95 protein-coding genes, 5 tRNA genes, 5 pseudogenes and 1 riboswitch are annotated in these 91910 nt (G+C 58.2%); of the genes and pseudogenes, 49 read left to right on the top strand and 56 right to left on the bottom strand.

The annotated features are described in order from the left end of the window. The 5 genes and pseudogenes from NW842_RS02375 to NW842_RS02355 all read left to right on the top strand — a co-directional run. A pseudogene (locus NW842_RS02375) lies at positions 1-360 on the top strand (zinc ribbon domain-containing protein); the annotation flags it as partial. A 54-nt stretch (positions 361-414) separates the two neighbouring features. Continuing rightward, on the top strand, positions 415-1755 hold the full coding sequence (locus NW842_RS02370) for a TldD/PmbA family protein (RefSeq protein ID WP_414417398.1): 1341 nt from the start codon (positions 415-417) through the stop codon (positions 1753-1755). Positions 1756-1770: 15 nt separating this feature from the next. After that, positions 1771-2568 (top strand): MBL fold metallo-hydrolase, encoded by a 798-nt coding sequence (locus tag NW842_RS02365; RefSeq protein WP_414417397.1) that lies wholly within the window; start codon positions 1771-1773, stop codon positions 2566-2568. Further along, the gene (locus NW842_RS02360) at positions 2565-2993 is read left to right on the top strand and encodes a DUF2358 domain-containing protein (protein ID WP_414417396.1); all 429 of its coding nucleotides are present in this window, start codon (positions 2565-2567) and stop codon (positions 2991-2993) included. The genes NW842_RS02365 and NW842_RS02360 overlap by 4 nt, the downstream gene beginning before the upstream one ends. 73 nt (positions 2994-3066) lie before the next feature. After that, positions 3067-3151 (top strand) — tRNA-Ser (locus tag NW842_RS02355). A 260-nt stretch (positions 3152-3411) separates the two neighbouring features. On the opposite strand, the gene NW842_RS02350 is transcribed toward NW842_RS02355, so the two are convergent. Both NW842_RS02350 and NW842_RS02345 read right to left on the bottom strand, forming a co-directional pair. Beyond that, the gene (locus NW842_RS02350; protein ID WP_414331067.1) at positions 3412-3771 is read right to left on the bottom strand and encodes a hypothetical protein; all 360 of its coding nucleotides are present in this window, start codon (positions 3769-3771) and stop codon (positions 3412-3414) included. A gap of 40 nt (positions 3772-3811) precedes the next feature. Then, a complete protein-coding gene (locus tag NW842_RS02345) occupies positions 3812-6220 on the bottom strand; it encodes a DEAD/DEAH box helicase (protein ID WP_414375405.1) in 2409 nt (802 codons plus the stop codon). 293 nt (positions 6221-6513) lie between these two features. On the opposite strand from NW842_RS02345, the gene NW842_RS02340 reads away from it, so the two are divergent. The 5 genes and pseudogenes from NW842_RS02340 to NW842_RS02320 all read left to right on the top strand — a co-directional run bounded on the left by NW842_RS02340 (position 6514) and on the right by NW842_RS02320 (position 10605). Beyond that, positions 6514-7170: a chromophore lyase CpcT/CpeT gene (locus NW842_RS02340; protein WP_414358122.1), complete on the top strand. Its 657-nt coding sequence runs from the start codon at positions 6514-6516 to the stop codon at positions 7168-7170. Further along, positions 7145-8143: pseudogene (locus tag NW842_RS02335) on the top strand (YihY/virulence factor BrkB family protein). Before NW842_RS02340 ends, NW842_RS02335 begins: the two are co-directional and overlap by 26 nt. Before the next feature lie 25 nt (positions 8144-8168). Then, complete coding sequence (locus tag NW842_RS02330; RefSeq protein WP_414358127.1) at positions 8169-9266, top strand: L-threonylcarbamoyladenylate synthase; 1098 nt, start codon at positions 8169-8171, stop codon at positions 9264-9266. Continuing rightward, positions 9236-9766, top strand: coding sequence for a 5-(carboxyamino)imidazole ribonucleotide mutase (purE, locus tag NW842_RS02325; protein WP_414358129.1), 531 nt, complete (start codon positions 9236-9238; stop codon positions 9764-9766). The genes NW842_RS02330 and purE overlap by 31 nt, the downstream gene beginning before the upstream one ends. A gap of 80 nt (positions 9767-9846) precedes the next feature. After that, positions 9847-10605, top strand: a complete 759-nt coding sequence (locus NW842_RS02320) for a hypothetical protein (RefSeq protein ID WP_414375404.1) — start codon at positions 9847-9849, stop codon at positions 10603-10605. Between the two features lie 59 nt (positions 10606-10664). Here NW842_RS02320 and pheA read toward each other — a convergent pair whose 3' ends face one another. The 4 genes from pheA to sppA form a co-directional block, all read right to left on the bottom strand. Continuing rightward, positions 10665-11651 (bottom strand): prephenate dehydratase, encoded by a 987-nt coding sequence (gene pheA / locus NW842_RS02315; RefSeq protein WP_414375402.1) that lies wholly within the window; start codon positions 11649-11651, stop codon positions 10665-10667. A 13-nt stretch (positions 11652-11664) separates the two neighbouring features. Next, positions 11665-12033 carry a late competence development ComFB family protein gene (locus tag NW842_RS02310; protein ID WP_414330167.1) on the bottom strand — a complete coding sequence of 123 codons (369 nt, stop codon included), beginning with the start codon at positions 12031-12033 and terminating at the stop codon, positions 11665-11667. Between the two features lie 183 nt (positions 12034-12216). Beyond that, positions 12217-13491: an alanine racemase gene (alr, locus tag NW842_RS02305; RefSeq protein ID WP_414417395.1), complete on the bottom strand. Its 1275-nt coding sequence runs from the start codon at positions 13489-13491 to the stop codon at positions 12217-12219. A 44-nt stretch (positions 13492-13535) separates the two neighbouring features. After that, positions 13536-14573 (bottom strand): signal peptide peptidase SppA, encoded by a 1038-nt coding sequence (sppA, locus tag NW842_RS02300; RefSeq protein WP_414389255.1) that lies wholly within the window; start codon positions 14571-14573, stop codon positions 13536-13538. 262 nt (positions 14574-14835) lie between these two features. On the opposite strand from sppA, the gene NW842_RS02295 reads away from it, so the two are divergent. After that, positions 14836-14908 (top strand) — tRNA-Ala (locus NW842_RS02295). 304 nt (positions 14909-15212) lie between these two features. Here NW842_RS02295 and NW842_RS02290 read toward each other — a convergent pair. From NW842_RS02290 to NW842_RS02280, 3 genes are all read right to left on the bottom strand, one after another. Next, positions 15213-15491 (bottom strand): hypothetical protein, encoded by a 279-nt coding sequence (locus NW842_RS02290; protein ID WP_011432303.1) that lies wholly within the window; start codon positions 15489-15491, stop codon positions 15213-15215. Between the two features lie 147 nt (positions 15492-15638). Continuing rightward, positions 15639-16631 (bottom strand): heme o synthase, encoded by a 993-nt coding sequence (locus tag NW842_RS02285; RefSeq protein WP_414417399.1) that lies wholly within the window; start codon positions 16629-16631, stop codon positions 15639-15641. Between the two features lie 54 nt (positions 16632-16685). Beyond that, positions 16686-17693, bottom strand: a complete 1008-nt coding sequence (locus NW842_RS02280) for a COX15/CtaA family protein (protein ID WP_414417394.1) — start codon at positions 17691-17693, stop codon at positions 16686-16688. Between the two features lie 739 nt (positions 17694-18432). Here NW842_RS02280 and NW842_RS02275 point away from each other — a divergent pair. From NW842_RS02275 to NW842_RS02250, 6 genes are read left to right on the top strand one after another with little or no spacing between them, the layout of a single operon-like run. Further along, positions 18433-20967 carry a dynamin family protein gene (locus NW842_RS02275; protein ID WP_414417393.1) on the top strand — a complete coding sequence of 845 codons (2535 nt, stop codon included), beginning with the start codon at positions 18433-18435 and terminating at the stop codon, positions 20965-20967. A 47-nt stretch (positions 20968-21014) separates the two neighbouring features. Further along, a complete protein-coding gene (locus NW842_RS02270) occupies positions 21015-21425 on the top strand; it encodes a KGK domain-containing protein (RefSeq protein WP_414332234.1) in 411 nt (136 codons plus the stop codon). Next, complete coding sequence (locus NW842_RS02265) at positions 21400-21828, top strand: KGK domain-containing protein (RefSeq protein ID WP_414417392.1); 429 nt, start codon at positions 21400-21402, stop codon at positions 21826-21828. The genes NW842_RS02270 and NW842_RS02265 overlap by 26 nt, the downstream gene beginning before the upstream one ends. A gap of 27 nt (positions 21829-21855) precedes the next feature. Then, positions 21856-22221, top strand: a complete 366-nt coding sequence (locus tag NW842_RS02260; protein WP_414349830.1) for a KGK domain-containing protein — start codon at positions 21856-21858, stop codon at positions 22219-22221. 10 nt (positions 22222-22231) lie between these two features. Then, positions 22232-22648 carry a KGK domain-containing protein gene (locus NW842_RS02255; protein WP_414417391.1) on the top strand — a complete coding sequence of 139 codons (417 nt, stop codon included), beginning with the start codon at positions 22232-22234 and terminating at the stop codon, positions 22646-22648. Positions 22649-22650: 2 nt separating this feature from the next. Next, positions 22651-22905, top strand: coding sequence for an HNH endonuclease (locus NW842_RS02250; protein ID WP_011430012.1), 255 nt, complete (start codon positions 22651-22653; stop codon positions 22903-22905). A 65-nt stretch (positions 22906-22970) separates the two neighbouring features. Here the strand turns inward: NW842_RS02250 and NW842_RS02245 are convergent, their stop codons facing one another. Continuing rightward, positions 22971-23939, bottom strand: coding sequence for a YgfZ/GcvT domain-containing protein (locus tag NW842_RS02245; protein WP_414417390.1), 969 nt, complete (start codon positions 23937-23939; stop codon positions 22971-22973). Between the two features lie 94 nt (positions 23940-24033). On the opposite strand from NW842_RS02245, the gene NW842_RS02240 reads away from it, so the two are divergent. Beyond that, on the top strand, positions 24034-25569 hold the full coding sequence (locus NW842_RS02240; RefSeq protein WP_414417389.1) for a hypothetical protein: 1536 nt from the start codon (positions 24034-24036) through the stop codon (positions 25567-25569). A gap of 301 nt (positions 25570-25870) precedes the next feature. After that, positions 25871-26065 carry a hypothetical protein gene (locus tag NW842_RS02235; RefSeq protein WP_011434196.1) on the top strand — a complete coding sequence of 65 codons (195 nt, stop codon included), beginning with the start codon at positions 25871-25873 and terminating at the stop codon, positions 26063-26065. Here NW842_RS02235 and NW842_RS02230 read toward each other — a convergent pair. The 7 genes and pseudogenes from NW842_RS02230 to glmU form a co-directional block, all read right to left on the bottom strand. Next, positions 26062-26994: an AEC family transporter gene (locus NW842_RS02230; RefSeq protein WP_414357971.1), complete on the bottom strand. Its 933-nt coding sequence runs from the start codon at positions 26992-26994 to the stop codon at positions 26062-26064. The two genes, NW842_RS02235 and NW842_RS02230, sit on opposite strands and share 4 nt — an antisense overlap. Positions 26995-27020: 26 nt before the next feature. Further along, positions 27021-28280, bottom strand: a complete 1260-nt coding sequence (locus NW842_RS02225) for a 4-hydroxy-3-methylbut-2-enyl diphosphate reductase (protein WP_414357968.1) — start codon at positions 28278-28280, stop codon at positions 27021-27023. A 217-nt stretch (positions 28281-28497) separates the two neighbouring features. After that, entirely contained in the window at positions 28498-28773 is a 276-nt protein-coding gene (locus NW842_RS02220) for a lipopolysaccharide assembly protein LapA domain-containing protein (protein WP_414328974.1), read from the bottom strand. A gap of 52 nt (positions 28774-28825) precedes the next feature. Beyond that, positions 28826-29272, bottom strand: a complete 447-nt coding sequence (locus tag NW842_RS02215) for a pentapeptide repeat-containing protein (RefSeq protein ID WP_414417388.1) — start codon at positions 29270-29272, stop codon at positions 28826-28828. A gap of 89 nt (positions 29273-29361) precedes the next feature. Then, positions 29362-30636 carry an RNA-guided endonuclease InsQ/TnpB family protein gene (locus NW842_RS02210; RefSeq protein WP_414417387.1) on the bottom strand — a complete coding sequence of 425 codons (1275 nt, stop codon included), beginning with the start codon at positions 30634-30636 and terminating at the stop codon, positions 29362-29364. Between the two features lie 90 nt (positions 30637-30726). Beyond that, complete coding sequence (locus NW842_RS02205; protein ID WP_414408899.1) at positions 30727-31233, bottom strand: PPC domain-containing DNA-binding protein; 507 nt, start codon at positions 31231-31233, stop codon at positions 30727-30729. Positions 31234-31275: 42 nt separating this feature from the next. Then, positions 31276-32625, bottom strand: a pseudogene (glmU, locus tag NW842_RS02200) (bifunctional UDP-N-acetylglucosamine diphosphorylase/glucosamine-1-phosphate N-acetyltransferase GlmU); the annotation flags it as partial. A 138-nt stretch (positions 32626-32763) separates the two neighbouring features. On the opposite strand from glmU, the gene NW842_RS02195 reads away from it, so the two are divergent. The 5 genes from NW842_RS02195 to NW842_RS02175 all read left to right on the top strand — a co-directional run bounded on the left by NW842_RS02195 (position 32764) and on the right by NW842_RS02175 (position 35389). Continuing rightward, positions 32764-33192: an SHOCT domain-containing protein gene (locus NW842_RS02195; RefSeq protein WP_414417386.1), complete on the top strand. Its 429-nt coding sequence runs from the start codon at positions 32764-32766 to the stop codon at positions 33190-33192. Positions 33193-33322: 130 nt separating this feature from the next. After that, positions 33323-33781, top strand: a complete 459-nt coding sequence (locus tag NW842_RS02190; protein WP_414344246.1) for an MAPEG family protein — start codon at positions 33323-33325, stop codon at positions 33779-33781. Positions 33782-33932: 151 nt separating this feature from the next. Further along, positions 33933-34202: a hypothetical protein gene (locus tag NW842_RS02185; protein ID WP_414417385.1), complete on the top strand. Its 270-nt coding sequence runs from the start codon at positions 33933-33935 to the stop codon at positions 34200-34202. A gap of 36 nt (positions 34203-34238) precedes the next feature. Next, entirely contained in the window at positions 34239-34919 is a 681-nt protein-coding gene (locus tag NW842_RS02180; RefSeq protein WP_414417384.1) for an energy-coupling factor ABC transporter ATP-binding protein, read from the top strand. Between the two features lie 257 nt (positions 34920-35176). Beyond that, positions 35177-35389, top strand: coding sequence for a CP12 domain-containing protein (locus tag NW842_RS02175; RefSeq protein WP_011434185.1), 213 nt, complete (start codon positions 35177-35179; stop codon positions 35387-35389). A gap of 398 nt (positions 35390-35787) precedes the next feature. Here NW842_RS02175 and NW842_RS02170 read toward each other — a convergent pair whose 3' ends face one another. Both NW842_RS02170 and msrB read right to left on the bottom strand, forming a co-directional pair. Then, positions 35788-36591, bottom strand: coding sequence for an FTR1 family iron permease (locus NW842_RS02170; RefSeq protein WP_414417383.1), 804 nt, complete (start codon positions 36589-36591; stop codon positions 35788-35790). A gap of 49 nt (positions 36592-36640) precedes the next feature. Then, positions 36641-37144 (bottom strand): peptide-methionine (R)-S-oxide reductase MsrB, encoded by a 504-nt coding sequence (msrB, locus tag NW842_RS02165; RefSeq protein WP_414417382.1) that lies wholly within the window; start codon positions 37142-37144, stop codon positions 36641-36643. A gap of 263 nt (positions 37145-37407) precedes the next feature. Here msrB and ndhN point away from each other — a divergent pair, with 263 nt between their 5' ends. From ndhN to NW842_RS02130, 7 genes are all read left to right on the top strand, one after another. After that, positions 37408-37851 carry an NAD(P)H-quinone oxidoreductase subunit N gene (gene ndhN / locus NW842_RS02160; RefSeq protein ID WP_414417381.1) on the top strand — a complete coding sequence of 148 codons (444 nt, stop codon included), beginning with the start codon at positions 37408-37410 and terminating at the stop codon, positions 37849-37851. A gap of 94 nt (positions 37852-37945) precedes the next feature. Then, positions 37946-38980 carry an LdpA C-terminal domain-containing domain gene (locus NW842_RS02155; RefSeq protein ID WP_414417380.1) on the top strand — a complete coding sequence of 345 codons (1035 nt, stop codon included), beginning with the start codon at positions 37946-37948 and terminating at the stop codon, positions 38978-38980. Between the two features lie 15 nt (positions 38981-38995). After that, positions 38996-40921, top strand: coding sequence for a R3H domain-containing nucleic acid-binding protein (locus tag NW842_RS02150; RefSeq protein WP_414417379.1), 1926 nt, complete (start codon positions 38996-38998; stop codon positions 40919-40921). A gap of 237 nt (positions 40922-41158) precedes the next feature. Then, complete coding sequence (locus NW842_RS02145) at positions 41159-41728, top strand: Uma2 family endonuclease (RefSeq protein WP_011434179.1); 570 nt, start codon at positions 41159-41161, stop codon at positions 41726-41728. Positions 41729-41963: 235 nt separating this feature from the next. After that, positions 41964-42416 carry a ubiquinol-cytochrome c reductase iron-sulfur subunit gene (locus NW842_RS02140; protein WP_414417378.1) on the top strand — a complete coding sequence of 151 codons (453 nt, stop codon included), beginning with the start codon at positions 41964-41966 and terminating at the stop codon, positions 42414-42416. Positions 42417-42509: 93 nt separating this feature from the next. Beyond that, positions 42510-43658: a glycosyltransferase gene (locus NW842_RS02135; RefSeq protein WP_414384084.1), complete on the top strand. Its 1149-nt coding sequence runs from the start codon at positions 42510-42512 to the stop codon at positions 43656-43658. Between the two features lie 78 nt (positions 43659-43736). Next, positions 43737-44624 (top strand): PRC-barrel domain-containing protein, encoded by an 888-nt coding sequence (locus tag NW842_RS02130; protein ID WP_011434176.1) that lies wholly within the window; start codon positions 43737-43739, stop codon positions 44622-44624. Positions 44625-44780: 156 nt separating this feature from the next. On the opposite strand, the gene NW842_RS02125 is transcribed toward NW842_RS02130, so the two are convergent. The 23 genes and pseudogenes from NW842_RS02125 to rplC all read right to left on the bottom strand — a co-directional run bounded on the left by NW842_RS02125 (position 44781) and on the right by rplC (position 58292). Continuing rightward, a complete protein-coding gene (locus tag NW842_RS02125; protein ID WP_414417377.1) occupies positions 44781-45761 on the bottom strand; it encodes an alpha/beta fold hydrolase in 981 nt (326 codons plus the stop codon). Positions 45762-45784: 23 nt separating this feature from the next. Next, positions 45785-46009: a translation initiation factor IF-1 gene (gene infA / locus NW842_RS02120; RefSeq protein ID WP_011434173.1), complete on the bottom strand. Its 225-nt coding sequence runs from the start codon at positions 46007-46009 to the stop codon at positions 45785-45787. Positions 46010-46139: 130 nt separating this feature from the next. After that, a complete protein-coding gene (gene map / locus NW842_RS02115; RefSeq protein ID WP_414349590.1) occupies positions 46140-46913 on the bottom strand; it encodes a type I methionyl aminopeptidase in 774 nt (257 codons plus the stop codon). Between the two features lie 38 nt (positions 46914-46951). After that, positions 46952-47533: an adenylate kinase gene (locus NW842_RS02110; RefSeq protein ID WP_414408867.1), complete on the bottom strand. Its 582-nt coding sequence runs from the start codon at positions 47531-47533 to the stop codon at positions 46952-46954. Further along, positions 47533-48831, bottom strand: coding sequence for a preprotein translocase subunit SecY (gene secY, locus NW842_RS02105; protein WP_414417376.1), 1299 nt, complete (start codon positions 48829-48831; stop codon positions 47533-47535). Before secY ends, NW842_RS02110 begins: the two co-directional genes overlap by 1 nt. A gap of 152 nt (positions 48832-48983) precedes the next feature. Continuing rightward, on the bottom strand, positions 48984-49436 hold the full coding sequence (rplO, locus tag NW842_RS02100) for a 50S ribosomal protein L15 (protein WP_414389712.1): 453 nt from the start codon (positions 49434-49436) through the stop codon (positions 48984-48986). 37 nt (positions 49437-49473) lie between these two features. Beyond that, entirely contained in the window at positions 49474-50010 is a 537-nt protein-coding gene (gene rpsE, locus NW842_RS02095; RefSeq protein WP_011434168.1) for a 30S ribosomal protein S5, read from the bottom strand. Positions 50011-50028: 18 nt separating this feature from the next. Then, positions 50029-50397 (bottom strand): 50S ribosomal protein L18, encoded by a 369-nt coding sequence (gene rplR / locus NW842_RS02090; protein ID WP_414349593.1) that lies wholly within the window; start codon positions 50395-50397, stop codon positions 50029-50031. 31 nt (positions 50398-50428) lie between these two features. Continuing rightward, positions 50429-50974 (bottom strand): 50S ribosomal protein L6, encoded by a 546-nt coding sequence (gene rplF / locus NW842_RS02085; RefSeq protein ID WP_011434166.1) that lies wholly within the window; start codon positions 50972-50974, stop codon positions 50429-50431. Positions 50975-51007: 33 nt separating this feature from the next. After that, positions 51008-51418, bottom strand: a complete 411-nt coding sequence (rpsH, locus tag NW842_RS02080) for a 30S ribosomal protein S8 (RefSeq protein WP_011434165.1) — start codon at positions 51416-51418, stop codon at positions 51008-51010. A gap of 59 nt (positions 51419-51477) precedes the next feature. Continuing rightward, on the bottom strand, positions 51478-52020 hold the full coding sequence (gene rplE / locus NW842_RS02075) for a 50S ribosomal protein L5 (protein WP_414355946.1): 543 nt from the start codon (positions 52018-52020) through the stop codon (positions 51478-51480). A 68-nt stretch (positions 52021-52088) separates the two neighbouring features. Continuing rightward, positions 52089-52487, bottom strand: coding sequence for a 50S ribosomal protein L24 (rplX, locus tag NW842_RS02070; protein WP_011434163.1), 399 nt, complete (start codon positions 52485-52487; stop codon positions 52089-52091). Next, positions 52487-52855, bottom strand: a complete 369-nt coding sequence (rplN, locus tag NW842_RS02065; RefSeq protein ID WP_011434162.1) for a 50S ribosomal protein L14 — start codon at positions 52853-52855, stop codon at positions 52487-52489. Before rplN ends, rplX begins: the two co-directional genes overlap by 1 nt. Beyond that, positions 52852-53103 (bottom strand): 30S ribosomal protein S17, encoded by a 252-nt coding sequence (gene rpsQ / locus NW842_RS02060; protein ID WP_011434161.1) that lies wholly within the window; start codon positions 53101-53103, stop codon positions 52852-52854. The genes rplN and rpsQ overlap by 4 nt, the downstream gene beginning before the upstream one ends. Then, positions 53103-53324, bottom strand: a complete 222-nt coding sequence (gene rpmC / locus NW842_RS02055; protein ID WP_414389718.1) for a 50S ribosomal protein L29 — start codon at positions 53322-53324, stop codon at positions 53103-53105. The genes rpsQ and rpmC overlap by 1 nt, the downstream gene beginning before the upstream one ends. A 13-nt stretch (positions 53325-53337) precedes the next feature. Further along, a complete protein-coding gene (gene rplP, locus NW842_RS02050) occupies positions 53338-53805 on the bottom strand; it encodes a 50S ribosomal protein L16 (protein ID WP_011434159.1) in 468 nt (155 codons plus the stop codon). 58 nt (positions 53806-53863) lie between these two features. Further along, positions 53864-54613 carry a 30S ribosomal protein S3 gene (rpsC, locus tag NW842_RS02045; protein ID WP_414355948.1) on the bottom strand — a complete coding sequence of 250 codons (750 nt, stop codon included), beginning with the start codon at positions 54611-54613 and terminating at the stop codon, positions 53864-53866. 36 nt (positions 54614-54649) lie between these two features. Further along, on the bottom strand, positions 54650-55021 hold the full coding sequence (rplV, locus tag NW842_RS02040; RefSeq protein WP_414355949.1) for a 50S ribosomal protein L22: 372 nt from the start codon (positions 55019-55021) through the stop codon (positions 54650-54652). A gap of 44 nt (positions 55022-55065) precedes the next feature. After that, entirely contained in the window at positions 55066-55347 is a 282-nt protein-coding gene (rpsS, locus tag NW842_RS02035; protein WP_414331934.1) for a 30S ribosomal protein S19, read from the bottom strand. Positions 55348-55413: 66 nt separating this feature from the next. Further along, complete coding sequence (rplB, locus tag NW842_RS02030; RefSeq protein ID WP_414413740.1) at positions 55414-56298, bottom strand: 50S ribosomal protein L2; 885 nt, start codon at positions 56296-56298, stop codon at positions 55414-55416. 49 nt (positions 56299-56347) lie between these two features. Then, positions 56348-56647 (bottom strand): 50S ribosomal protein L23, encoded by a 300-nt coding sequence (locus NW842_RS02025; protein ID WP_414330452.1) that lies wholly within the window; start codon positions 56645-56647, stop codon positions 56348-56350. 316 nt (positions 56648-56963) lie between these two features. After that, positions 56964-57590 (bottom strand): annotated as a pseudogene (rplD, locus tag NW842_RS02020) (50S ribosomal protein L4); the annotation flags it as partial. A gap of 57 nt (positions 57591-57647) precedes the next feature. Next, a complete protein-coding gene (rplC, locus tag NW842_RS02015; RefSeq protein ID WP_414349597.1) occupies positions 57648-58292 on the bottom strand; it encodes a 50S ribosomal protein L3 in 645 nt (214 codons plus the stop codon). Between the two features lie 484 nt (positions 58293-58776). On the opposite strand from rplC, the gene NW842_RS02010 reads away from it, so the two are divergent. The 4 genes from NW842_RS02010 to NW842_RS01995 all read left to right on the top strand — a co-directional run bounded on the left by NW842_RS02010 (position 58777) and on the right by NW842_RS01995 (position 63463). After that, complete coding sequence (locus tag NW842_RS02010; RefSeq protein ID WP_414417375.1) at positions 58777-60789, top strand: hypothetical protein; 2013 nt, start codon at positions 58777-58779, stop codon at positions 60787-60789. A 68-nt stretch (positions 60790-60857) separates the two neighbouring features. Continuing rightward, positions 60858-62207 carry a methyltransferase domain-containing protein gene (locus tag NW842_RS02005; protein ID WP_414355954.1) on the top strand — a complete coding sequence of 450 codons (1350 nt, stop codon included), beginning with the start codon at positions 60858-60860 and terminating at the stop codon, positions 62205-62207. 169 nt (positions 62208-62376) lie between these two features. Then, positions 62377-62913: a hypothetical protein gene (locus tag NW842_RS02000; RefSeq protein ID WP_414355955.1), complete on the top strand. Its 537-nt coding sequence runs from the start codon at positions 62377-62379 to the stop codon at positions 62911-62913. 34 nt (positions 62914-62947) lie between these two features. Then, positions 62948-63463 carry a MogA/MoaB family molybdenum cofactor biosynthesis protein gene (locus NW842_RS01995; RefSeq protein WP_414374546.1) on the top strand — a complete coding sequence of 172 codons (516 nt, stop codon included), beginning with the start codon at positions 62948-62950 and terminating at the stop codon, positions 63461-63463. Between the two features lie 28 nt (positions 63464-63491). On the opposite strand, the gene metK is transcribed toward NW842_RS01995, so the two are convergent. Then, positions 63492-64751: a methionine adenosyltransferase gene (gene metK / locus NW842_RS01990; protein ID WP_414349600.1), complete on the bottom strand. Its 1260-nt coding sequence runs from the start codon at positions 64749-64751 to the stop codon at positions 63492-63494. A gap of 298 nt (positions 64752-65049) precedes the next feature. After that, positions 65050-65161: riboswitch (SAM riboswitch) on the bottom strand. Between the two features lie 67 nt (positions 65162-65228). After that, entirely contained in the window at positions 65229-65597 is a 369-nt protein-coding gene (locus NW842_RS01985; RefSeq protein WP_011434147.1) for a hypothetical protein, read from the bottom strand. 275 nt (positions 65598-65872) lie between these two features. On the opposite strand from NW842_RS01985, the gene cobO reads away from it, so the two are divergent. Next, entirely contained in the window at positions 65873-66466 is a 594-nt protein-coding gene (gene cobO / locus NW842_RS01980) for a cob(I)yrinic acid a,c-diamide adenosyltransferase (RefSeq protein ID WP_414417374.1), read from the top strand. Between the two features lie 16 nt (positions 66467-66482). After that, positions 66483-67886, top strand: a complete 1404-nt coding sequence (locus NW842_RS01975) for a cobyrinate a,c-diamide synthase (protein ID WP_414417373.1) — start codon at positions 66483-66485, stop codon at positions 67884-67886. Here the strand turns inward: NW842_RS01975 and NW842_RS01970 are convergent. Continuing rightward, positions 67883-69130, bottom strand: coding sequence for a URC4/urg3 family protein (locus NW842_RS01970; protein WP_414417372.1), 1248 nt, complete (start codon positions 69128-69130; stop codon positions 67883-67885). The genes NW842_RS01975 and NW842_RS01970 overlap by 4 nt on opposite strands. A gap of 485 nt (positions 69131-69615) precedes the next feature. Here NW842_RS01970 and NW842_RS01965 point away from each other — a divergent pair, with 485 nt between their 5' ends. Next, on the top strand, positions 69616-69963 hold the full coding sequence (locus NW842_RS01965) for a DUF1815 family protein (protein ID WP_011434143.1): 348 nt from the start codon (positions 69616-69618) through the stop codon (positions 69961-69963). Between the two features lie 310 nt (positions 69964-70273). Here NW842_RS01965 and NW842_RS01960 read toward each other — a convergent pair. Then, a tRNA-Glu gene (locus NW842_RS01960) sits at positions 70274-70346 on the bottom strand. Positions 70347-70735: 389 nt separating this feature from the next. Here NW842_RS01960 and clpP point away from each other — a divergent pair. The 4 genes from clpP (at position 70736) to NW842_RS01940 (ending at position 74086) form a co-directional block, all read left to right on the top strand. Next, a complete protein-coding gene (gene clpP / locus NW842_RS01955; protein ID WP_011434140.1) occupies positions 70736-71338 on the top strand; it encodes an ATP-dependent Clp endopeptidase proteolytic subunit ClpP in 603 nt (200 codons plus the stop codon). A gap of 508 nt (positions 71339-71846) precedes the next feature. Continuing rightward, positions 71847-73271, top strand: a complete 1425-nt coding sequence (locus tag NW842_RS01950; RefSeq protein WP_011434138.1) for a form I ribulose bisphosphate carboxylase large subunit — start codon at positions 71847-71849, stop codon at positions 73269-73271. 66 nt (positions 73272-73337) lie between these two features. Beyond that, positions 73338-73745, top strand: a complete 408-nt coding sequence (rcbX, locus tag NW842_RS01945; protein WP_414349604.1) for a RuBisCO chaperone RbcX — start codon at positions 73338-73340, stop codon at positions 73743-73745. A gap of 8 nt (positions 73746-73753) precedes the next feature. Continuing rightward, entirely contained in the window at positions 73754-74086 is a 333-nt protein-coding gene (locus tag NW842_RS01940; RefSeq protein WP_011434136.1) for a ribulose bisphosphate carboxylase small subunit, read from the top strand. A 344-nt stretch (positions 74087-74430) separates the two neighbouring features. Here NW842_RS01940 and NW842_RS01935 read toward each other — a convergent pair whose 3' ends face one another. From NW842_RS01935 to NW842_RS01925, 3 genes are all read right to left on the bottom strand, one after another. After that, entirely contained in the window at positions 74431-75189 is a 759-nt protein-coding gene (locus NW842_RS01935; RefSeq protein WP_414374553.1) for a TIGR00297 family protein, read from the bottom strand. 307 nt (positions 75190-75496) lie between these two features. Continuing rightward, positions 75497-75587 (bottom strand) — tRNA-Ser (locus NW842_RS01930). A gap of 155 nt (positions 75588-75742) precedes the next feature. Further along, positions 75743-76291 (bottom strand): hypothetical protein, encoded by a 549-nt coding sequence (locus NW842_RS01925; protein WP_011433891.1) that lies wholly within the window; start codon positions 76289-76291, stop codon positions 75743-75745. 573 nt (positions 76292-76864) lie between these two features. On the opposite strand from NW842_RS01925, the gene NW842_RS01920 reads away from it, so the two are divergent. Together NW842_RS01920 and NW842_RS01915 are read left to right on the top strand one after the other, a co-directional pair. Continuing rightward, on the top strand, positions 76865-77827 hold the full coding sequence (locus NW842_RS01920; RefSeq protein WP_414358203.1) for a PhoH family protein: 963 nt from the start codon (positions 76865-76867) through the stop codon (positions 77825-77827). Continuing rightward, positions 77824-78549 (top strand): HAD-IA family hydrolase, encoded by a 726-nt coding sequence (locus tag NW842_RS01915; RefSeq protein ID WP_414358201.1) that lies wholly within the window; start codon positions 77824-77826, stop codon positions 78547-78549. Before NW842_RS01920 ends, NW842_RS01915 begins: the two co-directional genes overlap by 4 nt. Here the strand turns inward: NW842_RS01915 and NW842_RS01910 are convergent. From NW842_RS01910 to NW842_RS01900, 3 genes are read right to left on the bottom strand one after another with little or no spacing between them, the layout of a single operon-like run. Next, on the bottom strand, positions 78527-79342 hold the full coding sequence (locus NW842_RS01910) for an alpha/beta fold hydrolase (RefSeq protein WP_414374554.1): 816 nt from the start codon (positions 79340-79342) through the stop codon (positions 78527-78529). The two genes, NW842_RS01915 and NW842_RS01910, sit on opposite strands and share 23 nt — an antisense overlap. Beyond that, positions 79339-80088 carry a lysophospholipid acyltransferase family protein gene (locus tag NW842_RS01905; RefSeq protein WP_414413352.1) on the bottom strand — a complete coding sequence of 250 codons (750 nt, stop codon included), beginning with the start codon at positions 80086-80088 and terminating at the stop codon, positions 79339-79341. Before NW842_RS01905 ends, NW842_RS01910 begins: the two co-directional genes overlap by 4 nt. Then, entirely contained in the window at positions 80088-81236 is a 1149-nt protein-coding gene (locus tag NW842_RS01900; RefSeq protein ID WP_414417371.1) for a cob(I)yrinic acid a,c-diamide adenosyltransferase, read from the bottom strand. Before NW842_RS01900 ends, NW842_RS01905 begins: the two co-directional genes overlap by 1 nt. Before the next feature lie 168 nt (positions 81237-81404). On the opposite strand from NW842_RS01900, the gene NW842_RS01895 reads away from it, so the two are divergent. The 3 genes and pseudogenes from NW842_RS01895 to NW842_RS01885 form a co-directional block, all read left to right on the top strand. Next, positions 81405-82349 (top strand): PLP-dependent cysteine synthase family protein, encoded by a 945-nt coding sequence (locus NW842_RS01895; RefSeq protein ID WP_414374559.1) that lies wholly within the window; start codon positions 81405-81407, stop codon positions 82347-82349. A gap of 110 nt (positions 82350-82459) precedes the next feature. Continuing rightward, positions 82460-82540 (top strand) — tRNA-Leu (locus NW842_RS01890). Continuing rightward, positions 82536-83048, top strand: a pseudogene (locus tag NW842_RS01885) (IS5/IS1182 family transposase); the annotation flags it as partial. The gene NW842_RS01890 and the pseudogene NW842_RS01885, both read left to right, overlap by 5 nt. Positions 83049-83094: 46 nt before the next feature. Here the strand turns inward: NW842_RS01885 and NW842_RS01880 are convergent. From NW842_RS01880 to NW842_RS01870, 3 genes are all read right to left on the bottom strand, one after another. Then, a complete protein-coding gene (locus tag NW842_RS01880) occupies positions 83095-83898 on the bottom strand; it encodes a hypothetical protein (RefSeq protein ID WP_414417370.1) in 804 nt (267 codons plus the stop codon). 263 nt (positions 83899-84161) lie between these two features. Then, complete coding sequence (gene nrdR / locus NW842_RS01875) at positions 84162-84704, bottom strand: transcriptional regulator NrdR (RefSeq protein WP_011433544.1); 543 nt, start codon at positions 84702-84704, stop codon at positions 84162-84164. Positions 84705-84778: 74 nt separating this feature from the next. After that, the gene (locus NW842_RS01870; protein WP_414417369.1) at positions 84779-86356 is read right to left on the bottom strand and encodes a cryptochrome/photolyase family protein; all 1578 of its coding nucleotides are present in this window, start codon (positions 86354-86356) and stop codon (positions 84779-84781) included. Positions 86357-86492: 136 nt separating this feature from the next. Between NW842_RS01870 and NW842_RS01865 the strand changes: the two genes are divergently transcribed. Continuing rightward, positions 86493-88946, top strand: a complete 2454-nt coding sequence (locus tag NW842_RS01865) for an ArnT family glycosyltransferase (protein WP_414417368.1) — start codon at positions 86493-86495, stop codon at positions 88944-88946. On the opposite strand, the gene NW842_RS01860 is transcribed toward NW842_RS01865, so the two are convergent. Then, on the bottom strand, positions 88828-89856 hold the full coding sequence (locus NW842_RS01860; protein ID WP_414342643.1) for a LysR substrate-binding domain-containing protein: 1029 nt from the start codon (positions 89854-89856) through the stop codon (positions 88828-88830). The genes NW842_RS01865 and NW842_RS01860 overlap by 119 nt on opposite strands. Positions 89857-90163: 307 nt before the next feature. On the opposite strand from NW842_RS01860, the gene NW842_RS01855 reads away from it, so the two are divergent. Next, positions 90164-91795, top strand: a complete 1632-nt coding sequence (locus tag NW842_RS01855; protein ID WP_414375612.1) for a hypothetical protein — start codon at positions 90164-90166, stop codon at positions 91793-91795. The last annotated feature ends 115 nt before the right edge of the window (positions 91796-91910 follow it).

Genomic DNA, 91910 nt, shown 5'->3' with positions numbered 1-91910 from the left:
TGGGCGTTCTACCAACTGAGGCAGTTTCTGGAATACAAGGCGAGAGTTGCAGGGGTTTCTCTGATCCTTGTTCCGCCTGCTTATACCTCGCAGACCTGTCACAAGTGTTTGCACATCCATCCCGACCCTGCGCAATCCTGTCGCGTCAGCGTTGCGTAGCAAAATCGCAGTGGGAAGCAGTTTAAGTGTGGGCACTGTGGATGGGAAGGGGATGCGGACTGGAATGGGGCCAACATGATTGCCAAACTTGGGGCTGCTGTAAACCAGCCTAGAGGTCCGTGGTTGGCTTGCCAACTACAGGGCTACCGAAAGCCTGCACTCTTTCGCTTTAGCGGTGCGGAGCGCTCTGCGTCAGCATGAGTGCGGGTAGTTTACTAGAGGCGCTGGATGGCAACAGGAACTTGGGGAGTGGCAATGGTGCAAGTCGAGGTGTTGGCAGAACAGGCACAAAGCTGTGCCCGGCGGCTGGGGATCCCTCAGTTTGATCTCTACGGGGCTCAAGTGGATGAAACCAGCGTGCAGGTAGATCATGGGGAACCTCGCCAGGTCAAGGCTTCCCACCGCTGCAGCGTGACGGTGCGGGCCTGGAACGACCAAGGGCAGGTGGGAGTAACTTCCACCACCGATGTGGATGAGGCGGGGCTGGAACTGGCCCTGCAAACGGCCTTTGAAGCCAGCCATTTTGGCGTGCGGGAACATGCCCCTCAATTCAGCCCGGAAGCCACTCTGCCCATTGCCCAGCCTTGTAACGACAAAGGGCCGTTGGCTTTGGCCGGCGACTTGTTGGAACAGTTGGTGGCTGCCGAAAAGGCACTGCTGGGATCCCATCCCGCCATTCAGGGGGTGCCCTACAACGGCCTAGCGCAGCGGCAGATCAACCGCTTCTACCTCAACAGCCACCAAGCCCTGCGACAAGAGGAGCATACCCTTGCTTCGGTTTTTCTCTACAGCAAGGCAGAGCAAGAAGGTCGCAAACCCCGCAGCGCCGGAGCCATGCGAGTGGCTCGCAGCCTGGATGAGTTGGATATCCAGGGTTGTGTGCAGGAAGCTGCTGAGAAACTGATTAGCCATCTGGAGTACGAGCGGATCCCCTCTGGAAAATACACAGTGGTCTTTTCAGGAGAAGCCTTTTTGAGTTTGTTGAGCGCCTTCTCCAATGTGTTCAATGCCCAAAACATTTTGGACAACCAAAGCCTGTCCACCCCAGAATCCCTGGGCAAGACCATTGCCTCACCTCTTCTGTCGGTGTGTGATGATGCTCTACACCCGACCAATGTGGGAGCGATCAGCTTTGATGGCGAAGGCACCCCCACCCGCCGTGTCCCCCTCATCACCAATGGGGTCTTGACCCACTTTTTGCACAGCGCCGGTACGGCTAAGCGCCTAGGAGCCCAGCCCACCGGCCATGCCAACATCGGCGCCAAGGTCACAGTTGCCGCCCACTACTACCATGTATTTGCCGGGGCACCGCCGGAGAGCACCTATGACTTGGCTACGGCTGAAAATGTAGTTTGGATCGATGAGCTGCAAGCGCTTCATGCCGGCGTTAAGCCCCTACAGGGATCCTTCTCGCTGCCGTTTCAAGGGTGGTGGGTACGCCAAGGAGAACGCATCAGCATCGAAGCGGCCACGGTGGCCGGAGACTTCCTGGAGCTGTTGAAGTCGATTTTCTACGTCGAGCCCGAGCCGCAAGTCACACCCGGTGGGCTGTGTCCCCGCATTTGGGTTGCCGATCTCTCCATTACCGGGCAATAACCTCACTTCAAACTCATGCAACTGACCCGCATCGACCTCAACAGTTGGCTCATCCACACCCGGGAGCAAACCTTCCTATTGGATCCGTGGCTGGTGGATCCCTTGGTGTTTCTGGGGATCCCCTGGTTCATCCGCCTGGAGCACCGCCAGCCGCTCCCTTTTACGCCGGAGACCTTGCCCAAAATCGACGGGATCCTCCTCAGCCAAGCCCAGCCGGATCACTGCCACCCACCAACGTTGCAGCGCCTGGATAAGCGGATCCCCGTTTTGGCCTCGCCGGCTGCGGCCAGAGTCGTGAAGAGTCTGGGATTTGCAACGGTTCAGGCTCTGGATCCCTGGCAGTCCGCTCAGTGGGGGGATCTGCGGGTCACAGCCATTCCCGGTGCGCCCCTAGGGCCTGTCCGTGAGCTGGGCTATCTGCTGGAAGAGGTGCCCTCTCAGACACGGCTTTACTACGAGCCTCATCTTTCCCAACCGGATATCCGGCTGCGATTGCAGCAGGAATTGTGCCCCATTCATACTCTGCTGATCCCGGTGGTGGGGCAGATCTTTCCCCTCTTGGGAGAGGTGATCATGGGGCCAGAGCGGGCCCTGGAGGTGGTGGCAGCCCTACGCCCCCAGCAGGTGATCCCTACGGCGATGGGAGAGGTGGACTACCACGGGTGGTTTGCCGCCCAGATCCGCCCCTTGGGCAGCCTGCAGGAGTTTCGAGAAAAGCTGGCAGCCTTGAATGCCGCCACGTCCCAATCTATCCAGTTGTGTTGCCCCGCCCCTGGGGAAACGGTGTCTCTTTCTGTCGTGGCCAAGACATGAGCCTTCCTTCCCAAGCCCCGCCTAGCGCCGATCTGGTGGCCATCTTGCGGGCAGATTACGCTCGCTTTCCCCGGGATCAGACCTATGCGATCTACGACCCGCAGGTTTACTTCCGGGATCCCCTCAACGAGTTTCGCGGCTTGGATCGCTATCGCCGCATGATCGAGGGGATAGGGCGTTGGCTACAGGATATCCGTCTCGAACTGCAGGATATTCGGCAAACCGGCAACCAGATCCGCACCGAGTGGATCCTAAGCGGTTCTTTGGCTTTGCCTTGGCGTCCCCGCCTGTGCATCCCCGGCTGGACAGAGATGCAGATCAATGAGACGGGGTTGATCGGATCCCATGTTGATTACTGGCGGTGCTCTCGCCGGCAAGTGTTGCTGCAAATGTTTCGGCCTGGGGATCCCAAAGGATCTCATTGATGGCTTCCATCCTCTGCTAGGATCACAAAGCTGACTTTTTAGCTCTCTGGAAAGTCGCCCCTGTTCTCAATCTGGAGAGATGGCCGAGTGGTCGAAGGCGCAGCACTGGAAATGCTGTGTGGGGCAACTCACCGTGGGTTCGAATCCCACTCTCTCCGTAATCCGATAACGTCCACTGAAGTCCAGAAAGCTCTTACCCAGCAAGGCTTCTGGGCTTTTTAGTGTCCACGATAGACCGGGGAAACCCACTGTAATCCAGGCTAAAGTGGGACACAATAGGGGATATAACAGACGGGGTGGGACATGGCCCTGTCAGAGATGGCCATTCGGAATGCCAAACTCAAGGACAAGCCGTACCAGTTGCCGAATAGAGAAGCAAGGCCATCCTGCCTGCCGAAGTTTTTGCCGAACCAGCTGACTATAGACTAACGGCCAACCGTAGGACGATGCCGACAAGAGCTACGGTGGCAGCTCCAATCAAGGCAAAAGCCAGGTTAACCACTTGGGCGCTAGCCTTTTGATAGGTGTCAATTCGTTCTAGGATCACCCGGTTTTCTATCCCCTGCTCGGCCCAACGTCTCTCCTGCTCAGCCCAACGTCTTTCCTGCTCGGCCCAGCGCTTTGCTTGATCGGCTGCCAGGGCTTCTAGCCGCTCGTTGGTTCTGGAGACATCCTGCCGGAGTCCTTCCACATCCTGTCGGATCTCTTCCACATCTTGCCGGATCTCTTCAATAACACTCAACACATCCCTGAGGGTGGGTTCACCGGCGGGCATCATAGAGCTGCAACCTCACTGAACAGCAAACGGTCTGAGCTCGCTAGATCAACTCGCTCACCGGGAAGCGATCCAGCATTTTTTGGGCTTGACGGGCATTTTCCCGTAACTCCGCCGGCAGATGGGGAACATAAGGGATCTGAGAAAGCAAATCCAGCGTGCGGCGGATCAGGCGCACCAGGTCTCCGGCATCTAGGTTGGTGCTGGCTTCCAGGGTCTCCCAAGGGATCCCTTGAGCCCAATGTTCGACGATCCCGGCCAAGCTGGGCTCAAACCCAATCGGCACATGAAACACCTGGTGTTGGCGTTGGCTGCGGAACAGTTGCCGCCGTAAACCCCGTAACCCGTGCAGCACATCTTCCACCAGTCCTGAGGTGCGCAACCGGCTGTAGATGCCTGAACGGGGAGCCTCTGAGACCAAGGCAGCCACAACTCCGGCCAAATGATGAGGAGCACAGCCCTGGCACTCACCGGAGAGCAGAGCCAGCGCCAGCCAGAGCTCGTTATCCCCCCGCAGCGCAGCCACCACCTCTCCGCTATCGGTAGGTTGATATTCTTGCAGACAGTCGAAATCCTGCAACACCCCCACCAAGGCCATAAATTGTTGCCAGCGCAACTCCTGCACGGAATCGCTCTGCCGCTCCAGGTGCTCGAGGCGCTTGAGCAAGCGCTGTCGTTTTTCTCGCAAACCCAGCAACTTTTTCCCCACTTGGTGAGCGGGGTTCTCTCGGATTTGAGCTTCTAGGGTGCGAATTTTTTCCTCTTGGGCTTGGATGTGGGGAAAAGCCAACAGACGCAAGGTGGGATCCGGCTCGGCTTCCCGTTGTTTGAGCAAGTAGCGCAAAATGCGCCGTTCTTCCCGCCGTTGCGCCTGCATTTTCTCATAGCGGGCAATGTCTTCGTCGGAAACGTTTGCCAGGATGCGATCGATCTCTTGTAGCTCGGCCCGCGTGTGTTGGATTTCCTGTTGTGCGGGCAACTTTTGCAACGAGAGCAAATATTGTCCAAAGCTGCGGTTGATCAGATCCCGTGCTGCTTCCAAAGAGTGCTTTTGCAGCAGGTTCAGCACCATGCCATAGGTGGGGGTAAACTGGCTCACCAAGGGATCCGCTCCAGAGGTGGCCAGCCGCGCAGCTTCTTGGGCCCCCTCAAACGGGGATTGCACCGTCACCACATGGCCGATGATGTCCTTGCCCCGCCGTCCGGCTCGGCCCGACATTTGCATAAACTCAGAAGCGGTCAAGAGGCGGTGGCCCGTGTCGGTGCGCTTGGAAAGGGAAGAGATCACCGTGGTTCGCGCAGGCATGTTGATCCCGGCGGCCAAAGTCTCGGTGGCGAAGACCAGCTTCACCAATCCCTGCTGAAACAGATGCTCCACCAGCCCCTTCCAGGCAGGCAACATACCGGCATGGTGAGCGGCAATGCCCCGGTAAAGGGCATCCAACTGATCTCGGCGGACAGCTTCGGGCGTTTCTCGACAAAAGCGGTCGATCTGCTCAGCCAACTGCTGCCGCTCTTCCTCGCTGGCTATCAGGTCCAGATCCCTTACGCTGGCCACGGCCATGTCGCAGCCTTTGCGACTGAAGATGAAATAGATGGCCGGCAGCATGTCCCGCTGGCGCAAGTTTTCCAACACCTGCGCTATGTCCGGCACTCCTGCCCAGGAGGGCTCGTGGGAGTTGGGCCGTTTGCTTTTCAAGCGGCGGTTGCGAACCCACTGCCCCGACTCCGTTTGTTCCAGCAGCGGAAATAGCCCTTTGTGATTGGCAAAGTGAAATTGCAGCGGTACAGGTCGATGGTTGGAGTCGATCAGATGGGTGGGGCCATGCACCTGGTTCATCCAATCGGTGAGCTGGTCGCTGTTGGCCAAGGTGGCAGAAAGGGCAATGAGCTGGATCGTGGGGGGGCAGTAGATGATCGCTTCTTCCCAGACGGTGCCCCGCTGCTGGTCGTTCATGTAATGGCATTCGTCCAAGATCACCGCCTGCACATCCCGCAAGGGATCCACCTCGCCCTCTGAGAATTCTGTGCCGTCATCGCGTTCGCCGTAGGCATACCTTTGCACTGCCAAGGATATCGGTGTGCCGTAGAGCATGTTGCGGAAGATCTCGGTGGTCATCACCAAGACCGGTGCATCCCGGTTGATGGAAATGTCGCCGGTGAGCAGGCCAACCCGTTCCGGGCCAAATTGCTGGCCAAAATCCCGGAACTTTTGGTTGGAGAGGGCCTTTAGGGGCGTTGTATAGAAAACCCGCTTGCCCTGGGATAAGGCTCGATAGATCGCATATTCTCCAATCAGGGTCTTGCCGGATCCCGTGGGAGCACAAACCACCACCGATTCCCCAGCAGCCAGAACCTGAATGGCTCGGATCTGAAAGTCGTCCAGCTCAAAGGGGAAAAGCTGCCGCAACTCGTCCAGCAAATCGGTTGCCGGGGAGAGAAGCGCACTCATGGGATCCAAATCAACATTGGGAAACCTGGAAACCCGCCCAACTCACCGCTGTCTGTGCGTTGTACCTTCTAGGATACAAGCTTTCTTGGGGTGTCGACCGCTCCCCTGCAAAAAACGCCGGCTACTCCGCTTTGGATGGCCCACTGAGCCCGAGAACAGCAGCTTGGGTAATTTTGTAAAGTGGGTCATGGAGCGCGCCATCGCGACGGAGTCCTCGACAATTGGGCAAAGTCTGCAGGATCAGGAGTGCTCAAACAGAATCTTCTCAATCTCTATTGAATCTATCTGAACCTATGTCTGTTTCCCCCCAACTGGCCCAACTGGCCACCTGGATGGCAGGGCACTTCAACAACCTGCAGCAGGCGCTCGCAGAGCCCGTCTGGTTTGCCAACATTCATGTGTACCAATGTCCCTTGCCTTGGTCGGTGTTCCAGGGGGTGGGGTTTTACGTGGAGCAACTGTACGACATTTATCCTGAGCAGCCCTACCGGCAGCGGGTGATCCACCTCTTCGATACTCCAGATGGGATCCGGATTCAAAACTATGCTTTGACGGCTCCTGACTCCTACAGGTGCGCCGGTCGAGAGTTGTTGCTATGCAACGCTTACGCGAAGGGGAAATTGGCCGGTCTGACAGCAGCGGAGCTGGAACTCTTGCCCGGCTGTATCACCCAGGTAGAATGGACGGGATCTTGCTATCGGGGCCGCAGCCTACCCGGCAAAGGCTGTGTTGTTGAACGCAAAGGCAGAACCACCTATTTGTACAGCGAGTTTGAGATCGGAGCCGACTACTTTCACAGCTTGGATCAAGGTCGGGATCCGGAGACCGATCAAGTGATCTGGGGATCCCTATCCGGGCCTTTTCGGTTTGTCAAAAAACAGGATTTTTCCCAGTACCTACCCCGGTGGGCTGAAGTGCTGAACCATGAGGCTGCTGGAGCGACTGGTTGAGCGGCTGTGGGCGCTGGGGATCCCGTTCGCGTCGTCAGGACGGACTTCCCGGCGAGAGTTGGTCTGGCTAACCCTGCGGTTGGCCTGGGAAAACGCGATGCGCTACCGGCTGTTTGGCCTGGCCTCTGAAATGGCCTATAGCTCGGTGTTGGCGCTGTTCCCCTTCATCCTCACGCTCCTGACCGGGGTTGGGCTGTTTGTCGGCTCCTCTGAGCAAGCCTTCGAGCGCTTGATGGAGCAGTTGAGCCAAATTGCTCCCCATGAGGCTCTGGCGCTTTTGGATCGGTATGTGCGCGAGCTCCGCTTCGGGCAAAAAAGTGCTCCGCACCGCTGACGCGAACGGGGGCTGTTGTCCCTCAGCTTCTTGGGCACCCTGTGGGCTGCTTCTGGAGCCATGGGGGCGGTGATGACAGCTTTGGATCTCAGCCATGAGATCCCTCAAGATAGGCGCCGTCCCTTCTGGAGACGCAAGCTGATCTCGCTGGTTTGGATGCTCGCCACCTTGGGGTTGACCGGACTGGCCAGCTTGATCTTTTTGTTCAGTGCCAGCTTTTTGCGCTTCTTGTACAGGAAAGCGGGATTCTTAGCGCAGGAAGTTGGCGGGCCGACTCAGTTGGATCCCTTGCGAGAGCTGGGGTTGAACTTGTGGGGGATCCTCACCTGGCCGATTTCGCTGGGGTTGGTCGTCTTCTCCTGCTGGGTGCTGTATCGATTTGGCCCCAGCTTGCGCCGACCCCAAATGCCGATTTGGCCGGGAGCCATCGTGGCCAGCCTACTGTGGGTTGGGGTGTCTTGGGGGCTGCGGATTTACGTGGAGCACTTTGGGCAGTTCAACCAAGTCTACGGGGCGGTGGGGGCAGTTATTGTGCTGCTGCTCTGGGTTTGGCTCACTTCCTTGGCGCTGCTGTTTGGGGATCAGATCAACATCGCCCTCTACCAGGCGCAAAAATGGATTGAAGAACGGGATCCCTAGCCCTTACTCCAAATCCGAGTCATGGATGCAGACGGAAATTCTCTCACCCACTCCTGAGCACATTGCCGTAGCGGCGGCAGCCTTGCTGCGGGGCCAGTTGGTGGCCATCCCCACGGAGACGGTTTACGGCCTGGCGGGCCATGGCTTGGATGAGCAGGCAGTGGCGAACATTTTTGCCGCCAAGGAGCGCCCCCGCTTCGATCCCCTGATCCTGCATCTGCCGGCTGGGGTGACCCTAGAGCAGCTGCAGGGGTGGCTGGTGGATGTGTCGGCTTTTACTCCCACCGCCCGTGCTCTGCTGGGATCCCTGATCGACACCTTCTGGCCGGGGCCCCTGACTTTGGTGCTGCCCAAGTGTCCCACCGTGCCGGATCTGGTGAGCAGCGGGTTGCCTACTGTTGCCCTGCGGGTGCCTGCTCACCCGGTGGCTCAAGCTTTGTTGCAGGCGGTGCAAACCCCTCTGGCTGCCCCCAGTGCCAATCGCTTTGGCCGCATCAGCCCCACCTCAGCCCAGGCCGTCTATGCAGAGTTGGGAGGGCGGATCCCTTACATCTTGGACGGGGGAGAGTGTGCCGTGGGCCTAGAATCCACCGTGCTGAAGCTCAGCCCCGAGGGGATCCCGACGCTGCTGCGCCCAGGAGGGATCTCGCTGGAAGCCCTAGAAGCTCACCTGAAACTGCCCATCCGGGCCTCTGAGGACGGCAAAACGGGCCCGCCGGAAGCGCCAGGACGGCTGAGCAGCCACTACGCTCCCAGTAAGCCCCTCTGGCTTTTGCCCACCCCTTTTGCCCAGCTTCAGCCCGGCGATTGGCAACAGGTGCGGCATCTGGCGACCGGTCATTCTCACCTAGGCATCCTCAGCTTTGCCGCGGATTCCCAGGCTCTGCTGAACACCCTCTCCTGCCATTGGCCGGGGATCACGTTCAGTTTGGAGTGTTTGGGTTCGGATCTCAAGGCAGCCGCCCGCGCCCTCTTTGCCAGCTTGCGCCGCCTGGATGAGGGAGATGCCACACTCCTGTTGGCAGAACCCCCGCCCATCTTGACGGGGTTGGGCTATGCGATGATGGATCGGCTACGCCGGGCCAGCAGCCTATGGAACCTTCCCCCCTCGTTGCCATCGTAATGGGCAGCGATTCCGATCTGCCCACCCTTGCACCCGCCGCCCAGGTGTGCGAAGCATTCGGGATCCCTTACCAGATGCAGATCCTCAGCGCCCACCGCACCCCCGAGGCCATGGTAGAGTTTGCCCGCCGCGCCCATACCCAAGGGATCCGCGTCATTATTGCCGGGGCAGGGGGAGCAGCCCATTTGCCGGGGATGGTGGCGTCCCTCACCCCTCTGCCGGTGATCGGGGTGCCGGTGCTCAGCCCATCCCTGCAGGGGATCGACTCCTTATACTCGATTGTGCAAATGCCCAAAGGGATCCCGGTGGCCACGGTGGCCATTGGCAACGGCTACAATGCGGGTCTGCTGGCGGTGCAGATCCTGGCCAGTGGAGATCCCGACCTGCTCCGGCGAGTGATCGCCTATCGGGAAAGCCTAAAACAGGCGGTGCAGGAGAAAAACGATCAGTTGCAAGCCCAAGGGTGGAAAGCCTATCTCGACTCCACCGGCAAAGCATAAGAGCATAATTTAGAGAACGTTGACCTATCTTGCCGCCTTGCAAAGGGCCAGATAGGGCCGAGTTTTGGGAGTTGCCATCGGTGAAACATCAATCGGGTCGCCCTTCTTCCGGCCAGGGATCCTGGTCAGAGTATCTGCAGCGGGTGGGGCGTGGGGCAGTGGAGACGGGATCCCAAGTTGCTCTGTGGATCCTAGCAGGGCCGCAATGGCGGGTTCTGGCCCTGTCGGGCTTGGCATTGGCGGGGCTGGCCTTCTGGAACGGGCGGCTGGCTCTTTCTTTGGGGGTGGGTACCTTGGTGATGTTGGGGCTACAGGGGATGCGCAGCCCTGAGTTCAACCGCCGCTGGCGGGAGTGGCGAGCTTGGTTTCGTCAGGCGGATCGCTCGCTTTTGCTGGCAATTGGTTCGGGAGCAGCCGCCACCTTCGGCACCTACACCCTTGTCTCCATCTGGGCGGAATCCAACCAGCGTTGGCTGGCCACCGGCGCCATTTTACAGGGATTGGCCACCCTAGCCTTGTTGTCGCTGCTGTTTGGGGAGTGGCTCAGCCGCCGACAAGAGCGGCAACGGTCTCAATTGGAGCGCGATCTCAGCGACGTTGCCTCTCCCGATCCCTTCAGACGGCTGGCGGGCGTTCGCCGCTTGCAGAGCTTAATGTCCCACTTGGATCCCGAGCAAACCCGGCTGGCGGTGGATTATCTGCGGTTGGCCCTCGACCAAGAAACGGTAGCCGTCGTGCGGGAAGCCCTGCTGGAAGCCCTACAGGGATGGGGGATCCTGCGCCGCCTCAACGATTTGACCGATCTCAAGCACCCCAGCAGGGATCCCTCTTCAAACTAATGTCACTCCCAACTTTCGGGCCTTAGAACCCAGATAATGCAACGGTTTGAAAGGCGTGTCTACGTTGGACGCGCTTTCCCCTCAGGGGACAGGGATCCTGCTGTTTGGGATAGAGCACCTTGTTTGCAGAGGTCATGCACAGGGTAGCTGCCGAAGAGCTTCAAGGTTTCAGCAATTGATTCCAGCGCCGCAATCACCTCGGCATCCAGATAGGGCTGGCCAACAGGATTCTCCAGATCGACAAAAAAGACATACGTCCCTGCCGATTTTTTGGTGGGGCGCGACTCAATGCGAGACATATTCAGGCCTCGCTCCGCAAACACTTGCAGAGGTTTCAGCAGCGCTCCCGGCACGTTGTGGGGGAGGCTGAAGGCTAAGGAAGTATGGGATCCCCCCGGAGAAGCAGGATCGGCAGAGGTTTCACCCTGTTGACCGGAACGCGAGAGCGGCGCACGGCCAATAACCCAAAAGCGAGTGCAATTGTCGGGGTGATCGTTGATCGGGCAGGCCAAGACCGGCAGTTGGTAGAGGGTGGCAGCTCGTTCTGAGGCGATGACGGCGGCGCTGGGCTGCTCCTGCAGGCGATCCAATTCTTCGGTGGTCGAGCGGGTTGGGATCAAAGTGGCCTGGGGCAGATGGGATCTCAGCCAAGCCTGACATTGGGCCAAAGCTTGCGGGTGGGAGTAGACCTGCTCAATTTGCTCCAACCGCGAGGCACGTCCGATGAGGGCATGGCGAATGGGCAGGATCAGCGCCTGCCGGATCCCTAGCCCCTCCAGTTGCCAGAGGGCGTCTAAGGTCATCGAGACCCCCCCCTCCACCGAGTTTTCCACCGGCACCACCGCCCATTGTTGCTGGCCGGCAGCTACCGCCTCTAGACAGGCGCTGATCGTTGGATAAGGCACTAAGGGGTGGGATCCCTGGCTGTGCAGGTGAGGCTGCTCAGGGCAGGCCAGCAAAGCTGCCAACTCTGTGTAGGTTCCAGCAGGGCCAAGAAAGGCCACCGGCGAAGGGGAAACGTTCGCGCCAGCGGAGCGCAGCTCCATCAGAGCCATTCCTTCAATTGTCGCTAGGGGCCAGTTCTAACTCTATCGTCTCGGCGTCGCGCAGCAGCAAAGGACATTCAGGCTCCGGGCAACGGGGATTGGCCGCCACCTTGTCCATGGCCTTCACCACCTCCAACCGGATCAGCCTCTGCAACTCCTGATCCGCTTGAATGGCTTCTAAAGTTCGGAGAGAGCCGTGAAAACTGGTGGCGTATCGAGGCTGGAGGTTGTTCAAAGCCAGGGCGGCAGCATCGTTACAGAATTTCTCGCAGAAGCAGTAGCGCTGTTGACTCTCCATCAGCAGGATTTCATTGACCATCTCCAGAACAGCCCGTTCCATTTGATTTTCCAGGCTCTTCAGAGGCTTATGTTGCTCCGCCATCGCTACCTCCCAATGGGAACCGAATCCGCCGCCAAGTCACTGTTTTCAGTGATCAGGAGTGCCCTCGATTACCTTCGATGCTGCTCTACTCTCTGTTGACACGTCAAGTCAAGCCCTCTGCTGCCGACGCGAACAGCCTCTGGCCCGCTCCTATCCGTGCTTGAGGCAATCCAATCTGTCGTGTCAGGCATCATCAAAACCCAGAGAATTAACCAACACTCTTGGCAGACGGGCAGAAAGTCCACACAGCAACTCATAGGAAATAGTACCCAACTGATCGGCCCAATCCTGCACAGATAAACCCGCATTTGCCAGATTGGGGCCCAGCAGCTCCACCACATCCCCCACCTGGATATCCGGCCTCTCGGTTACATCCCACATACATTGATCCATCGTGATTGTGCCCACCTGTTGGATCAAGCCGCCGCGCACCCATCCTCGCAGCCAGCCGGAAAGCCGCCGTGGGATCCCATCCGCATAGCCGATGGCCAGAGTGGCAATGCGACTGGGGCGAGAGGTGATGTAGCGATGCCCATAGCTCACGCCAGTTTGAGCAGGCACAGTTTGGATGTGGGACAGCCGCGCCTTGAGCCGCAGAATCGGCTGCAGACCTGGCACCGGCAAGTGAGGGGCAGGGGACAGGCCATAGAGGACCAACCCCAAACGCACACGGGAGTAGTGGAGATGGGTTAAAGCACCGGCTGAGTTATCCAGATGCAGCGCCGGTAAGGGATCCCCGGCTTGGCGGATCTGTTCCACCACCTGGGCAAAGCGGGCGTGCTGCTGTTCCATGACTGGAGAATGGGGCTCGTCCGCCGTCGCCAAATGGGAAAACAAGCTACAGCCTTCCAGCTCCGGGATCCGACAAATCTGCCCCCACACGGCTGCAGCTTCCTTCCAGGGGATCCCCAAACGGGTCATACCCGTATCCACATTGACATGCACCGGGACGGGGCGCCCGGCCCAACGGGCTACCTGGCGCATCAGCGGGATTTGGTCTGTGCAGGTGAGGCTGACCTCCAGCCGGGCTGCCATGGCCTGCTGTAGCTCCGCCCAAGTATTCAAAGCTCCCAACACCAGAACCGGAGCCTGCAGCCCCGTTTGCCGCAACTCGATCCCTTCGGCCAGGGTGGCCACACACAGCCCCTTGGCCCCAGCCGCAACAGCCACGGGAGCCACCAACTGTGCTCCATGCCCGTAGGCATTGGCCTTCACCACCGCCCAGATCTCGACGTTTGAGCCTAGGCGCCTCTGCAACAGCCGCAGGTTTTCTCGCAGCTGGGCTGCGTCAATTTCCACCCAAGCCCGACTGGTCAACAGCTCCAGGTCGATGGCCCAATCCAGCTCCGCCAAGGAATTGGCCTTCTGGGATCCCTCTCTCCAAGTATTGCCCTGCACTCCCAGAGCAGCTGCTCTCAAAGTGCCCTGCGCCGCCGGCGCGACCGGTTCTCGATTCACCGTTCACCCCCCACACCCAAAACCCGTCCTGATTAGATTTAGGTTTAGCGCAAAGTCCACTCCGGCGCCATCCACAGCAACGGCACATCTGGGATCCCAACAGCCTCGTTGCTCTCCAACAGCCGGCCCAGCCAAGCGGCTTGCCTTTGCGAGGACAGTCCTTGGCTTAACAGGCGTCGCAGTACTCGTTGGAAGCCCTCTCCCTCACCCGCCGGCGACAAAGAGGGATCCCCGGTCATGCGCCGCAGATCCTCCACCGCCTCCGTGTACCCCCCCAAAGCATCCACCAAGCCCACCTCCACAGCTTGCGCCCCGGTGAAGATGCGTCCATCGGCCAATTGTCGCACCCGGTCTTCATCCAAGCTCTGCCGTCGCGCGATCATCTCTGCTTCCAGCACCTCATCTGCCTTTTCTGGCAAGTGCTGGCGTCCTTGGGCCACATCGCGAATGAACTGCTCGAGGGTATCCTCCACCAAGTTTTGCAGAAGGCGCTGCTCTTGAGGAGTGGCACTGCGGAAAGGAGAGAGAAGGTCTTTGTACTCGCCGGTTTTGAAGGTCTGCGGCTCTATGCCGTAGTTCTCCAGCAACTTACCAAAGCTGAGGCCGCTGATGATAACCCCTATGCTGCCGGTCAGGGTGCCAGGGTTGGCATAGATTTTGTCGGCAGCGCTGGCCACGTAGTACCCCCCACTGGCAGCAATGTTTTCTAGGATAGCGATCACCGGCTTGTCCGCCTCGTGCAGAGCAGTTACGGCACGGTAGAGTTCCTGGCTGGATCCCACAGCTCCGCCGGGACTGTTGATGCGCAGCAATACAGCCTTGACAGAGGGATCCCGTGCTGCCTCCCGCAACTGTTCCACAGGAGAAGTGGGCAGGCCTACCAAAGTCGAACCCCCTGGGCCGCCTATCGTTCCTTCCAGGGTGACCACCTCGATGCGCTCCGCCCCCCGTGCAGCCTCTAGGCCAACCCCGCCTCGGGTAGGCTCTGGGGCAGGGCGCGTGCCCCCGACAATGGCCGCAATAAGGCAGACGACCAGCAAAGAAGCCGCCAAAATGCGGTTAAGCTGAGTTTCTTGTGTCACAGGCCCCTCAATTGCCACTGACTCCGTTCTACCACCCCGCGGGCTTCCTGGGATGCCGGGCAACAAAAGGCTGAGGGCCGAGCAAACCCCACTGTTGCTTCCCCCCGGTTGAGCCATCCAAACTATTGACAAGGATCCTCCCCTTATCTAGTATGGGATCCCAGCACTTTTTACCAATAAGGCAGCTTCTACAGGCTGCAGGTGTAGAATGGAATAGAAAGTTGGATCCTTGAGCGGATTCTGACCTGAAGCAAAGTAAATCGGGGCTTTAGCTCAGTTGGTAGAGCACTTCAATGGCATTGAAGGGGTCAGCGGTTCAAGTCCGCTAAGCTCCATCGATTGTGAGTTGGTTATAATCCAACAGCATCCAAAGCCTGGAGAGTTTCCGGCAGGCCAGGGTTCTGGGACTCTTCAACCCTGGAACCTGCGAAGCTCACCAAGACGGTTAGCCCCGGCGAATTGACAGGCCAAAGGTTCGCCAGCAAGAACCAGGAGCAAAAAAACAGCAGTGGAACAAGGGATCCCCAGCCTTTCCCACAATTCACACCGATGGTGATATCGCTCCGTTCCAATCCAATGTCTTCGACCCAGCAATCTGTGGCCTCGTGGGAAACAGGCAAGGCATAGCGGCAAACCCGGTCATGGTTGCCCCTCTCCCTGGCGGCGGATCAAGAAGCGGATTTCCTGAAGGAGAACCTCAAAGCGTTGATCCGATTCAGCCTGCCGCTGCCTCAATTCTCTCAGCTCCTGCCGCAATTCCCGCACTTCCTGCCGCAATTCCAGGACAACCTCAGCGAGACGCCCTGAAAGGGTCTGCAAGGCAAGCTGAGCATCGGTAACCTGGGCAACTGTATTGGCCACCCTGGTCACAGCTTCGGCCAACTGGACAAACCGCGTCTCAATTTCCTCATTGGTCATGGCCGGGTGTGTCTTGCTTGGCTAATGATCAGCTCATTCTACCCTGCACGGTATGGAGTGTCACTCTCTGAGAATGGGCCGCAATTTTGAGGAAAAACCGGCTGGCCAACGGGGGTTATCAACCCAGGGATCCCCCATTCGCGCAAGTCAGCTGGCCAGCGCTATGAGGGTGGTGTAAATCCCTTGGAGGGACGCAGTGGCCTGGCTCCAGAGGGTGTGGGTCAACGACCACCTATCCAGACCCATGGCTCCACAGAGCAGCAGCAAGTATAGGTTGGCAAACGTGAAGAGCGAGGCTGCCCGATCTCGATTGCAGGGATCCTGCAGCAACTGCACCGCCTTCCAAACCAAGAGGGATCCCAGCAGCGCCGCGACGCTCAGATAAAAGGATCCCAGCATTCCCAATGGGTAAACCAGCAACAGGCTGACCGGAACCATCAGCAGCGCGTAGAGCAAAATCTGCGCGGCAGTGATCCTTTCGCCCGCGACCACCGGCAGCATCGGCACCCCCGCGCGAGCGTAGTCTTCCCGCTTCAGAATGGCCAAAGCCCAGAAGTGGGGTGGAGTCCACAAAAAGATAATGGCAAACATCACCCAGGCAGCCCAACTCAGCTCACCTGTGGTCGCTGCCCAGCCCACCAAAGGCGGGATGGCTCCTGCCGCTCCACCGATGACGATGTTCTGCGTGCTGGAGCGCTTCAGCCAGTGGGTGTAGACCCCCACGTACACCAGGATCCCCACCATGGCCAAACTGGCAGCCAGCAGGTTGGTGAACGTGGCCAACAGCCCAAAAGCAGTCAAAGCCAGGATCCCGGCAAAAATCAGAGCATCCTGCGCTCGGATTCGACCGGAAGGCAAGGGGCGATGACGGGTTCGCTCCATCATCCGATCGATATCGGCGTCATACACCATGTTGATGACGTTGGCTGCCGCCGCCGCCATTCCTCCCCCCAAAAGGGTGATGAAAAACCTGAACGGGTCGGTGTTGCCTGCCATCCACATGGCCCCAGCCGTGGTCATCAGCAAGAGGGCGATGATCTTGGGCTTCACCAACTGGCTGTAGCTGCGCAAAACCTGGACAAGCGCCTGGCGTTCGCGCCCCAGAGCACATGGGCTCTGCTCGGCAGGGATCCCCCCTATTGGCTCCTGGTAGGAAGCCAGACGGTCAGTTAAAACGCTATTTTGCATGGAAATTCACTCACCGGTCATTTCTGCGGTTACGGCCATCCACCGGCCTTCTTCCCCTCGGCTTCGCATTTGCCAGGCCAGCACCGTAAAAGCCAGCAAACAGGCCAGCAAAGCTGCCCCCACCATCTGATGGGCCACCGTCAGAGGCTCCACCTGCAGCCGGTAACGGTAGGTCAAAACGCCGATCCCCACCTGAACCAGCAGCAGGCCGACAGATCCATGACCCAGAAGCTTGAGGAGCCAGGGGATCCGCTTGCGCCGTAGCCCGGTGGCCACCGCTACTGCCAACACCCCAAGGGTGGCCGGAGCAACTCCCAGCAGGTGGCTGTTCATCACCCAGCACAGCTCGCCGGCAGCAAAGCATTGATGCAACGCCCATTGGGAGGCCACCAAGGCACCGAGAAGGCTCTGGACATACACCAGCAGCACCGCCCCCAAGCCCAGCCAAGGCAAGTAGCCGACGGAAAACGGTCCTTCACCCAGTCGTGCCGGCAGGACGAAGCCCTCGGAACCGGATCCTGTCAAGATCAGTAATCCCAGAGTAAGCAGAGTGGCAAAGAACAGCAGGCCCGTGCCCAAGTGGGCTGTCACAATGTCAAAGCGCAGCAGCTCCGTGACCGTCAGCCCGCCCAGGATCCCTTGCATCAAGACCAGGGCAAAAGCCAAACTCAAACCCCAGGGCAGCCACGCAGGCAATGCCTGACGCTTCAGCCAAGCAAACCCCATTAGAACCAAGGTAGCCAAGCCTACCCCAGAAGCCACCATGCGGTGAAACCATTCCAAAAAGACTTGCAGGTTCATCTGCTGGCTGGGCACAATTGCCCCGTAGCAAAGGGGCCAATCTGGACAGGACAGCCCAGCATTCATGACGCGGGTGGCACTGCCTAACCCCATCAGCAGCCAAGTGGCCAATGCTAACCCCAGTAGGGCTTGTCCCATACGCAGGGAAAGCTTGTCTGAAGGCACGGGATCCCGCCGGGAAGAAGGTTGGGATTGAGAGATCGAAGAGTCCATCGCAGTTGAAGGCAGAACATTAAGCCAACGGTTCAAGCAGCCTGCACTGAAGAAATCGGTTGGGCTGACAAGACGCAGCGGGTTCGGTAGCAGATGATTCTGAAAACGAGGGTGCAGGTTACTCGCTAACGAACCCTAGAAGCCAATCCTAAATGCGGTTTTGCGTCTGGCGAAAGCTTTTTAAGAATTTCTTTCTTGGCTCACAATCCCAGGCACCCCCACGAAGTCAAGCCAGCACCGGCCAGCAGACCAATCCTTTCCCCCTGCCGCAAAACCTCTGCGCCAGGACGGATCCCCCACAGGGTGTCCATACATCACTCCCTTGGCCAAGACTTCCTGGCCAATACAGCAACTTTTGCCAAGGGAAGCAGCCTGCCACAAGACTGCCTTTTGGAGTCTGTAGTCTGGAGCCAGCTCTTGCTCGGTGGCGGGATGACCAGCTTCTGGGCACAGAGATTCCCAAAAATTCTGTCAGGGCCAGCTCCGCTCCGGCTTGGGATCCATATACGTCGTTGCCAGATCTGGGATGCTGGCGGAGAGGGTCACGATGGCAGCGAAGTTTCCCGGTATTGGCCAACAAAGAACCTTGCTCTCACTCAAGAGCTCAGGTAGGTATCTGGACTTAGACTTAGGTCGAAATCTCGAACAGCTCCAGCACTGAAGAAAATTGCTGTAGGAATCCTCACCTCAAGCATAGGCAAGTTATAATCCCAGCAGCCTCTGTGGAGATTGCTCTCTTATGTCTGTAAAGCTCCTGCCTCAGTGTGAGAACTTGAAAGAGCAGGTTGAAGCTATCCTGCAACTCTGGCATCAGGATTCCACTTTTTCAGGCAAGCAAGATACCACTCGGATTCAAGCTTCCCTCAGCAAAGCTATTTCTCCAACCTTCGAGATTGTCTTTGCCGGTGCTTTCAGTGCTGGCAAGTCTATGCTAATCAATGCCCTCTTAGAAAGAGAGCTTCTCTACAGCGCCGAAGGGCACGCCACAGGGACAGAGTGCTACATCGCCTACGCAGAGCCAAATGCGGAGAGGGTAGTGCTCACTTTTCTTAGCGAGCAGGAAGTGCAAGAACAGGTGACCGCCTTCTGCGCTTTCCTAAACTTGGCTCCGTCACTCAGCAGGCTGGAAGACACTGCACTGAATCCCCTGAAGGAGCGTGCTGAGGCTATTATTCAGCAGGAGGGAGGCAAAAGCAAGTCAGAGCGGGCGAAGCAGGCGGATGCACTTCGCTTGTTGATTACAGGTTTCCAGCAGAACCGGGACAAAATTCACCCTACCGAGAACAAAGTTTTCTCAATGGAGCAGCTCAACTTCAGCAACCTAAGAGAAGCTGCGGGTTTTGCCCGGCGCGGCGCCAATAGCGCAGTTTTGCGAAAGGTGGAATACTATTGCCACCACCCCTTGCTGGAAGATGGAAACGTTATTGTCGATACTCCTGGGATCGATGCTCCAGTCAAAGCGGATGCAGAGCGTACTTATCGAAAAATTGCCGATCCGGATACGTCCGCAGTTGTTTGCGTTCTCAAGTGTGCTGCAACGGGTGAGCTGACCAAGGAAGAGACAGAGCTTATTGAGCATATTCAAAGTAATGATAGCATCAGGGATCGCGTCTTCTATGTGTTTAACCGGATTGACGAGACTTGGTACAACGCACAACTAAAGCAGAGACTAGAAAACATTATCGACCAGCAGTTTCGTCAACTCCGCGTATTTAAGACAAGCGGCCTTCTCGGCTTCTATGGTTCCCAGATCAAGGCAACTACCCCCGAGGATCGATTTGGACTGGATACGATTTTTTCAGAAAGCATCAAAGAATTGGGTGGTGGGGAAGAAACACCCCAGTTTGTCAGCGAGTTTAACAAGTACTGCACGTCAGGTAGGTTGGTTGGATCCCCGTTCCGCCCTTCTGTACATGGGTACGACACACCCATAAATAACTACGTTCGGATTCTGAGGGAGTGGGGAAAACCTTTGATTGAGTATATGATTAAAGATAGCGGTATTGAAGACTTTCGGGCTGGGATCACTCGTTATTTAACGGAAGAAAAGCGGCCACAGCTATTTTCCGCGCTGGCCGATGATTTGCAACCTCTCTGCATCGAGATGAGGAAGTCCTATCTAGATCTCTACCGAGACATTGATAGCCAGCCCAAAGAGATTGACAGCATGATTTCCTATGAGCTGACGCTGATCAATCAGCAGCTAGCCAGTATTGGCCGAGAGTTTGACGAGCATATCCAGACAGTAGTCAATAAAGTTATTAACGGAGAAAACAAAGAATTTGAGAACGATTTCCGTAAATTGCAGGCTAGGATGGTACGGAGGCTAGATGAGCTTTTGGATACTTTTTCGTTGGACAATGTTTACAGTCAAGCCGTTCGCATTCGTCCCCGCAACTCCACAGCTCCATTCTTAGCTGTATTGGTCGAAGCCTTTTATTATTTGTCCAACCATCTAGAGGACATCCTGGTAGAATCAGCCAGCACGCTTGTAGAGAACTTCTTTCGTCGCCTTGTTGATGAAGTTCGCAGCTCAAGCTACTACAGGCAGTTGTTTCGCCTACTGGGATCCGATGGGGACTTGGAGAAAAAGCTTCTTTCGGTTAGAGATGTAACTTTGAGCTCTCTTGTCAATGGTGCCCGAAAAGAGTGCGACCGCTACCTCAGAGAAAGCCCCCGCTTCTACGACGAAGGAACATTCTCGATCTACCAGTTTCGAGAAGTCCTAAAGCAAACCAGCCAATCTTATGACATCTCTGCTATTCGCGACGCAGAGCCTGGAATCCGACAATTACTCAAGCTTGACTTCGAGCCGAAAATTAACCAGACAGTGCGTTCTAGCTTCCGACAAGAGACCAACAATACTCTAAAAACTCAGCTATTGCCGGTTGCCAAGCAAGTAGCCGATGAGATTTTGCAAAAGTACCCAGAAGCAAAGCAGTTCATGGAAGCAACTCTCAGAAAAGAGGCTGAAGAGAAAATTGCGCTTAACCAACAGCGGCTGAAAGAACTGGAGGCAAGCATAGACAAGTACAACCAAGCTGTTTCTGGGATCAACCTCTGCTTGCAAGCTTTGGGCCTCAATCGCGAGATGCTGCCCTTGATTACTTGTCCTGAACCTTCCTCTGTTGGTGAGTCAGTTCAAATTTTGGCAAGTCTTCCTGAACAGCAAGTAGGTGAAAGCAGTGCAAGCGAAGCAGTCGCTCTTGGTCGTTCTACACCCATAGACGAGAGTTTTCCAGAGTTGGATAGCATTCTCGATGATTTGAGATAGAGCGGCTTGTCTTTGTTTTTGGCCTTTCACTTGATCCAGATAAAGTCATGGGATCCAAATCGATACCTCTACAGCAGCACCCAGAAGGGATCCTCTCTGTAAGGGAGAAAACTTTCAAGGTTGCCAACTTGGTCAAAGCGGCCCAAGAGGACTTGACCAAGAAAGAAGAGCTGCATCGCTTGTTCATTGCGGCCTTGAGATCCTCAGGGATCCTGCCGCCGGAAGACTTGCTCAACATTGCCAGTAGCCTTCTTGCTCCCAAGCCAGAAGAAAAATTGTTGCAAGAAGCGAAGTGGTTTGGGCAGGGACTTGCTTGTCAGCTCTTGGTGCCGGGCAAGAAAGATTGGGAAAAAGGCAGAGTCAGATTGCGGATCACTGTAGAGTTTGAGCCAGAGGATACAGGCTCAGAGAGCAGCAGCGGATCCCCTCTGGATGACCTTCGCGAAAGTGAGAGCTAGCCTAAGCCAGAGAGACATAGAGGGGGTTGGGCAAGTGTCAAGTAATGATCAATCTCAGGAGTGCTTTGTTGAGCTAGATATTTTCCAAAATACTGTCATTGATATAGGAGGACGCCTAATCTACTCGCAAGAGTTTGCTCAGGTGTACTCAGAGATTATTTATGAGAGTATCAGATCCTACTTATCCAGCAAACTTAGCGAAAAGGGAGTCTCGATTCTATGGAGCAACTTGAACGGAATAACTAACGTGAAAGGAATTCCTGCTAAACTCTTACGTCCTGGCTCACCGTGGATTGCTGGTAGAGTTAGGATGAGACTATTGGTTGAGTTTGAGCCAGAAGAAACGGGATCAGGGAGCAGTAGATCGCCTTTGGATGACATTCGGGGAGATGTCAGTCAGTAAAGTCTGTTAGCAATAGGAGACAATGCCGTGGTCGATCCGATAGTTTTTAGGTCAGATGATAGGGAAACTGTCGTTGAAATTGGTGATCAAGTCTACCTTCCAAGTAGCTTGCATAGTGCAATTATTAATTACCTTCTTTCAGATACTTTACGGACAAACGGTTACCTTAAATCAAGAAAGGTTTATGCGGACATTAGAATGCTCGTGGATGGAATAGAATCTAGAGTCTTACAGCCCAGAAAGTCGTGGATCTCTGGCAAGATATCAGTCAAAGTTTATCTCGAGTTTGTTCCTGATGACCCATATAGAGATTCTGGAGATAGCGCTCCCAGAAAACTAGAGGATTCTATACTGGATGATTTACGGGCTGTTCAAGTTGTCTCTATGTCTTGAGGTCGATAAGATGACAAAAACATCCATTAATCTTAGCCAACTGGGAGACGGAGTTATCACTTTTATCAACAAGAACAATAAGCAGAAAGTCTACATGATTTCCAAGCTTTGCGATTCTATCAATTCTTATTTCCTGAAGTTTGACCAAATGGGAAGAGGACTAGACAGTCACTTGAGTTCGTCTGAGATACAAACAGGTATTCCCTATGAAGATCAGGTTCATTTTTTCCATAAAGGAGTTCCATGCTCGATTCTTTCTCCTAAAACTAACGGTTGGCAGACCGGTAGAGTAAAAGTAAGAGTAGAAGTTACGATTGAATTTTATCCTGACAATCCTGAATTTCTGATAAAAGAACCCGACCAAGAGATATTAGAACCTCTAGATGAAAAGTCTCCACTGGACGATCTTCGCAGTATGGATGAATAACGATGAAAGAAAGAAAATCCGGCGAAAGGATTCTAATTCCAGCAGCCGTGCGGGAGTATGTTTTCCAAAGAGACGGCTTCCGTTGTCGCGGTTGCGGAAAGTCGCCCCCAGAGGTTCAGCTTCAGATCGATCACATCATCCCCATTGCCCAAGGGGGCAGCAACGACATCAGCAATCTGCAAACGTTGTGCAAAACCTGTAACCGACGCAAAAAGGATCGACGGGATCCCCGCTTTCGCCGCCACTTTGACTGGTGAGTTGCGGTGTTTCGCCTACGCTTCTCCCTCTAGAAAAGAGAGGAGAGAGGTCTGCAAAAACAACCTCAGACAATAGGCGGAAAGCTCAAAAACGGCATTCGAGTCAGGACTCCCGGCGCTGAGCCGACTTCAACTTCCAGCCCCTCGGCAGGATTGAATTTGGTGCGCACGTATCCCAATCCCAGGTACTCTTGCGAAGTTAGGCCTGCACTGGTCAGCAGCCCAATCTTTTCCCCCTGCCGCAAAATCTCTGTGCCAGGATGAGCTTCTCCTTGGAGGCGGATCCCCCACAAAGTTTGCCGAATGCGCCGGTAGGTTACCTGCTTGGCCAAGACTTCCTGGCCAACGTAGCAACCTTTGTCAAGGGAAACAGCTCGCCACAGGCCGGCTTCTAGGGGGTTGTAGTCTGAGGTCAGCTCTCGGTCGGCGGCGGGGCGACCCGCTTCTAGGCGGAGGACTTCCCACAGCTCAGGTGGGGCCAGCTTGGCTCCGGCTTGGAGCAAGCATTCTTCAAGAGCGACTTTCTGGTCAATGGTGCCCCAGAGGGTAAACCCCGGCTGGGCAAGACCCGTGCCACAAGCCAGATGGACAGGGATCCCCTGGATCTCCACGGGGCGGTGCTCATGAGGCCCGGTCGGGATCTCTTCTGAGCTCACCACTTGCTCCAGGAGAGCTTGACTCTGGGATCCGAGCAATCCAAAACCAAAGGTCTGATCTGTCTCATCTTTCAACTGTGCTCCCCGCACCAAAGGCAGCATGCGCCCCAAACTCTGCATCAGCAGGCTGCGCCGCTGGGGCGAAGTCCAGATCCAGCAGTCTTCTTCTCCCACGTACACCGTGGCCAGATCCAGGATGCCGGCGGTGGGGGTCACGAAAACCGTGTCGGCCCCCTGCCCTGGCTTGAGGGCCTTCAGATTTTGGGTGCTTCGGTTGTGCAGATAGTCCAAGCCTGGGGATCCCTTCATGCGCAAACGGCCCCACCCGGAGCGATCCAGAAGCAGGGATCCCGTGGAAACAGCAGCTAGAAGAGACATCGCTCACCCCAGAGATGGGCTTTGGTTTTCTTCTCTACCCTAGAATAGGCTAGTTCACCCTACCGTCTGTGGCAGACCCCCGGCGTACTGAACTGTGATTGAGGTTGAAGTCCACCAACAGTTGCGGCAGCTTTTGCGGCAGTCTCCCGAAGCCCTGTGGCCCCACCAGTTGACGATGGCTCGCATGGTGGCGCGAGGGTTGCGGCTGGGTCGCAGCACCTTGATCCAGGTGCCCGCTGGGGGTCAGCACCGCCTCAGTTACCTGCTGCCAGCCCTGATGTGGCCCAACCCCACCTTGCTCTGTGCCACAGCTCCTGTGCAGGCGCAAATTTTGGGGGAAGAGATCCCCTGGCTACAGCACACCCTGCAGTTGCATAAGCCCGTCCTGCAAAAAGACCGTTGGCCGGATCCCGATTTCCAGGGGTTGCTGTTGGTGGATCCCCTGGATTGGCTGCAAGCTCGCTTGAGAAAGGGATCCTCGCAAGTGCCGACAGGGATCCCTTTGATCCTGGATGGAGCCGAAGACCTGGAAGATTGGGCCTACCAGGCGCTAACGGTGACCCTGGAAGCCAGCCATTGGCAACAGCTCCGGCAAATCTTCCCTGCCGAGGCGGAGCAGCTCTCCCAGGTTCAGGTCAATTTGTCCCTTCAGCTTTTGCGGCGGCCTCTTTCCCGCTGTCTGCTTCATGCGGATGAACAGGTTCACCTGGATGCTGTGCTGTCTTTGGTGACAGGCTACCCCGGCTGGCTGCCGGATCCCTGGGATCAAATCCGCCGGCGGCTCAGCTCTGAGGGGGATCCCGTCTCCAAATGGATTTGGTGGGCCGAAACCGACCGAGAAACCGGTCGCCTCACCCTTCACCACAGCCCGGCGGCTCTGCAGGATTGGTTGGCCCCCATTTGGGCCACACAGCCGGTGGTGATTATTGGGGAAGCGCTGGATCTGGATCGCCAGGCGGAAACCTATCGGCGACGGTTGGGCTTGCCGGATCTGACGCCGCTGCGGTTTGCCTCAGGCGAGGGTTGGCCACGTTCTGGCGGGGCGGAGCTTTCCCTTTACTTGCCGCGCCTCCCCTTGCCCAACAGCCCTCTATTTCGGGATCACCTGCTGCAAGAGCTGAAAAACTTGATCCCTCAGGCGCAGGGCTTCGTGGTGGTGTTGGTGTCGGATCAACCTCTGCAGGCACAGGTGGGGGCGGCTTTGGCTGCCGAATTCGGCTCGCGGGTGCGGGTAAACAGCCCTTTTCCGGGCGAAAAGGGCATTTTGGTCTGCGACTGGCCCTACTGGCTGCACCACAAGGCCGGCTTGCCGCGCCCTGAGCTGATGGTGATCGCCACTTTGCCTTTCCCTTCTGTGGAAGACCCAAGGGTGGCCGGACGGGTGCAATATCTGCAACGCACCCAGCAGGACTGGTTTCGTCAGTACCTTTTGCCGGTGGCTGCTGCCCAGTTGCAACGGGCTGTTGCGCCTCTACGGCAAAGCTCTGATTCGGGAGAAGATTCCAGCTCATCCACCCGATGGGTGGCCATTTTGGATAGCCGCATTATCGTCCGCAGCTACGGCGTCTCTCTTCTCAATGCCTTGGGGCCAACTTTACGGGTCGAGCAGCGCAGCCAATTGTTCGTTTAGGGATCCCTGGGCCTCTTGCTCGAGTTGATGGGATGTATGGTCATTTTAAACAGGAATGAAACATTTCTGTCCAGCTCCTCTCTCCCTCTGGGAGAAAGTCTGGGGGTGGCCGCGGAAGCAGCGCGGAACGCCTGGGGAGTGTCTCAATCTAGTTTGGAATGACTATATTGAGGATTTTTTGGCTTGAGCGACTGAGAGAAGGCTTGCTCAGCATAGAGGGGAGATTTGTATCCTAGAGAGCCAAAGTCAACTGGGATCCAAGCTATTCTGAGGGTGAATCACTCCTACTCACCTTCTTCTCATGATCAGTCCTGCTCTCAGCTCCGATACAGCACTGCGCACGCAAGCAGTTTGGAAGCCATTGCGGCAGGCCATTGTGGAAAGCTCGGGTTTTCGGGGATGGCTCCAGGGCCGGGAGTTGCCCACTCAGGAAGCAGAGCTGGATCAACTGGTGCATAGCTACCTCGAGCAAACCTTGTCTCACCTGGCCTATTAGGATCCCCACAGCCCCAGCCAGAGGGGCAAGGTCAGCAAGGCGGCCAAGTACCCCACGGCCAAGGCGGTGACGGTAATTTCCCGATCCAAGTCGTATTCTTCCGTGAGCACCAGGGTGGCGATGGCGGGGGGCATACCGCTCTGCAGGACCAGCACCAGCTTGGCCAGAGGCGGGTAGGGGGTGAAGGCAAGGCCGATTCCCACCAAGAGCGGCACAATCACAATTTTGATCAAGAGGGCCACTCCGGCGGCAAGAAAGGATCCCCAGCGCTTCACCTGGGCCAATCGCATCCCCAAAATCATCAAACTGAGCGGGATCATGCTCCAGGCAAAAGCCGCCAACCCTTGAGAGAGCCAACCCGGCAGGGGTTCGCGGGTCAGCAGTAGGCCCATAGCAAAAGACCAAAGAGCAGGGGTGCGCAAAATGTGGAGGCCCACCTGCCAAGGTTGGGCATGGGAACTGCCGTGGCGGCTGGCCACCCACACGCCAAACCCGTAGGCCATGAACAGAGTGCCCAGCAGATCATAGAACAGGGCCCAGCCAAAGTAAGCCCTTCCGGCCACAGCCAGACAGATGGGATAGCCCAAATACCCGGTGTTCCCCAGGGTGGCGGTTAGGTGAAAGCTGCCCTGCTGGGCACTGCTCCAACAGTTGTGGCGCTGCCACCACAGCCAAGCGCTGGTCAAGGCAAACCCCAGCCCCACCGACAGCCAACAGATCAGAGGGGCGACCCAGATTTGGCCCGACAGATCCACCCCCTGCATAAACCCAACAATGCTGAGGGGCACTCCCACCCAAAACATGAATCGCCCCAAGGCGTGGGGATCCAGCCAACGCTTCCAGTCGCCGGGCAGCCCCTTCTGGAGAAAAAAACCCAGCAGCGTCCAGCCCAGCAAGGGAGGATAAACCTGAAAAAGGGTGTTGAGCACGCTCAAGAGGGAGAGGGAAGGGATCCCTAGGCAGGGATCCGCCGAGGTTCTTCACGCAGGGCGAAGATGCGTTGAATCACCTCCTCGACAACGCGGTCTGGGGTAGAGGCACCGGAGGTAATGCCGATTTGCACCGGCCCGGCGGGCAGCCAACCTTCGGTAACTGTCGGGTCTTGGTGAAGGGGCTTGTGGCGGATGCGGTTGTTGGGTTGGATGCAGTCGGGGCCATCGATGTGGAAGGAAGGCAAGCCCTTGGCCAGGGCAATTTCCTGCAGGTGGGTGGTATTCGAGGAATTAAACCCCCCGATCACCACCACCACATCCAAAGGCTGCTCGAGCAGCTCGAACATGGCATCCTGCCGCTCTTGGGTGGCATTGCAGATGGTGTTGAAGCTCATGAAGTGATTGTCCAACTCCTGGGGGCCATATTTGCGCAGCATGGTGGTCTCAAACAGCTTGGCAATGGCGCGGGTCTCCCCCTCTAGCATGGTGGTTTGGTTGGCGATGCCGATCCGCTCTAGATCGCGATCCGGATCAAAACCGGGGGAAGTGGCCTTGCCAAAGCGCCGCCGAAATTCTGCCGCATCTCCGCCTTGCAAAATGTAGCGGGCGACCCATTCTGCTTCTTCCAGGTTCAGCACCACCAGATATTTTTCGGCAAAGGAGCTGGTGGCTACGGTTTCCTCGTGGTTGTACTTGCCGTGGATCACAGAGGTGAATTGAGCCGCGCGGTGCTTGTCCACTTGGTTCCACACGCGGGAAACCCAGGGGCAGGTGGTATCGACAATCTCATTGCCCTGCGACCGAAAAAACGCCATTTCCGATGCACTTGCCCCAAAAGCAGGCCAGATCACCACATCTTGGGGCCGGATCTGAGAAAAGTCCTTCTTGCCGTCCGGGCCTTTCTCCACAAAGCGGATCCCCATCTCCTTCAGGTGCTGGTTTACCAGAGGGTTGTGGATGATCTCGTTGGTGATCCACAGTTGCCGATCCGGAAAGCGTCGCCGCGCTTCATAAGCATATTCCACCGCCCGTTCCACGCCCCAGCAAAAGCCAAAGGCCCTGGCCAGGTGAATGGTAATGTCGCCCCGCTGATAGCGGTAAGCCTGGGCGCGGATTTGCTCCACAAGGGGGCTTTTGTAGGTGGTTTGCAGCTCCAGTTGAGCCTGATCCTTGTGTTCTTCAAATCCCTTGGCAAAGTAGGTGCTGGATCCGCGCAGGGCTTTGCGCAGGGCCCGTGGGTCTTGGGGAGAGCTATCCGGGGAAGTAGGTTGGAAATAAGCCATGGTTACGGTTGGAGATACGCACTGCTCAAGCAGACGGCGAAGGGATCCTGATCTCAGCTTACGCCCAGTCTCGCATCGGTGGGCCATTCCAGCATGCTTTCCCTAGGGCCAGCGACAAGATTGTCAAGTCAACTATAGAATTGCAGGTAGAATTGCAGGGGATCGAAGCTGTTGAGCCAAAGCCAGAAAGCAGAGGGATCCCTTTGGGAATTGGCCGTTATTGGGGCGGTTGATCCTGCATTTCCAGTTGGCGCACCCGCTCTTGTAATTGGCGGGCGGTGGCAGAAAAGCTGCGCCCAGGCCAGAGGAGAGAGCCCAGCCCCACCGTCAACAGGCCCAGGCCGACGGCCACGGCGATGAGGAATCCCAAGGGCAGCTCCACCGAGCGCCACATCAAGAAGTGTACGGTCAGGGTGGTGGGGTTTTGCCCGGCCAGGACTGCCACTCCCAAAGCCAGCAGCAGTGTCAAGACCAAGTTGAACAGCAGCAACATCAGGGATCCCGTCGCAACAGTTCCATTCTGCCTTGTCTGCTGGGGGGGTGGCTCAAGCCCGCACACTCCCGTCGGGTAGGGTGGCTCCGCTGAGGTCAGCGCCGGTCAGCACTGCTCCGCCGATTTTTGCCCCGCTTAGATCGGCTCCCTGCAGTTGTGCACGGGTTAGCTTGGCTTCCCAAAGGTAGGCACCGTGCAAGTTGGCTTCCCGCAAGTCGGCAAAGCTGAGATCCGCGCCGATCAAGTTGGCTTCCCAAAGATTGGCCCCGCGGAGGTTGGCCCCCATCAAGTTGGCCGAGCTGAGATCGGCGCCGCGCAAATCGGCTTCCTGCAGGTTAATGCCACTCAGCTTGCCAAAGGAGAGGTTGGCCCCTCTCAGATTCACCCCTTGCAAGTTGGAGCGCACCAAGTCCACCCCCACCAGGTTGGATTCTTGAAAGTTGCGCTCGCCAGAGGCATATTCTGTCAGCAGCTCGTCAGCAGTTGTCACTCGGGGCATGGCCGGATACTGCCATCCGTGCGTTAAGCTTAACAATTTCTGGCTGCTCAACGGGGTACTGATGACCGCTCCGAAAGACCTACGAAACGCTAACAAACACTTCCAGAGTGTTCAGTGCCTGTCGCGTCTCTGCTTTCTTCCTGCTTCCACGACTCGTGACTGGTAGTAAGCTTCAGGCTTACCACCCCGCCAGAGGAATCTCCACAGGCGTCTCTTTCCCCAGAGCTTGGGGTAGTTGAGCGCTTTAAGTAGCACTCAAAATACCACCGTACCAGGTTCAGCGCTGCATTGCGGTCGCGGTCTATCCCCAGACCACAACACGGGCAGCGAAATACCCGCTCGCTGAGTGGCATCTTCTGTTTGTGGCCACACCGTGAACACAGTTGGCTGGACGGATAAAACTTATCCGCCACCACCACCTGACAGCCGTAGAGCCGGGCCTTGTACTCTAGCTGTCGCCGTTCGCGATAGCGGGACGGAGTCCTCAGCTCGTAGAACCCACAGTCTGACAGGGATCCCGCCAGTTTGCGGTTCTTGAGCAGGTTCCTCACCTGCAAGTCCTCTATCACCACCACTCGGTATCTCTTGGCCAGGTAAGTCGTCAGCTTGTGCAGATTGTCTTGCCGATCGCGTAAGCGGGACGGAGTCCTTATGTCTGCCACCCGCTTGTGAGCTTTGCCCAACTGCACCACCGCCTTCTTGCGGTTGGCAGAGCCTTTCTGCTTACGGCTCAGCCGCCGTTGCAGCCTGACCAAACGCCGCTGGGCCTTGCGGTAGGGCTTGGGATTGGGAAACACTTCCCCGCCGGAGCAGGTGGCCAGGTGATGGATACCCAAATCCACTCCCACCACCTCTCCGGTCTTCTCCACCTGGGGTGTTGGAGCTTCGTACTTGAAGGAGATGTACCAATGTCCGGCTCTCAAGCTAACAACCACGTTCTTGGGTGTGGTCACCGGGAGCAGCTCTGCACAGCGCAGCCAACCGAAGATAGGTACCTTGATGCGGTTGCCAGAAGTGCGAATACTCCCTTCCAGGTAAAAGCTGTCTCGCACTCCCTTGCGTTTGAAGCGGGGAAACTTCCCCAACCCACCCCGCCAGCGCTTAAGGGCTTGCTCCAAGTTGCGTAATGCCTGCTGAGGGGCGCATTTGGAGACCTGGTAGTACCAGCGATGTTCTTTCTTCACCTCGGCCACTAGGCGCTTGTGCAGGTCAATGGCGGTGGGAAGTTTTTGCTGGTTCTCCAGGGCTTGCCGACAGACTTCTAAGCCCCAGTTATAGGCGTGGCGGGCTACCCCAGCGTGTTGGGCGGCTAGAGTTGTTTGCTTGCGGTTAAGAATGAGTTGCGTCCGAAAACCCAGTAACATGCCCGCCACACCGCAAAGCGTCCATGAGTTCCGTGAAGCTTTCGGCTTGGCGCTCACAAGCCCCCTTTAGCTTTAGGTAACTCATGTTGACTACTGTAAGCTTTTCGGCCTGCTGTTGTCAGCCTCTGGTTTTGTCTGCTGGTTTTGCTGGGGTTGGGGGGGTGGGGACGGCCAGCAGGGATCCCCTGCCACGGGTTGGATGTGCAACTCCAGGTAGCCGGTGGCCGGATCCGGTTGACGGGAGAAGCGATACTCCGGGCTGTCGGCGAGGACAATTTCGGCGGTGGTGTAGATGAGGCAGCCGGGGCGCAGGTGTCCCCCCCAGGTTTGGCCTCGGGCATCGGCAACGGTGAGATGGAGATGGACTCCGTCAGGGCACAGGGATCCACTCAGGGCCAGGATCTCCAGGCGTTCCGACAACAGGTGATCCCCCATTTGGTCGGCCAGGCGCAGGGTGGCTTGGCTAAGGCTGCCGACAGCGCTGAGGACAAACCCCGCTTGCAAGGGCTGCTGCCGGGCCACTCGCTCCAGTTCCTGCTTGAGATCTTGGCCGGGGAAGAGGCGCAAGGGATAAATCTTGAGGGATCCCGGCGGCATGGGCTGGGGCTCCTGGGGGCGGGAAGAGCGGATCCCGGGTCGCCAACCGGGCTTGACCACCGGGCGGGAGCGAGCGATCACCAAGCAGTCATCCGGCAGGGGGTAGCGGGCAGGGATGGTGGAGCCGGCGGCAATGGTGACATCGGATCCCACCTGCAAAGGAGCCACCAACACCGAGTTGGCGCCTGTTTTGCTGCGATCCCCAATTTCGGTAAAGTGCTTTTGCTGGCCGTCGTAGTTGGCGATGATGGTGCCCGCCCCGATGTTGACCTGGGATCCCAGCTTGGCATCGCCCAGGTAGGCCAAGTGGGCGGCGTTGCTGTGGGATCCAATCTGGGTATTTTTGGTTTCCACAAAGTTGCCGATGCGGCAGTGATCCCCGATCTGGCTGTGGGGGCGCACGTGGGCGTAGGGGCCTATCCAAACCTGGTTGCCGATGCGGCTGTGGCTGACCACCGAGTAGAGAATGTGACAGCCGGATCCAATCTCGCTGGACTCGATCCAACTGCCCGGCCCCAGGCGGGTTCCCGAGCCAATGCGGCACACCCCTCGCAGATGGGTTTGGGGCTCGATGATCACATCGGGGGCCAATTCCACCGTTTCCTCGAGGCTGCTGCTATCGGGATCCACAAAGGTGACCCCGGCTTCCATCCAGGCTTCCTTGAGGCGATCCTGCAAAATCTGGTACGCCTGGGCCAGTTGGCGGCGGTCGTTGACGCCCACAATTTCTTGCGGATCGGCAACATCCAGAGCGATGGCTTTGCCCACCCGCTTGACGGCATCTGTTAGGTAGTACTCCTGCTGTGCGTTGTTGCGATTGAGATGGGGCAAAACCTGAGCCAGAGCCGGCCAGTGAAAACAATACACCCCACTGTTGATGCGGCGATTTTGCCGTTGGGCTGGGGTGCAGTCTCGCTCTTCCACCAGTTCCAGCACCCGCTGTTGGGCATCGCAAAATACCCGCCCATAGCCATAGGGATCCGCCACCTGAGCCGAGAGCAAGGTTACCTCTGGGTTCACCTGGCGGTGGCGCTCCACCAAAGCTTGCAGGGTTTCCGCCCGCAGCAGGGGCACATCCCCGTTGATCACCAGCAGATCCCCCTGAAAACCGCCCAGGACGGGCAACAGTTGCTGAACGGCGTGTCCGGTGCCCAATTGCTGGGCCTGCTCCACAAATTCAACCGGGTACTCCCGCAGGGCTTGGCGCACCTGCTCCTGTTCATAACCCACAATCACCAGACAGCGGTGGGGTTTCAAGGTTAGCACCGTGCGCAGCAGCCGCTCGATCAAAGACAGGGATCCCAGCTTGTGCAGCACCTTGGGCAGCCGTGATCGCATCCGGGTACCTTTGCCCGCTGCCAAGATCGCTACCGATAGCTCCCGCTCTGCCATGTTCCTTCCCCGAACTGCCCCCATCAAGTATAGGCGGCGGGATGCTGCTCAAAAATCTTCTGAGGTTGGATCCAAGTTCCTGAGCCCTGTGCGGCCAAAACTGAGCTAGCTTAATGGCACATCTAGCTGGTGCAGTCTATGGCCGAGAGCAGGGGCCCTGATATGCCCCCACAGGAACGTCGGCGGTTGGTCCGCGAGGTGGCCGGCTGGCTGGCGATGATGGGGGTGTTCATTCCAGGGTTGCAGCGCTTCTATATGAGGCACCAACGCTGGGGCTGGGGCTACTTGGTGGTGGGGCTGATGGTGTTCGTTCCTTCCATCCCGCTGCAGATCCTCAGCTACGGGGTACGCGCCCTTTGTTTGCTGGAAGGGCTGTGGATCCTGACCATGAGCAATGCCGATTTCGATTTTCGATTCAATCGAGGGTTGATCGAGCTGGAGTGGACCAGTGTGGAAGGGCGAGAAGCCCGGGATCCCGAACAGCAGTTGGAAAGCCTGTTGAAACAGGGCTTGATCACCCGCGCTGAATATGAGGAGCGCCGCCGGCAAATCCGCAAGATTTCCTGACGCAAGCATCTGCCTGGATAGACAGCCCGATAGATGGATAATGGTTCTGGTGTTGATTTTCCCGGCAATAGCTCCTGCCCGAGCTGGGCTCCTTCCTCTCCCCTGTTATCTTGCACCGTCCTTTTGCCTTATGTTGCCAAGCCTTCCTCTCGCAGCTATCCCCCTGTTCTCCATCGCGGCAGCCATGCTCTTGGTCTATCTGCCCATGGGGGTGGTGGGCTATGCCCGTGCCCGCGTTGGCTACGACCTGCATGCTCCTCGGGCTATGTTTGATAGGCTACCTCCCTACGGGCAACGGGCCACCTGGGCCCACGCCAACGGGTTTGAGACCTTTGGGATGTTTGCGGCAGCAGCGTTGATCGCCTACATCACCGGCCCTCACTCGGATCCCTGGTATTTTGGCCTCAGCGGAGATGAAGGGGTAGCTGTGCTGTGTGGGGTGTTTCTGCTGGCGCGGCTGCTCTACAACTTTTTCTACATTGCCGATATTCCCATTGGGCGATCCCTCTCCTTCTTGGCGGGATCCCTGGCCACGTTGGGCCTGTTGCTGATTAGCCTGCTGCCTTTTCTCGGCACCGGCCTGGCCTAATCTGGCGAGAGAAACTCCCCCGTCATTTGTTGAGCCTGCCGGTACCCTGGCCCAACCTGCGATACTGGAAAAGGACTTCGTCCTGCTGTCGCCAACGGCGTCCTCTGGGTGCCTCTCTTTTGTCCCACGGCCCACTACGCAACGGTCAGCCATGTACACTCTGGAACTGCTCCTGAAAGGGAACCCTGCCCCCATCGTTGTCCACCAAAAAGAGGAAGAAGCGGCCAACCGGGCCTACCAAAGCATCGTCAATGCTCTGCAGAGTGGATCCCCTCAGAGTTTGGAGCTGACCTGCGACCGCACCGGCAAAAAGGTGTTCCTGCTCATCGGTGAGTTGTGTGGCGTGCAAATGACTTCCAAGTCGGGCGGCGCCAGCCCCATGGGAGCCCGTCCCGGTTTTTTGGCCCAGTTGCAAAGCTGAGGACAGCCCTTTTCTCTCTGCCGCTAAGGGATCCCCATGTCTGAGGTGGCCATTCGGGTGGAGAGCCTGACCTTTGCTTGGCCGGAACGTCCGCCGGTTTTGCAGGCGTGCAGTTTTGTCATTCCCAAGGGCCAGTTGTGGATGCTCTTGGGGCCCAATGGCAGCGGCAAGTCCACTTTGTTGCAACTGTTGTCCGGATCCCTGACCCATCCTCGGCCCCTTTCGGGCCACCTGGAGATTCGCGGTCGGCTGGGCTATGTGTTTCAAAACCCGGATCACCAACTGTTCATGCCCACGGTGGGAGCCGATGTGGCCTTTGGCTTGGGAGCAGAGGCTCTGACCTTGGCGGAAATTCACCAGCGGGTGGAAACAGCCTTGGAGCAGGTGGGATTGAAGCACCTGATCCGTCGGCCCATTCACGGCCTCAGCGGCGGACAGAAGCAACGAGTGGCAGTGGCAGGGGCTTTGGCCCGGCGCAGCGAGGTGCTGCTTTTGGACGAGCCCACAGCCCTGTTGGATCCCGACAGCCAGGCGGATTTGCTGCGGTGCATCCGGCAACTGGTGGATCAAGAAGGCATCACCGCCCTTTGGGTAACCCATCGGCTGGCGGAACTGGAATGGGCAGACGGGGCGATTTTGCTCTCGGAAGGTCAAGTGCGTCAACAGGGATCCCCAGAGCAGGTGCGGCAACGGATTGAACAACTGTTTGGGGCCTGAGGGATCCCTGCGCATCCTGATCCCAAAGAGATCGCGAAAGCGTAGCTGCACCCCCCGGGTGTCCCTGTTTAGAATGGGTAATGTATCCGGTTGATCAATTCGGTTGGCACAAGGTCATTATCCTGGACTCATTCCTCATCTGGATCGGCTGGTTTTTACCTGTTGATCCTCGGTTACACCGAATCCCTACAGGTTCTGCGTCAACCGGTTATATCAGCGGGCCACCGGCCCCATCTAGTCTAAAGGAGCTTGAGAACATGGGACTGTCTGAAGTGATCGCCAAAGAGCTGGAAAATGCTCGCAACGTCTGCTCTGAGTACGGCGAAGGGGATCCCCACTGCCGTGCGGCCTGGGATGCGGTTGAAGAAGTGCTGGCAGCTCGCAGCCACCAGCCGAGGACTCCCAGCAGCCTAGAGCAGCACTGCGCTGAAAACCCAGATGCTGTTGAATGCCGGGTCTACGATACCTGATTCTCGGGAACCCCACAGAGTGGATGCTCTCTGTCGATTCCGTAGCGATCGACAGGGTTTCCTACTGGGGATCTCCGACAAAATCCAGCGGCCTGCCGGATCCCTGCCGGTAGGCTTTGCTTTCTTGGACTGGAAGGCTTGACTGGGTGCGGTTTCAGGCGCGACGTACAGAGCGCTTTCTTTTTAGGGTCATTTTGATTCAAACCAGGACACTGCACCCGCACTTAAAACGTTAGATGCACAGGGCCAGAAGGCTTTTCCCAGTACCTCGGTCGCCTTGTCCCAACCTGAAACGACTATGAAATTGTGACCTGCATCATTGCCATCCATCAAAACCAGGACAGGGATTCATCAAACTTATGGCTTATGGGATCCCCAGTGCCGGTGGAGAGCGTTTCTCACGAAGAAAGCCTCTGAGCAGAATCAGCCCGCAGCCATTGCCTCACCCACAAGGCGAAAGCTATTCCCAGCAGCACCAGTTGGGGGAGCAGCGTCTGCCAAGTGGGATATATGCCCAGCCAGCGCAGCTTTGGGATCCCGACCAGGGGGGTGATGGGCAGCCAGTCCGCCACCTGCAGAGCGTGCAGGCCACTGCCCAAAAACTTAAAGCCCAAATAGAAAACCAGCAGACTCAGGCCCCGGAAAAAAACTCCCAGCGGCAATTTCAGCCCCACCTGCAGCAGCAAGATCGCCACCGCCACCAACACCAGGGATCCCAGGCCGATCCCCAGCCAAAAATCTTTTGCCGAGAGGGAAGGGGCCAACCCCACATAAAACAGCACCGTTTCCGCCCCCTCGCGAAACACCGCCACAAAGGCCAGAAAAGCCAAGGAAAAAACCTGACCCGTGGCCAGTGCCGCCTGCGCCTGTTCCCGCACAAAGGTTTGCCAAGAAGCCACTGCAGCCCGGCGGTGCAACCAAAGGCTGACCGAGAACAACAAACCTGCTGCCACCAGCCCGGTGATCCCTTCCAGCACCTCTTGTCGCGTGTGGGTGAGCATCTGCTGGAAAAACAGCTTCACCAGCAGACCGAGCATCACCGCTGCCAGCAAGCCCGCGGATCCCCCTATCCACACCCAGCGCTTCTGAGCCGATTGCCCGCTCTTGCTCATAAGGGCCAGCAGTGCCACCAGCACCAAGAGAGCTTCCAGGCCCTCCCGCAGCAGAATCGAAGCAGCATCCAGGAACGTGTAGTCCGACATAGGCTCACCCAGACAGGCGGCTCAGTTTTAGCTGGAGCCAAGAGGATTTCTAGGCGGTGGCTGGGATGAACTTGAGGGCAGCAGAATTGATGCAGTAGCGCAAACCCGTGGGTGGGGGGCCATCCCGAAACACGTGCCCCAAATGCCCACCGCAGTTAGAGCAGTGGACTTCCGTGCGGGGCACAAACAATTTCCAGTCCGTCTTGGTGCCGATCACATGGGGAGCAATCGGCTCCCAAAAGCTGGGCCAACCGGTGCCACTGTCGTACTTGGCCGCCGAGGAAAACAGCTCCTGACCACAGCCAGCACAGACATAGATACCTGGGGCCTTGTTGTCGTAGTAAGCGTTGCGGAAGGGGGGCTCAGTGCCCTCTCGGCGCAGCACATAGTATTGCTCTTCGGTGAGCAGTTGCCGCCACTCGGCGTCGGTTTTGGTGAAGGGATAAGTCTGTTGGGCCATTGCTCTTTGCTCTCCTGCTAAGCTGAGGGGTGCTGTAATCAACCCGGCCACCGCCAAGGTCAACAGCTCGCGTCGTCGCATGATGAGGTTCATCTGTTGTCGCTGTGTAAGTGGCGGGGAGGCCATCCCTACTAGGGGGATCCATCCGCCTTTGTCCGCCACCTGTGGGTTGAGACCTGCAAGCAGGTTACCCGTATCTTAACCCTTCTTTACGCTCCCTTCTGCAAAACAGGGAGATAGCCAGTATTCTATGGGTTCCATTGGCAGCTTCTATCCCCAGCTTCAGGCGCCATCCCGTTACAATGAGCGCAGGTGGGCTGCTTGTCCAACCCTAGACGAGTAATGGAGTTCTTCCTATGCTGCTGGTCGGCTCAGGTGCAAAGTTTGTGCAGCAACTGGAGCAATCTGGGGCTTTGGCCATCTTTGTAACCCCAGAGGGGGGATCCGAAGGGCACTACCTGCGGCGGCTGCGCGGAGCCGGGTATGAGGTGGTCACGCTCTCCAGCAAGGGAATCGGGGATCTGGCCAGCTATTTGACGTGCATTCATGGGGTACGGCCTGCCACATTGGGCAAATCGGAGCGGCGCACCTATTTTTTCCCGGCGTTGATCGAGCAGTATCGGGCCACCTTGCCCCCAAAAGCTAAGGGGTTGGTGTTCTGGTTTTACGAAGGGCATGTGTTCAGCCAACAGGAACTCTCCTACCTGGTGAAGCTGAGTCGGGAAGACAAGGGAGTGAAGTTTGTGGTGGAACTGGGCCGAGAACGGTCAATTCGTTGGCAACCTCTGCAGAGCGCCTGAACCTCTCTTCAGGATCCTGGAAATTTCTTTGCTACCATCTCAAGTAGATGGCCTGCGGCTCAGATCCCCATCCTGCTAGCGGCTTCTTGTGCCTGTGACCTTGCCAACCGCCTCGCTGCAACAGGGTACCTGGTTTAAGTTGATCTGCGGTGCAAGTTTCCACCACTTGCCCTCGGTTCGGGAGCTGGCTTTCCTTTACACGCTGGCCGGGGCAGATTGCATTGATGTCGCTGCCGATCCGGCCATAGTGCGGGCCGCTCAAGAAGGGATCCAACGGGCGCAAGCCGAAGATCCCCAGGCGGGATCCCCTTGGTTGATGGTCAGCGTCAATGACGGCGAAGACGTCCATTTCCGCAAGGCGGTGCTGACGGCTCCTGTTTGTCCTGCCGACTGTCCTCAACCTTGTTTGGCAGTCTGTCCTCCCCATGCCTTGACACAGGCAGCCCTTCCTGCTCAAGTCCACATCCAGACAGAGCTGTGCTACGGCTGTGGGCGCTGCGAGCCGGTTTGCCCCCACCGGCGCATTGCTACCTTCGGCTACCAGGTCGCTTTGTCAGAAGTTTTGCCGCCTTTGGTCGAGCTGGGCATTCAGGCGGTGGAGATCCACACCTGCATTGGTCGCCAGAGGCCATTCGAGGAATTGTGGGGATCCCTGAAGCCCTGGCTACCTCAGCTCCAGGCCATCTCGATTAGCTTTAACGATGGTCCGGGCCTAGAGGCTTACTTGAGGGATCTGCTGGCCCTCATGGATCCCTTGCCGGAAGTGCTGATCTGGCAGGTGGATGGCCGGCCTATGAGTGGCGATATCGGAGCTGGCACCGGCAAAGCTGCCCTAAAGTTGGCCGAGAAGGTACTGAATATAGGCCTGCCAGGCTATGTGCAATTGGCGGGAGGAACCAATGCCCAAACGGTGCCGCTGTTGGATCCCCGGTGGCCGGTGGCGGGGGTAGCCTTCGGCAGCTATGCGCGACAGTTGGTGTCAGCCTATCTGGAAGAGCCAGCTCACAGCTCATCGGAGTCAGGATGGAATCCTGGATTGGTGGCAGGGATCCCGTTGGCCAAGCAGTTGGTGCAGCAAGTAAAGCGGCGATCCGTTGCTTTTAGGCAAACCTGTTTTTCCTGCGTTTAACGACGTTGCTCAGCCATGAGTTTCCCCGTACAGCCCTCAACCCCAAGTCCGTCGATGGATCCGGAAAGTGCTCCGCACCGCTTACGTGAACGTACCGGCTTTCCCGGCCAGGTTCAATACAGCGACGACCTGAGTAAGCTTTTGGATATCCTGCCGGCTCCAATTCGCGAGCGCCTAGAACAGCATCCTCACCTGGATCGATTGGTGGAGGTGGTGCTGGATTTGGGTCGCCGCCCCGAAGCCCGCTTCCCCGGCTTTGCCGATTACCTTTCAGAAGACGTGATCACCCGGGCCGACTTGGATCAGGTGATCAGCCGGGTTGGAGAGTTCAGCAGTGACAACCGCGCAGGCATTGCCTCTACCCTGCACCGGATCAGTGCCATCCGCAACCGCCAAGGCACAATCATCGGCCTTACCTGTCGGGTGGGTCGCTGCGTTATCGGCGTGATCAGCATGATCCGCGACCTGGTGGAACAGGGGCGCTCTATGCTGTTGCTGGGCCGACCAGGGGTGGGCAAAACCACGGCCCTGCGGGAAATTGCCCGTGTGCTGGCGGATGAGCTGGGCAAACGAGTGGTTATTATCGACACTTCCAACGAGATTGCCGGCGATGGCGATGTGCCCCACCCGGGCATTGGCCGGGCCAGACGGATGCAGGTGGCCAGCCCAGAGCTGCAGCACAAGGTGATGATTGAGGCGGTGGAGAACCACATGCCCGAAGTGGTGGTCATCGACGAGATCGGCACCGAACTGGAAGCCTTGGCCTCTCGTACCATTGCCGAACGGGGGGTACAACTGGTGGCCACCGCCCATGGCAACCGCATCGACAACCTGATCAAAAATCCCACCCTCTCCGACTTGGTAGGCGGGATCCAATCCGTCACCCTAGGAGATGAAGAGGCGCGGCGGCGCGGCTCTCAAAAGAGTGTGTTGGAGCGCAAAGCTCCCCCTACGTTTGAGATTGCCATAGAGATGCTGGAGCGATCCCGCTGGGTCATCCATGAAGATGTGGCCGCCACTGTGGATCGTCTCTTGCGCAACCGCGAGCCCCTGACCCAAACCCGCAGTTTAGACGAACACGGCCAGGTGGTGATAGTGCGGAGCACCGCTGGCGCAAACGGGCGCCCGGCTCTATCTGGCCCCCAATGGCCCCCTGCCGGCAGCACAATGTCCGCAGCACGGGAGCGGGGAGGATGGCAACGCTCTGGACGGATGGAAGCTCTGCCTTCAGAGCCGCTTGAAAGTCGCTCGCAGCAGAAAGGAGAATCGGGTTTGCTCCTGGAGAGGCGAGAGGACTCCGTCCCGCTAACGCCGGCGGGATCCCGTCCTGCCGCTCAGGTGGTGGCCGAATCCAGAGTAGGATCCGGCTCTGACGAAGAAGAAGATTTGGACTGGGAGGGATCCGCCCTAGCCCCGACAGGACGGCAGCAGAATCCGGATGGGCCGCTGATGATCTACCCCTACGGAGTGAGCCGCTTCTACCTGGAGCAGGTGATCCAAACCCTGAAACTGTCGGCGGATGTCACCAAAGATCTAGACGAGGCAGACATTGTCTTGGCCTTGCGATCCCAGGTGCGCAGCCGTTCCAAGATCCAGCAGATGGCCCACTCCCGCCAGATCCCGATTCACACCGTTAAGGCCAATACTCTGATTGCCCTGGCCCGCGCCCTGCGCCACATCCTCAACATCGAAAGCGAAGAGGGATCTGATTCCGACCTGGAGCTGTTCATTCGCGCCAGCTCAGGCGATGAAACCGAAGCTCTGGAAGAAGCCCGCCTGGCGGTGGAGCAAATTGTCATTCCCAAGTCTCAGCCGGTGGAACTTTTGCCCCGTTCGCCTCTGATCCGCAAGCTCCAACACCAGTTGGTGGAACATTACCACCTGCGGGCCCAAAGCTTTGGCGAAGAGCCCAACCGCCGCTTGCGCATCTATCCCAACTAGCCCCACACGATAGCTCAACCGATAGTTCAGCTCCGTAGAAGCTCTACCCATTGAGCCGTCGTGGTTAGAGAGGAAGGACTCCGTCTCGCTTCTGTGAACGGGATCCTGGGCTAAGATTTGGCTACGCCAAGTGCGGTTCCCGCTGTTGCGACAGCGTTGCAGTTGTCGGCCCAGTGTCGTAGGTACAGCAGCAGGGTGCCCTGGGCATAGCACCATTTATTGCTATAGGGATAGCTAATGACTGCTACAGAAGTACGCTGGACCACTCGGGATATCGAGGCTCTTCCAGAGAATGAATGGATCCGCTACGAGATCATCGACGGAGAACTGCTGGTGACTCGCTCTCCTCATCACAAACATCAGCACATTATCGGGTGTTTGTTCTCCGCACTGCATCGGTGGTCGCTAGAAACAGGATTGGGAGAACCCTCAATCATGCCAGGGATCCTCTTTTCCGAATTTGATAATGTGTCTCCCGATGTTGTTTGGGTTAGTTATGAGCGGCTGTCCCAGATTCAAGATGAAGCAGGACATTTTCGGGGTGCCCCTGAGCTGGTGGTTGAAGTCCTATCACCTGGAAAAGTTCATGAGGATCGAGACCGCTTGGCAAAACGGAAACTCTACTCTGTGTATGGGGTGCAAGAGTACTGGATCGTCGATCGGCTGGCTCAGAGGGTAGAGGTGTATCGCCGACAACAGGCCCAGTTGGTCTTGGTAGAAACGCTGTTGGCTCAGGATGCGTTGTCTTCTCCCCTGTTGCCCGGCTTTGTCTGCACGGTTGCTGAGCTGTTTACCTCCCGACCCTAGGCTCCAGGCGTACAACAGCCGAAAGGGATCCCATCCCATCGGCCAAATCAATGAAGCAACCAAGATGCCTGCTGCTGCGTACTCTAGCCGGAAAAAGTGCGGCTTGGCCCTGGCCGAAACTGTTCCGGTGTAACAAAATGTTAAGGGCAGCATTTGTACGGGGATCCCTTCTGAAGGGGCCGGTCTTTTGCTGGCTCATGACCTACATTTCGCACACCTCCAAGGACACATAGCCATGTACAACAATCGTCGTGGTTTTCTTCGCTGGCTGGCTCTCGGTTTTGGCTCGTTGGTGGGTTGGTTACCTGGGTTTACCCGGCGCCGTTTTGCCCTGGCCCAGGGAACTGCTTCTGGCTCTAAGGCTTCTGAGCCGGAGTTTGTGAAAGTTGCCACTCTGGCCGATCTCAAAGATGGCCCCTTCAAGGTGGAAAACGCCTTTGGGAAAAACACCGCCACCCTCTGGCTGGTCGGGGATCCGCAAAAAGAAGATTCTCTGCTGGCTTTGGATGCCGCCTGTCCCCATGCGGGGTGTGATGTGAACTGGCGGGGGGAGAACTTTGTCTGCCCCTGTCATGGCTCGGCTTTTGCTGCCGATGGCAGCCGTACCCGTGGCCCGGCCAAGGCAGACCTGGCCATCTACAAGGTCAAGGTGGAGAATGGAGAAATTTTTGTAGCCAAAGCCTCATAAAGTTCTGGGCAGGCTGTGGGCTTTGAGGCCAGGCAAAAGGAGTCGGGTATCCGGATTGAGAAGACAATGGGCTGAGCTACCGAGGCTCTCCCTATGGCTCGTCCCTACCGCTATCTGTTCCTCTCCACCCCTGTTGGACCTCTGGGATCCGGGGCCGGTGGTGGTGTGGAGCTCAATCTTGCCAACCTGACGCGTGTCTTACTCCAGATGGGATCCCAAGTGCGGGTGTTGGCCCCTGTGGGATCCCGAATGGCGGAGTTGCCGGAGGAGGTGATCGAGCCGGTGGCGGGCCTTCCCCCGGCCTATGCGCAAACCCAGCGCCGCGATCAGCCGGTTCTGATCCACACCCCCTCTCTGCTGGCCAACCTGTGGCAGCGGGCTGCCCACCTGCAAGATCAGTTCGATCTAATCGTGAACTGGAGCTACGATTGGCTCTCGTTTTATTTGACGGATTTTTTCCGCACCCCGGTGGCCCACATTGTTAGCATGGGATCCCTCAGCGATGCCGTCGATCAGGCTCTAGAGCACATTGCCCATCGCTACCCTGGTCGGCTGGCGGTGCATTCGCGGGCGCAAGCCCAGACCTTTGCCTTTGCCCGAGCCGAGATGGCGGCAGGTCGGGATCCCTTTGTCTATCTGCCCTGCGGGGTGGATCTGCGCCTCTACGACTTTGTGCCCCAAGGGAATGGATCCCTGTGTTGGATTGGGCGCATTGCCTCCGAAAAGGGCCTGGAAGACTGTGCTGCCCTAGCCGAGAAGACGGGAAGGCCGGTGGTGATCCTAGGCCACCTGCAAGAGCCAGGCTACTGGCAGCAGATCCAAGAGCAGTACCCGCATGCCCAATTGGATTACCGAGGGTTTTTGCCCACCCCACAAATGCAGCGGATCTTGGGGCAATGCTCAGCCTTGATCATGACCCCCAAGTGGGTGGAGGCCTTTGGCTTGGTGGCGGTGGAAGCTTTGGCCTGTGGCGTGCCGGTGATTACCTACCGCCGGGGTGGGCCCGCGGAAATTGTCAGCGATGGAGAAACCGGCTGGATCGTCGAGCCGGACAACGTGGCAGCTTTGGCAGAGGCTGTAGAGCGCCTAGATCACATCGACAGGAGCCGCTGCCGGCAACGGGCAGAAGAGCACTATTCCCTGGGCGCGATGGCAGAGCAGTTTCTGGCCTGGAGCAGGCAGATTGGCCGGGATCCCACCTGGGCAGCCCGCGAGGGAGGAGACAGGCAGTGGTACTATTAACTTACTTAATTCTGGCGAACTGTGTCAGACACGCAGCCCAACAACGGGAACGTTTTGACTTACGACGGGGAAACCATCATGACGACTGGGAAAGGATCTGTTGCGCTGGTGCGATCAGAGGTTCGTCGGCGGTCACAGGTTCTGGGAACGCAGGTGATCAGCCAGGGCAACGCAGCCCGGCTTGGGGTAGTCAGCGAAGTTTGGGCGGATCTGGAAGCCAAGCAGGTTCTGGTGCTGGGGGTGCTGGAAAAAGCCCTTGCCGGATCCCCCCGTTTGATGGAGCTGCGGCAAGTAACAGCGTTGGGTCAGGATGCAGTTCTTGTCCCCAGCGAAGAAGTTTTCGATAACTTGGATTTGGAGGGCCTGAGTCGCGTGGTTGGCAGCGAGGTGGTAACCGAGGAAGGGATCCGCCTCGGCAAAGTTAAGGATTTTGAGTTCAACTCCGTCTCCGGCATCATCACGGGTTTGGTGCTCTCCAACCTCGGCCTCACCTTTTTACCCGGCTTCATCCTCAGCACCTATCTGCTCTCCACTGACGAGATTGTCTCTGTGGGCGGGGATCGCCTTATTGTTGCCGATGGCGCTGAGACCCGCCTAACCCAACTGGCCAAGGGGATTTTGGAAACCCTGGGAATCGGCAAGCCCCCTTGGGAAGCCGGAGTTAGCCCTGCTCCTGCCCTGCCCAGTGCTGTCGAGAGTTCCGCCGTCGAGGAAGATTACGAAGAAGAATACGACGAGGAATACGAAGCCGAAGAAGAAGACGTTTACGCAGAAGAAGAGCCTGAACCTGAGCCGCAGCCTGTGCGTCCTCGTCCACCTGAGCCCGCACCCGCCCCCGAACAACCGGCTTGGGAACAGGAGTATGCCAAAGAAGAGGCCCCTCCTTCTGAGCCTGCCCCTCCTCCTTCCAGCTCCACTCCTGTGGATGGTGATCCCTGGGAAGATAAGGCCGGGGAGCCCACTTGAGTTGCCGGACTCGTACCAACTCCCCTTTCCCCTCAGGGAAGTGGCTGGGGGTGGTCGCGTCAGCCGAGAGTACGGTCGTTCCCCCTGATGTCAGGGCTGCTTCTTGCGTCAATCCCCAGCTGTTTTCTTCCAAGGGGTGAAGGGATCCCCTGTCCGTCATCCCGGTAGAGCAGGATCGGCTTCGGCCAAGAAGCGCAAAGCCACCGACAAAAAGGTCTGCGGCGCTTCAATGTGCGGAAAAGCAGCCCCTGGCAACCGGTATATCGGCACCTCCGGGCGCAAAGCGCGATATCGCTCTGCCTGTTCTGGGCCGGTGAGACGATTTTGTTCTCCCCAGACCAGAACCATGGGCTTGGTCACCACGCGAAAGTCGTCTTCGATGGGCAAGTTGAGCTTGCCGGTGAGAAAAGAACGGGGGGCAAATTGAGCCCCCGCTTGGTGAGCTGCCCGGTAATAGTAGTCCACCACCGCCTCATCCAGGGCGTAGCTGGGGGAGAACAAGCTCTGCTCTGTAAACAAGCGTACACTCCAGGGGGCGGTGATGCCGTTGTAGAAGGCCAACCCCAGAACGGGCAGGCTGAGGAATCCATAGGCAATCTGGGCCAAAGGGATCCCGAGGGCATCGGGGATGAGGCTGTTGTCTCCCAGAGGGGCGATGAGCAACAGCTTCTGCCAATGGTGGGGTTGTAGACGGGCCGAGCGCAGCGCAAACCCTGCCGAGAGGGAATTGGCAATGACGTGACACGGTCGCCCGATCACCTGCTGGACAAAATCCCCGATCATCTCGGCATAGAGGCTGCCGGTGTACTTCAAATCTGGACGTTCTGAGTTGCCCCACCCCAACAAATCCAGAGCATAGACTTGATGGTGCTGCCCCAGCTCCGCCATAATGGCACGAAACTCATAGCTGGAGGAGCCTGCCCCAATGCCGTGCAACAACAACAACGGCTGGCCGGATCCCATGACCTTGTAAAACAGGCGATGACCCCGCCAGAAGTGGTGCCTTTCCTCTCCCGGCAACAGGCTCTGCAGAGGTTGAGTTTGGGAGGAGATCCAAGCGTTGAGAACGGCTAGAGCACCCAAGCCGCCGACTGTAGCCCAGAGGCTGGTCTTGAGAACTTGGCTCAGCTCCTTCATGCTCAGCAGCCCGGCTGGGGAACTTACTTTTTCTTAAGGCGGTAGGTGATGCGCCCTTTGTTGAGGTCATAGGGGCTCAGCTCCACCTTGACCCGGTCGCCGGGCAAGATCTTGATGTAGTTGCGGCGAATTTTGCCGGAGATATGAGCGAGCACGTTGAAGCCGTTGTCCAGATCCACTCGGAACATGGCGTTGGGCAGGGATTCGGTAACGACCCCCTCCATTTCAATGGCATCTTCCTTAGACAATGAACCCTCCCAAAAACGACACGACAAATAGGACGACACTCCACAGCCGCGACGACACGCGCTGTTAAGAAATGAAAATATGCTCCACCTCTTCTATCCTAACTGTTGCAGTCCTTCATCAGGGGATCCCTTAGGACTGAAAAGGCGTGCGATCGGTCAAAATTTCTGCTCCAGACTCGGTAACCAAGACCGTGTGCTCAAACTGAGCCGACCAAGAGCCATCCACCGTGACCACCGTCCACTGGTCTGGCAACACTCGGGTTGCCTCTCCCCCCGCATTCACCATCGGCTCAATGGCCACCGTCATGCCGGAGCGCAGCTTGGGATTGGGCAGATCGCGGGTGCGATAGTTGGGAAATTGCGGCTCTTCGTGCAGATTGCGCCCCACCCCGTGGCCGACATACTGCTTCACCACCGAGTAGCCCCGCCCCTCGATGTAATCTTCAATGGCGCCTGAGACATCCTGAAGCCAAACGCCGTGGCGCACGTGGTCGATGCCCGTCTGCAGGGCCTTGGCCGCTGTATCGATCAGATCCCGGGCTGCGTCGCTCAGGGGTTCCAGGCCGATGGTGATACAGGAGTCCGCATGCCAGCCCTCGACGATGGCGCCAAAATCCACCTTAACCACATCTCCCGGCTGCACCACTTTGCGGGGACTGGGGATCCCGTGCACCACCTCATGGTTGACACTGACACAAACGCAGGCGGGAAAGCCGTAGTAGCCCTTGAAACTGGGCAAAGCATTGAGTTGGGCCACCCGTCTCTCAGCATAGGTATCGATATCTGCCGTAGTCCAGCCCGGCTCTAGGCGCTCCGCGATCTCCTGCAATACTTGGGCCACCACCCGACCGGCCCGCCGCATTTTCTCCACTTCGCGGCGAGATTTGATCTCAATAAGCTGCATGCCCCGCCGCTGGGAGGGATTTCCAGCTCCTGCTCTGATCACGCCGTCCTCCTGAAGCCTTCCAGAAGAGCCTGCAGATGTTCCTGTACGGATTCCATCGGCTGGTTGCCGTTGACCCGCTGCAAGCGCCCCTTGGCCTCATAAAAATCAATTAGGGGAGCCGTCTGCTGCCGATAGACCTCCAGACGCTTGAGAATCACCGACCGATCCGCATCATCGCTGCGCCCCTGTTCCTTGCCCCGGGCCAGCAGCCGGGCCACCACCACCTCATCCGGCACCTCCAAGTTGAGGACGTAGTCATAATCTTGGCCCAGCTCTTGCAGCAGCTCTTCCAAGGCCTCTGCCTGGGCTAAGGTGCGAGGAAATCCATCTAGGATCCAGCCCTGCTCCGGAGATTGCTGCAACTGCCCCTTCACCATTCCGATCAGCACCTCATCGGGCACCAGCTCTCCCGCATCCATGTAAGCTTTGGCTTGGCATCCCAGCGGTGTCTGAGCCTTGACCTCGGCCCGCAACAGATCGCCTGTGGAAATTTTGGGCGTGTGGTAAATGGCCGCCAGCCGCTCCGCCTGTGTACCTTTGCCCGCCCCCGGCGGCCCCAGAAAGATCAACCTCGGCACTACTGTTTGACCATCCCTTCGTAGCGTTGTGAGATGACATAAGTCTGGATCTGCTTGGAGGTCTCGATCGCCACCCCCACCAAAATCAGCAGCGAGGTCGCCCCCAAACCTTGGAAAGTGGTGATGCCGGTTGCCCGTTCCACCGTCGTCGGGATGATGGCCACCGCGCACAGGAACAAAGCCCCCAGCAGCGTCAGCCGGTTGAGGATCCCTTCGACATACTCGGCAGTGGCCTTGCCCGGGCGTACCCCTGGAATGCTGGCCCCCATCTTCTTCAAGTTTTGAGCCAGATCCACCGGGTTGATGAGCAAAGAGGCGTAGAAGTAGCTGAAGAAGAGGATCAGCACGAAATAGAAGGGAATGTAGAACCAGGAGGTGGGGGATAGGAAGTTGGCCACCTGCACCAAGGTCAGGTTTTGGGTGTACTGGGCCAAGGCCAAAGGCAGAGACATCACTGAGTAGGCGAAGATGATCGGCATCACCCCCCCTTGGTTTAGCCTCAGGGGCAGATAGCTTTTTTGCTCGCGGAACAGCTTGTTGCCCACCTGGCGCTTGGCGTAGACGATAGGGATCTTGCGGCTGCCTTCTTGGACAAAGACAATGCCGACAATGGTGACCAAAAAGATTGCCAGCAACAGCAAGATGCCACCGATGGTGCTGCTATCGGCACGGGCCAGGCTAATAGTCTGTCCGAGGGCACGGGGCAGAGTGGCAACAATGTTGACGAAGATCAAGAGCGAAGGGCCACTTCCCACCCCCTTCTCCGTGATCATCTCTCCCAGCCACATCACAAACATGGATCCTGCCGCCAGAGCCAAGGTGGTGGAGGCCATGAAGGCCAACTCATTGGTGGTACTGGCAAACTCCCGCACCCAAAAGGAAATGCCAATGCCCTGGATAATGGCCCAGCCCAAGGTGACATAGCGGGTGTATTGAGAAATCTGCCGCCGCCCCTGTTCTCCCTCGTTTTTCTGCAGGTTCTCCAAGGCTGGAATGGCCGAGACCAGCAACTGCATGATAATTGAGGCATTGATGAAGGGCAGGATCCCAAGGGCGAAAATTCCCAAAGCAGAAATCCCCCCGCCGGAGAAGACATCCAGCAAGCCAAACACAGGGCTGTTGGCAGCTTCGGCAGCAAAGCGGGCCCGATCGATACTGGGAATGGGGATGTAAATGCCCAGTCTGACCAACAGCAGCAAGCCCAAGGTGAGAAACAGACGGCTGCGCAGGCCAGAGGCCATAGCCATCTGCATAAAGGTCTCTTGGGCAGAAGGGGCGGAGCCTCGTGTGTCAACCATAGGGAAGAGAATCTCGCGGGAGCAAAGGGCAAGGTTAGCTATCTACCACTCTACGCTGCTGGTGGAGCAGTCGGCAAAATCAAAGCAAAATCAAAAAAGTGCAACTCAGCGCCACCCGGCAGAAGCCGGCCAGAGCAACGGGAAGAAGGGGTTTAGGATCCCAAGATTTCCACCCGACCTCCGGCTGCCTCGATCTTGGCTTTGGCTGAAGCAGTAATGGCCGCCGCCCTGATCGTCAGGGGCACGCTGACTTCCCCATCCCCCAAGATCTTCAGCGGGCCATCGTTGGTGGTGACGATCCCTCGTTCCATCAGGCTTTCCAGGCTGACCTCGCTGCCGGCAGGCAGATCCGCCAAGGCGCGCAGGTTGACCAGGGTGTATTCCAGACGCCGCGTGTAGCGGGGGAAATGCTTAAGCTTGGGCAAACGCCGGTAGAGGGGAGTCTGGCCCCCTTCAAAGCCGGGCCGTGTACTGCCACCCTTGCGGGCCTTTTGCCCCCGCATCCCTTTGCCACAGGAGGCTCCCTGTCCAGCGGAGACGCCACGACCTAGGCGCCGCCGCCGCCGCGTCGAACCTGCTTGAGGCCGAATGTCTTCCAGTCGCATGGCTACCTCTGGCTCACTTGCTCGATATACCTGTCCATCACTTGCCAAGTAGGCGGCGCACATCGATGTCTCGGTCTTGGGCCACCTGCTTGAAGGTACGCATCCGCCGCAGCGCATCGATGGTAGCACGGGCATTGTTGAGGGGGTTGCTGGATCCCAGTTGCTTGGCCAAGCTGTTGCGTACACCCGCCAGCTCCAGAACGGTGCGGACTGCCCCCCCTGCAATGACGCCTGTGCCGGGAGCTGCTGGCATGACCAAGACGGTGGCACCGCCGCCTGCCCCCTGCATGGGATGGGGTACGGACAAACCTTTGGTGAGGGGCACCTCAATCAGGTGCTTTTTACCGTCCACAACTCCCTTGCGCACTGCTCCGATTACATCGTTGGCTTTGCCTACGCCAACCCCGACTTGGCCGCGCTCGTTGCCGACCACCACCACAGCGCGGAAGCTCAACTTCTTGCCGCCCTTGACCACCTTGGTGACGCGGCGAATCTGGATGACCCGCTCTTGCCACTCGGTGGGTTGCTCTTCGCGGTTTTTTTTGCTTCTGCGACGTTCCCTCTGCTCAGCCATGTGCTATGTCCTCAGTAGCTAGAACTGTAACCCTGCTTCTCGGGCAGCTTCTGCCAAAGCCTGAACGCGCCCGTGATAGAGCTTGCCCCCCCGATCGAAAACCACGCGGGAAATGCCCATCTGTAAGGCTCGTTCAGCAACTGAGCGGCCCACCAAGGCAGCCGCTTCTTGAGTGGCTGTCCCGGTTTCTTTGAATTTTTCGCGCAGCTCCGTGTCCAAGGTGGAGGCGGAGGTTAAGGTATGCTGGGCTACATCGTCGATCACCTGGGCGTAGATGTGTCGATGGGAGCGAAACACGGCCAGGCGAGGCCGCTCGGCAGTGCCAAAGACCTTGCGGCGAATGCGTCGATGACGACGTTGGGTGGTGATTTTGCGGCTGGTTTTCATAGGACTCCGTCCCGCTTTCGCAATGGGCTATTTACTTCTTCGCTTTCCCGGATTTACCCGCCTTGCGGCGAACTTGTTCCCCTAGATAACGGATCCCTTTCCCCTTGTAGGGCTCCGGAGGCCGGACCGCTCGGATGCGGGCGGCAGTATTGCCCACCAGTTCTTTATCTGTGCCTGAGACAACAATGATGTTGTTTCCCTCAACGGCAATTTGGATGCCAGGGGGAAAGGGGATCTCCACAGGATGGCTGTAGCCGACGTTCAAAACCAACTTGCTGCCTTGGATGGCAGCCCGGTAGCCCACGCCCACCAATTCCAGCCGCCGCTCAAATCCCTTGGATACTCCATCGACCATGTTGGCGACCAAGGTGCGGCAGAGGCCGTGCAGTTGGCGGGCAGGACGAGAATCGTTGAGACGGCTGACCGTGAGCATCTGAGCGTTTTGCTGGACTGTGATCAAGGGCGGCAAACTGCGGGACAGTTGACCTTTCGGGCCTTTCACTGCAATGTGTTGGCCGTCGATCTGGATCTCCACCTTGGCAGGAAGGGCGATGGGGCGTCTACCGATACGGGACATGGGAAAAACTCCTGACCAGAGAAAACTTAAGGTCTAGTAGACAAGGCAGAGGACTTCACCACCAATGCCTTGCTTACGAGCCTCCCGGTCGGTCATGATGCCGTTGGAGGTGGAGATGATGGCGATCCCAATTCCTCCCAGCACTCGGGGCAGCTCTTTGTGGTTGCGGTAAACCCGCAGACCCGGTCGGCTCACCCGCTTTAGACCATTGATGATGGGCCTGCAGTTGCGGCCTTTGCCTTTGTACTTCAATCGCAACACCACCCGGGCTTGGATCCCTTCTCCCTCCTCTTTCCATTCGCTGACAAACCCTTCCTCATGAAGAACGCGAGCGATGCTGCGGGTCATGCGTGTGGCCGGAACTGCCACCGACTCGTGCCGAGCCATGGTGGCATTGCGAATGCGGGTGAGCATATCGGCGATCGTGTCGTTGGTGTGGGCCATCGGTGGGTCAGTGCTCCTCGGAAGATCGATGCAGATCAAGAAAAGTCAGGGTGGGCAACCTAGGAGGCAAAGGGCATGCCAAACGCTTTGAGCAGGGCACGGCCCTCTTCGTCGGTTTTAGCAGTGGTCACAATTGAAATATCCATACCTCGCAACTGATCTACAGAGTCATAGTTGATTTCGGGAAAAATCAGTTGTTCGCGGATGCCCAGGGTGTAGTTGCCTCGTCCATCAAAGGCTTTGGGGCTGACGCCGCGGAAGTCACGGATACGGGGCAGAGCAATGTTGATCAGGCGATCCAAAAACGCATACATGCGCTCCCGCCGTAGGGTTACCATCAGGCCAACCGGCATGCCCTTGCGAATCTTGAAGCTGGCAATTGCCTTTTTGGCGCGGGTGATCACCGGACGCTGACCGGTGATGGCGCTGATCTCGGCAATGGAAGATTCCAGAGCCTTGGCATTTTGGGAAGCTTCCCCCAAGCCGCGGTTGATGACGATCTTCTCCAGGCGGGGCACCTGGTGGATGTTGGTGTAGCCCAACTCCTTTTGCAGCTTGGGGACGATGACGGTGTTGTAGAGGATTTGCAGACGTTGGGGCATGGTGGCTTCTCCTTGCGGCTCTGGGCTGGGTCAGAGCCAGACCAATGATGGAAAAAAGAATGTAATGCCTAGTCGAGGATCTCGCCTGTTTTCTTAAGGACGCGGACTTTGCGACCATCGGCGGTGATTTGATAGCCGATGCGGCTGGCCACTTCCTGCTTCTTGGAATAGGCCATCACTTTGCAGACGGGAATGGGGGCTTCCTTGGTCTCAATCCGGCCACTTTCCCCTTCTCGCTGAGGTTTGCGGTGGTAGGTAACAATGTTAACCCCTTCCACCAAAACCATGTTGCGTTCGGGAAAGACCCGCAGCACCTCGCCGATTTTGCCTTTGTCATCGCCGGAGATCACCTGCACGGTATCCCCTTGCTTGATACGCATTTTGTAGCGCAGGCTGTTGCGGTGCTTGCGAATGCCCGGTCGCCGAACTAAGCGCCGAATTTGGCTGGGTTTGAGGGGGCGAACCATCAGAGTACCTCCGGGGCCAGGGAGATGATCTTGGTGAAGTTTTTCTCCCGCAGCTCGCGGGCTACAGGGCCGAAAACACGAGTTCCACGGGGATTGCCATCATTGTTGATGATCACGGCAGCATTGTCGTCGAAGCGGATGCACATGCCGTCAGGGCGACGTACCGTATCGACGGTGCGGATAACAACGGCCTTGACAACATCGGATTTTTTGACGGGCATGTTGGGCAGGGCATCCTTGACGACACCAATGATCACATCGCCCAAGCTGGCGTAGCGACGGCCACTGCTGCCCAGCACGCGAATGCACATCATCTTGCGAGCACCGGTGTTGTCGGCCACCGTCAGCATAGTTTGCTGCTGAATCATAGTTTCTTCACCTCCCTCAGGATTTCGGCAACTTGCCAACGCTTGGTGCGGCTAAGGGGACGGGTTTCCGTGATGCGCACCAGATCCCCTTCTTGACAGCGGTTTTCCTCGTCGTGGGCCTTAAACTTCTTGGTCTTGACGACGATCTTGCCGTACTTCGGGTGAGCGACCCGATTTTCCACAGCAACAACCACCGTTTTTTGCATCTTGTTGCTGACAACAATGCCAATCTTCTCCCGAACAGCCATTACTCCTCCTGGGTTGGGCGTTTGCCCCGCTTACGCTCTCCCTCCACAGTTAGTAGTTGCGCCAGCTTGTGTTTGCGCAGCCGGATGAGATGGGGCTGGTTCAACTGCCGCGTGGCCTGCTGCAAACGCAGCTCAAACAGCTCTTTCTTGACGGCGTAGATTTCGTTGCTCAGCTCTTCGTCCGATAAAGCACGGGCATCAGCAATTTTGGGCATGGGCATGGCTGAACTCTCCTCATACACTGCTGGTGGCCACCTCTGAAGCCGTTGCCTGGGCGGGCTCTGGCTTTTCAAAGTCGGCTTTGGTTACAAACTTGACCTTAATGGGCAGCTTCTGGGCGGCAAGGCGCATGGCCTCGCGGGCGATGGGCTCTGCCACTCCCCCCATTTCGAAGAGGATACGGCCTGGCTTGACGACACAAACCCAGTACTCAGGGTTGCCTTTGCCGGATCCCATGCGGGTTTCCGCGGCTCGCTGAGTAACGGGCTTGTCAGGAAAGATGCGAATCCAGATTTGGCCACCCCGCCGAACATAGCGGGTCATGGCCCGACGGCTGGCTTCGATCTGTCGAGCTGTAATCCAGGCGGGTTCTAGGGCCACAAGGCCGTATTCCCCAAAGTTGATGCGGTTGCCACGGGTCGCTTTGCCTTTCATGCGCCCGCGCTGCTGCTTGCGGTATTTGGTGCGTTTGGGGCTTAACATGGCCGTTCCTCAATCATGGGTAACTGATGGGGATCCCTGGGCATTGCCAAACCGGCGGTCAAGCCTCTGCTTGAGCCGAGCGATCTTCAAAGGTGGGCCGCCGCCGCTGCTGCCGACGTTTGGGCTGTTGCAGGGGAAACTTTTGTTCGTGACGTTCCTGCCCGGGCAGAACTTCCCCTTTGAAGACCCAAACTTTGACTCCGATGATGCCGAAGGTGGTATGGGCGAGGTGCTCGGCGTAGTCGATGTCGGCCCGCAAGGTGTGCAAAGGGATCCGCCCCTCCCGCGTCCATTCGGTGCGGGCGATCTCGGCCCCGTTGAGACGACCGGCAATTTGGATTTTGATCCCTTGTACGCCTGCCCGCTGGGCCCGTTGGATTACCTGGCGCACGATGCGGCGAAAAGCAATCCGCCGTTCCAACTGTTGGGCGATATTTTCCGCCAGCAAGGTCGCTTCGGCGTCGGCACGGGTGACCTCTACTACATTGATGCGAATGGTTCGTTCGCCGCCACCTCGTGAACTCAGCTCTTTTTGCAGACCTTGGCGCAAAGTCTCTAGGCCGGATCCGCCCCGACCCACGACCACCCCAGGGCGAGCAGCGCGGATCTCTAGGTCAATTTGATCTGCTTTGCGTTCAATTTGGATATCGGCCAAGCCAGCACTGCTCAATTGCTGGGTCAGGTAGGTGCGAATCTGATCATCCTCCTGTAACAGGGCTGGATAGCGGGCCGGATCGGCAAACCAGCGGCTGCGATGTTCTTTAATCACGCCGAGGCGGAAACCGGTGGGGTGGATCTTCTGTCCCATGGTGGTTAAGGGGTAGAGGTCTGGGAATACGGAAGGTTAGGAAGCTGTCACCACTTCAGCTCCTATGGGCCGGACGGCGATGGTGATGTGGCAGGTGCGCTTGCGAATGGGGTAGGCCCGCCCTTGGGCGCGGGGGCGAAACCGTTTCAGCACAGGACCCTGATCGGCGTAGGCTTGGCTGATCACCAGATCCCGGGGATCCAGGCCGTTGTTGTGCTCTGCGTTGGCCACCGCTGATCGCAGCACCTTACGAACCGGCTCACAGGCAGCGTAGGGCATGAACTCCAGCAGGATGAGGGCATCGGCATAGGTGCGCCCGCGGATCTGATCCAGCACCCGCCGCACTTTGAAGGGGGACATGCGGATGTAGCGGGCTACCGCTTTAACCTCAGGGGATGAATCAGCCATGGCGCTCTCCCTCCTGCTCAATACTGTCCTACTCGTTGTTTATCTCAACGGCGGGCGGCTTTTTTGTCGCTACCCGCGTGACCGCGGAAGGTACGGGTGGGAACGAATTCCCCCAGCTTGTGACCCACCATCTGATCGGTGATGTAGATGGGCACGTGTTGCTTGCCGTTGTGAACGGCGATGGTGTGGCCGATCATGACCGGCAAGATGGTGCTGGCCCGCGACCAGGTCTTGATCATGTGCTTCTCGTTGCGCTCGTTCATCTTCTCCACCTTGAGAAGCAGCTTGGCATCCACAAAGGGGCCTTTTTTCAGCGAACGTCCCATAAGAACCTCAACCGTTTGATAAGCAATTCACTGTCGAAAAAGCTTCGGGGAGCGAATGGCCAGCGGCTACTGAGCAGCCCTTCCGCCCTTGTCCCGGCGGCCTCCGCGACGGCGACCGCGCACGATGAATTTGTTGCTGGGCTTGTTGCGTTTGCGGGTCTTGTACCCCAGGGTGGGCTTGCCCCAAGGGGTGACAGGGGTACTGCGGCCTATGGGGGCTCGCCCTTCCCCGCCGCCATGGGGATGATCCACAGGGTTCATCACCGAGCCACGCACCTTGGGACGGCGCCCCAACCAACGGCTACGACCCGCCTTGCCCAGGCTGATGTTGTTGTGGTCAACGTTGCCCAGTTGGCCGATGGTGGCGTAGCACTCGCCGCGGATCATGCGGACTTCGCCGGAGGGCAGCTTGAGGGAGACATATTTGCCTTCTCTGGCCACCACTTGAGCGCCAGCCCCGGCGGCGCGAACGATCTGCCCGCCGCGACCGGGATACAGCTCCACATTGTGAACCACCGTTCCCAAGGGGATCCGCTCCAGGGGCATGGCATTGCCGATCTCAAAGGGGGCCTCTGGCCCGGCCATGATGGTGGATCCCACCTCTAGGTTGCGGGGAGCGAGGATGTAGCGTTTCTCTCCGTCTTCGTATTCCACCAAGCAGATGTGGGCACTGCGGTTGGGATCGTACTCGACGGTTTTGACGGTCCCCGGGATCCCCCGCTTGTCACGGCGGAAGTCGATGATGCGGTAAAGCCGCTTGTGGCCACCACCGCGGTGCCGGCAGGTGATGACGCCACGGTTGTTGCGCCCTTTCTTGCGGTGAATAAATTGCAGCAGCGACTTTTCCGGTCTGGGCCGCTTGCCGTTCTCGTCACGGGACAGCTCCTCGAAGTCAGAGACCGTCATGTGACGGGTGCTGGGGGTGTAAGGTCGGAGAGTACGAATGCCCATGGCTCGGGTAGGGGTGGGGGATGGGATGACAACAACTCAAAAAGGGGGGTTAGGTGTCCGGGAAGAGGGTGATGGAATCTCCCTCCGCCAAGGTCACGATGGCTCGCTTGGGACGGGTGCGATAGCCAACGAAGCGGCCCACCCGCCGTTGCTTGCGCGGGAGCTTCAGGGTGTTGACGGAAGTAACTCGCACGCGGAACATTTCTTCGACGGCAGCTCGGATGAGCGGCTTGGTGGCGGTGGGCAGCACTTCAAAGACATATTTGCGCTGCTCCATCAAGGCGGTTGCCTTTTCGGTGATGACGGGGCGCAACAGGACGTCGGCCAGGATCCGCTTGCTCTCAGTCATCGCTTTCCTCCTCTGCTGGGGCTGCTTCGGCCTCTTCTACCGTTGACGGCTCTGCTCCTTGAGCCAGTTCTTCTGCTGGATCTTGGGGCTCTTCGGTTTGCTCTTCTGGCCCCTGCGGATCTGCTGGACGTCCTTGAAGGTCAGCTTGGTTTTCCTGGGCCTCAGGTTGGGCTGGGGTTTGCTCTGCTTCCTCGTGTTCGCTTTCTGGAACGGCCTGATCTTCCGGCCCATCTCCGGGCAGGGCCTGATCTCCGGCTAGGTCGGCCTGAGGCGCAGTCTCAGAGGGCCTCTCCAGAACTGCCGGCGCGGCGTCGGATCCCCAACGGGCCTTGAGCTGCTCTAGGGCAGAAACGGTGATCAGCACCCAATCGACGTTGAGCAGATCGAAAACGTTGATCTGATCCAGGCCGATCAGCTTAACGCGGGCGATGTTGCGCACGGCCCGCTCTACGGCTTCCGAGCGTTCGGCAACGATGAGCAGAGCCGATTGATCTTCCATCACCCCCCAGCGCAGCAAAGCCTGGGCCACAGCACGGGTTTTGGGCGGGTTGAGCTGCTCCTGGAAATCCTCCACGACGATCAGGTCTTCCACCCGACTTTGCAGAGCGGTGCGCAGGGCCAGTTGCCGTTCTTTGCGGTTCATGGCCAGGTTGTATTCCCGCTTGCGGGGGCCGAAGATCACCCCCCCTTTGCGCCAAAGTGGGGAGCGGATGGAGCCGGCACGGGCCCGACCGGTGCCTTTCTGCTTCCAAGGCTTGCGACCGCCGCCGCGCACCTCAGCTCGGGTCTTGGTGTGGGCGTTGCCCTGACGAGCATTGGTCATCTGCCGGCGAAGTGCCAGATAGAGAATGTGGGCGGCTGTTTCGGGACGAGCAACTTTGAGGCTCAGCTCCGCGCTGCCCACCGTTTCCCCTTGCCAATTTTTCACCACACAACTTGCCATGGTTTCCTCGTCTTTGCGGATGCCGGTCAACCTTGGTTTCACCCAGGGATCCCTCCCCTAACGCTTGTTGCCCACCTGCTTGGCAGGGGTGATCTCCAGCAGCCCTCCTTCTACGCCGGGCACGCAGCCCTTAATCACCAACAGATCCCGCTCCGGATCCACCTGCACCAACTGCAATTTGCGGGTGGTGACTCGGCCACCTCCCAGCCGCCCTGCCATGCGCATCCCCGGAAACACGCGGCCTGGGGTTGTGCCGGCGCCAATGGAACCCGGTCGGCGGTGGTTTTTGGAGCCGTGGGACATGGGGCCACGACCGAAGTGGTGGCGCTTTTGATAGCCGGCAAACCCTCGCCCGATGGAGGTACCTGCCACATCCACCAACTGGCCGGGGGAAAACATCTCGACGGTAATTTTCTGCCCCAATTGGTAAGCTTCCGGCTGATCAACGCGAAACTCTCGCAGGTGGCGCAGCAGCTCTGTCACCCCCGCTTTGGTGAGGTGGCCCCGCTGCGCCCGCGTGAGATGCTTTTCAGTGGTGGGCAAGTAGCCCAACTGAATGGCGTTGTAGCCGTCTGTGGCCTGGGTTTTGATCTGGGTCACGGTGCAAGGCCCCGCCTGTACGACGGTAACCGGAATGGCCAGCCCCTCTGGTGAGAAGATCTGGGTCATGCCGACTTTTCTTCCAAGGATGCCAAGTGCCACAAGAACCTCCAATCGAGCCTGCACGACTCGCTTTCATCAATTCAGAGCCGACTCACTCCGACAATCAGCCGACCTTTCGCGAAGCGGGCTGTAGGCCAATGGCTCAGTCAGCCGGATGGATAGACATACAGCAACAGCGTGGCAGCAGAAAGCTCAGAACAAGGCTGAGTCTTCCAACTCAGGCGAAAAAGCGAGGCAGGGAGAATCAGGGATCCCTGTCCCCAGAGCCTAAGATCAGCATCGGCAACGCTGATCCTCTCGCCTAGTTCACCCCAAAGTTACACGCCAAACTGCTTTTGCTAAGAGCTGCTCAGACTTGCCTGCAAAGAGGCAGTATCTGGGGTAGCAGCGCGCCGGGTCGCCAAAGCGGATGGACTCAGTTGGCAACGGAAAACAATCATAATGAAGCGAAGGCCCGTTTGTCCAGACTTTTGCTGAGAAAATGGGTTGGTTGGAGAGGCCGGAGAGGGTAAGGGCAGCTCAAGTGGAAGAAAAGAGCCATTGGCGGGGGAAGCCATCTCCCTTCCAAAGTGTGATGGGCTGGGCAGGCAGTGGGCTGACCCAGGCTTGTGTGGATCACTATCGAAGTTTGTTGCAGGCAGGAGCCGATCCGGGCCGGGTCTTGTTTTTGGTGCGGAGTCAACGGCAAGCGGATGAGGTGCTGCGGCGCTTGCAGCAGTCCAGTTCGGGCTTGGTGGGGCCGTGGCGGATCGAAACGTTCTTGCAGCGGGTGGGACGCTCGTTGGCCGATCATTGGCCACAGGTGTGTGAGCGTGTCCCCCAGTTGCCACGCTCGTTGGAGCCGATCCCCTTGGCCAAAGATCTCACTCAATTTCTCTGCGAACGAGCCTGCGCTTTGTGCCCTCGGCATGGGGAAGCCTTTGCCGGGGTCGGGCTCAAGGAGTTCCAGATCTGGGATCAGATCAGCAGTGCTGCTTATATTGCGGGGGCTTCGGGTTTGCCGGCAGAGGTGGTGGGATCCCGGCTGGCCAGGGCTTGGCCGGAAGAGGCGGATCCACGGCGGGCAGAGGCCTTACAGGCAATGGGCTGCTGTGTGGGGCGGCTGTGGGAGGCAGCGCTTCGGTTGGGATCCTTGGATTTTGGCCTGCAAATTCGGCTGTTTGGCGAACACATCCTGCCGCTGGCGGAGTTTTGGCAAGAGTGGGATCACCTGATTGTGGATCAGGCGGAAGACAGTTGTGCCGTGGCGCTGGAGTTTTACCGGCAGGGGCAATCCCATCTGCAAAGTCAATTTTTCAGCTACACCCTTGGTGGTGGGGTTTCCTTGACCGGGATCCCAGAGGCAGTAGCTGACTTCTTGATGGCAAAAACGCAGGTTCGGTTTCTGGAGGGGAGCCATCGCGCTTCAGCAGGCATGATCCGCTTGGGGGTGCAGATTGCGCGGGTGTTGGATCCCCAGTTTTCTCATCCGCTGCCCGAGCCGCAGGGGGGAGGACTGCCGCTGGTGCAAACGCTGGAGGAAGAGACCCAGTTTGCGGCAGTGGAGGTGATGGTTGCCCAAATTCGCCGGCTTTTGGGGGCCGGGATCCCGGCCCATCGCATCGCTGTTTTGCTGCCCCGTATGGATGCGGGGGTGAGCCTGAGCTTGCAGGAGCAGTTGTCGGAAGTGCCGGTTTTGCCGATTGCCCCCTTCCCGGCCTTGATCCGCTATCCTTTGGTGCGGGCGGTGCTGACGGCAGCAGAATTGGCTCACCCTGAGTGGGGCGCTTTTCCTACTTTGCCGGCTTGGCGGCTGATGTTGAGCTGGGTGCTGGGGCTGGATCCCATCCGGGCGGCTCTGTTGGCCGAAGATACCTGGGATCCGGTGGGGCGTTCTCTGCGTCCCCGAACAGCAGTACGGCAGCCGGAGCGGGTGGGGTTTGCCAACCTGGAGCGCTACCAGCGACTGTTCGATTGGCTGCGCGGCTATCGTCCCGGCCCTTCATTGGCCGCTTTCTTCCAGCAGTTTTTTGCCGATCACTTGGCCTCGGTGATTGCTTCCCCTCAGGATCAAGAGCTGCTGCGCGTATTGATGGAAGCGGCACAACGGTTTCGTCAGGCCTTCCCTGCCGAAGGGGATCCCGCCTTTTTGGCCATGATCCGCTCGGGACAAACCCCCAGCAGCAGCCGCTTCGAACCCGATTATTCCCGCTACTTGGTAGTTGCAACTCCGGTGGCCTATATCAATCGGGGTTTGGAGGCCGATTACCAATTTTGGTTTGATATCACCAGCCCCAGTTGGTCCCGCTCTTTGTGGCATGTGCTCTACAATAGCCGTGTGCTGACGCCGGAGTGGGACGGGGAGGTTTTCGATGCAGGGCGGGATTTACAGGCGCGTCAACGCATTTTGGCCCGCACGCTGTTGAACCTCTGTTGCCGCACTCAGAAGGGGCTGTGGTTGGTGCGCTCCAATTTTAACTACCGCGGCGAGGAGAACACCAGCATTTTGGACTACCTGATTTTGAAGGGCCTGAAAGCCATGGCAGCCGTCGGCTGAGAGAGGCCCTATCCTGAAAGGGTGCTGGCAACTCAGGCCCCCAAGAAATCGGGGGATGCACCGCAGGAATGGTCAAAGGCAAAGGTTTTGGAAAAGCGGCGCAGCCGTCCCTCTCAAAACAGATCCGTCAGGCGGCAGTCCATTTCCGGCAAGGTGACTGGGCCCGTTGTCGGCAAATTTGTGAGCAGCTCCTCTCGGGTGCCGGCTCAGCTCCTGTTGGGACTGCCCAGCGGGGATCCCATTCGAATGCCGCCGACCTGTCTGATCCCGAAGCAGCCATCGCCTGGGTTCAGGCCCACGCTCTGTTGGGACAAATCGAGGAAGGAGCCGGTCGCTACCCCGCCGCCATGCTGCACTACCAGCAGGCCATTGTGAGCTGTCCACCTGCTGCGCCGGCCAGCTTAGCCGCTGAGGTTCATGCGCTGCTGGGGAGGGTGTTGCGGCAGATGGGGGAGAAAAAGCAGGCGCAATTGTTGTTTGAGCAAGCCCTGAACCGGGATCCGCAACTGCTGATGGCACGGGTGGGGTTGGCCGATCTGCTGCAGATGCGGGGAGAATTCGTGGCGGCGGTGGCCCACTACTTGCAGGCTTGGCAGGGATCCCAGCAGGAAGCGGATATCCCCTATCAAATCGGCATGTGCTTCTGGAAGCAGGGACAACCAGAGGCGGCCAGTCCCTGGTTTCGGCGGGCGCTCTCCTTGCAGCCTGAACACAGCGATGCCCGCTACATGCTGGCCATTCTGGGGGAGCTGCCCCTGCCCGACAGAACGCCTCCGGCTTGGGTCAGCCGCCTGTTCGACGAATATGCACCTCGGTTCGAGCAGCATTTGTTGGAGAAGTTGAACTACCAGGGACCAGAGGCTTTGCGGCAAGGGATCCTGGCGGTGGCAGCAGCGCAGGGATCGCCTCCTCAGTTTGAGCGGGCGCTGGACTTGGGCTGTGGTACGGGCTTGGCAGGAGCCCAGGTGCGCCCCTATGTCAAGCAGTTGTGGGGCGTGGATCTCTCTGCCCGCATGCTGGAAATCGCCCAACACAAGGGCATTTACGACCACCTGGTTCAGGGGGACTTGCTGGAGCTGCTGCACCAGACCTCAGAACGCTACGACTTGATCCTGGCGGCAGATGTGTTCATCTACCTGGGGGATCTGGCCCAGGTCTTTCCTGCCTGCGCTCGGGTGTTGAATGCCGGCGGGCTTTTGGCCTTTACCGTCGAGGTGGGATCCGCCCCCGGCTACGAGCTGGGATCCACGACGGGGCGCTTTGCCCACTCCCCATCTTACGTGCTGCAGCAGGCAGAACAAGCAGGGTTGGATCCCGTCTACCACCAAAACTTCACCCTAAGACGAGAGGGGGAAGCCGACGTACCTGGAGCCGTGTGGTGTTTGCGCCGTTCGCGTCAGCGGTGCGGAGCCCATTGAGGGAGAACACGACCTTCCCGAGCTTTCCCTTCATAGGAGCTTCACAGAAAGCCAGTTGAGGTATTCTTGAGCGAGAGTTTCCTCAGGGATCCCGGAAAGAGGAGCCTGATTTCTCGTCAGTCCCTCTGGGTTAGCTTGGGGTTAAGTTTCATTGGGCCAGGGTGGTTTGATGGATCCTGCCACCTTTCTGGAGCACTATGGGTTTGAACTGGAAGGTCAACCCGGCCAGGTTTGGGTGGAGCGCTGGGATCAGTCGTTCCCGGCCCGTTGGATCCCGGTGGCTTTGCTGGAAGCCCTCTACCAGGGGCGGTACAAGGCCACCTCTGTGGAGCAGCTTCTCCGCCTTTGGCAGCGTCGCGGCTCTCCTCATCTTACCTTTCCCCCAGAAATCGGCCAGTTCCTTTGGCAGGAGCAGCAGGAGCTGATCCGCTCTTTGGCTTCGGCTGCCCTTGCCTGTTCTCCGTTGCCGCCGGTACCCCTCGCAGGATCCCTGTTTTCCCGAGAACCGGCCATATCTCTAAACTTGTTGTTGGAGCAGTTGCAGGAGCTTCCCCCCAAGCTGCGCCGCCTGCTCGCCCAGTCCCCTCGTGCCGGTGGGACAGAGTCCTCATCGTTCGCGACAGAGGTGCAGAGCACATTCCCGGAGATTCCGCAGATGGTCGTTGACCCGCCAACTCCTGCCGAGCCTCCTCAGGGACAGTCTTGATGGGTTTGCCACCTTTTCCTCAGGGATCCCCGCCATGACCTTTCCCCTTGATCGCGACAGCGGTGCAGAGCACATTGCCTCCTTGCCCTGTGGGGTGATCACCGTCAGCGACACACGCACCCCTGAAACCGACCACAGCGGCCAGTTCATCTGCACAGCCCTCCAGGAATCCGGCCACCGGGTGGAGAGGTATTGCATTCTCCGAGATGAACCGCAGCTCATTCGAGAGCAGGTTCAGGATTGGGCCGGATCCCTGCCGGTGATCCTGTTGAATGGCGGCACAGGCATCGCCCCCCGCGACACCACCTATGACGCCATTGAGGCTCTCTTAGAGAAAACCTTGCCCGGTTTTGGCGAGATCTTCCGTCAGCTCAGCTACGCCCAGGTCGGCAGTCGGGCCATCGCCTCTCGGGCCATCGCCGGGATCCACGGAAAGTGCTTGATCTTTTCCATGCCTGGCTCCCCAGCAGCCGTGCAACTGGCTATGCGCAGCCTGATCCTGCCGGAGCTACCCCACCTGGTTAAGCAACTGCACCAGGGCAAGCATTGAGGCAGCAGGCCGTCTTAGTGATCCCCTCTTAGGCCAAGAGGGCAGTCGCCTTGGCAAGAGCCTCCTCCCGCAGCAGAGCGGCTTTATCGGTGCGCTCCCAGGGCAGATCCAGGTGAGTTTGCCCGAAGTGACCATAGACCGCTACATTTTGGTAGAAGCGTCCCCCCCGTTGGCGGGGCAGCTCCCGCAGTTGGAACTGGGCCAAAATGGCTGCCGGCCTCAGATCGAAGTGGCGCTGCACCAGCCGCAACAGCTCTTCGTCGGGGATGCGCCCTGTGCCAAAGGTTTCCACCAAAATGTTGATGGGGCGGGCTACCCCAATGGCGTAGCTCACCTGCACTTCACATTTTTGCGCCAAGCCAGCTGCCACGATGTTCTTGGCCACGTAACGAGCCGCATAGGCAGCGCTGCGATCCACCTTGGTGGGATCCTTGCCGGAGAAGGCCCCGCCCCCATGGCGAGAATAGCCGCCGTAGGTATCGACGATGATCTTGCGTCCGGTCAGGCCCGCATCTCCCTGAGGGCCGCCGATGACAAACTTGCCGGTGGGATTGGTGAGGAAGCGGGTGTGGCTATCCGGCTTGATGGGCAGCTCGGCAAACACCGGCGTGACCACTGCCTCCCAGAGATCGGCGCGGATCCGCTCTTGCACCGCCGCCTCTTCCGTAATGGCGCCAATCGTGGGCGTGTGCTGGGTGGAGATGAGCAGGGTGTGAATGCCCACCGGGCGACCTTCCTCATAGGCCACAGTCACCTGCGTTTTGCCATCCGGGCGCAGATAGGGCAGGGTGCCGTTTTTGCGAACCGTGGCCAACTGGCGGCTGAGGCGGTGGGCCAAGCTAATGGGCAAGGGCATCAACTCGGGAGTTTCATCGCAGGCAAAGCCAAACATCAACCCCTGATCCCCGGCCCCGACCAAGTCGAATTGATCTTCCTGGGAGCCGCGACTTTCCAGGGCCACATTCACCCCTTGGGCAATATCGGGAGATTGCTCATCGAAAGCCACCAACACCGCGCAGCTTTCTGCACAAAACCCATTCTTGGCATCGGTATAGCCAATTTCGGCCACCTTGTCCCGCACCAGACGGGTGAAGTTGACCTGCGCTTGCGAGGTGATCTCCCCGGTCAACAAAACCAGGCCCGTATTGACCACCACCTCGGCGGCCACCCGACTGAGGGGATCCGCCGTCAAGAGGGCATCCACGATGGCATCGGAGATCTGATCGCAGATTTTGTCGGGGTGCCCCTCCGTCACCGACTCCGAGGAAAACAAAAACGACTTGGACAACGAACCTTCTCCTTAAAAGCTAGAACTGAGAACCTGAACAAAAAACAAGGCTCACCCGCTCGTTCATTATCCGTCGGAGAAAGAGCCAACCAGGGATCCCCAGGTGCTCCGCACCAGCCCCAACTCAGCCAGAGGAAAGGCCCAGCAACCAGCAAGCGTTCTGCACCGCTGACGCACCAGCACTGCCGCGAAGGCCTTGCCCCGCTGCCGCGACCAGAGCTATGGGAGCTGCTAAAGGATAAAGTTGCCAGAAAAGTCCCCCGCCAAAGAGGGCTATCCTCTAGAGAAAACTTTATTGCCTTTATCTTTCGGTTACTGACTAACCGCAGGAATTGGCACCGTAGCGGAGGCTTCCGCCGGGTTGCCGCAGCTTCATTGGGCCTGGTCCCTCAGTCTGCTCTGGATAAAGAACGGAACTTGTCCCTATAGTACCCCCAACCTCCGCCCATTTGTCAAAAAAATAAGCTGTGGGCGGCTTCAGCCAAACAGACCCTGCCACCAGTCTGTCCCCTGAGCGGCTTTGAGAAAGAATGCGCCGGCCAAGCCCAGGGGGGAGAGAACGCCGAGAAAGCCAACTGTCCCCAATCCCCAAGCCAAGCGGTGCAGATGCTTTTTGTCGGCAGGATTTGGCGTCGTTTCGGCTGAGATGGCCAACAGGGATCCCAAGGCTGCCAATAGGGATCCCCCCAGACCTGCAAAGTAGCTGGGCGCTAGCCACGGTTGCAACTCGGCGGCAGATACGACTTGGATGCGGGGCAAGACTTGAAAACACCCTATTGCCAGCACTGCCCAGATGAAGCAGTACATTAGCAGGCTATCTCGGAAAGCGGCAGCCGGTTCTCTCATATCCCAGCCGAATGAAACCGGATTAGGATAAAGGCGGTTCACTGTGGGGAACTTGGGTTTGCCCCGACGGTCGCGCCAGTGGTGCAGTTCCCCTCAGCCTGTGTGGCGAATCTCGATTCCTTTTGATTATGGCCCAACCCGCCCTGTCTGGCTTGCCTGCACCGGCTTCCGCATCCCAACCCCTCTCGACAACAGAACTTGAGGACGCTTGCGATAGCGGTGCGGAGTCTTCACCGGGCGCAGAGGCTGACCCAAACTGGCGGCACCGCCAAAGAATGCAAAAACGCCAGCAGCGGCAGCGGCAGCGTCTGTCGGGCATGCGAGATGACAAGGGCTTGATCATCGTACACACCGGGCAGGGCAAGGGAAAGACCACGGCTGCCTTTGGCATGATCTTCCGCGCCCTCGGCCAGGGATTGTCGGTGGGGGTGGTGCAATTTATCAAGGGGGCCTGGGATCCAGGAGAAGCCAAGCTATTGCGGAAATTGGCCGAGCATCCAGAGCTGGGCCTGGGGAAAATAGCTTTTTACGCCATGGGAGAGGGCTTTACCTGGGAAACCCAAGACCGGGAGCGAGACATCGCCCATGCACAGGCGGCCTGGGAAAAGGGGCGGGAGCTGTTCACCAGCGGGGAGTTTCAGTTGGTGCTTCTGGATGAGATCAATGTCGCCCTCAAGTTGGGATATCTCTCGCCGGACAGGGTGTTGGCCGGGCTAGCGGAGAAACCGGAGCGGGTTCACCTGATCTTGACGGGGCGGGGCGCGCCGGCAGCGTTGATCGACCGAGCCGATCTGGTGACGGAGATGACTTTGGTCAAGCATCCCTTCCGTGACCAGGGGATCAAGGCGCAAATCGGCATCGAGTTCTAACCCTTGGGCAGGAAAGATGGCCATTCTGCTGGCGGCGGCAGCAAGCGGCAGCGGCAAAACCACCATCACTCTGGCTCTGTTGGCCGCTCTGAGGCGACGGGGCCTGCGCATCCAACCTTTCAAGGTGGGGCCGGATTACATTGATCCTCTGTTTCACACGGCGGTGAGCGGGATCCCCTGTCGCACTTTGGATCCCTTCTTGACCGACGAGGACTTTGTGCAGCGCTGCTTTCGCCACCATTGCCAGGGCAAGGATGGAGCCATTGTGGAGGGGGTAATGGGCCTCTTCGATGGACGAGCGCCGGGATCCCTGCCCCTCCCCGAGGGCGGAACGGAGCCTTTTTTTGCCAGCAGCGCCCATGTGGCCCGCCTGCTCGGGATCCCTGTGGTGCTGGTGATCGATGGCAGCGGCATGGGAACGACGGTGGCCGCTTTGCTCTACGGCTTGAGCCGCTGGGATCCTCGCCTCTCCATTGCTGGGGTGATTTTCAACCGGGTGGCCTCGGAGCGGCATGGACAAATCTTGCAGCAGGCAGCGGCTGCAGCGGGGATCCCGGTCTTGGGCCAGTTTCCCCGGCGGGAGGATTTGCGGTTGCCCAGCCGACACCTGGGGTTGGTGCCTGTCTCAGAACTGGATCACTTCCCCCACTGGCAAGCTGCCTGGGCCGAGCTGGCCGAGCAACACGTCAATTGGGATAGCCTATTGCCCCTCATTCGGAGGCTTCCTCCAGCGGTAGGAGAGCTGTGGCCAGGGATCCCCCCTCTCACCGAAAGGACTCCGCCCCGCCGCTGCGAACAGGTACGGGTGGCGGTGGCCCAAGACCACGCCTTTAACTTCTACTACGCCGACAACTTGGATCTGTTGCGGGCCTGTGGAGCCGAGCTGCTGGAGTATTCCCCCCTCCAGGTGGGGCTATGGCCGCCGGATCCCTGCGACGGCGTGCTGCTGGGGGGAGGGTTCCCGGAATTGTTTGCAGCACCTCTATCTGAGAGAATTAACCAACAACCTCCCCCGCCCACCCACCCACCCCTCTACGCCGAGTGCGGCGGACTGATGGTGCTGGGCCAATCCCTTACCGATTTTCAGGGAAAGACCTACCCGATGGCCGGGCTGTTGCCCATCACAGTAGACATGGCCAACCGGCTATGTTTGGGCTACCGCGCAGCTGCCGTTTTGCGCCCAACCCTGCTGGCGCCAGCTGGGGATCGCCTGCGCGGGCATGAATTTCACCGCTCCCGCAGCACCCCTATCTCCCCAAGCCCAATCTATGGCTGGGGATCCCCCGCCCAGCCTCAACAGGAAGGATGGGCCACCGAGCGCCTTCACGCTTCGTACCTGCATCTGCACTGGGGATCCCGTCCTGATTTGGCCCTGAGATTATTACAGAACTTCTTAAGAATCTCGAAAGGGGATCCCTAAAAAACCGTGCCATCGCTGAGCAGTTGGATGGGAGGAGAAGCATCTGGCCTAAGCTGGGCCGCTATTTGCCGTCCTGCCGTCCAGGTTCCCCCTTGCAGTATCTTCACCAGGGGCAACTCTTGGGCAGAGCAACCCAGTCTTTCCCGGATTAAGGAGGCAACTTGATCCAGCAAAATCACCGTCAGGGCCCGCCACTCCACAATCACCGTCGAATCTGGAGGATACGGTTGCTGACCAATCTCCGGCTGCTTAAGTTGGATCACCCCCAAATCCACAAACAACCCCCCGTTGCGATACTCCGCCAAACCCGTCAGCTCATCCAAACCCCCGATTGGGATCCCCTCCTGCTGCAACGGCTCCAGCAGGGAATAGGTCATCCATTGGGACAACTTGTGAAAAGGCACCCAATGGCTCCCCGGCTCCGTTTGGGGCAGGTGGGGATAGGGCCAGACATCCCCCAGAGGGATCCCGGCCAGCGAGACTCGCCCAGGCCAAATGGAGCTAAACCCCCTCTGAACTGCCTGGAAGACCTGTGCTGCTTTGATCCCACGGCTGGGATCCTCGGGTTGGATTGCTTCCCACAACCGGCCTGGACGAGGAAGATTGTGACCAGATCCAAAGTAATGAGGTTGAGCCCGCAAAGTTTGTGCCAACCTTTGCAGCAGTTGCCAGCGCCCCTCCAGTCCCAGTAAAGGATTTTCCGGCCCCACCTGGAAAGCTGCTGCCAAATCCGCCAAGGTGATCCGCTCCAGGCCCGCCGCATCCACCTGCAGAGGCTGCTGGGGATCGCTGGAAAACCCACCTTGCCAGAACCAGTCGAAACTGGCCAAGGCCAAACCTTCGGAACGACCCACCACCGTCTGACTTTCTGGATCCCAGTACTTCCAGGCAGAGCCTGCGCCTGCGTCCAGCAACACGCTGACGATGGCCAGATCCCACTTGCATCGCAGCCGCTCCAGCGGATCCATGTCTTTAAGTCGATTTTCCAAACGGGCTAGGCGCTCCCCGGATCCCACCTGAAAATGTTGCCAGCGGCTGTGGAAGGGAATTTCCCCGTTGGGATAATGGGCCCGCATTGTGGTGATCACATAGTCGGCTACGGATCCCAGCCGGTTCAGGTCGAGGCGAAAATGCTCTGATTCACCGGCCAAAACCCTTTCAAATAGCAACTGACAGCGATCCCGAATGGCTTGGGGACTCTGAAAATAAGCCACTCGTTTCTCCAGATCAACAGGTGTCAGCATCGAGCCGTTCCTTCTCAATTGTCCATGCCGAGAATTTTCTCAGCATAATCGGGCGGGAACCCACCTTGATCTGCATTCGTCTGCAAGCCTTGGCCCACTTGACACTCCCGCCGGTCTCTTGTCAAAAGACCGCGTCTTACTTCGCGATCGGTGAGACCCTTGCAAGAGAAAGCTTTGAGGCAACTGTCCTGATGACGCGAGCAGCCGCTGAGCCATTTTGAGAAAAGACTGGGCGAGCACTGAGTGAGGATCCCAGTCGATAAGAGTGTTGACTCGGAGTAAACTTTGATGTCTTTGTTAAGAGAAGTGTTGAATACTACATTTCACTGAGGTAGACCTTGCCTACTCTGTGGCCTTAATCACTTCCTTGAGGGATTGTCGATTGTTATGATAGATGTAATCCTAGTCCTAAGCATAAATTACTAGTTAGGTCATTTGCAGCTAGGCTAAGCCCCAAAAGTGCCAATCCGTTAGGGAGGAGTGTGATGTTCACACGGTTGGCGGAACAATACCGCAGCTATGTTCAAGATCTGGTGATGAGTTTGCAGGCTCTGGCCATCGTTTTGGAGAAGCGGGGCTACCCAGCCTCTTGCTACACCTGTGGTACGTCTTTCGAGAGTGCCTCGTTTATGGTCAGTTTACGAGAGGGGCACCTAATCCGCTTTTTGGTTTCCGAATGCTCCATTAGCTGGACAGAAATGCGGGATGACCGGGAGCTTATGAAATTGGAAGGGGCAGAGGCGATTCGCCAACTGCAGGAGCTGGCAGAGCTTATCAAAGATGAGCTGTTGGTCGCCGCCACGCCGGCTGAAGCTCTGGTGGCCAGCACCTGATCCTGGCAGGCCCTAGGTCTGCTCAAACCCAAGCCGTAGCCGATTGGACAACTAAGCCTAACCTTCTAGGCCGCTGCTTTGGAGATTTTTCCCCTGTTGAGGAGTAAGGGTGGAATAGGGATCCCCCTCGACGGAGTGGCAGTTGGCTGGCTGCCCATGCCGCTTGTATGGGGATCCCAGATGACCCGCTCTCCCAGCTTGTATCTGGAGTGGTTTGTGGCGGCAAAGCCTCTCTGAGTAAAGTCTGAGTAAGGTGTCACCGCTGCCAGGGATCCCCTGTTGACGGCTTCATCTTATAACTCTGACCCAATACCCCCAAGGGGATTCGAACCCCTGTCGCATCCGTGAAAGGGATGTGTCCTAGGCCTCTAGACGATGGGGGCGCTCTCCGACAAGGCGATCCTAATCCTAAAGAAGGATAAGTAAGCTTGTCAACCTTTTAATCTGCATCCCCAGACCCACGCCCTGCCAAGTTCAGAATCAAGATCCCCAGCAAAGCCAGGCTCAGCAGGCTGGCAATTACAATCGGTTCATCTGGGATCACGTCCATCTTGGCTTCACCTCACCACATCACAAAGAGCCACACCTCAGACCCGTTCCACATCCCAGAAGAAGAGGGATCCCGCCATAACCACCCGTCTCTTTGCTGTTCTAGCCGGCTCACACCCCATCGAGCCCCGTACGGAGGCGGGCCGGTGAGTCGTCCTGAGCAAAGCATCCGTCCGGTGGCTTAGACTACACTAGTAAGGACTGACCCATCGTTTGGACTGGCATGATTCCCACCGTTATTGAGCAATCTGCGCGAGGCGAGCGCGCCTTTGACATTTACTCGCGTCTCTTGCGGGATCGGATCATTTTCTTGGGCACCCAGGTGGACGACGACATTGCCAACCTGATTGTGGCCCAGATGCTCTACTTGGAATCGGAAGACCCCGAAAAAGACATCTACCTCTACATCAACTCCCCCGGCGGCTCTGTCTATGCTGGCATGGCCATTTACGACACCATGCAGCACATTCAGCCGGATGTCTCCACCATCTGCATTGGTTTGGCTGCCAGCATGGGAGCCTTTCTGCTGGCAGGGGGCACCAAAGGCAAGCGCATTGCCCTTCCCCACGCCCGCATCATGATCCACCAACCCCTTGGTGGAGCTCAGGGGCCAGCTACCGATATTGAAATTCAGGCCAAAGAGATCCTCTTCATCAAAAACAGCCTCAATAGCTTGCTGGCCTACCACACCGGTCAACCTCTAGAGCGCATCGAACGAGATACCGACCGCGACAACTTCATGACCCCAGAACAAGCCAAAGAGTACGGCCTTATCGACCAGGTGATCAGCAAGAGACCCCAGCCAACCCTGGCAGCCGTTTCTTGACCGTCCAGGCCCTGCGGGTGGGTTTGCTCTGCTCCCTCAAAGAAGGGAGCTTTTGGTTTTGGCCGGGGATCCCACCCGAAGGATATTAAGAAAGCCAAAGAAATCTGTATTCTCAGCGGGAAGCAGGGGGTCTTACTTTAATTAAACTAATCAAACTCATAAAGAAAGTAATGATCAGCCCATTATTGCGGATGGTAGCTTAGGATTAAACCTATATAGAGTTGTGTTTGCCGAGATTCTAGCTTAGGCGCTGTATAAATTCCTTTCCGCTGGGTTTGCAAATCCAGGGAGTCGAAGCTAGTGATTGAAGGCGCTCGAAAAGAAGGGTTTAGGGCTTCCATCCGCCGGGATGAAGAGTGTCTTAAAGCCCAACTTTGGCCTCATGGTTGTGGGGCGGTCTTATTCACGGAAACTCGGCGGTCTCGAGTTTTGGCCCTGAGTTTTTCCTCTTGGTTGCATCCGTGAAGGGCATTTTCTGGTTCTGTAATTCGTTCAGAGGGAGATCAACGTGGCCTACTCAGCAACCCAATCCAAAAGCGGCTATCAAGCCGGGGTGAAGGATTACCGACTCACCTATTACACTCCCGACTACACACCCAAGGATACCGATGTCTTGGCCTGTTTCCGGGTTACTCCTCAGCCGGGTGTTCCTCCCGAAGAGGCCGGGGCGGCTGTGGCGGCTGAGTCTTCGACAGGCACCTGGACAACGGTATGGACCGATTTGCTTACCGACTTGGATCGGTACAAAGGCCGCTGCTATGACATCGAGCCGGTTCCCGGCGAAGACAACCAGTACTTCTGCTTCGTCGCCTATCCGCTGGATCTGTTCGAGGAAGGCTCGGTGACCAACATGCTCACCTCGATTGTGGGCAACGTTTTTGGCTTTAAGGCCCTAAAGGCGCTGCGGCTGGAAGATGTACGAATTCCGGTGGCCTACCTGAAAACCTTCCAGGGCCCTCCCCATGGCATTCAGGTGGAGCGGGACAAATTGAATAAGTATGGCCGTCCGCTGCTGGGCTGCACCATCAAGCCCAAGTTGGGCCTTTCTGCCAAAAACTACGGGCGGGCCGTGTATGAAGCTCTGCGGGGCGGTTTGGACTTCACCAAAGACGACGAAAACATCAACTCCCAGCCCTTCCAGCGCTGGCGGGATCGCTACCTGTTCGTGATGGAGGCTGTCCACAAGGCCCAAGCGGAAACCGGCGAGATCAAGGGCCACTACTTGAACGTAACGGCGCCCACCTGTGAAGAGATGTTCAAGCGGGCCGAGTTTGCCAAGGAGTTGGGCGCTCCCATCATCATGCACGACTACTTGACAGCCGGCTTTACTGCCAACACCAGCTTGGCCAAGTGGTGCCGGGATAACGGCATTCTGCTGCACATCCACCGGGCAATGCACGCGGTGATCGACCGGCAGAAAAACCATGGCATCCACTTCCGGGTGTTGGCCAAGTGTTTGCGCATGTCCGGTGGCGACCACCTGCACTCTGGGACGGTGGTGGGCAAGTTGGAAGGCGACCGCGCCATCACGATGGGCTTTGTGGATCTCATGCGGGAAAACTACGTAGAGGCCGATCGCTCCCGCGGCATTTTCTTCACCCAAGATTGGGCTTCCATGCCAGGGGTGATGCCGGTGGCTTCCGGTGGGATCCACGTTTGGCACATGCCGGCGCTGGTGGAAATCTTCGGCGACGACTCGGTGCTGCAGTTTGGCGGCGGAACTTTGGGACACCCCTGGGGCAACGCGCCGGGCGCAACCGCCAACCGGGTGGCCTTGGAAGCGTGTATCCAAGCTCGTAACGAAGGTCGAGATCTGGCCCGCGAAGGCAACGACATTATCCGGGAAGCAGCCAAGTGGTCGCCAGAGCTGGCGGCTGCCTGCGAGCTGTGGAAGGAAATCAAGTTCGAGTTCAAGGCCGTCGACACCCTCTAGAGATCTGCTGGGGGCAGGGGATCCCCACGGCTCTCTTGCCCTACTGGCTCCCTCCCTGGATCGGCAATGGATCTGAAACAGATCGCCAAAGACACCGCCAAGACCTTGATCAGCTACCTGACTTATCAGGCGATGCGCACGGTGCTGGCTCAACTGAGCGAAACAGATCCCCCCAGGGCTCTTTGGCTACAGCAGTTCTCCGCTCGGCAAAACCTTCAGGATGGGGAAGCCTACCTGCGGGCTTTGCTGGCTGAGCGTCCTGAGTTGGCCTATCGCATCATGACCGTTCGTGAACACATTGCTGCGGAGGTGGTCGATTACCTGCCGGAAATGGCCAAAGCTGGCATCCAGCAAGCCAACATGGAGCACCGCCGCAATCATCTAGAACGGATCACCTCAGCAACAGGATCCCTACCCGTTACCCACCCAGAAGCGGGATCCCCCCCACAAAACCCTAGACCCGAAACGGAGTGATACCCATCATGCAAACCTTACCGAAAGAGCGCCGCTACGAAACTCTCTCCTACCTGCCGCCGCTGACGGATCTGCAGATCATCAAGCAGGTGCAGTACATCTTGGATCAGGGCTATATCCCTGCCATAGAGTTCAACGAATCTTCTGAGCCGACGGTTCGCTACTGGACACTGTGGAAGCTGCCCCTGTTCAGCGCCACTTCTCCCCAGGAGGTGCTCAGTGAGGTGCAGGCTTGCCGCAGCGCCTACCCCAACTGCTTTATTCGCGTGGTGGGGTTCGACAACATCAAGCAGTGCCAGGTGCTCAGCTTCCTGGTCTACAAGCCCAGCGGCCTGCGCTAGGAGAGCGTCTTGCCAGTTCCCGGTCAAGTTCTGGCCAGCACCAGGGGAGAGCTTCTCCCCTTTTGGTCAAGCCTCCTGGCTTGACTTCTTTGTATGGCCGTTCTCGGTGGCACGGCAATAGAGACCGTGGTTCGGTAATGGTCATGTACAACGTTGCCGTCAACGGGCAACCGGGGTTGGGAACCAGCCTCGTTGGTCTCGGATGTTGCAGCACTCCTTCAGAGACCTGCGGGTCTATGAAGCAACTGGGACAGAGGAAGGGACAAAAACCTCACTGTTAAGGGGATGGGGCACTAGAAACCCCATCTGCCTATACGGTGGGGTAGTTCATGGTGACCCTATTTCTAGGATCCGATGCCCATAAGGGATCCCAGCCCTGCCGCCAGAAGAGCGGCCAAAGTTGTTTGAATGCCGTTCACGACTTCGTTGGTCATCCAGGCCAAACGGGGTTGTAACACCACTCCCATCCAGCTTTCCGCCAGGGTGGCCAGGATCCCAGCCAGCCAGCAGATGCCCAACCAAAATGGGCTTTCCCCCACCCACTCCCCGCCAATCCCCCAGGCCAACCCGGCCATCCCTGCCGCTGCCGCCACCCCCGCCAGGGATCCCTCTAGGCTCACGGCTCCTTCTGTGCCCGCCGGCACGGACTGGAAGGTGGTGATCAAAAAGGTCTTGCGGCCATAGGCTTTCCCCACCTCGCTGCTGACGGTATCGGCCAATTTCGCTGCAAAGCTGGCGCTGTATCCCAACCACCACAGGGGATGCGGGAAGAAAGCGTATCCTAGCGCACATACTGCCCCGGTTAAAGCGGATCCCCAGACGTTCTCCGGCCCTCGCGCCCCCTCTCGCTTTTCGGCGATCCCCTGCGCCTGCTTGCGCCGGATCCCCAGTTTGGTTACGGCTGTTCCCACTAAAAAATAGGCAGCTACCACCGCGTAGCCCCGCCCCCCCAGCCCCCCCCACACCAGCAAGCCCAGAAGGCCCGCGTGGATGACCCCTGCTCGCGTCAGAGCTTTCTGAGGGCTCAGCAGACCCAGCACCACCAGAGCCAGGTTGAGCCAGAGTGCCACCCCCCACTGACTCAGAAGCCACGCCTGCCACATAAACGCTCAGAAGGGGGTGAAATTGCAACCGAGGTTGACATTCTCCCTGCCCTAAAGGGTAAGGATTCTTTCCCAGGTCGCAGGATGATCCCCACTTCCTGGGCCACACCACCCTTGCGAGTGATGGGGGATGCCATGACCCCAACTACTGGGATGAACTCGCAGATACTTTTCCTGTTGACACTGCGCCATATTCAAGTTGGCGGAGTTCAACCAGCACCATAGCACAAAGCCGCCCTGTTCAGCTTGCTGCCGCGCAGCGGTAGGACGGGGCTTGCAACCCAGCTTTCTTGGTCAACTACAGAAACGGAGAGGGAGGGATTCGAACCCTCGACGGAGCTTTTGGGCCCCGTAACTTCTTAGCAGGAAGCCGCTTTCGACCACTCAGCCACCTCTCCAGGGCCAGGAAGGGCAATGGCAAGCTGGGATCCAGCCACCAGTTCACTCATTGTAGGGGATGGGATCCCACCCGGCAACTGCCCCCTGACCCGCCCTGCAAAGACTCCGTCCCGCTATCGCGATCAGCCGGGATCCCTCCTGGGGTTGGGTGAGTCTAGCTCACCACCTGCAGGTAAATATCGAAGCTGCCGCTATTGTCGCCGTAGCTGCCCTTGGCGTCATTGATGTTGAAGGCAATATCCAGGTTGGGATCCAGATCCACCTCTTGGGGCTGCTCTGGCGAGGACTCGAAAACCTGATGGGCCACCAGTTGGGCGTTGGGTTGAAACAGCACAATCCCGTAGCGGCAGAGGCCCGGGTAGCGCCACTCCTCAGGGGTCGGGATCCCTTTGCCAAGGGGCGAGCGGATGCTGGTGGAAAACGAGAAGCCATAGCGCCAAGCCACATTCCTGGGGAAAAAGCGGATACGGCTGGCCCGCAACGGACGCCCTTGCCAGCGTAAAATGTTGCCCGCCTCTTGGTTCACCCGCAGGTCACGGAAAGCCATCCAAGCCTGTAAAGCTTCTTCTTCAGGTTGGATCCCTTCGATGGCCAGGGCCTGGCTCCAATCCAAGTCACTGCCATCGCAGGTGATCTGCCGCGGAATTTGCGCCAAATCCAGTTGTGCCAACCCCAGGGTATCAGACGCAGATTGGGTAAACATCTATCTCTCCTTTTTCCATCTGATTTTTCAAAATGACTCCAGAAAGGATGGGCTCCCTCCCCAGAGATTGAGGAGCCGCAGGGATCCCAAAAATGTGTCTAGGGAAGGGTTGTAAGAGACCAACCTATCCACATCTCCCCTGCTGGGTAGAGAATGTCAGATGCACGATGCCCAACGGAGCTGAAAACCTCAAGCTCTTGCCCAAACGGATGAGAGGTTGGGAGTTCAAGCCCCTTTAGCAATAGATCAACTTTACTTGATGAATAGGAGCTATTCCCGAAAAAAGAGCCCTTTGCAATACTTTTTTAGGGAACCTTAGAGAGTTGTTAATCCCCTGTGACTTGGCTGCCCATAAAGACCAGAATCCAAATCCGGGTTTGGTGCAGATCTTCCAGAGACTCGTATTCTGGAACACATTAGTTTGTGCAATCCCCTGTTGAGCACTCTTGCACTCGACCCCTGGGCTCTCCCCGACCCGGAGCGCTCTGGCAAGCGCTTTTGATTTGATAAGATCGCCGTCATAGGTCTCGCAGGGTGCCCGGCGCCCACCGCATGCACGACAACCCCACTTCCATCTCTACTGACTTCGAAATCATCTCTCTGTCCGATCCTCAGCAGGCCATGTCTTTGGCGGGCATTCAGGAGGCCAACTTGAGGTGGATCAGTCGCTCCAGCGGTGCCTCTGTAACGCTGCGCGGACAAGACCTGTATCTGAAAGGCACTCCTCAACAGCGGCAGCAGGTGCGGCAATGGCTAGAATTGCTGAAGCCGCTTTGGCAAACTGGACACCCTGTTACTGTGATCGATGCAGAGCAAGCTTTTCGCGCCCTCTCCGGCCAGGAGGCTGCCGCCTATCAGCAAGCACAAGCAGGAGTTTTGGCCCGCACCCGCAAAGGGGAGCTCATCCGACCGAAGACGCCCCGCCAACAGGAGTATGTGCGAGCCATTCGCGCCCATGACCTCTGCTTTGGCATCGGGCCGGCGGGTACCGGCAAAACCTATCTGGCTGCCGTTGTGGCCATCACGGCTCTGCAAAACCGAGAGTATGAGCGCCTGATCTTGACTCGCCCGGCTGTGGAAGCGGGAGAAAAACTGGGGTTTTTGCCGGGGGATCTGGTGGAAAAGGTGGATCCCTATCTGCGGCCCCTTTACGATGCCCTATTCGAGTTTATTGACCCGGCCAAGCTGCCGCAGTTGATGGAGCAGGGGGTGATCGAAGTGGCGCCGCTGGCCTACATGCGAGGCCGCACTTTGAGCAATGCCTTCATTATTTTGGATGAAGCCCAGAACACCACCCCTGAGCAGATGAAGATGGCCCTTACCCGGCTGGGGTTCCGGTCGCGCATGGTGGTTACCGGGGATCTCACCCAAACGGATCTGGGCAAACATCGCACGTCGGGCTTGGCCGCCGCGGAGCGCATTCTGGCAGGGGTGGAGGGGGTTGCCTTTTGCTACTTCGACCAGCGGGATGTGGTGCGCCACCCTCTGGTGCAGCGGATTGTCGATGCCTACGCGCGCTACGAGGGGCAGTCGTGAGGCTGAGGGTGCTCTTTTTCGACGCTGTGGGCACTTTGTTTCGGGTGCGGGGCAGTGTGGGCCAGGTTTACGGCCAGGTGGCAGCGGAGTACGGGGTGAGGGTGGATCCCCAAGCCTTGGATCGCGCTTTTGGCCGAGTTTTTGCCCGGGCTCCAGCCCCGGCCTGCCCAGGGTTGACGGGATCCCCTTTGCCGGATTGGGAGCAGGCCTGGTGGCGTCAGGTGGTGCGGGAGACATTTGCCCAGGTGGGATCCCTGGCTGCCTTCGGAGAGCACCGGTTTGAGGACTTCTTCACCCAACTGTTTGAGCACTTTGCCGGGGCGGATCCTTGGGAGCTGTATCCCGAGACGCTGCCGGTTTTGCGGGCCCTGCAGCAGGAAGGGATCCGGCTGGGGGTGATCTCCAACTTCGACAGCCGCTTGCCCAGAGTGCTACAGCAGTTGCAGTTGGATCCCTACTTTTCCAGCCTCACCCTCTCCACCCAAGTGGGCTATGCCAAGCCCCATCCCCGCATCTTCCAAGCTGCCCTGGCAGCCCACGGGATCCCCCCCGCAGCCGCCGGCCACATTGGCGACAGCCACCGCGAAGACTACCAGGGGGCAAAAGCAGCAGGCTTGAGGGCCCTTTGGCTGGATCGAGAGGGGAAGGAGAGCTCCGGCCCAGAGCGGATAGAAGATCTGTGGGGATCCCTCTCCATGCTCAACGGGCCGAAGCAGAATTGAGCAGCAGGGGGGTGAAAAGGCCACCTGGCTTGAGCAGGTAACGCCGCAGGTTCATCTGCCGCTCCAGCAGACAAGCATGGCCGCTCTGGGGAGAGATCTCTATCTGTGCTTGGGGCAGCCGTTCCGCCAGTCGGCCCACCTCCTGCACCGAGGGCAAGAGGCGATCCCGGCCCCCTGCCACCAGCAAAGTCGGCATGGTCATCAACTCCAGAGGCAGCTTCTCCACAACAAAGGATCCCAGCAAAGCCAAGCGCTGGGCAGCCACTGTGGGCTCAACACTGTGAACCGCCTGGCGCAGCCGCTCCCGATCCGGCGGCTCCATTTGGCTGAGCTCCGCCAAAGCCCCCAACCCTCGCTCCGACAACTGGTGATAGAGCGCCGGCGGCAAAAAGGGCAAGAGAACATGTCCTGCCCACCACCAGGGCCTACGTCGCAGCGACGAGGCTGGATTGACCAAAATGAGGCCACGGCACCGTTCCGGCCATTGGGCGGCCACCAACAAGGCCAGGCAGGCCCCAAAGGATTCTCCACACAAGTACGCCCCCGCTTCTAGCTGGGATCCCACCCAATCGGCCAGGGTTTCCCAGCTATCCCCCGCTTCCGGGTGGTTCAAACTCAGGGGGCGAATGCGAAACTCCCGCTGCAGAGCCTGCGCCTGCCGGTAAAACAACGTACCTGTGCCATCCATACCGGGCAAATACAGCAGCAGGGGCCGCTCCTGACCGACCGCTCCCGTTGCCGGGCTGACCAAGCTAGAGGCAGATGCTACCGGCTCGCCACTCAACTTTCTCATCTCTCTGCCAATCCCAATCGCACCTGTTCTCGGGCCGCTGCAGTTAGCTCTTGAATGACCTGCATTCGCTCGCGTCGGGATCCCTGGCGCTGCTTCCTGCCCACCCAAAGGGGGGATCCCACCCTGAGCACCACCCGCCGGTACAACACCACCGGATGTCCCCCTTCCTGTTGAAATCGGGGTTCAGTGGGGTCAAACCAGCGGAAAAAAGCCATAGGAATATCTACTCCCCGCCATTCTTCCTGCGCCCACACCGCCACCGGCAGAATCGGCAAGGGATCCACCGCTGCCGCCAGCGCCAGGTGGGCAAAACCTGGCTGAAACCGCCCCACCTCCCCAGGCGAGGTCTCACGGGTGATCTGCTCCGCCCCTTCTGGGAAGATCCCCACACCCACCCCCGCTGCCAAACTGGCCTGCGCCTGGCGAAAAAAATGGATTTGCTGTCGGGATCCCTGCTTGAGGGGAATGCAGTCCAAAGCCAGGGCGATTTCCCGCAGCAGCGGCACCTGAGCCAGGTAGTAATGGCAGGCAAAGCGAATCGGTCGGTCCAACCCCGCGATCAGCACCGGCGCATCCAGAAAACTGCGGTGATTGCTCACCACCACCAGCGGGCCGGCGGGAACGTGCTCCTTGCCCTCCACCCACACTTCCGTCTGGAAAAGGGTGAGCAACAACTGGGCCAGAGTCCTGGGGTCTGGAGGCCAAGAGAGAGCAGAATTGGCTGAGAACGCTGCGAAGGATCCCATCAATAGTCCACCCCGCGCCGCAGATCGGCCCCCTGCTCGGCATAGTGCTTGTGGCTCACCATTTCCGAGTGGACAGAGGCCAGCTCAAAGTAAGGTAAGGGGGCATGGCACCGCCCCGTGATGATGATCTCCGTGTCCCGCGGCTTGCGCAGCAAAGCCTGGACAATCGGCTCCACGTCCAGCAGCTCCAGATCCACCGTCGGGTTCAACTCATCCAAGATGATGGTTTTGTACAGGCCAGAAGCGATGGCCGCCCGTGCCAACTCCCAGCCCCGCTCCGCTTCTACATAGTCGATTTCCTGTTGTTTGCCCCGCCAGACAATGGCGTCCCGACCGCAACGCTGGTGATCCACCAAATCGGGGTAGCTTTCCCGCAGGGCCCGAATGGCTGCATCCTCGGTGTAGCCCGTTCCCCCCTTCAGCCATTGCATGATCAGTACACGATGGGAGAGATCCTTACTGATGCCGCGTCCAATCGCCTGCAGAGCCCGACCCAGAGCGCTGGTGGATTTTCCCTTGCCGTTGCCGGTGTAGATCTCGATGCCGCTGCAAGGGGGTTGGCCGTTTTGGAGATCCGTCGCCCGCCGGACACTGCGCATTTCCGAGTGCAAATCCGCCAGGTCGATAATTTCCTTGGGAGCGCCGCGCCCGGTGATGATCACCTCCATGGCCTCCGGCTTTTGCTTGAGGGTACTGACCACCTCCTCCACAGGCAACAGGCCCAGATCCAGCACCGGGTTGAGCTCATCCAGCACCACCACCGAGTAAAACCCCGACGCCAAAGCCCCTTTGGCCACATCCCAACCGCGGCGGGCCTCCTGACGGTCAAACTTGGTGATCTCATCTGGGCCGAAAAACTCTCCCCGCCCGGTGCGCAATTGATCGATGAGATGGGGGAAGCCTCGCTGCAGAGCCGCAATGGCCGCATCCTCAGCATAGGTTCGGCCTGGCCCCTTGAGAAACCGCACCAGCAGCACCCGGCTGGGGGCCGCCTTTTCGATCCCCAAGCCAATGGAACGCAGCACAACCCCTAGGGCCGCCTGGGACTTGCCTTTGCCCTCGCCGTCGTAGACATGGATCTGGCCCCGTCGCCGATCAAACTGCTGGGCAGTCACAATCCCAATTTCTGCCATGCCCCTCCGCGTCATCCTGCTGTGGGAAAATCCCACTTTTCTACCCCCATCTTAGAGCCTACTTGGAGCCTAGCCAGAACTTGGGCAGGAGGGGGAAACTAAAAAGCTCCCAAGAGGCCGGAAAGACCGGGGTAAGATGAGCAATGGTTGTCCAGCCGATGCCTGTCTAGCGAGGGATCCCCCTTGTATCCGACTGCATTTTCTTCTCGCCCGTTACTCCCTGCTGTGGATAGCCCTATTGAGCTGGTGGGGGGGACGCCGCTGATCCGTCTGCGGCGGGTTGCTGCCGATTTGCCGGAATCGGTACGGGTATATGGCAAGGCAGAGTGGTACAACCCTGGGGGTTCAGTCAAGGATCGCCCGGCCCTCAACATGATTCGCGCTGGCGAACGCCAGGGCAAGCTTACCCCCGGCAAGATCATCCTCGATGCTACCAGCGGTAACACCGGCATCGCCTATGCCTGGATCGGGGCCGCCTTGGGCTACAAGGTCAAGCTGGCTCTTCCCGCCAACGCCAGCCCGGAGCGCAAGAAGATCCTGGCTGCCTATGGCGTGGACTTGGTTCTGACGGATCCCGCTCTGGGATCCGATGGGGCCATCGAGAAAGCCCGCGCCCTCTATGCGGAAAACCCCGAGCTTTATTTCTACCCTGACCAGTACAGCAACCCCGCCAACTGGCAAGCCCACTACGAAACCACTGGGGTGGAGATTTGGGAGCAAACCCAGGGGCAGGTCACCCATTTTGTTACCGGGCTAGGCACCAGCGGCACCTGTATGGGGGTGGGGCGGCGCCTGCGAGAGTATCGCCCGGATATCCAAATCATTGCCATGCAGCCCGACTCTCCCTTCCATGGCCTGGAAGGGCTCAAGCACATGGCCACAGCTCTAAAACCCGAGATTTACGATCCCACCCTGCCTGACCAGCACATCGAGATCTCCACAGAAGCAGCCCAGAAAATGGTTAAGCGCTTGGCTTTAGAGGAAGGCTTGCTGGTGGGCATCTCTGCCGGGGCCAATGTGGTGGCAGCCCTAGAGGTGGCCCGTCAGCTCTCCTCTGGAGTGGTGGTGACCATCTTTTGTGACGGGGCTGACAAGTATCTTTCCGAGCGTTTCTGGACAGAGGATTAACTTTCAGGCATGGGGAGTATGTCAACAAGGCAGGACAAGCCGTCGGCTGCAAAATGGCCAATGCCCTTAACAACTCCACCCTTCTGTCGCTATGATGGTTAGGCTCGGAAGCGGATGTGGCGGAATTGGTATACGCGCACGTTTGAGGGGCGTGTGGCTTTGCCTTGCGAGTTCGAGTCTCGCCATCCGCATCGATCCCTCCCGGAAAGATGTGGAAAGTGGTACACCATTTACCCAAGATTCCATCGCTGGAGTCGCTTGGGAGTCTGGGAGAGAATGTTTCAGTTCTTCATCACAGAACCCGATTGAGAGCATCTTGTCCTGGACTCAACCATCGTTCGTGCTCACCCCTGCGCAGCCAAAGGGGAGCAAGCCTTGGGCAGGAGTCGAGGTGGATACAGCTGGCAAGAAGAACACACGAAAGTGATAGGGGATAGAGGATAGGATTCCCATCGATTTACGCAGAGGATAGGGGAGAGTCGGGTGGTGATTCCTTCTAGGAAGAAGAGGAGGGTGGTGCAAGATTACGACCGGCATGTTTACAGAGAGAGGCACCCAGTAGAGTGCTTTTTTCAGAAGCTGAAGCAGTATCGGCATTTGTTTTCTCGTTTTGACAAGTTGGTCAGGAACTTCTTGAGCTTTCTCGACTTCCCAGGTGCTCTCTTCTGGCTCAAATATACAAATATAATACAAATATAAAGACCAACAGAACCTAGCAAGTTTTGGGGCATCCTGTGAACAGCTCTCAGGGTGCTTGCACGGGCGGTGGGTTGTTGCGCAAAAACGGCTGTACGGCTACAAATCCCAACCCAAACGATCCGACGACCAAGACGACTGCAGCGGCCATCCAAAGGACGGCAGAGCCCTGGGATCCGTGATGTTGCTCCCGTACCCGCTGATAAATGCCGGTGGAATAGGCTGAGGAGTCTGCCTCGCCGAGATAGGGATCCGGGCCGCCCCTATCCTGCATCAACTCGTCCAGGGAAGGAACCTGGTAGCCAGTGCGGGGGTAGGGCTCGGCAGAGGTGTGGGTGGAAGGGTGGCGAAGGGAATCAAAGGAGGACGGGGCAAAGCCGTTGGATGAGAAGGAGGGGGTCTCGTTGCGGGCCTGTCGGCGCTTGAGGCGATTCAAAAAATCGTAGCTGGGCGGGGCCTCCGGTTGGCCGGGATTGGCAGTCGGGCTGTTCTGTTGGAAAGAGGCTTCAGAAGCTGCAGCAACTTGGGCAGCCTGGCCATTTGCGTCAGCAAGCCGTAGGCTGATTTGCTGCAGGCGCTTCAGGGTGTGGCCCAATTGCCCCTGGAACTCTCGGGTGATGGCAGCGAGCTCTCCAGACAACTGCTGATGCAGAGCGCGCAGGTGCTGGTTTTCCGAGGAAAGCAGGCTTACCTGCTGACGGGCAGACTCCAACTCTTCGGCCACTTGTTGATACACCTGAATCGGCACCACCCCTGGCCCCGTCTCCATTGCGGCAGGGGAGCGAAAGCCACTGGGGTTACTGTTGCTGTTGCGAGCGCCAGAGGGGCTAGAACCCCGAAAACCGTATTGCATAAATTGGGATCGACTCGGAAGGACAGGGGGCTGGGACAGCTTGACACAGAGGGATCCAAGATATCAGGGATCTCCAAGGATAGTGCTGAACACCGGCAATCTAAAGGCGTGCAGCTCTAGCTTTAGTGTAAGCCGCAATTACTACCCCAAGCATACCGCTAAGCCTTTGGAATGGGCGATCTCTTCACAGCAATTTTTCCCGCCCACAAGCGCCATTTCCCCGCTGCTTCCAGGGAGGGCCGGCTTGCGCTGTCGTTCCCACGTCACGAATACTCCCCCACCAAGTCCGGGGAGCCTGAAGATTCGGAATCTGAGGCAGAGGAGTCCTGCAGCAGCCGCTCCAGATCCCGTCGCAGAGGTGGTTCCAACTGTTCCAGCTCATTGACAAAGTCTTTTATACCCTGAAACTGGCGATAAACGGAGGCAAAGCGCACGTAGGCCACCTCGCTTAGGTGTTGCAGGCGCTCCAGCACCATCTCGCCGATGCGCAGGCTGGTTACCTCTTGGGCATCTTCCAATTGCAGCTTTTCTTCGATCTCGTTGACCAGCTCTTCCATCTGTCTGACGGTGACGGGGGTTTTTTGGCAGGCACGCATCACCCCTTGCAGGATCTTGTTGCGGTTGAAACTTTCGCGGGATCCATCCCGTTTAATGACCATGATGGGCATGAACTCGATGCGCTCATAGGTGGTGAAGCGGTAGCCACAGGACATGCATTCTCGCCGCCGCCGCACACTCTGGCCACCTTCTGCCGAACGAGATTCCAAAACTCGGATTTCTTGTTTGCTGCAGCGGGGACATTTCATGGCTTGCAGTCCTTACAAAGCGACAGGTGGTAGGAGGGTGCCTCAATTTTACCGGATGCTTAATCTTCTGGTGCTTAGACAGATTGCAAATGAGATGGACTCTGTTCGTCGAGTGCAGATTGCAAGGGATCCCACCAAGCAGCGGCTTGCGCCTGGATCTGGGCCTTCAGCTCCGGTTCCATGCGATCCAAATGGATCAATACCCATTTCATTCTGCCCAAGGGGGCTAAGAGGGATCGCTGACGCAACAGGAAGTCCCAATACAACGTATTGATGGGGCAGGCTTGTTTGCCAACCTTTTCGCTGGGATTGTAGCGGCAATGGCGGCAGTAGTCACTCATTTTGCGGATGTACTGAGCAGAGGCGGCATAGGGTTTGGTGGAGAGCATGCCCCCATCGGCAAAAAGGCCCATGCCGATGACGTTGGGCTGCATCACCCAGTCGTAGCTGTCGATAAACACATCCTGAAACCACGCTTCTACTGCCTGGGGCTGAATGCCACTGATGAGGGCGAAATTGCTGAGCACCATTAGCCGCTGGATGTGGTGGGCATAACCATGACGGCGAATTTGATCCAGGGTGTGCTGCAGACAGGCCATGTCGGTTTTGCCCGTCCAAAAAAACTCTGGCAGGGGTCGCTGGTGGCCAAAAAAGTTGTTCTGGGCATAGCCGTTGGGCATTTGGTATTCGTAGAAGCCGCGCATGTACTCCCGCCAGCCCAGGATCTGGCGGATGAAGCCTTCGGCGGAGGGCAGGGGGATCCCGCCGCGATGGTAGGCTTGTTCGACGGCAGCGATGACTTCGTGGGGGGTGAGCAGGCCCAAGTTGAGGTAGGGAGAAAGCAGCGAGTGGAAAAGGAAGTCTTCCCCGGCTTGCATGGCGTCTTGCCAGGGGCCGAAGTGGGGCAGGCGCTCGTGAATGAAATGATCAAGCACTTGCAGGGCTTGGGCGCGGGTGACGGCCCAGCCAAATCCTTCTAAGGATCCGAAGTGATGGCCGTAGTGTTGCCTAACTTTTGCGATGACAGCCTGGGTAATGGCATCGGGGGAAAAGGTGAGGGGCCGAGGATAGCGCATTCCCGGTTTGGGAGGATGGCGGTTCTCCCGGTCGTAGTTCCAGCGCCCGCCCAGGGGCTTGGGGCCGTCCATGAGAATGCGAAAGCGTTTGCGCCCTTCGCGGTAAAAGTCTTCCAGGAGCAGGCGCTTGCGACCTGAGGCCCACTCGATAAATTGATCAGCTGTCCAGAGGAAGTGGTTGTTTTCCACAACCAAGAGGGGGCAAGGGAGGGTGGATCTCAGCTTTTCTATTTCATCTCGGACTGGAATATCGGCGGGCTGCATGAGGCGGATCTGCTGCAGTTGATGCTGCTTGGCCCAGGTTTGCAGGGGCTCGGCATAGCTGTCGGCTTCCACGTAGGTGACTGGGTAGCCCCGCTGTTGCAGTTCTTGGGCAAAGTGACGCATGGCCGACCAGACCAGCACCAATTTCTGCTGATGGTGGTTGCGGGAGCTGGCCCACCGGTGAGATTCGATGAGAATGACGGGAACTCGGTCTGGGGATAGGGTCGAGAGGGAAGCGAGGGCGGATTGCTGTGGGTGGAGTTGATCCGCAAGGATCCAAACCCCTTCTGGGCCGGCAGATGGAGCGATCATGGGATGCTGAAGCTCTCGGTCTATGGGAGGAGCGCTGAGAATGACACAGGTTGAGTTTAGCTCTGGGGGGCAAGGCCAGGTGGCAGTTGCAAGGGATCCCAATGTCTGCTGAATCTCTGCGGATTGTTTTCAAAGCATGAACGGTACAGACGAGGAGAGAGAGACATTGCCGGAGAGACCCCACAGGCCGGGGATCCCTTTCCTGCGGTGGTGGGCCGGGCTGGGGATGGTGGCCCTGCTGCTGCTGGTGATCTGGAATTGGACGGATCCCTTGCCGCCAGCCTGGGATGAGGCGCAGCATTTGTTGCAGGCGCAGGCGTTTGGGCTTCACCTGGGACGGTTTCGCTGGGATGGGCTGTGGGGGCAGCAGTTTTTGCATTTGAACCAGCGCTACCCCCCTTTGGCCTATTGGCTGGGGATCCCCTTGGCAGTTCTACATCCGTTCAGCCGGGCGGACGGGCAGTTGCTCAACTTGGGGTTGCTGGGGGTGCTGGTTCTGGCAACGCAGCGGCTGGGACAGCGGGTCTATCGCTCCTGGGAAGTGGGCTGGCTGGCGGCGGCGCTGCTGCTCCTCTATCCGGGGATCACGGCTTTGGCCCACGTGTACATGTTGGAGTTGCCGCTGGTGGTGGCGGTGACGCTGGCGTTTTGGGCGCTGTGGGCCTATGGGGAGAAGCCTTCCTGGTGGGGGGCGGTGGGGGTGGGGGCGGGGGTGGCGGCGGTGCTGCTCACCAAGTGGACAGGGGTGCTGTTTTTGCTGCTGCCTTTGGTGGGAGTTGCAGGTCAGGCCCTCTGGCGCTCTGGGAAAGCGGTGGGGTGGTGGAAAGGGATCCCTTGGCCGGCGCGGCTGGCCCACTTGGCCTTGGAGATGGGTGTGATGCTGCTTTTGTGCTGGCCCTGGTATGGGGCCAATTGGCTGTTTGTGCTCAGCAATGGCTGGGCTTACGCCGAGACTGCCCACTACTACATCACTTGCCCAGCGGGATCCCTGTGCTGGTGGACTGCCTACTTGCGCCTTTTGCCCCTGCAGATGAGCCCTTTTCTGTGTGGGTTGCCGCTGCTGAGCGGGTGGGGATCCCTGGACAGGCGAGAGGCAGTCTTGTGGGCCACCTACGGTTCGGGCTACCTTCTCTACACCCTGGTGGACATCAAAGATGTGCGCTTCACCCTACCCCTGCTGCCTCTCTTGGCCGTGTTATCAGCAGGCGGGATCCAAAAGGCTTGCCGGTGGTTGGAGGAACGCTGGGGTGCGTGGGCTTTGCAAAGGGGAGTCTGTGCAGGGCTAGTTCTGGGCTGCTTGGCCTTGGCCAATTTGGGTCGGCCCCTCACCCCAGGGGTGGCCCCTCTGTGGACGGGGATCCAGATGCGCTGGCAGGGGAAGCACCCCACGCAGGAGCTGACCCAGTGGATCCAATCCTTGATCCAGCCAGGTTTGACCACCACGCTGGGGGTTCTCCCCAACACAGAGCTGATCTCTTCCGAAACCCTCACCTACTTGTCGGCTCTTCAGCGCTGGCCGGTTACATTCCGCGCTGCCGGGCAAACCCCCTGGCCGGAGCTGGAGCTATCCTTGCTGGATGGGTTTGTGGATGCGGAAGGGGAACAGGGGATTATCGGCCCCTATGGCCCGACTAAGGAGCAGATCCGGCAGCACCTGCGCAGCAGCCCAGACTGGCGACAAGATCCGGCGGTGGAGTTGCCTACCTTGGGTCGGCTGCACACCTACTTCCCTCGCATGCCAAGAGTGACGGTGCAGAAGTGGCCTCTGGAAGCTGGGGAGGTGGAGCTGGTGGAGGTTGAGACGCTGTCGGAGCTGGGGATCCCGGCCTGGAAGTTGCGCTGGCAAGGCCCAGCTCAGAACTTGGCCCAGACGCTGGTTTGGGCGCGGCTGGAAGATGGGCAAGGACGGGTTTTGGAGAAGCGGGCCTGGGTGCTGGGGCAGAATCGCCTGCAGCTCAACTTAACGGGCGGCTGGCTGGTGGAAGAGATCTTGACGCTGCCCACAACCGACTTCCCAAGAGGTGGCCTTCTCCACCTGGAATGGCAGTCGCCCAAAGGGATCCGCCATTCCCTACACCAATCCTGGAGAGGATCCCTGTCGAGCTTGCCGAAGGAGGGATCCCCCCTTGTAACGGATCCCTTGTTTCCTCTCCGCGAGGCGGCCAGAGCTGCTGCCGCTGGGGATCTGCAGGCCCTCTCCCTTTATCTCAATGCCTGGACAACCCTGCAATACCCGACTTTTTTGACGGATCCAGATCGCATCCTGGTACGGCAACTGCTGGAGGGGGAAAGGCAACAGGCTGCTGCCCAAGGCCAACTGAGCCAGCAAATCCAAAGCCACTACCAACTGGGCTTGCTGTTGGCGGTGCTGCTGCAACCGGAAGCAGCTCAGTTGCACTTTCAACAAATCGTCGAGCTGGATCCGGAAGACGAGTGGGCGCGGGCTTACCTGGGGTTTTTGCGAGTATTGTTCACTCACGACTTTGAGGGGATCCGGGGGTTGCGACAAGAGCTCTCGGCTGTGCTTCAGCCTCTTTGCCGGAAAGCGGATTTGGATTGGGATTTGAATTGGATTTGTGCTGCTCTTTAGCCACAAAGTCCAGCTCCATTTGAGAAACCTGGGAAAGAAGAAAGTCGGCAAAAGCTTTGGCCACCACCGAAAGACGTTTAGAGCGCAAATAGACCAAATGCCAGAACCCCCGAATGGGAAACTCTTCCACATCCAAAATAGCCAGATGATGCTGCCACCCCCCCAAGGCCAACACATGCTGAGACAAAACCGAAATGCCCAATCCACCCACAATGCCCTGGCGAATGGCTTCGCTGCTGCCTATCTCCATGCGGATGTTGAGTTTCAGGTTATGCTTGTCGAAGAGCCGCTCTACAGCCATGCGGGTGCCGGAGCCGGGTTCACGGGCTAAAAAAGGTTCTTGGGCAATGCGCGCCAGAGGGATCCGCTTTTGGCCCACCAGCGGATGATGAATGGGGGCCATCACCACCAAGGGATTTTCCAGAAAAGGTTGCGCCACCACGTCCAGATCTTCTGGCGGCATCCCCATCACGTAGAGATCGTCCATGTTGTTGCTCATCCGCTCCAAAACCTGCTGGCGGTTGAGCACCTTAAGAGCTACGTCAATGCCGGGATACTGCTGACAAAATGGCCCCAGCAGACGGGGTATAAAGTATTTGGCAGTGGTGACCACTCCGATGCTCAGCCGTCCCTGCTTTAGCCCCTTCAGGTCGGCAAGGGTCATCTCGAATTGATTCAATTGTTCAAAAATCTTCTCGCAGGTTTGGTGTAAAGCTTGCCCCGCTTCGGTGAGATACAGCCGCTTGCCCACCTGTTCAAACAACGGCAACCCTACAGCTTTGCTCAATTGCTTGATCTGCATGGAAATCGTGGGCTGGGTCAGGTAAAGCTCTTCTGCAGCGCGGGTAAAGCTCAAGTGACGAGCGGCAACCTCGAAGATTTGCAGTTGGTGCAAGGTAATGGCCTTCATGGACATCAAGAAAAGCTAAAGGTTTACTACTAAATCATAAGCGCTAATCTATGCCTTTTGGCGAGATCCCCATGAGAGCCTGGCTGACGGTCACAGTGGCGGAAGGGGCAAAACCGAAGAGCAACCCCCTACCACTCGGACTTAAGGTAGAGATCGACCAAGGGATTGCGCCGGTCTGGGCACAGGCGGCTGTTTTTTTCCAATAGCCGCTCTCTGGGCAGGAGAAGAGTACGATCGGGGCCATTCTCGGTGGAGGTTGAGGGTGCTGAGACTGCCGAAAAACCAAGGGATCCGCTGGCTTGCGGGTGTGCTAGGCGCACTGATATTGCTGGGATGGGGGATCGCAGCCCATGCCCAATTTCTGGGGCCGGGCCGTTTTCTTTTCCCGGGCTCTGGTTCTCGGCTTCAGGGCAGCCAGGAACCGGCGGGATCCCTGCTCAATGCCTTCTGTCAGCAACCGCCTGCGGAAGTGGCCCGCAAGTCTCAACTGCGCCAACAGGCCAACCGGTCAGATGTCGCCTGGGCCGAATACGCGCAGATTTTGGACGAGCATCGTGCCGCCTTGATTGCCTGCCGCAGCCAACGCTGGCCCCAGATCCAGGCCATTTGGGTACGTCTGCACCCTTGTGATGCCAATCCGGGCGTGTTGGATCAGGTATTCGACCAAGTAGTGAACCTGGGCTACAACCGCGTCTTTATCGAGACCTTTTACGATGGCCGCTCTATTTTGCCGGATGGCGCAGGGGGGATCTGGCCCAGCTTACAGCCCAACGCCGACTTGTTGGATCTGGCTCTGAAGGCGGCACGACGCCGCGGCTTATCTGCCTATGCCTGGGTGTTTTCCCTCAATTTCGGTTACAGCTACGGACAACGGCCCGATCGACAGGTGGCCCTGGCCCGCAACGGTCGTGGCATAACCACCGTCTTGGATCCCGCTACAGCCCTTTCGGAAGACCTGGGCAGTCCTGGCGAGGTATTTGTGGATCCCTTTCATCCCTTGGCACGGCGGGATTTTGCCGAGTTAGTCCGCCGCATCCTACAGCGACAGCCGGATGGGATCCTTTTCGACTACATTCGCTATCCGCGTGGCTCAGGGGGATCCAGCGTGGCGGCCACCGTCCGAGACTTGTGGATTCACGGAGAGGCCGCTCGGAAAGCCTACCTCGATTTGGCAGAAAATCCAGCGGGTCGGGCGCTGCTGGAGCGCTATTTGAGCCAGGGCTACGTGACGGTGAGGGATGTGCAGCAGTTGGATGCCGCCTACGCCGAGGAACCCAGATGGCGTCAGCCAGGGGATCCCTGGCCCAATCCTCAGCAGGTGCTTTCCCTAGAGCTTTTGGATCGGGGTGCCCAGAGAGACAGCACAGCAACTGAGCAGCGGAGCGGAGATTTGTCCTCCATCAACTCATTGGAGTCACCGCAGCCATTGGGGGATCCCACCCCGACTCCCAGGGCCGCTCTTCGCCAAGAACGCTGGCAGCAGCAGCTTTGGCAGCTCAGCGTCGAGTTTGCCCGCTATGGGGTGCTCGATTATCTACGGCAAGTCGCCCAACCCGCCCAGAGGCTGGGGATCCCGGTGGGGGCTGTCTTCTTCCCAGAAGGCAACCAAGCAGTAGGAGAAGGGTTTGACGCTCGTCTGCAACCCTGGGACCGCTTTGATCCGGGTATGGAATGGCACCCAATGGCCTATGCCAGGTGTGAGGATGCCACTTGTGTAGCCCAGCAGGTGGAGCAGGTTTTGGCCGTAGCTTCTCCCCAAACCTTCGTTTGTCCGGCCATCGCCGGCCTATGGGGACAGTCGCAACGACAGCGCCCCAGCCTAGAAGTGCAAATGGCAGAGCTGGCCCGCCGCTTTCCGCAGTTGCCCTGTGTGAGTCACTTCGCCCTCTCCTGGATCGAGCCGGAGCTGGAGCGCAGCCGTCGCACCTGTCAACTCTAACGCCCATCCCAATGTAAACTACCCGACTCCGACCGCTAAAGCGGTACGGAGCGGGCTTTCAGTAGCCCTGAGCCTGCTCTGCTCTACCAGAGAACAAAACAGGCCCGAACCTCTA

Source organism: Synechococcus sp. R55.4, from assembly GCF_047461935.1.
GTDB lineage: Bacteria > Cyanobacteriota > Cyanobacteriia > Thermostichales > Thermostichaceae > Thermostichus.
This window is presented reverse-complemented; position numbering and strand designations above follow the sequence as displayed.

Bases quoted from the DNA above. Each gene is read 5' to 3' on its own strand.
- NW842_RS01995 (WP_414374546.1), top strand. From the start codon at position 62,948: ATGACCTTTCCCCTTGATCGCGACAGCGGTGCAGAGCACATTGCCTCC.
- NW842_RS02255 (WP_414417391.1), top strand. From the start codon at position 22,232: ATGACAAAAACATCCATTAATCTTAGCCAACTGGGAGACGGAGTTATC.
- NW842_RS02235 (WP_011434196.1), top strand. From the start codon at position 25,871: ATGATCAGTCCTGCTCTCAGCTCCGATACAGCACTGCGCACGCAAGCA.
- msrB (WP_414417382.1), bottom strand. From the start codon at position 37,144: ATGAACCTCATCATGCGACGACGCGAGCTGTTGACCTTGGCGGTGGCC.
- NW842_RS02245 (WP_414417390.1), bottom strand. From the start codon at position 23,939: ATGTCTCTTCTAGCTGCTGTTTCCACGGGATCCCTGCTTCTGGATCGC.
- NW842_RS02265 (WP_414417392.1), top strand. From the start codon at position 21,400: ATGACCTTCGCGAAAGTGAGAGCTAGCCTAAGCCAGAGAGACATAGAG.
- NW842_RS02205 (WP_414408899.1), bottom strand. From the start codon at position 31,233: ATGCCGCCGGGATCCCTCAAGATTTATCCCTTGCGCCTCTTCCCCGGC.
- secY (WP_414417376.1), bottom strand. From the start codon at position 48,831: ATGGTTGACACACGAGGCTCCGCCCCTTCTGCCCAAGAGACCTTTATG.
- NW842_RS02195 (WP_414417386.1), top strand. From the start codon at position 32,764: ATGGCCGAGAGCAGGGGCCCTGATATGCCCCCACAGGAACGTCGGCGG.
- NW842_RS02225 (WP_414357968.1), bottom strand. From the start codon at position 28,280: ATGGCTTATTTCCAACCTACTTCCCCGGATAGCTCTCCCCAAGACCCA.
- NW842_RS02005 (WP_414355954.1), top strand. From the start codon at position 60,858: ATGGTCAAAGGCAAAGGTTTTGGAAAAGCGGCGCAGCCGTCCCTCTCA.
- rplO (WP_414389712.1), bottom strand. From the start codon at position 49,436: ATGCGACTGGAAGACATTCGGCCTCAAGCAGGTTCGACGCGGCGGCGG.
- NW842_RS02180 (WP_414417384.1), top strand. From the start codon at position 34,239: ATGTCTGAGGTGGCCATTCGGGTGGAGAGCCTGACCTTTGCTTGGCCG.
- rplX (WP_011434163.1), bottom strand. From the start codon at position 52,487: ATGGTTCGCCCCCTCAAACCCAGCCAAATTCGGCGCTTAGTTCGGCGA.
- NW842_RS01925 (WP_011433891.1), bottom strand. From the start codon at position 76,291: ATGTTTACCCAATCTGCGTCTGATACCCTGGGGTTGGCACAACTGGAT.
- NW842_RS02000 (WP_414355955.1), top strand. From the start codon at position 62,377: ATGGATCCTGCCACCTTTCTGGAGCACTATGGGTTTGAACTGGAAGGT.
- NW842_RS02350 (WP_414331067.1), bottom strand. From the start codon at position 3,771: ATGATGCCCGCCGGTGAACCCACCCTCAGGGATGTGTTGAGTGTTATT.
- NW842_RS01975 (WP_414417373.1), top strand. From the start codon at position 66,483: ATGGCCATTCTGCTGGCGGCGGCAGCAAGCGGCAGCGGCAAAACCACC.
- NW842_RS02365 (WP_414417397.1), top strand. From the start codon at position 1,771: ATGCAACTGACCCGCATCGACCTCAACAGTTGGCTCATCCACACCCGG.
- NW842_RS01910 (WP_414374554.1), bottom strand. From the start codon at position 79,342: ATGAGAAAGTTGAGTGGCGAGCCGGTAGCATCTGCCTCTAGCTTGGTC.
- cobO (WP_414417374.1), top strand. From the start codon at position 65,873: ATGCAAAAACGCCAGCAGCGGCAGCGGCAGCGTCTGTCGGGCATGCGA.
- NW842_RS02130 (WP_011434176.1), top strand. From the start codon at position 43,737: ATGACGACTGGGAAAGGATCTGTTGCGCTGGTGCGATCAGAGGTTCGT.
- rpsH (WP_011434165.1), bottom strand. From the start codon at position 51,418: ATGGCCCACACCAACGACACGATCGCCGATATGCTCACCCGCATTCGC.
- rcbX (WP_414349604.1), top strand. From the start codon at position 73,338: ATGGATCTGAAACAGATCGCCAAAGACACCGCCAAGACCTTGATCAGC.
- NW842_RS02280 (WP_414417394.1), bottom strand. From the start codon at position 17,693: ATGGACTCTTCGATCTCTCAATCCCAACCTTCTTCCCGGCGGGATCCC.
- NW842_RS01900 (WP_414417371.1), bottom strand. From the start codon at position 81,236: ATGACGCGGAGGGGCATGGCAGAAATTGGGATTGTGACTGCCCAGCAG.
- NW842_RS02275 (WP_414417393.1), top strand. From the start codon at position 18,433: ATGTCTGTAAAGCTCCTGCCTCAGTGTGAGAACTTGAAAGAGCAGGTT.
- rplV (WP_414355949.1), bottom strand. From the start codon at position 55,021: ATGGCTGATTCATCCCCTGAGGTTAAAGCGGTAGCCCGCTACATCCGC.
- NW842_RS02170 (WP_414417383.1), bottom strand. From the start codon at position 36,591: ATGTCGGACTACACGTTCCTGGATGCTGCTTCGATTCTGCTGCGGGAG.
- NW842_RS02360 (WP_414417396.1), top strand. From the start codon at position 2,565: ATGAGCCTTCCTTCCCAAGCCCCGCCTAGCGCCGATCTGGTGGCCATC.
- nrdR (WP_011433544.1), bottom strand. From the start codon at position 84,704: ATGAAATGTCCCCGCTGCAGCAAACAAGAAATCCGAGTTTTGGAATCT.
- rpsC (WP_414355948.1), bottom strand. From the start codon at position 54,613: ATGGGACAGAAGATCCACCCCACCGGTTTCCGCCTCGGCGTGATTAAA.
- map (WP_414349590.1), bottom strand. From the start codon at position 46,913: ATGCAGCTTATTGAGATCAAATCTCGCCGCGAAGTGGAGAAAATGCGG.
- clpP (WP_011434140.1), top strand. From the start codon at position 70,736: ATGATTCCCACCGTTATTGAGCAATCTGCGCGAGGCGAGCGCGCCTTT.
- NW842_RS02175 (WP_011434185.1), top strand. From the start codon at position 35,177: ATGGGACTGTCTGAAGTGATCGCCAAAGAGCTGGAAAATGCTCGCAAC.
- pheA (WP_414375402.1), bottom strand. From the start codon at position 11,651: ATGGAGCTGCGCTCCGCTGGCGCGAACGTTTCCCCTTCGCCGGTGGCC.
- rplB (WP_414413740.1), bottom strand. From the start codon at position 56,298: ATGGGCATTCGTACTCTCCGACCTTACACCCCCAGCACCCGTCACATG.
- NW842_RS02135 (WP_414384084.1), top strand. From the start codon at position 42,510: ATGGCTCGTCCCTACCGCTATCTGTTCCTCTCCACCCCTGTTGGACCT.
- NW842_RS02340 (WP_414358122.1), top strand. From the start codon at position 6,514: ATGTCTGTTTCCCCCCAACTGGCCCAACTGGCCACCTGGATGGCAGGG.
- rplN (WP_011434162.1), bottom strand. From the start codon at position 52,855: ATGATTCAGCAGCAAACTATGCTGACGGTGGCCGACAACACCGGTGCT.
- NW842_RS02210 (WP_414417387.1), bottom strand. From the start codon at position 30,636: ATGTTACTGGGTTTTCGGACGCAACTCATTCTTAACCGCAAGCAAACA.
- NW842_RS01860 (WP_414342643.1), bottom strand. From the start codon at position 89,856: ATGAAGGCCATTACCTTGCACCAACTGCAAATCTTCGAGGTTGCCGCT.
- NW842_RS01870 (WP_414417369.1), bottom strand. From the start codon at position 86,356: ATGATCGCTCCATCTGCCGGCCCAGAAGGGGTTTGGATCCTTGCGGAT.
- NW842_RS02330 (WP_414358127.1), top strand. From the start codon at position 8,169: ATGCAGACGGAAATTCTCTCACCCACTCCTGAGCACATTGCCGTAGCG.
- NW842_RS02220 (WP_414328974.1), bottom strand. From the start codon at position 28,773: ATGTTGCTGCTGTTCAACTTGGTCTTGACACTGCTGCTGGCTTTGGGA.
- NW842_RS01970 (WP_414417372.1), bottom strand. From the start codon at position 69,130: ATGCTGACACCTGTTGATCTGGAGAAACGAGTGGCTTATTTTCAGAGT.
- NW842_RS02145 (WP_011434179.1), top strand. From the start codon at position 41,159: ATGACTGCTACAGAAGTACGCTGGACCACTCGGGATATCGAGGCTCTT.
- NW842_RS02345 (WP_414375405.1), bottom strand. From the start codon at position 6,220: ATGAGTGCGCTTCTCTCCCCGGCAACCGATTTGCTGGACGAGTTGCGG.
- NW842_RS01935 (WP_414374553.1), bottom strand. From the start codon at position 75,189: ATGTGGCAGGCGTGGCTTCTGAGTCAGTGGGGGGTGGCACTCTGGCTC.
- NW842_RS01985 (WP_011434147.1), bottom strand. From the start codon at position 65,597: ATGAGAGAACCGGCTGCCGCTTTCCGAGATAGCCTGCTAATGTACTGC.
- rpsQ (WP_011434161.1), bottom strand. From the start codon at position 53,103: ATGGCTGTTCGGGAGAAGATTGGCATTGTTGTCAGCAACAAGATGCAA.
- rplF (WP_011434166.1), bottom strand. From the start codon at position 50,974: ATGTCCCGTATCGGTAGACGCCCCATCGCCCTTCCTGCCAAGGTGGAG.
- NW842_RS02270 (WP_414332234.1), top strand. From the start codon at position 21,015: ATGGGATCCAAATCGATACCTCTACAGCAGCACCCAGAAGGGATCCTC.
- NW842_RS01880 (WP_414417370.1), bottom strand. From the start codon at position 83,898: ATGCAATACGGTTTTCGGGGTTCTAGCCCCTCTGGCGCTCGCAACAGC.
- NW842_RS01905 (WP_414413352.1), bottom strand. From the start codon at position 80,088: ATGGGATCCTTCGCAGCGTTCTCAGCCAATTCTGCTCTCTCTTGGCCT.
- rpsS (WP_414331934.1), bottom strand. From the start codon at position 55,347: ATGGGACGTTCGCTGAAAAAAGGCCCCTTTGTGGATGCCAAGCTGCTT.
- ndhN (WP_414417381.1), top strand. From the start codon at position 37,408: ATGCTGCTGGTCGGCTCAGGTGCAAAGTTTGTGCAGCAACTGGAGCAA.
- NW842_RS02125 (WP_414417377.1), bottom strand. From the start codon at position 45,761: ATGAAGGAGCTGAGCCAAGTTCTCAAGACCAGCCTCTGGGCTACAGTC.
- NW842_RS02215 (WP_414417388.1), bottom strand. From the start codon at position 29,272: ATGCCCCGAGTGACAACTGCTGACGAGCTGCTGACAGAATATGCCTCT.
- rplP (WP_011434159.1), bottom strand. From the start codon at position 53,805: ATGTTAAGCCCCAAACGCACCAAATACCGCAAGCAGCAGCGCGGGCGC.
- NW842_RS02250 (WP_011430012.1), top strand. From the start codon at position 22,651: ATGAAAGAAAGAAAATCCGGCGAAAGGATTCTAATTCCAGCAGCCGTG.
- rplE (WP_414355946.1), bottom strand. From the start codon at position 52,020: ATGCCCCAACGTCTGCAAATCCTCTACAACACCGTCATCGTCCCCAAG.
- NW842_RS02140 (WP_414417378.1), top strand. From the start codon at position 41,964: ATGTACAACAATCGTCGTGGTTTTCTTCGCTGGCTGGCTCTCGGTTTT.
- rpmC (WP_414389718.1), bottom strand. From the start codon at position 53,324: ATGCCCATGCCCAAAATTGCTGATGCCCGTGCTTTATCGGACGAAGAG.
- NW842_RS02290 (WP_011432303.1), bottom strand. From the start codon at position 15,491: ATGACCAATGAGGAAATTGAGACGCGGTTTGTCCAGTTGGCCGAAGCT.
- purE (WP_414358129.1), top strand. From the start codon at position 9,236: ATGGAACCTTCCCCCCTCGTTGCCATCGTAATGGGCAGCGATTCCGAT.
- NW842_RS02025 (WP_414330452.1), bottom strand. From the start codon at position 56,647: ATGACTGAGAGCAAGCGGATCCTGGCCGACGTCCTGTTGCGCCCCGTC.
- NW842_RS02185 (WP_414417385.1), top strand. From the start codon at position 33,933: ATGTACACTCTGGAACTGCTCCTGAAAGGGAACCCTGCCCCCATCGTT.
- NW842_RS02190 (WP_414344246.1), top strand. From the start codon at position 33,323: ATGTTGCCAAGCCTTCCTCTCGCAGCTATCCCCCTGTTCTCCATCGCG.
- NW842_RS02310 (WP_414330167.1), bottom strand. From the start codon at position 12,033: ATGGCGGAGCAACATAAGCCTCTGAAGAGCCTGGAAAATCAAATGGAA.
- NW842_RS01865 (WP_414417368.1), top strand. From the start codon at position 86,493: ATGAACGGTACAGACGAGGAGAGAGAGACATTGCCGGAGAGACCCCAC.
- NW842_RS01965 (WP_011434143.1), top strand. From the start codon at position 69,616: ATGTTCACACGGTTGGCGGAACAATACCGCAGCTATGTTCAAGATCTG.
- rpsE (WP_011434168.1), bottom strand. From the start codon at position 50,010: ATGGCTGAGCAGAGGGAACGTCGCAGAAGCAAAAAAAACCGCGAAGAG.
- NW842_RS01940 (WP_011434136.1), top strand. From the start codon at position 73,754: ATGCAAACCTTACCGAAAGAGCGCCGCTACGAAACTCTCTCCTACCTG.
- rplR (WP_414349593.1), bottom strand. From the start codon at position 50,397: ATGAAAACCAGCCGCAAAATCACCACCCAACGTCGTCATCGACGCATT.
- NW842_RS02150 (WP_414417379.1), top strand. From the start codon at position 38,996: ATGAGTTTCCCCGTACAGCCCTCAACCCCAAGTCCGTCGATGGATCCG.
- NW842_RS02370 (WP_414417398.1), top strand. From the start codon at position 415: ATGGTGCAAGTCGAGGTGTTGGCAGAACAGGCACAAAGCTGTGCCCGG.